Raw genomic sequence first — 111367 nt, 5'->3', positions numbered from 1 at the left:
GTCTACGGCTCGGCCCCGGTCTCCGACCTCAAGACCCTGATCGGCAGGCTGACGACCGCTCCGGTCGCCTGAGTTCAGTCCTCGTCGGTCCCCAGGGCGGCGTCGAGCCGCTGCCGCGCGCCGTCGAGCCATTCCTGGCAGATCGTCGCCAGCCTCTCCCCGCGCTCCCACAGGGCGAGGGACTCCTCGAGCGTGGTCCCGCCCGCCTCCAGCGCGCGCACGACGCCGACGAGCTCCTCGCGAGCCTCCTCATACGACGGCTTCTCGGTCTCGGAGCCGGCGGACGTCTCGGCGGACGTCTCGGCGGACGTGCTGGCGGACTTACGCGTGGCCATCGGGCAGCTCCTCGGTTCGAGTGGTGGTGGCGTGGAGGCGGCCGTCGACGACCCGGACGCTGATGTCGGTGCCCGGCCTCACCCCGGCGACCGAGGTGAGGACGTGTCCGTCGGCGTCCTGGAGCACGGCATACCCGCGCCGCAGGGTCTCGAGGGGCGACAGTGCGCGGGCACGCGCGCGCTGGTGGCCGATGTCGTCGTGGGCGCGGTCGAGCAGGTGCGACAGGGTGCGCCGGGCGCGGTCGCGCAGCATGGTGACCTCGTCCGTCCGCTCGTCCAACAGGGAGCGGGGGTCCGCGAGCGCGGGACGTGAGCGGAGGGCGTCGAGCGCCATCTGCTCGCGATGGAGCCAGGACCGGAGGCCGGCGCGCATCCGGTCGCGGGCTGTCGCGACGAGCCGCAGCTCCTCCGAGACGTCGGGCACGACCAGCTTCGCCGCGTCGGTGGGGGTGGAGGCGCGGACGTCGGCGACGAGGTCGAGCAGAGGACTGTCGGGCTCGTGCCCGATCGCCGAGACGACCGGAGTCGTCAGTCGGTGCACCGCCCGGATGAGCGCCTCGTCGGAGAAGGGGAGGAGGTCCTCCACCGAGCCGCCGCCACGTGCGACGACGATGACGTCCACGGACGGGTCGCGGTCGAGGCGCTCGAGTGCCTCGATCACCTCCGGGGCGCAGCGCGGCCCCTGCATCGCGGCATAGGCCGTCGCGAAGGAGACGGCGGGCCAGCGCCGGCGGGCGTTCTCGAGGACGTCGCGCTCGGCGGCCGAGTGCGGAGCGGTCACCAGTCCGATTCCGGCGGGGAGGAAGGGGAGGCGTCGCTTCAGCTCAGCGGCGAACAGCCCTTCCGCGGCGAGCAGCTGACGGCGCCTCTCGAGCCGGGCGAGCAGCTCCCCGAGCCCCACCATCCGGATGTCGCGCGCGTAGAGCGACAGGGTGCCCCGGTTGGCGTAGAACGACGGCTTCGCGTGCACGACGACGCTGGCGCCTTCGACGACCGGCGGGTTGAGCCCGTCGAAGAGGGTCCGGCTGCAGGTCACCGCGATCGAGATGTCGGCCACCGTGTCGCGCAGCGTCAGGAAGACGGTCTGCATGCCGGGCCGTCGGCTGACCTGGGCGATCTGGCCCTCCACCCAGACGGCGCCGAGGCGGTCGATCCAGCCCGCGATGGCGTTGGCGATCTGCCGCACGGGCGCGGGAGACTCCAGCGAGGTCTGCATGGTCACTCCGGCACCCCCGAGGTGTGGTCCTGGTCGAGCACGAACTCCTCGAAGCGCGGGATGGTGAAGCGCAGCCGCCCGTAGCCCGCCTCCTCGACGATGCCCTTCACGATCAGGTTGCGTCGCACCATGCTCAGCGCCTCGGTCGTCGTGCTCAGCCGCTCCGCGATCTCACGGCGGCGGACCACCGGCCGACCCACCTCGGCCATGGCCCGCAGGAACGCGCGCTCGGATGCGGTCGCGACGGCCCAGCGAGCCTCGAAGATCGAGGTCAATGCGGAGCGTGCCGAGCGCGACCCGACCTCGACCGCCGTCAGGTCGAGCACGGATCCGGGCTCCGGACGCGCGGCATCCCAGGTGGCGGCGCCCAGGATCTGCAGCGACTGCGGGTAGCCCCGCGCCGTGTCCACGACCGAGGCCAGCGCATCGGGAGCCCAGGAGACGTCGAGGCCGTTCGCAGGCGCCTCGAGCAGTCGTGCGGCGTCACTCGGCCCGAACTCGCCGAGCACGATCTCGTGACTGCGCTCTCCGAAGGTGGCGGCCCGCGTCAGGAGCGCCTTCGTCTGCGGCAGCCCGGCGCCGATGACGCCGACCGGCTGGTCCTCCCGGACACCGCCGAGGTTCTGCAGCGCGTTGAGGAGCACCGCTCCATGGACGAGTGCCTCCCGGTTGGGCGCGTACTCCCATTCCCGCGTCGACTCGAACGGGGCATGCAGCTCGTCGATCATGACGACCAGGCCGGCACCGCCTCGCTCGCGCACCAGCCGGCCCGCCCGCCCGAGGAGGTCCTCGAGCGGGCCGACGAGCGCCGTCGAGGCCGACGTGGGTGTGCTCTCCAGCCGCGCACGCACCTTGGCGAACCCCGCGCTCAGCTCGACGGTGAGGTCCTTGAGGCGCCGACCAGCTCTGGGCGTGACCTCGGCCTGTTCGAGGCTGTGCTCCACCCGGTCGACGATCTCGCTGAGGAACGGCTGCTGCCGGACGCAGGAGACCCACGCGAGCACGAAGCCGTCCTCCTCCGCCTGCCCGGCGACGTCACGCAGGAGGGAGGTCTTGCCGACCCCCCGCGGGCCGGTGACCACCGTCAGCGCACCCATCATCTCGCCGTACGCCGCCACCCGCGCCAGCTTGTCCCGCAGCAGCGTGCGCTCGGCGTCGCGTCCGACGAAGACGCGCGGCCGGTCGCTCGGCGTGTACGGGTTCGGCAGCACCTGGCACCTCTCCGGGATATAGGTCTTTATAGGTCGTGGCGGCTATAAGAGACTATAAGCGCGTAGTGAACACCGTAGAGGGAGGCGCCGACAGCGGTGCTCGGGATGGGGCCTCGACGCCCACGGTCCGTAGACTCGGGTCCATGACGGACCTGGCCATGCCCCGCACGCTCACCGACGCGGAGAAGCACGTCCTGCTCGCCGCACCGCGCGGCTACTGCGCCGGCGTCGACCGAGCCGTGGTGACGGTCGAGAAGGCGCTGGACCTGTACGGCGCACCCGTCTACGTCCGCAAGCAGATCGTCCACAACAAGCACGTGGTGGCCGACCTCGAGTCGCGCGGGGCGGTCTTCGTCGAGGAGCTCGACCAGGTCCCCGAGGGGCAGACCGTCGTGTTCTCGGCGCACGGCGTCTCGCCGGCGGTCCACACCGAGGCGGCGAGTCGGGGCCTGAAGACCATCGACGCGACCTGCCCTCTGGTGACGAAGGTCCACCATGAGGCGAAGCGCTTCGCGGGCGAGGACTACGACATCCTCCTCATCGGCCACGCCGGCCACGAGGAGGTCGAGGGGACCGCCGGTGAGGCGCCCGAGCACATCCAGCTCGTGCAGGGCCCCCAGGACGTGGACGGCATCGTCGTCCGCGATCCGGCCAAGGTCGCCTGGCTCTCCCAGACCACCCTGAGCGTCGACGAGACACTGGAGACCGTCGAGGCGATCCGTCAGCGCTTCCCGCTGCTGCTCGACCCGCCGAGCGACGACATCTGCTATGCCACCCAGAACCGCCAGCTCGCGGTGAAGGAGATCGCTCGCGAGTCCGACCTGGTCATCGTGGTGGGCTCGGGCAACTCCTCCAACAGCGTGCGGCTGGTCGAGGTCGCCCTGGAGGCCGGCGCGGGGTCGGCGTACCGCGTGGACGACGCCTCGGAGATCGACCCCGCCTGGCTCGACGGTGTCCGGACCGTGAGCGTGACCAGCGGCGCCAGCGTGCCGGAGGAGCTCGTGCAGGGCGTGCTCAGCGTCCTCGCCGAGAGCGGCTACCCCGACGCCCGTGCGGTGCACAGCGCGGAGGAGTCCCTCATCTTCTCCCTCCCCAAGGAGCTGCGCCGCGACCTCAAGGCCGCGGGTCGGAGCTGAGGAGTCACCCGATGGCCCGCTACCTCGACATCCATCCGGACAACCCGCAGCCGCGGTTGCTCCAGCAGGTCGTCGACGCGCTCGGCGACGACCAGCTGATCGCCTACCCGACCGACTCCGGCTATGCGCTGGGCAGCCGCATCGGCAACAAGGACGGGCGCGACCGCATCCTCGCGATCCGCGACCTCGACGACCGGCACCACTTCACCCTCGTGTGCAAGGACTTCTCCCAGCTCGGGCAGATGGTGCACGTGGACAACGCCGCGTTCCGGGCGATCCGGGCGGCGACGCCCGGGCCGTACACGTTCATCCTGCCCGCCATGCCCGACGTGCCCCGCCGCCTGCTGCACCCGAAGAAGCGCACGGTCGGAGTGCGGATCCCGGACAGCACCTTCGTCCAGGCGCTCCTCGAGGCCCTCGGCGAGCCGCTGCTGTCCTCGACGCTGATCATGCCCGGCGAGACGGAGCCGCGCACCAACGGCTGGGACGTCAAGGACACCCTCGACCACCTCGTCGACGTCGTCATCGAGACCGGCGAGGACGCGCCGGCCGAGCCGACGACGGTCGTGGACTGGTCGGAGGGCTATCCCGAGGTGGTGCGCGAGGGCGCAGGGGACTGGTCGCGCTTCGTCGCGTGAGGCCTCGCTCCCCGGCGGGCTCTCATCACCTCGACGTGCCGGCGCTGCGCCAACAGGGCCAGGCACAGCCCGTAGCCCAGGCACAGTGCGAGGCTGTGGTGGGCCAGCCCTGACACGACCGCCTGCGGCGCGGCGTCGTCGCGATGTCCGAGCGCGTCGGTGTCGACGAGCGAGACGAGCACGAAGACGACCAGCATGATGAGCGGCGGCAGCACCCCGACCGTGAACAGGTCGCGCGGCACGACGAGCACGGCGAGCGCCGCGCACAGCACCACGAAGCACACGTCGAAGACCCACGAGACGCTCCCCGTCAGCGACACGTCGAGGAGCACCGCGGTCAGCCCGAGCGCGAGCCCGAGCACGACGACCTGGCGGCCGGACTCGTGACCTGGGTGCCATCTGCTCATGGTGACCTCCGCCCCTGACGGTAGAACGAGGCACCGACAGCGCTCGGACGACGCGCCGGGCGACGTCAGTCCTCCAGGTCGACGATCACCGGAGCGTGGTCGGACGGCGAGCCCGGGAACACGGCAGGGTCGCGCTCCTCTCGGTCGATGAACGCGTCCTTCACGCGAGCTGCCAGCGAGGGAGAGGCGAGCACGAAGTCGATCTTGAGCCCCCGGTCGCGCTCGAACCGCTGCCGGTAGTAGTCCCAGTAGGGGACTAGATACAGTAGGAGTGTGAGCGGGATGAGTGGTCGCCGTGCGGGCGTCTATGCGCGCATCAGCCTCGACGTGGGCGGGGAGGCGCTGGGCGTCGCCCGTCAGGAGCACGACTGTAACGCCAAGGCTCAGGCTCTCGGGTGGACTGTGGTGGACACCTACACCGACAACGACGTGTCCGCGACCAAGGCGCGCCGTCGCCCGGAGTACGACCGGATGCTTGCCGATCTGGCTTCGGGTCGAATCAACGCGGTGGTGGTCTACGACCTTGACCGGCTCACTCGTAAGCCTGCGGAACTTGAGTCGTTCATCGACCTGACGGAGCAGCATGGAGTAGCGCTCGCAAACGTCGCTGGTGACGTGGACCTGACTGTTGCCTCGGGCCGGATGGTGGCCCGCATCAAGGGAGCTGTGGCCCGCCAGGAGGCAGACAGGATCGGTGAGCGCGTCAAGCGACAGAAAGAACAGCGGCTCTCTCAGGGGTTGCCGCCCGGGTCTCGTTATAGGACGTTTGGTTACACGCGCGATTGGCAGGTTGACGAGGCTGAGGCGGAGATCGTCCGTGAGGTCTTCACCCGTGTGGGCATGGGGGAGTCAGTAAACGCGGTGACCAAGGATCTCATGCAGCGTGGGCTCATGTCGGTCTCGGGAAAGCCGTGGCGATTTCAGGCCACAGTGCGGATGCTTGAGTCAGCGATCTATAAGGGTCGTCTGACGTATAAGGGTGAGGACGCGGGGCCATCTGCGGCACCGGCTTTGATTTCGGAGGCTCTTTGGGAGGCTGCCCAGAACCGTAGTCGTCGGGCTGCCTGGAATACCCGGAGCGGCCTCCTTTCCGGGATTGCTATCTGCGGGGAATGTAAGTCCGGTATGGCGCGGGACTCTGGCACATACGTTTGTTCTCGCTTGGTTGGGGGCTGCGGGAATATCAGCATTCGCGCTGAGCGACTTGAGGAACCGATTGAGGGCGTTGTTTGGTTTCATGCCTTGCGCGGCGGGCCGCTCGCAGATTCAGCACAAATTGCCAGCACTTCACAGCAACAAATCAACGAGATTGAAGGAAAGATCGCGGCTGCACAAGCGGCGCATGTCGCAGGCGACCTTGAACTAACCGACCTCACGGTAATCCTTAAAGGATTGCGCGCGCAGCGGGCCAAGCTAGTTGAGGAAGAGGCTTCGGCTGCCGCCGACTCTGGAATCTTCGCTGGCATAGCTGAATATGACAACGCTGACTTATCCCTTAAGCGGACGATCCTCCGCCGATATGTGCCGGTGATAGAAGTCCTGCGAAACCCTGTCCCCGGGCGCACGACCTTTGATCCGAATAGGGTTCGCGTGACGACCCATCGCGGGCACGTACTCACGGGTGATCACCTGATGCGTACGGCTGAGCGTGGCCGTGGCATGCGTGAGGCAGGGCGTCGGATGGCCTAGCGCCACCTAGGAGCCGTTCTGAGGCCCCGGCAGCCCTTGAGGGGAGGCCGGGGCCTCTTGCTGTCCTGCTAGGCCTTCAGATGGCCGTCCACAAGTGTCGGCACTGTATGGGACCGTGCTCCTGATGGTCCCTGTGGTCTGTACAGGTTCCTAGGAGCCGGAAACTGATATTTGGAACGCGCTGGCCTGCGGATTCGCTGAAATCGGCCGGAATATGCCAAATACTAGATTCAACGCCTTCCTCGGATTGGATGCAAACAACGTCGCAGGCGTGATTGGATTCTCGGCATGGAGTTCATGATTGCCGCCTTTGGACTACGCGACTGCGGATGTCCTCGACGCAACACACAGATTGACGACGAACTATGGGCCAAAGAGTTACTAACACTTAATGAGGAGATGGCTATGGAAATCTTGGAGTACGCTCAGGATCTCAAAATCTATTTTTTGGAGAATGGGATGTATGAGTTCGCGGATCGTCTAGATTGCCTGATCGAAGCGTGAGCGTAAGCACATTCCCGACCCGGCAAGCCGGAATCAACTTCCCTGGTGGCGCTGAGTGGGGCGCAATCAATCAGGTAGAAGCGCGCCGCCTAGCGCGCGACCCGGAGGTTAGGCCCCGTGCGCTCCGCGTGTTCTTCGCGGCTATCGGCTGGGCCAACAGGATCAATCACGCCGAGTTCGCCCCTGGGGGTCTGGCGATGATCCTTCAGGACGTGAACCCTCAGACCGGCGAGCTGTCAGTCCCCAGCGCACAGGCGGTCAACAAGGCTGTGGTGGCCGCCAAGGACATGGGCATCATCCACGCGGACTCAGGTGCACGGTGCCTGCTGTTGCCGCACTACCTGTGGCAGAAGAACGGCAAGGGCTCAGCATCCTGCGGCTATCACGGACAGGGCAAGGCAGGCGCCGCGTAACCCTGTGAGGGATATGAATGGCCCGAATGTATCCCTGTGAGGGTTACGGCGTAACCCTGTGAGGGTTACACATATCGCTCTGACCTGCACAAACAGTGACGCTCTCTCTATCTCTCTAATAGTGCCTCGGAGGGAAACGGAGAGGCCAAGCTAACTAGCAACTTAATAGGGGCCCCGTGGTGGGGCCCCATTGACTTAATGATGTAGGGCCCCCTTCGCTGGGGGCCTTACTCATTTACCCAACTTAATGGCCGCGCTCGGACGCGCCCTTAACTATTAGGGGTTAACTATTCCTTACTCAAGCTGTATTGACTGTAAGACACTGATACCGCTTGGCACGTCGCGGTGCACCGAGCACCAGACGGCCAAGCAGAAACAATCCCTGACTGAGTGGCAGCGCCGCGACCGGCAGCGGCCATCATCTAGCGCCCGTGGCTACACGTCCGCGTACCGCAAGCTACGTGCCGCTGTCCTCGACGGCACACCGTTGTGCTCGATCTGTAACACCGCCAGGGCTACCGAAGCGGACCACATCATCCCGTTGAGGGATGGTGGAACGAATACGCCCGAGAACCTTCGGCCTGTCTGTAGGCCGTGCAATCTCCGTCGTCGCCAGCACCGTCGTAGGTAGTGGGCAGGGGGCTATCGAAACTTTGAGTGAGTCGTCCCCAAGGCCTATTCCCCCTCCCCCCTTCGAACGGCCGCAACTAAGCCGGGGTTTGTGGTCTAGGGATCCGTCGTCATCTCAGTATGTGAGAACTTTCGGGTACCTGTGTCTGAAGATCGGCTTGCAGACAGCCTTATCAAGAGTGTAGAGACTTTTGATAAGGGAAAGGGGTACGGACCCCATGAAGTGTTACCACTGCTCAGGCTCAATCGCCCCCGGTACCGATGTCCGGGCTCGCTATTGCTCCCCGAGGTGCCGCACAGCGGCTCACAGTCTTAGCGTAAAGCTTAAGCGCGCCAGTAGGGCGCAGGCAAATCGAGAGGCTCATCGTGAGGCATATCAAGCCCGTCGTAGAGAAGCCTTGATTGCCCGCTATGGGGTGGAGTACGCGGACTCCCTCATGCGGGGCTACGAGACCCGCTAACGGGTCCACCACGGTTCATCTGTGAACGAGTGAGCAGACAGGTTCGCCCGTCTTGCCGTTTGTTGACCTTTCGGTCCCGTTGAGGGTCATCAACGGGCTCCTTTGCTTTCCTGGGCGGAGTGGACCCCTGGTGCCCAGGTCAACAATTGAATAACAACTGAACAAACAACTTAATACTTTCTATCGTTTTGGGCTGTTCCCTTCGGGGAGCGGCCCTTTTTTGTTGATTGGGGTCGCCCTTCATATGAATTACCAGAAGCTTGCTTCGGCCACTCTTGAGCGCCGGACTGCGCTCGTTGATGAGGCCAAGCGCGTGTCTGAGTCGACTCTCCCGGACGCTGAGAAGCGCGAGAAGATCGAGAATCTGAACGCTCAGATTGAGGCCGCTACCGCTGAGGCGCGGGATTACATCGAGCAGGGTGAGCGTCTCGCTCAGGTCCGTTCGCTGTCCCAGGGTGTTGGTCTCTTTGGTCCTGGCGGCGAGCGTCGTGGGGACGAGAGTGAGGACTGGGGCGCAATTCTGCCGTCCGCCTCGGAATATCGTGCCGCGCTCGCTACCGGAAATACCGGGGCCACCGTCCCGTCTGGTGTCTCCTCCAAGGTTGTTGAGGTTCTGCGGGGACAGAGCGTCTTCCTCCGCGCCCCTGGCCTGAATGTCATCCCGTTCTCGGGTGGGTCGTTCTCTCTGCCGCAACTGACCGCGTGGAGTGACCCTGGCTACACCGCTGAGGCTGCGACGATTTCGCAGGGTACTCAGACGTTCACGAGTCTTTCGTTCACGCCGATCAAGTTTGCGGACCTTCGGTACGCGTCTAATGAGCTGCTTTCAGACAGTGCCGTTCAGATGCGACAGCTGATCGCTAACGAGATGCTGCGCAGTGCTGCGCATCAGGTTGACGTTCAGGCGTTCGCGTCCGGTAACGGTACGACGGCCCTCAAGGGCCTTGGTGCGTCGGGTATGGCGACCAAGACGACTCTGACCACGGGTAACACTCAGGTCAAGTGGGATCACGTCGTTGACGCTTTCGCGGCTGTCGTCGCGGCTAACGCAATCCCGACTGTGATCTGGTGTTCTTCCGATCAATACGGAGGTCTGCTTAAGGAGCGGACTAATGCGGGCGGTGCTGGCACAGGTGAGTACCTGGCGGGTTCGGTGACGACCGATCCCGCGAAGGGTGCGCTTGGGCTTCCGATTCTGGTGTCTTCGAACCTGCCTACCAAGACCGTGATCGTCGCTGACGCGTCGCGAATTTTCGTCGGTATTCGACAGGCCGCTGAGATTGCCGTGAGCGAGCACGTTTCGTTTGACACTGATCAGGTCGCATTCCGTCTGACTCAGCGGCTGGCCGGTCTTCAGGTTGCTGAGGCGACCAGCATTCAGACCATCGTTGCTTCGGCCTCCTAAGGCTGGGTGGCTGAATGTCTACTCTAGTCGATAGTTACGTCGGCATTGCGGATGAATCCACTTACGGGACGTTCGTTCCACCTACGAACTTTTTTGAGTACCTGTCTGAAGGTGTTACGGGTTCGTATGAGCGTATCGAGTCCGAGGGTCTGAGGGCCGGTAACAAGGTTCTCCGCACCGACCGTTGGGCAGTCAACCCTAAGGGTGCTGCCGGTGACTTCAAGCATGAGATTCTTGATGTCGGCTTCACGCCGCTCCTCAAGCACATTTTCGGTACTGTTTCGGCGGGGACACCTACGGGTGGTTTCACGATTCAGACGGCGACCCTGGGTGACCTGAAGGGTAAGAGCCTGTCGTTTAAGGCTGGTCGAGTGGATAGCGGCGGTACGCTGCGTCACTTCGACTATGCGGGCGGCAAGGTTAACGATTGCGAGTTCTCTAACGCCGTTGACGGGACACTCCAGGTGTCCCTCGGCCTTGATTTTGCGTCCGAGAACACGGCTGGCTCGTCGGCTACCCCGACTTACCCGTCGCTTGCGGCTCAGCTTTTCACGTTCGTCAACGGGTCGGTGACGATTGCTGGTACCTCGTTAGGTGTCACTGATTGTTCGGTCAAGATTGACAACGCTCTGAAGACTGACCGTTATGCGCTGCGTGGCGCATCGTCTACGGCTAAGCGTGAGCCTTTGACTGAGGGTCTGCGTGGGGTGTCGTTTGACATCAAGGGCGAGTTTGAGGACATGTCGCAGGTTAACCGCGTGTCGTCTTCGACGACTGCGGGTGCGCTTGCTGCTGTGATCTTGACGTGGAACACCCCTCAGGGTGGTCAGTTGACGATCACGCTGCCGAATGGCCGGTTTGACGAGGGCGCCGTGAATACTGATGGCGCCAAGGTGCTTGAGCAGGGCCTTACTGGTAAGGCGTTGTGGGATGGCACTGCTGAGCCGATCACGGTTGCCTATAAGGAGAAGACTTCCTAAGCGCTGACGCGCTAGCGGCATCGCCTTTTGAGGCGTAGCCGAAAGTCTTAGAAGAGTTTGAGCCCCTGGGTTTCGGCCTAGGGGCTCTCTCTTTTTCTCTCCTACCTGTTCTCACACTTATGAGGAGTTTGGATGTATGTTTGTGCCGAGTGCGAGGGTCCAATACCGGATGACTCGCGGCCTGACCGTGTTACGTGTTCGGTCCGCTGCCGGAAGGCGCGCAGCGAGCGGCTACGCATCGCACGCGCTGTCAGTAAGGCGCTAGCCGAGCGGGGCATTGAGTGAAGACGTGTATTGCCTGCGGGGTGGCCAAGGAAGTCGATGAGTTCTATCGAGTGTCTCGGCCTGGTGACCGGCGTCAGTCTCGGTGCCGCGCGTGTTACAACCGAAAGTCAAATGCCGCGAAGGCCGTTCGCATTAGGAATAACGCTGGATGGGTGAACCTCATCCGGCTTGCTGGCGAGTGCGTCGATTGCGGCGCATTGCACACGGCGAAGAATGTACTGGAGTTTGACCATATCGACCCAGCCACCAAGGTCCGTTGTATATCGGAGCTGGTTTGGATGGGTTACCCGTGGAACACGATCCGAGACGAACTGGCGAAGGTGCAGCTTCGCTGCAACCGATGCCACAACGCGAAGACAACCCGCATGGGCGAGCGGGGTCAAAAGAAGAAGGAAGACGTATGAGAATTGACAGGTTGAGTTCCGAAGAAGTTAACGCGCAAGTGGATGCGCATATTGTTCTACCGCCTGGTTCGGACTGCTGGGTTTGGGCAGGGCCTCATACGGATCTTTTCGACGGCGAGCCGGTGCTGCTGTTTAACCATGCGAAGCACGGTCCGGTGCGCGTGAAGGAGTGGCTGCGCGTCCGATTCGGTCACGACCGTCTCTTGTGGGAGCAGGCTAGACAGTACGCCGCCTGGTGCGGACTAGGCGAGCGGTGTGTCAATCCCGACCACCAGATGGAAGCTCACGTGATCAGTTGGAATGAGCTTGCTATCGGCCGTCGCAACGCTCACTCGGCACGCAAGAATGTTTCCTGAGCACTTTGAGAAGCCCGGAGCATTCTCAACACCGGAGCAACTAATTGCCTGGAATGCTCTTGTGATGCGCGTGAACGAGGCGAGGCGCAGGGCGCGAGCTGAGGCGTTCACCAGGGGCGAGATTCGACTGAGGGACGCTATCGGCTCTGAGCGCCCTGAGTGGTATCGCACCGGGCGGAAGTACGACGTTGACGAGTTGGCGCGCCAAAACGCTGGATTGAACTGGATTAATGGTAAGGCGATGAGCAGTTGGGAATACGATGAGCAAAACAGCAACGCTTAAGGGGATTGAGCCGAACGGCGCTCCGCCGTCATGGGATGCCGACAACATCCGCCGATATCTGCACCCTCACGGGGGCGGAGCATCCAACATTGACGCCGTGCTCTTTGCTGTGGGTCGGGACCCATGGAAGGACTGGCGGTCCTGGCGCCTCCCGATCTTGCGTGAGACGGCGCTAGCGGGCGCGTACGCCGCAAAGGGAGCCGGTAACAGCGGACGAGCTGTCGCATGGGTTGAGTGGTTTCAGCGTGCAGACCAGCTCTTGAAGAGCGCGGCACACCGCGCGCGACTTCAGGCGCTGAGTGACTACGACGATCAGGACCAACGTGACGATGAATTTGAAGGGTTTTGGCGATGACAGCCCCAGAACAAATCAAAGTGTCCGTCAAGTTCGATGGCGTGTCATGGACTGACATCAGTGACTATGTTGAAGGGTTCGACACGACCCGTGGACGCTCCTATGAAATGGACAGCATCGACGCAGGGGTCTGCAATCTCACGCTCAATAACAGTGACGGCAGGTTTACCCCCGGTAAAGCCACGTCGCCGTACTACCCGTATGTGATCCCTCGTCGTGAGTTGAAGGTTGAGGCAGCCGCCACAACGGGCGGCACCTTGCTTCCTGTCTTCCGTGGATCGGTTGAGAAGTGGACCGTCACTGTCGACAACGGCTCATCCGTGGTCACCGTGCCTGTCACTGATGGTCTAGCTACCTTGGCGAAGGTGCAGCTTCAGGACCCGGTGCGTTGGGTTACCGGCAACTACACGCCGGACCACTTCTACCCGCTTGACGACGGGTCGGACTCCATCACGGCGACAAACCTGATTCACCCGGAACAGCCGGGGAACGTGGTTACATCGAAGTATGGCGGGCTGGTTGCCCTGGGCGGTGATCCGTTGTACGGCTCATCAGGGGATGGGGCGTCACTGACGATCACGCAGGCTGATGGTCTTGCGGGCGGTGGGGTTGAGGTTCTTAAAAGCGCTGGCGCCGTTCTCGGCGCCGATTACTCGTTCTCGTTCATGTTCAATGTTCCGAGCATGGCGCACCCCAATGGGCAACGTCTCTTCACGATCTATGACGCCCCCGGGTCGCCAACCGTGTTCTGTGCCGTGTATCAGAACAGTCTTGACCTGACTTATGACCTGCAATTCTATGCGGTGCTGAGCACGGGTTCCCTTGACTGGACGCTACATCTTCCAGCCGGTGTCCTGGTTCCCGGCGTAACAACGCACGTGTCCTTCTATTTGAAGTCTAAGTCTGGGTCATGGCCTCAGACCTCGACTTATGCGACGGTCACGCCCGCTGCCAGCGGCACATCGTTCAACCGCGTTCTTCATTACGGGATCGATTGGCCGACGAGCGTATCGGCGAAGAACCCAACGCCGATCTACTCTGCGATGATCGGTGGCGAAGCGTCACCCAAGGTCGGTCAGGGCTACAACTATAACGGTTCGTATTCGTCGCTGGCGTTGTGGCTGGACGGGTTCCCGACCGGAACAGACCTCACCACGAACACGTATCCGCTTGCTCAGGATGTTGCTAACGCTGCGCTCCTGTCGGGCGCGGGCTATTCGTTCTCAAGCATCGCGGCGCTGGTGATGGCGCAGGCGTGGCCTACGGCTGGGAGTCTCCAAACAGGTGGGTCACCTGCCGATGCCGAAGAACTGCTGGCGCCGAGCTGGAGTGCGGGCAATACGGCCCTGGACGTTCTGCGGACGTACGCGAACTCTAATGGCGGCGTGTTCTTCTGTGATGAGCAGAACCGGCCCACATATAAGGGCCGTGATGAATACTTCGGCGGAACCTCGACGCTCACGCTTTCTGATGCCGGTGGGGCTGCTGTTGAGCCTGGCCTGACGTTTGAGGTTGATGAGGAACGGATCGTCAATCAAGCGACCGTTACCCGTCGCAACGGGTCCGTTCAGGTACTGAAGGACACTGCCTCTCAGGCCACGTATGGCCCTATCGGAGAGGACTTGGAGTCATGGGCGGCAACCGACGAGATGGCCGCGAGTGTTGGGTATTGGCGGCTTCATGAGCGGTCTACCGCGTTGACGCGGTGTGATCAGGTTGTGTTGAAGGTGTCTGCGATCCCTCTCGGGTTCGCGACCATCGCGGGGCTCTCATTCGGTCAACGGATCACCTTGGGTGATCTTCCTGTCACGGCTCCGTATTCGTCCGCCGAGTTCATTATCGAAGGCATTAGACATGATGTCACGGTTGATGGTGAGACTTACGAGTGGACGACAACGCTTTCGTTGTCGCCCGCCGAGCCTTGGGACGTGTGGATTCTGGAAGACCCGGTATTCGGTGCCATCGATGACGGTCCTGGCGTGATCGCCTACTAGTCCTCCAGGTCGACGATCACCGGCGCGTGGTCGGACGGCGAGCCCGGGAACACGGCGGGGTCACGCTCCTCTCGGTCGATGAACGCGTCCTTCACGCGAGCTGCCAGCGAGGGAGAGGCGAGCACGAAGTCGATCTTGAGGCCTCTGTCCCGTTGGTATCTGTTACGGTAGTAGTCCCAGTAGGTGTATCCCGGGGCGTGGGCCCGGGTGACCTCCGCCCAGCCGGACTCCAGGATGGACGCGAAGGCGGCGCGCTCGGCCGGGGTCACGTGCGTGGAGTTGCGGAACTGCGTCACGTCGAAGACGTCGTCGTCGGTGGGGCAGATGTTCCAGTCGCCGACGAGGGCTGCGTCCTCCCCGAGCCAGGCCTTGCCGGCCTCGCGCAGACGGGCCAGCCAGTCGAGCTTGTAGACGTAGTGCGGGTCGTCGGGCTTGCGCCCGTTCGGCACATACAGCGACGAGATGCGTACGCCGCCCGCCACGGCACTGAGGGCGCGCGCCTCGGACTCGGTCGGGTCGCCCCATCCGGGCATGCCCTCGAAGCCTACGGCGACCTGCTCCAGACCGACCCGGGAGATCAAGGCGACCCCGTTCCACTGGGAGTGGCCGACGGCCGCGACGTCGTATCCGCGGGCCTCCAGCCCCATCGTCGGCAGCTGGTCGACCTTCGCCTTCGTCTCCTGCAGCGCCAGGACGTCGATCCCATGGCGGTCGAGGAGGGCTTCGACGCGGTCGATGCGGGAGCGGAGCGAGTTCACGTTCCAGGTGGCGATGCGCACCCCCGGAGGCTACCGGGGAGGGGTTTGGAAGACTTGCGGGCATGACCGGCGCCGCGATCGACCTCCACGGTGTCGGTCGCGTCCACGAGGACACGTCCCGCGTGGTCGCCCTGGAGGGCATCGAGCTGAGCGTGCCGGCGGGGCGGTTCGTCAGCGTGATCGGCCCCAGTGGGTGCGGGAAGTCCACCCTGCTGCGCATCGTCGCGGGCCTCGAGGCGCCCGACACCGGCGACGTGACGGTGTGTGGCACCACGCCTCGCCGGGCCGCCGAGGAGAAGCGCCTCGGTCTCGTCCCCCAGCAGACGGCGCTGCTGCCGTGGCTGTCCGTGCTCGGCAACGTGACCCTGCCGGCGAAGGTCAACCGTCGCCACAACCGACAGCCCCCGCCTGACATGCATGAGCTGCTCCGGAGAGCCGGGCTCGGCGATGCCAAGCACCAGCGGCCGGCGCAGCTCTCGGGCGGCATGCGGCAGCGTGTCGCGATCGTGCGGGCCTTCGGGCTGCAGCCGGATGTGCTGCTGCTGGACGAGCCGTTCTCGGCGCTCGACGAGTTCACCCGAGAGGCGCTGCAGGAGCAGCTGCTCGAGCTCTGGGAGGGGCGCGGGGCGACGGTCCTCTTCGTCACCCACTCGATCCTGGAGGCCGTGCGCCTCTCCGACACCGTCGTCGTGATGGCACCACGCCCTGGGCGGATCGTGGACGTCGTCGACGTCGACCTGCCGCGCCCCCGGACCCAGGAGCTCATCCGCAGTCCCGAGTTCCACGTCTACGAGCTGGCGCTTCGCGAGCGCCTTCGCGACGCGTTCGAGCAGAGCGAGCGGGAGACCGCGTCGTGAGGAGAGTCCTGCATCCGGCGTACTGGGGGCCGGTCGTGCTGCTGCTCGTCGTCCTCGGCGTCCTGTGGCAGATCGGCGCGCACCAGATGCCGTACCTCCTGCCACCGCTCTCCGACGTCTGGGCGTCGCTGCGTCAGGATCCCGGCTACTTCGTGCACAACAGCTGGGTCACGCTGCGTGAGGCGCTGCTCGGCCTGCTCATCGGCTTCCTGGCGGCCTTCGCCCTGGCGATCCTCGTCAGCGAGGTGACCCTCGCCAGGCGTGCCGTGATGCCGGTGGCGGTCGTGCTGAACGTGACGCCGCTGGTCGCCATCGCCCCCGCGCTGGTGGTGGCCTTCGGCTTCGGGTCTGCGCCCAAGCTGATCCTGACCGCCCTGATCTGCTTCTTCCCGATCCTCATCAACGCATCGGTGGGCCTGCGGGCCGTCCCGATCCCCGTGCTCCAGGTCTTCGAGTCGGTGCACGCCTCGCGGTGGGAGGTGCTGTGGCACCTGCGCATCCCCGGCTCGCTGCCCTACGTCTTCGCGGCGCTGCAGATCGTCTTCCCGCTCTCGATCGTGGGCGCCGTCGTCGCCGAGCTGTCCGCGGCGGGATCGGCCGCCGGCCTCGGCACCGTGATCGGTGTCGCATCGTCCATGAACAGACTGGCCACCGTCTGGGCGGCTATCTTCGTGCTGGCCCTGATGGGCTCGTTGCTCCTGCTCCTGGTGACCGTCGTCGAGCGCCGCGCCCTGCGCTGGCACAGGTCCCGCTGAGCCTGCTCACCCCTGACGAGGAGAAGTCCATGAGAAGAGCCCGTGCACGCCTCGGCGCCGTGGCCGCGGTCGTGGTCGCGTCGCTCGCCCTGGCCGGCTGCGGCAGCGGCAGCGACGGGTCGGCCGGGAAGCAGGGCTCCGCCATCTCGGCCAAGCGCTGCGAGGCCAACAAGGCGGCCGGGAAGGTGACCTACCTCTCCGGCTACTACTGGCAGGCCTCCGCCTCGATCCTCGAGGTCATCGCCGCCGACAAGCTCGGCTACTTCAAGGACCTGTGCCTCGACGTGGAGCTCCAACCCGGGTCGGGCGACGTCAGCCAGAACAGCAAGCTGCTCGCCAGCGGTCGCGTCCAGGTCGGCGGCCTCTCGCAGCAGGACACGATGACCGCGAACGCCAACGGGCTGCGGATCACCGGCATCTCGTCGTACTCCGACGCAGGGCTCGACATCCTCATGACGATGCCGACCGTCACCGACCTCGCTCAGCTCAAGGGCAAGACGCTCGGGCAGAAGGGCTGGGTGCCGGTCGGGGTCTCCGCGATGCTCGACAAGGCCGGGCTGAAGCAGGGTGATCTCAAGGAGGTCAAGGTGGGCTACGACCCCACGATCCTGCCGCGCGGGCAGGTCGACGCGCTGGTCGGCTTCATCTCCAACGAGCCGCTCCAGCTCGCGGCAGCCGGGACGCCGGCCAAGGTGTGGGAGCCCCAGGACTTCGGCGTCCCCGGCTCGCTCGGAGCCTTCGCCGCCAACCCCGACTTCCTCGCGAAGCATCCGACCGCCGCCCAGGACTTCCTGCGGGCCGCGTTCAAGGCCTACCAGTACTGCGCCGACGCCTCGCACATCGAGCAGTGCATCGGCTTCCAGCACGACCGGGCCGGCGCCGACTCCGACCCCCAGCACGAGACGAAGGTCTGGCAGACCGAGACGAAGGTCGTCGCCGACAACCCGCTGCCGGGCAGGTTCGGCTCGATCGACGCCCGCAACGTCGCCAAGCTCGCGGGCGTCGTCACGCAGTACGGCGGCGTGAAGGTCACCCCCTCCCAGGCGGCCGGCTGGTTCGACAGCTCATTCAGCGACGCTGTGGTCGGTGCGGACGGCACAGTGATCTGGCCGGCGCCCTGATCGTCGTCGGTCAGCCGAGTCGCCAGGCCTTGGGGCCGGGTGCGGAGCGCTCGGTCGACGACCGCTCGACGCACAGCTCGTTTCCCTCCGGGTCAGCCAGCGTCACCCAGCCGCTGCCGTCGGGCTTGCGGTGGTCGGCGACCAGCGTCGCTCCGAGAGCGACGGCCTGCTCCACCTGCTCGTCCCGCGTGGCGTCGGTCGGCTCGAGGTCGAGGTGGACCCGGTTCTTGACGCTCTTGGGTTCGGGGACCGGGATGAACAGCAGTGTGGTCACGCCGGGCGCTGGGAAGTGCGGCGCGACCAGCACCTCCGGGTCGTCGTCGTAGAAGACCTGCCAACCGAGCAGAGCCGCCCAGAAGTCGGCGACCTTGCGGGCGTCGGCGCAGTCGAAGGTGATGTTGTTGATCGACACGGTCATGGTCACACCCTGGCGTGTGGGGCCGCCGGCCGCGACTGCGTTTCCGGGACTCAGGCCAGGAAGTCCTCCAGCATGCGGGGCGTCGCGGCGGCCGCAAGCGCGACGGCCTCGCCGATCGGGACATCGGGCACCAGCACCTGCTCGTGGCCAGCGGCAGTGGTTGCCGTCAGCTGCGCCAGTCCGCGCCGACGGTCCCAGAAGGACTGGTGCAACCGCCAGCCCACGATCCCCTCGGTCTCGAGCGCGGTGCGAACGGCGGTGAGCGTGCCGGTGGCGCTCACCAGGTAGCGCGCGGTGAGGGCATGGCCCAGCCGGCGGTAGCGCAGCGCGGCGCTCGCCAGGGTGAGCGGAGCCGCAACGACGAGCACGGCGAGCGGGAGCCACCTCGGCACCTCGAGGCCCCAGTGGGTGAGCAGCGAGGCAAGGACGGCCGTGGCGAGTGCCGCGACCGTCGCGTCACGCAGCGCCCGGAAGCGGTAGCGACGTCGCGTCGCCCGGCCATGCGCGGTGACGGGACACGCGACGGCCGCCCGCTCACCCAGGACCTCGGCAGCGACGTCCAGCACCACCTCGCGCGGCGCCGACGGCAGGAGGTGGGTCTCGTTGTCCTCGAGGCCGGTCGTGAGCACGTGCAGCTCGGCGCCGCGAGCGAGGCCGACCAGCGCCTTTCGCCGTACGACGGCGCCGCGGACCTTCGCCTCCTCGATCGTCGTCGCACGCCTGGTGAGGGCGCCGTGGACCCGGCGCAGCGTCGGCCCCTCCTTGCCCTGCTCGCGAACGACCTGAAGCCCGAACCAGCGGACCGCATAGCCGAGGCAGGACAGAGGCACCCAGAGAAGCACCCCAGCAGCCAGCACCCCTCCGCTGAGCAGCGCGACGTTCGCTCCGCTGAGCCAGTGCCAGATGGTCTCCACCTCGCGCTCATCGATGAGGTTGTCGAACTGGCTGGCCAGCGCGCCGAAGGCGGCGACCGCGATGGCGAGGTTGCCGACGTTGAGGGGAGCGAACCGCACCCAGGACCAGTCGAGCTGCACGACGACCTGCGGCGGGGCGGGGGCCTCCGGCTCATCGGCGGGGCGGGTGCCGTGGAGGAGCGCGACCCGGAGTCGCTCCGCCTCCGCCATCCCGAGTGAGTCCAGCTCCAGCCGGCTCTCGTCGACACCGGTGCCGACGGCCACCTTGGCGACGCCGAGGAGGCGATGCACGACGTCGGACTCCAGATCGACGCTGCGCACGCGGTCCAGCCGGGCCGTCACGGTCGTGCGGTTGAGCAGGCCGCGTCGCACCTCCAGGTGGGTGCCCGTGACGCGGTAGGTCGTGGTCAGCCACGGGATCGCGCCGACGAGGAGGACGGCGGCGACCGAGATCGGCACGACGACGTTGAACCCGATGGCAGAGCCACCTCCGACGAGCCAGGCGAGGGCCGGGACGATCGCCTTGGCGACGGTCGCCACGGGCTGCGTGGCCAGCGTGCGAGGGTCGAGTCGCTGCCACGGCGCCGTTACAGGCCCCGGCCCGCGGACCGAGCTCGTGCCGGTCCCGCCCTCCGTCCCACCGCCCGTCTGGTCCGCCATCTGGTCCGTCATGTGGCGTCCTCGGGCGTGGCCGCCGTGATGGTCACCAGTCGGGCGACGACCTCCTGTGCGACGGCGTCGTCGAGGCACGCAATGGCGACGGCCCCCGCGCTCGAGGCCGTCTGCACGGTGACGCTGCGCAGCCCGAAGGCGCGCATCAGTGGTCCCTGGGTGGAGTCGACTGTCTGCACGCGCGAGAGCGGGACGATCTCGTCGGTCCGGCTGAGCCAGCCATGGCGCACGTGGACGGCGATGTCGGTGACGTCCCAGCGATGCACGGCGTAGCGGATCCGCGGTGCCACCGTCAGCCACGGCACGGGCGCCACGACGAGCAGCACCACTCCGAGCCACAGCAGGACGCTCCACCAGCCGCCGGCGGCCAGGACGGCCGTCGCGAGCAGCGCGAGGGCGAGCGCCCACATGACGACGGCCCCGAGGGCGGCCCGCACCCGCCAGTAGGCGGGCGCGCGCGGCGACACCGGGTGTGTCGGCTGGCGCAGGGCGAGGGGGGACGTGCTCACGGCCCGAGCCTTGCACAGGGCGCTGACGCTTCGGCCGCGGATGCGGCACCCCACGGCGTACCCACCTAGGATTGCCCGACGTGGCTCTCACCATCGGCATCGTCGGCCTGCCCAACGCGGGCAAGTCCACGCTCTTCAACGCGCTGACCAAGAACAACGTGCTCGCGGCGAACTACCCGTTCGCGACGATCGAGCCGAACGTCGGTGTCGTCGGCGTGCCCGACCCCCGCCTGGACAGGCTCGCCGAGATCTTCGCCTCCGAGCGCGTGCTCCCCGCCACCGTCGAGTTCGTCGACATCGCCGGCATCGTGCGCGGCGCCTCGCAGGGAGAGGGGCTCGGCAACAAGTTCCTCGCCCACATCCGCGAGTCCGCGGCGATCTGCCAGGTCACGCGCGTCTTCCGCGACGACGACGTCACCCACGTCGACGGCGAGGTCAACCCGGGCAACGACATCTCCACCATCCAGACCGAGCTGATCCTCGCCGACCTCGAGACGGTCGAGAAGGCGATCCCGCGCCTGGAGAAGGAGGCTCGCAACAAGAAGGAGCTGGCGCCGGTCGTCGAGGCCGCCCACGCAGCGAAGGCGGCGCTGGAGGCCGGGACGCCGATCATGGCGACGTCGCTGGATCGCGCTCTGCTGAAGGAGCTGTCGCTGCTGACGGCCAAGCCCTACATCTACGTGTTCAACTGCGACACCGACGAGCTGGCCGACGAGTCGCTCAAGGCGAAGATGCGCGAGCTGGTGGCGCCGGCCGAGGCGATCTTCCTCGACGCCAAGCTCGAGTCGGAGCTCGTCGAGCTCTCCGACGACGAGGCGGCCGAGTTCCTCGCCGACGCCGGTGTGGCTGAGCCGGGTCTGGAGGTGCTGGCCCGCGTGGGCTTCGACACCCTCGGCCTGCAGACCTACCTCACGGCCGGCCCGAAGGAGGCCCGCGCCTGGACGATCCGGAAGGGCGCCACGGCTCCGGAGGCCGCGGGCGTCATCCACACCGACTTCCAGAAGGGCTTCATCAAGGCCGAGATCGTCTCCTACGACGACCTGGTGGCTGCCGGCTCGATGGTCAAGGCCCGCGAGGCCGGCAAGGTGCGCATGGAGGGCAAGGACTACGTCATGGCCGATGGCGACGTCGTGGAGTTCAGATTCAACGTGTAGTCTCGTCGAGATTCGCGCTAGAATTCTGTACGTGACCACCCTGCCGATCGCCGAGGTGCGCGCCAACCTCTCGAAGTTGGTCGAGGAGGCTGAGCGCACCCATCAGCGGGTCGAGGTCACCAAGAACGGACGGCGAGCCGCGGTGCTCATGAGCGCCGACGACTACGACTCACTCATCGAGACGCTCGACATCTTGGGCGACGCGGCCACCATGGCCGACATCCGCGAGGCCGATGAGGACATCGCGGCAGGCAGGGTGTACACCGCAGACGAGGTTGAGGCCGAGCTGCGCGCCCGCGGGATCCTCAAGTAAGTGCCGTATCGCGTTGAGTTGACGCGCCGTGCTCGGCGAGCGCTCTCGGAGGACCTTCCTGAGACCGTGGCCGCTGCCTGCTGGGCGTTCATCCTAGGACCGCTTGCGGAAAACCCTCATCGCGTGGGTAAGGCATTGCGGGACGAGATGACCGGGCGGCATGCGGCACGCCGGGGCGAATTTCGCGTGATCTACGAGATTCACGAGGACCGCATCGTTGTTCGGGTGATCACGATCCGTCACCGCCGTGACGCCTATTCGTGACGGAACCCGGTGGAGTTCCGCTTCAACGTCTGATGAAGGGGCATCCGCGTAGGTCGGCCGTCTGTAGCGAGGCCCTCATTCGCCAGCCATTCGCCAGCAGCCGCGTTGGCCTCGACGAACAGCCGAGCGGCAGCTTGCGGGTGGGGTCTTGAGCGGTCGGCCGTAGGTGGCCAACCCGGCGGCGAGAAACGTGCGCAGCGGCCCGGCGGTACCGGTGATCGGGGAGCTGCCGTGGCTTTGACTCACTGGGCCGTTAAATGCGAGCCGTCTTGGACAGCCGCCGGCGGAGAGGGCGGCGCGCGAGTTCGACCGCCTACGACGCGCCCGCAATCAGTACCGCTACGAGGCGAAGCCGGTGGGGGCCGCGGCGACCGAAGGGCCGTGCAGGTCGCGACGCTGTTCGACGCCGCCCTCGCCAGAGGGCTCGTGTCGTGACCCCGCAGTCCGCAAATAGTTCGCAAGTCTGATCCACCTGATCGAGGGCGTGCCCGACGACCGGCGGAGTCTTTTCCCCAGCGCGAAGATCTGCCCTTTCGATCCCACGCTCGGCGAGCGATGGTCGTCCCATGGGCATCAGGTACTACGCATACGCGTTCGAGCGGGATCAAGAGGACCAAGCACTGGGAGATCCGCGAGGAATCATCTCGAGCGATCCGCTTTCCGACGCGTGGGGCTTCGAGCCGCACGCGTCGGTGGCGGCCGTGACGTTCAAGCAGGCGGTGCCCGAGAGAGACATGCTCTATCTCGACAAGGCCTGGCGATACCTCCAGCAGATCACCGGGCCGCCATCAGCCACGACGCCGGCGCGGCCGGCGTACCGCATGTTCGAGGGCCGCGTGACGATGCGCAGGGAGGGGTGGATCCCGTGGTATCGCGCGCTCGCTTCGGCGGAGATGGCCGAAGTTGCGCGTGACCTTGCCGTCGTCACGGACCACATGGCCGCAACGTGCCTCGGTCACCTAGGCAACACGCCTGAAGATGTGGCGTATGCGCTGCACTTCTTGAATCGAGCGCGGACGTTCGCCGAGGGTCTCGTTGACGACGGGCGCGGCATGGCGTACATGATCGGATGAGGTCCGTGGACAGCTGCCTCGCCAACCAACACGCCCTGCGTGATAGATGCAGCGCGTGAACAGTCGTCGCTCTCAGCGGATGTCCACCGCCGAGCAGGTCACGCATTCGAAGAGCTGGACCGCCTCGCCGTCGTCGAACTCGACGGAGCGCAGGACCCACTCATGCTCGCCCTCAGGGCACGCGGTTGCGCCGATGGTCACGTCGAGCACCTCCCGCCTGTCGGCCGAGCGCGCGGCCTCGAGGTGAGAGGGGCTTCTCAGCTCAGGTCGAGCACGTGGCTCAGTCCCGCGATGGTCAGCAACCGTGCCGCAGGAGTGCCATTCCCGCATCGTACGGTCAGGGGGATCTCGCGAGAGGCGAGCAGCTTGCGCGCCCCGATCAGGCAAGCGATCCCGTAGGAGTCCATGAACGAGAGCTGCTGGACGTCGAGCACGAGCGTCGCCGGCCGTACGGCGATCGCCTCCTCGACCGCACGTCGCAGCAGCGGGCTGGTCTCGGTGTCGAGCTCTCCGGAGACCTCGACGACGGTCGCGTGAGGGTCGACCGATGTCGCGATGGCGAGGTTCGGGCCACTCGCACCTGGCACGGTCACTCTCCTCGGTTGGATTCGTGCGCCCCTGCGGGAGGCGTGCGCAGTCGTCGACTGGTCGTCCTTCAACGAGGCTATCTCACCCCTGAGGGTGATCTGGACGCGCGACACTCAGTCGAGGCGGTACGGGCTGGGACCAGGCACCCAGATGGCGTGGTGTGCCTTCTGATACGCCTCCACCGCGGTGCGGATCGTGGGGAAGAAGTGATCGTCGCCGAGAGTCCGTGCGAGCTCGTAGCTCTCCATCTTGTGCCGCACCGCGTCCTTCATCTCCGCGAAGACCAGACGTGTGCCTGCTCGCTCCAGATCGCCCTCGAGGTCCTCGAGCATGTCGGCGGCCGTCGTGTCGACGTCGGTGATGGGCTCGGCCGCGATGATGATCCACCGGGGGTGGGGGTCGAGCGCGGCGAGGCGGCGTACCTGGTCGCGGAAGGTGCGCGCGTTCGCGAACAGCAGGGGAGCGTCGAACCGGTAGATGGCCAGGCCGGGCAGGTGCTCAGTGGTCTCTCGGAAAGCCGTGTCGTGGTAGCCGCTGAGGTCGCTGGTCCGTCCGAGCATCGCCTGATGGGGCCACCAGACCCGCCGGAACACGTTGAGGATGGACATGCCGACGGCGACCGCGATGCCAGGCAGCACGCCGAGCAGCGCCACGCCGAGGAAGGCCACGACGGCGAGGATGAAGTCGGACCGGCGCTGGCGGCGGAGCCGGCGAAGCCCGGCGATGTCGGCGAGCGAGAGGGACGCGGCGATGACGACGGCCGCGAGCGCCGGCTGAGGGAGGTTGCGCAGCAGGCCCGGGGCGAAGAGCAGCATCGCCACGATCGCCGTCGCGCCGACTAGACCGGTGACCTGCGTGCGAGACCCGCTCTGGAAGGCGACAGCCGTGCGCGAGCCGCTGGTGCTGACCGGGAACCCCTGGAACAGGCCTGCAGCCAGACTGGCGGCCCCGACACCGACCATCTCGCGGTTCCCGTCGATCTCGGTGCCCGTCTTGTCGGCGAACACCGAGGCGGTCGAGATCGTGTCGGTGAGGGACACCAGGGCGATGCCGAGTGCGCCGGCGAACAGGAGACCCACGTCCCCGAACGGCACCGTCGGGATCGTGAAGGGCGGGAAGCCTGAGGGAAGCACGCCGACGAGAGAGACCCCGTGTTGGTCGAGGTCGAAGACCCCGACCGCCGCGATCGCGAGCACGACGGCGGCCAGGACGCTCGGGAACAGCGGCCACAGCCGCTGCAGCACGAGGATGAGCGCGAGGCAGGCGAGGCCGACGGCGAGCGCGGCGCCGACCGTCTCGCCGTTGGCGACGGCCTTCGTGAAGTTGACCGCCTCATCGAGGAGGTGGTCTCCCTCGACCGAGAACCCGAAGAGCTTGGGGAGCTGGCCGACCAGGATGGTCAGCGCGAGGCCGTTCATGTAGCCGATCTGTGTCGGCTTCGAGAGCAGGTCGGCGACGAACCCCAGCTTGAACGCACCCGCGAGCACGGTGATGGCGCCCACCATCAGCCCGAGCACCGAGGCGTAGGCGACCGCGGCCTGCGGGCTGCCGTCGGTCGCCACGAGCGGCAGGACGGTCGCAGCGATCATCGGGCCGAGTGAGGAGTCGGGCCCGAGCACCAGGACACGGGACGGCCCGAACAGCGCGTAGCCGACGAGCGCGAGGATCGTCGTGTAGAGCCCGGTGATCACGGGGAGGCCGGCCAGCTCGGCGTACGCCATCCCCTGCGGGATCAGAAGGGTGGTGACCACGAGCCCGGCGACGAGGTCCTTCCCGAACCACGCCGGCCGATATCCCCGGAGCGAGGCAACGCCTGGGAGGGCACGCGAGAGCGCGACCAGACGCGGGACTGCCTCTGCTGTCACACCGACCCTCCCGTCCCTCCGGCTCGCGTGGTCGTCTGGACCTGCCCTCCTCCGAGAAGATCATCCCGGCTGCCGATGTGCACCGCCCGAACTGGGGGACCCGCCGGCTCTCGGCATGTGGTCGCTGGGACTGCAGTGACCGCCGTGAGGGCCGACTGGCGGATTTTACATAGTCCGTTCGGGTCAAATCGTCACGAAGCCCTTATGTCATCGGACACACGACGCACACGCTGGGTCCACGCCTCGAGGGGGGCGCTGCGCGGACGGGGCCGGGGGGCTCCGCGACGAGAGTCCGGCGCAGGGGGAGTCTCAACGGGGGTCAGTTCATGCATGCAGCGTTTCGTCGACCGACCAGGCTGGCGCTGGTCGCAGTCCTCGCAACAGTCATCAGCGGGGTCAGCCTGCCGGCCGTCAACGCGGCCAATGTCACGAGCGCGGTGTTCAGCGGCGGTGCCGGGACCTTCACTGCGACGAACGGAACGGTGTACGCGAAGCAGGGCGCCGCGCTGACCCTGACCGTCGACACCGACGCAAGCACCCAGTGCGTCGATGTCATCGACGGCAGCGGCGCCACGATCGCTACCCAGACCGCGGACAAGGGCACCAGCAGGTGGACGTTCAGCGGATCTGCGTACCCGTGGCTGACCGCCGGCGCGGGCGCCGGGGTCGTCTCCTACACCACGAAGTCTTGGAAGGGGTTCAACACCAACGGCAAGTGCACAGCGAACCTTGGCCTGCAGACTGCCTCGTACACCCTCGACAACACGGCGCCGACCGCCACGGCCGCGCTGGCTCCCGCCCCGAACGGCGCGGGCTGGAACAAGTCCGACGTCACCATCACCTGGACCGGCGCCGACACCGGCGGCTCGGGCGTCAAGTCCCTCACCCCGGCCACCGACTCGGTGACCGCGGACGGCGCCGTCACGAAGACCACCACCGTCACGGACAACGTCGGCAACACCGGCAGCGGCTCGGTGACCGTCAAGCTCGACAAGACGGCGCCGACCATCACCGGATCCCGCACTCCCGCCGCCAACGCGAACGGGTGGAACAACACCGACGTGACCGTCTCGTTCACGCCGTCGGACGCCACCTCACTCGTCAAGTCGTCGACAGGTCCGACGACCCTGTCGTCAAACGGGGCGAACCAGTCGGTCACCGGCACCGTCACTGACAACGCGGACAACACCGCGAGCACCACGGTGAGCGGCATCAACATCGACAAGGTGGCCCCGACCCTGTCCGGCAAGCCGACCACGAACCCGAACGCCGCCGGCTGGTACAAGGGCGACGTCGACGTCGCGTGGACCGCCACCGACACGCTGTCGGGCACGTCTAACCCGGCGAACAGCACGATCACGGGGGAGGGCGCGGCGCTGACCGCGAGCGCCACCGCCACCGACAAGGCCGGCAATGCGACGAACGCGCAGAGCGCTCCGGTGAAGATCGACCGCACGGCCCCCAACACCACAGTCACCGCGCCGCCGGCCTGGAACAAGAGCGACGTCACCCTGACTCTGGTCGCGAACGACGGTCTGTCCGGCGTCGACAAGACGTTCTACCAGCTCGACGGTGGCACGCAGACCGCCGGCACGAGCGTGCCGGTGACGGCCGAGGGCAACCACACCCTGAAGTTCTGGAGCACCGACCTGGCCGGCAACATCGAGGCGGCCCACACCGTCTCCTTCGGCATCGACAAGACCTCGCCCACCATCGGGCACACCCAGAGCCCAGCGGCCAACGCCGACGGCTGGAACAACACCAACGTGACGGTGACGTTCGCCTGCTCCGACGCGCTGTCCGGTGTCGCGAGCTGCACCGACCCGCAGACGGTCACCACCGAGGGCACGGCGCAGATCGTGACCGGCACCGTGAAGGACAACGCGGGCAACACGGCGACAGACCCGGCCGCGGTGAATATCGACAAGACCAAGCCGGTCATCGCCGTCGACGCCCTCCCTGCGCCGAACGCCTACGGCTGGTACGGCGACGACGTCACCGCGACCTACACGGCCACCGACGCGCTCTCTGGCGTCAAGACGCAGGACAAGGCGCACACCTTCGGTGAGGGCGCGGCGCAGACCGACACCGCGACTGCGACCGACGCCGCAGGCAACAGCGCGTCGGTGACGACGCCGGCCGTCAACGTCGACAAGACGGCACCGACCATTACCGGCAAAGTCGTCGGCACCCCGAACGCCAAGGGCTGGTTCACCGGGGACGTCACGGTCCACTGGACCTGCGCCGACAACCTCTCCGGCGTCGTCGTCTGCCCGGTCGACTCCGTCGTCAAGGGTGAGGGTGGCAACCTGTCCGCCTCGGCGAGCGTCACCGACAAGGCCGGTCACACCGCCACCGCCACTGTCGACGGCATCAAGATCGACCGCACCGCGCCCACGACGTCGGCGACCGGAGTCCCCAGCGGGTGGGTGAACGCGCCCGTCACCGTGGGCCTGCACGCGACCGACGATCTCTCCGACGTGGCCACCACCTCCTATGCCGTCGACGGCGTCGACACCCCGGCCACGGGTGACGCCGTCACGATCGGCGCCGAGGGCGTGCACACCGTGACGTACTGGTCGACCGACAACGCGGGCAACAGGGAGGACGCGAAGACCTTCAAGGTGTCGGTGGACCTGTCCTCGCCGAGCATCACGCCCAGCCAGTCGCCCGACCAGAATGCGCACGGCTGGAACAACACCGATGTCGCCGTGAGCTTCTCCTGCGCCGACCAGACCGCGCTGTCGGGCCTCGCGGAGTGCTCGGCCCCGCAGAAGGTCAGCACCGAGGGCAAGGCACAGAAGGTCACCGGCAGCGCCGCAGACAATGCGGGGAACACCACGTCCGCGACGGCCACGGTCAACATCGACAAGACTGCGCCGACCATCACCGGCGCACCGGACCGAGCTGCGAACGGGGCCGGCTGGTACTCCGACGACGTCACGGTGTCCTTCGAGGGCGAGGACGGCCTCTCCGGCATCGACACCGTCACCGGTCCCCAGCACCTCGGAGAGGGCGCCGACCAGTCCGTCGACGGCACCGCCACGGACAACGCCGGCAACGCAGCCACGACAACCGTCAGCGGGATCAACGTGGACAAGACGGCGCCGAGCCTGAGCGCCGCCCCGACCACGAGCCCCAACACGAACGGCTGGTACAACACCGACGTCACGCAGACATGGTCAGCCGACGACGCCCTGTCGGGCCTCGCCGGCAGCAAGCCCGCCGACTCGGTCCTCTCGACCGAGGGTGAGGCGCAGACCGCCTCGGCCTCCGTCTCGGACAAGGCCGGCAATACCACCACCGCCACCAGCCAGCCGGTGAAGATCGACAAGACCGCGCCGAGCACCGCCGTCTCCGCCCCGAGCGGTTGGGTCAACAGCAGCGTCAACGTCACCCTGACGCCGCACGACGCCCTCTCCGGAGTCGACGCCACCCACTACAGCGTGGACGGCGGCGACGAGCAGACGGGCACCACGATCACGCTGAACGCCGAGGGAACCCACACCATCGCCTACGGCAGCACCGACAAGGCGGGCAACGTCGAGAAGGCGAAGACGGTCACCGTTCAGATTGACAAGAGCAACCCGACCATCACCCACGCGCTCACGCCTCGGGCCAACGGCAACGGGTGGAACAACGCCGACGTCACGGTCACCTTCACCTGCGACGACCAGGCGACCCTCTCCGGCGTCGCGAGCTGCACTGCGCCCCAGACGGTCACCGCCGAGGGCAAGGACCAGTCGGTCACGGGCACCGCGACCGACAACGCGGGCAACTTCGCGACCGACCCGGCCACGGTGAGCCTGGACAAGACCAAGCCGACCATCACCGGAAGCCGCAGCCCGGCCGCCAACGCGCTCGGCTGGAACAACACCGGCGTCACCGTGCACTTCGACGGCAAGGACAGCCTGTCCGGCATCGACTCGGTCACGCCGGACAAGACGCTCGGCGAAGGCGCCGACCAGTCGGCCGAGGGCACCGCGACCGACGCCGCCGGCAACACCGCGAGCGCAGGCGTGGATGGCATCAACGTCGACATGACAGCGCCGACCCTGACGGGCACGCCGACCGTCGCGGCCAACCACAACGATTGGTACAACGGCGACGTCACCATCGCGTGGACGGCCAAGGACGGTCTGTCGGGCATCGCCACCGAACCTGCCAACACCACGATCACCGGAGAGGGCAGCCACCTCGTGGACACCGCCACGGTGGCCGACCGCGCGGGCAACAGCACCACCGCCGACAGCGCCGCGGTCAACATCGACCGCACCGCCCCGACCACCGGTGCCGACGCACCGGCCGGCTGGAACAACAGCGCGGTCACCGTCAGTCTGGATGCCAGCGACGGCCTGTCGGGCGTCGACGCGACGTACTACGCCCTCGACGGCGGGGACACCCAACGGGGCAAGTCGGTCGCCATCGACACCGAGGGCGTCCACACGCTGACCTACTGGAGCGTCGACCAGGCCGGCAACGCGGAGGCTCCGCACAGCGTGACGGTCAAGATCGACCTCACCCGGCCGACCATCGGGCACACGGTCAGCCCGGCCCCGAACGCGAAGGGGTGGAACAACACCCCGGTGACGGTCGGCTATCACTGCGACGACGCACTCTCCGGCGTGGCGAGCTGCCCGTCCGAGGTGGAGGTCAGCACCGACGGGCAGGACCAGGCCGTCCCCGGCACGGCTGTGGACAACGCCGGCAACACCCAGACCGACAACGCGAGGGTGAGCATCGACACCGTCAAGCCGACCATCACGGGCGCCCCTGACCGGGACGCCAACCTGAACGGCTGGTACGCCGGTGACGTGACGGTCAGCTTCGACTGCCACGACAGCCTGTCCGGCATCGCCCACTGCCCAGCGCCCTCCACGCTAGGCGAGGGCAAGGAGCAGTCGGTCGAGGGAACCGCGACCGACACCGCCGGAAACAGCAAGGACGCCACCGTCGGGTCCATCAACGTCGACAAGACCGCGCCGACGCTGACAGGCGCCGCCACCACCGACCCGAACGGCGCCGGCTGGTACAACGGCAACGTCACCATCAGGTGGACCGCCGCCGACCTCCTGTCGGGCTTGGACGGCCCGACGCCGACCGACAGCACCATCGACGGCGAGGGCGCCGGCCTCACCGCCGGCACCTCGGTCCGTGACCTGGCAGGCAACGCGACCTCCTCGATGAGCGCCCCCGTCAAGATCGACCGGACCGCGCCGAGCACGACGGTCTCGGACGTCTCCGACTGGAGCAGCAGCGCCGTCACGGTGAAGCTGACGGCGAGCGACAACCTCTCGGGCGTCGCGGCGACGCACTACCAGCTCGACAAGGACCCCGCCGGCACCGGCACCAGCGTCACGATCGCCACCGAAGGCATCCACACGCTTCAGGTGTGGAGCGTCGACGTCGCCGGCAACGTCGAGGCCCAGAAGAACATCGCGGTCAAGATCGACAAGACGGCGCCCGGGATCAGCCACACGCTGTCACCGGCCCCCAACGCGCGCCGGTGGAACAACAGCGACGTCACCGTCACGTTCACCTGCACCGACAGCGGCTCCGGGATCGCCGAGTGCACCGCACCCGTCACCAAGGGCGAGGGTGCAGCGCAGAAGGTCGAGGGCACGGCGACGGACAGGGCGGGCAACTCGGCGACCGACGAGGCCACGGTCAACGTGGACAAGACGAAGCCCACCGTGACCGGCACCTTGTCGGCCGGCGCCAACGGCAAGGGCTGGTTCAACGCCGACGTCACGGCGACGTTCACCTGCGCCGACCAGGACGGCCTCTCCGGCGTCCTGTCCTGCCCCGCCGCCAAGACGCTGGGCGAGGGTGCGAACCAGAGCGTCGGCGGCACTGCGACCGACGCGGCGGACAACACCAGCGACGCCTTCACGATCACGGGCATCAACGTCGACACGACCGATCCGACCCTGTCTGGTGCCGCCACCACGGCGCCCAACGGCAACGGCTGGTACAACGGCGACGTCACCGTGAAGTGGTCCGCAGCCGACTCTTTGTCGGGCATCGACGGTGCCGATCCGGCGAACACCACGATCACCGGCGAGGGCGACGCCCTGTCGACCAGTGCCTCGGTGAGGGACAACGCCGGCAACACGGTCAGCACGACGCTCACGGGCGTCAAGATCGACCGGCATGCGCCCAGCACCCACGCCACCGCACCGAGCGGATGGCAGAGCAGCGACGTCACCGTGAAGCTCAGCGCGACCGACAACCTGTCGGGAGTCGCGGGCACCTACTTCGCGGTGGACGGCGGTGCCACGCAGACCGGCACCACGGTCGCCGTCACCAGCGAGGGCACCCACAAGGTCGCCTACTGGAGCGTCGACAACGCCGGCAACATCGAGACCGCCGGCACGGTCACCGTCCTGGTGGACAAGACGGCGCCGGTGATCACCGGCAAGGCAACCACCAGCCCGAACGCCGCAGGTTGGTACAACGCTCCGGTCACCGTGCAGTTCGACTGCAAGGACGCCGTCAGTGGCATCGCCAGCTGCCAGCCGGACGCGACGCTCGCCGCCCAAGGCCCGAACGCCGTCACGGGCACGGCCGTCGACAACGCCGGCAACAAGGGCACCACGACCGTCACCGGCATCAACGTCGACACCGTCGCTCCGAGTGTCACGATCGGCGGGATCAAGGACGGAGCGACGTACACGATCGGCGCCGTCCCCACGGCCACTCCGAGTGCGACCGACGACACCAGCGGGCTGGCCGCCCCGGCGACGGGCACGAAGACGGGGGGCACCGCCAACGGCGTGGGCACCTTCACCTACACCGCGACGGCGACCGACAAGGCCGGCAACGTGGGCACGGCCACGGCGACCTACACGGTGGTCTACGGATACGGCGCCACGCTGTTCCTGCAGCCGGTCAACGACACCGCCCACCAGACGGGCCTGTCGACCAGCGTCTTCAACGCCGGGCAGACGATTCCGATGAAGTTCCAGCTCAAGAACGCGGCCGGCCAGGTCATCGCGGCAGGCAGCGCTCCGAAGTGGCTGAACCCGGTCAAGGGCAGCGCCACCACAGCGGCGGTCAACGAGACGGCGTACACCGCAGCCGCGTCGGTCGGCGGCACCTACACCTGGGACGGCTCGCAGTACCAGTACAACTGGAAGACCGACAAGACCCAGGCCGGCAGCTACTGGCGGGTGGGTGTGACTCTCGACGACGGGCAGACCTACTTCGTCACCATCGGTCTGCGCTGAGAGTCGTTACGTGGGGCCCCGCGTCGCGGACGCGGGGCTCCACCGCTGTCTCCGGCCGGCGGGCGGATGTCCACCGTGGCCAAGAGGGCCACGGATATTCGTCAGGGATTCATGTCGTGGTCGACCAGCGCAGGGCCGTGGGCGCCAGAGTGTCGCACCGTCCCGACTCACCTAGGAGTGCTGTGCGTACCTCGCTCATTCCGGCCGTCGCTGCCGGCGCCGCCATGATCATCGTCCCCCTCGCAGCTCATGCCGCGCCGGGCGGCAAGACGAGCACCCAAGGCTCGTTCACCTACGCCGTCTACGGCGACGCGCCGTACGGCGTGAACCCGACCGACACCTCGGAGACCGACGCCACCCCGGCGTTCATCGACGCGGTCAACGCCGACCCCGACGTGAGCACGGTCGTGCACGTCGGCGACATCCACTCCGGCAAGCAGTACTGCACCGAGGCCTATGACCGTCAGATCGCCGACCTGTGGAGCCACTTCGCGGACCCGATGGTCTACACCCCCGGTGACAACGAGTGGACCGACTGCCACAAGCCCGGCGAGGGCGGCGGCACGTACAACAAGACCACCGGGCAGATCACCTACGTCAAGGACGCCCAGGGCAACCCGGTCGACTACGCCGGTGGCAACCCCGTGGCCAACCTCGACCTGGTCCGCTCGATCTTCTTCCCCCAGCCGGGCGCCACCCTGGGCAGCGGCTCCCTGCAGACGGTCTCCCAGGCCACCGCGTTCGACCCGGCGCACCCCGAGGACGCCCAGTACGTCGAGAACGTGATCTGGAAGCAGAAGGGCTTCGTCTTCGTCACGCTGAACATCCCCGGCGGCTCGAACAACGACACCGACCCCTGGTACGGCGCACCGACGATCAGCGACGAGCAGGCCGCCGAGACCCAGCAGCGCACAGCCGCTGACCTGCGCTGGCTCGACCACGCCTTCGACGTCGCCTCGGCAGAGGACGCGCAGGGCGTGGTGCTCGTCCAGCAGGCCGACATGTGGGACCTCGACGGCAAGGCCGTGACGCACCTGAGCCAGTACGAGCCGATCGTGAAGAGCCTCGCCGAGCACACCCAGGCGTTCGGCAAGCCGGTGCTGGCCCTCGAGGGCGACTCGCACGTCTACCGCTCCGACAACCCGCTCCAGCAGGGCGCGCCGTGCTCCGGCGACGCCGGCGTCTGCTCCTACGACGCCTGGAACAGCCATCCCTCCTACGACGTGCCGAACTTCCACCGGATCGTCGTCCACGGAAGTACGGTGCCGCTGGAGTACCTCAAGCTCGTCGTCACTCCCGGCGGGCACCAGGCTGCGACCGACACCAGCTTCGGCCCGTTCTCCTGGTCGCGCCACCAGGAGGGCTGACGTTCGAGGGATAGTGGGCGGATGACCGTGGCGCGCAAGCTCCAGATCCGCCCTGCGACCTCCGTGGTCGTCCTCGGGCAGCCCGCCGGCGTGGACCTCGAGATCTGGCCGGACTGCCTCGTGGTGAGTGATCCGGCGGACGCGGCGACGGCAGATGCCGTCGTCGCGTTCGCGGTCCGCGTGACCGACCTCGACGACGTCGCGGCGCCCGCGCTCGCCGCCGCGCGGGAGGACCGTCTGGTCTGGATCGCCTACCCCAAGAACAGACAGCTCGGCACCGACCTCACCAGGGACGTCCTCGCCGTCCTCGCCGCCGAGCGCGGCGTGCAGCCGGTCCGGCAGGTCGCGATAGACCCCGTCTGGTCCGCACTGCGCTTCCGCCCGGCGTAGCGGGCTCCTCGGGCCCGCTCGTCTGACCGACCGGCGTCGGGCTACGGTGACGCCGTGACTCCTCGTGCTCTCCCGTTCTCGACGATCCCGGGCGGCGTCGCCCGATGAGCGCGCCCGAGACCGAGCCGGTCGTCATCCACACAGACGGCGGCTGCACGCCCAACCCAGGGCCGGGCGGCTGGGGAGCGGTCCTGCGCTACGGCGAGCACGTCCGCGAGATGTGTGGCGGGGAGGCCGGCACCACGACGAACAACCGGATGGAGCTCACCGCGCCGATCGAGGCACTCGAGGCGCTGAACCGGCCGATGACGGTGCATCTCTTCACCGACAGCACCTACGTCCGCAACGGCATCACCTCGTGGTTGGCCGGCTGGAAGCGCAACGGCTGGAAGACGGCCGCCAAGCAGCCGGTCAAGAACGCCGACCTCTGGCTGCGCCTCGAGGAGGCCTGCGCCCGGCACCAGGTCCAGTGGTTCTGGGTGAAGGGGCACGCGGGCGTCGCCGACAACGAGCTGGCCGACCAACTGGCGACCCGAGGGATGCGGCAGGCGATGGGGATGATGGTCCCGTGACGCTGTATGAGCGGGCCGGCGGGTTCGACGCGATCCTCGAGCTGTGCCGGCACTGGCACGAGCTGTGCACCGCCGACCCGTTGGCCGGGCATCCCTTCGAGCACATGACCATGCCGCATCACGACGAGCGGCTCGCCGCCTATCTGGCCGAGGCGTTCGGCGGACCGCCGCTCTACACGGCCGGCTACGGGGACGAGTCGTTCATGCAGCGGCTCCATGCCGGCAACGGCGTCCACGAGGAGCTCGACGAGGCGTGCCTCGCGCTGTGGGACCGCGCGGTCGGCGACGTCGGCATCCTGCAGCCGGCCGCCGACGAGATCCGCGCCTACTTCCGGAGGGCGACAGTGGACCAGCGTGCGTACGGCGAGAGCCCGGAGCAGGTCCCGGACGAGCTGCCGTTCAACTACGCGTGACCTGACGCGACCCGCCGCTACGCTCAACAGCCATGAGCGCTGAGGCCGCGGACATCGTCGTCGTCGGACACGGACTGGCAGGGCTCGTGGCCGCGGCTGAGGCCGCCGACGCCGGCCGGCGCGTCGTGCTGGTCGACCAGGAGCCGGAGCAGAGCCTCGGGGGGCAGGCGTTCTGGAGCCTGGGCGGCCTCTTCTTCGTCGGCAGCCCCGAGCAGCGCCGGATGGGCATCAAGGACTCCCACGAGCTGGCCTGGCAGGACTGGCTGGGGAGCGCGCAGTTCGACCGCGAGGAGGACCTGTGGCCCCGCCGCTGGGCGGAGGCGTACGTCGACTTCGCCGCCGGCGAGAAGCGCGCGTGGCTGCGCGAGATGGGCCACCGGGTGTTCCCGATCGTCGGCTGGGCCGAGCGCGGCGACGGTCGGGCTGACGGGCACGGCAACTCGGTCCCGCGCTTCCACCTCACGTGGGGCACCGGCCCTGGGGTGGTTGAGCCGTTCGAGCGACGGGTGCGCGAGCATGCGGCGACCGGCCGGATCCGCTTCGCCTTCCGGCACCGCGTCGACGAGGTCCTCGTGGAGCACGGCGCCGCGGTCGGCGTCCGGGGCAGGGTGCTGGAGCCGAGCGCCATCGAGCGCGGGAGGGCCTCGTCGCGGGTCGAGGTCGGCGACTTCGAGCTGCGGGGGCAGGCGGTGATCGTCACCAGCGGCGGCATCGGCGGCAACCACGACCTCGTGCGCAAGGCGTGGCCGGCCCGGCTCGGCGAGCCCCCGAGGAGCATGGTGAGCGGCGTTCCCGCGCATGTGGACGGACGGATGATCCAGATCACCCGCGACGCGGGAGCACGGATCATCAACGACGACCGGATGTGGCACTACGTGGAGGGGATCCGCAACTGGGACCCGATCTGGGCCAACCACGGCATCCGGATCCTTCCCGGTCCGAGCAGCCTCTGGCTCGATGCGACCGGGAGACGTCTCCCGGCGCCGTACTTCCCGGGCTTCGACACGCTCGGCACGCTCAAGCACCTGCGCGCCACCGGCTACGACTACTCGTGGTTCGTGCTGACGCAGTCCATCATCGACAAGGAGTTCGCCCTGTCGGGCTCAGAGCAGAACCCCGACATCACGGGCAGATCGGTGCGCGGCGTGGTCGACCGCGCACGCAAGGGACCGGGTCCGGTGCACGCGTTCATGGAGCACGGCGCTGACTTCGTCGTGGCCGAGGGCCTCACTGAGCTGATCGCCGGGATGAACCGGCTGGCCGACGTCGACCCCGCCGGACCGAGGATCGACGAGGCGGCGCTACGCGACGTCATCGTGCGGCGCGACCGCGAGGTCGCGAACCGCTACACCAAGGACGCCCAGCTCACCGCTGTCTACGCGGCGCGGAACTACCGGGGGGACAGGTTCTCGCGCATCGCGAAGCCGCACCGGATCCTCGACCCGAAGGCCGGACCGCTGATCGCGGTGAAGCTGCACATCCTGTCGCGCAAGACACTCGGCGGCCTGGAGACCGACCTGTCCGGTCGCTGCCTGACCAGCGCGGGCACACCGCTGCCGGGGCTGTACGCCGCCGGCGAGGTCAGTGGGTTCGGCGGGGGCGGGATGATGGGCTACAACGCGCTCGAGGGGACGTTCCTCGGGGGCTGTCTCTTCTCCGGGCGGGTCGCCGGCCGCGCGGCGGCTGCCGCGCTCTGAGCGCGCTCGGGGCGGTCAGGCGTGCGCCGCGTCCAGGCGTGCGCCGCGGTCAGGCGTGAGCACCGCCGGCCAGGTTGAGGCCGACCACGCCGGCCACGATCATGCCGAGGCAGACCACCTTGAGCCAGCTCATGGACTCGCCGAGCCACAGGCAGCCGATGGCGGCGACGACCGCCGTGCCGACGCCCGACCAGATCGCGTAGGCAATCGAGACGGGCAGCGTCCTCACCACCAACGACAGCAGCCAGATCGAGATCGCATAGCCGGCGACGACGGCGAGCGACCAGGTCGGGTCGTGGAACCCCCGCGTGCGGGGGAGTGAGGCGGTGGCGCCCACTTCGAGCCCGATCGCACTGAGCAGGAGCAGGACGGCGTACATGATCATCTCCAGAAGGCGGGACGTAGCGAGTGCTACACGCCTTAATGTAGCACTCGCTACGTCGGGGTGCACAATGTGTCCGTGTCCCGCCGCGACGAGCTCCTCGACCTGGTCACCGACCACGTGCTGGAGAACGGCCTCATCGGCCTCACCCTGCGCCCCGTCGCCGCCGCGATCGGCACGAGCGACCGGATGCTGCTCTACCACTTCGGCAGCCGCGACGAGCTGGTGACCGCGGTCGTGACCCGCACCGAGGACCGGGCCATCGGCGCGATCGACCGACTGCCGCCGGCCCCCGGCGTGCGGGCAGCCGTCCTTCGGCTGTGGGAGGCCTACCAGCAGCCGCCGCTGCACGGCTGCCAGGACGTCTACCTCCAGGCGGCGGCGACGGGCCTCATCGGCCAGGAGCCCTACCGCAGCGTGGTCCGAGCGGCGAACCAGCGTTGGGTGCGCGCGCTTCGCGGCTACTTCGTCCGGTGCGGGGCGGCTCCCGAGCGGGCGCAGCGCATCGTGACGCTGGTGGACTCGAGCCTGTTCGGCTTCCAGCTCGACCTGGCGACCGACCGGCCCGAGGAGCTGGCCCAGGGCGTCGACGATCTCGCCTCTGCCGCGGCGGCGCTGGCCTGAGCCGGGTCACCGTCGCCTCATCACGGCGCAACAGCGCGACGCGCCCACCAGGAGGACCCTGGTGGGCGCGTCATCTGGGTGTCGACTACTTGCCGGCGACCGCCTGGAGCCAGGTCTCGCCGTTCGGTGAGCCCACGCCGGTGACGTCGTCATAGCCGTCCCGGACGTGGATCGTCAGCTGCTCGTCCTGGTCGAAGGTGCGCAGGATGTAGGCGTAGCCAGCGCTGGCGTCGATGCCGTTGACGTAGTTGACCCGCACGGTGCCCGGGTAGGTCGCGCGGTCGGCCTTCGTGATGTCGACCGAGGCCGCGCGCGCCGCGTAGAGCACCGGGTTGGCCAGCCCGAACGAGTGCCCGGCGCGCTGAGCCGCGAGGGCCAGCATGCCGGCGTAGAGCGGCGAGGCGAGGCTCGTCCCGCCGATGCGGTACTCGTCGTAGGCCTGCGAGCCGTCGGGGAACGACTGGGTCTCGCCGATGAGCATGCCCGTGTTCGGGTCGCCCAGCGCGCTCACGTCCGGCACCGCCCGCATCGCCCGGCCGCCGTACGTCTGGGAGATCGTCGACGGGACGACCCCGGCCTGGTACGACGGCTGCGCGAACAGCCGGCTCGTGCCGCCGCCGGAGCCGTAGAGGTAGGTCGGCGCCGGGAACGCACCGTTCTTCAGCGTCGACGTCCCCGACTCCCAGCCGAGCTCGAAGACACGGCTGTTGTCCGCGCCCACGCCGAGCGCCGTGCCGCCGACGGCGGTCACCAGCGGGCTCGACGCCGGCCAGTCGGGGGTCGGAGCCGCGCCGGCGACACCGCCGGTCTCGTCGCCGTTGTCACCGCTGGAGTAGAGCAGCGAGATGCCCTCGAGGGCGGCCTGGACCTGAGTGTCGAGCGAGGGCTTGATGTAGCCGGTGGGCAGTGCCTCGCCGCCGTACCCGTAGGAGTTCGTGACGATGTCCGCCACGTGCTCGTCGACCACGCGGTTCATGAGGGCGTCGAGGTCGCGGTAGTTGTTCGGAGCGCCGAGGTAGACGATGTCGGCACCGGGCGCCATGGTGTGCACGGCCTCGACGTCGAGGGTCTCCTCGCCGGCCCAGCCCTGCGGGTCCTGCTTGCGGTTCTCAGGCCGGTTGTAGGTGCCCGGGGGGACGATCTGGCGGAAGTGGCCCTTGATCGAGGGCAGTCCGTGACGCGCGGAGTAGGTCTCGACGTCGGACTCGATCGTCGGCGAGGCGTAGGCGTCGATGACGGCGACGGTCACCCCGGTCCCGTCGTTGCCCGTCTTGATCGCGTCGCTCATGCCGTAGGCGCCCTGAAGCTGAGCGCCGGCATACCCGCACGGCGCGAAGGGCGGCGAGTCGGGGGGCAGCGCCGTGCCGTCCGGGGTCGGCGTGTTCTGGGGCGTCTTCTCACCCCAGAACGACGAGCACGGCCGGGCGTTGTGGAAGACGGGCGGTGCGGGGGTCGTCTTGTGGGGGACGGCGAGCGTCTGGGACTCATCGAGGCCGATGACCGCCTCGACGCTGCCCAGGCTGCTCGGGATGGAGAGCGGCGCGGTGTTGCTGCGGACCTGCTTGCCGTTCACGGAGTACTCGGCGAACGACGTGGAGAACGCGCTGGCCGCCTGGGAGGCCGTGCCGGTGGCCTCGACGTACTTCTGGTTCGCTGGGACGCCGGTGACCTTGAAGCCCTGGCCGGTCAGCCACTTCCTGACCGCGTTCACGTCGGCGGTCGAGGGTGAGAACTGCGCACGGAACTGAGCGGGGGTGAGGAACTTCCCGTAGTTCGCGCTGCCCGGCGTGGAGACCGAGAGGGCGAGCTGCTGGGCGGCGTCGCCGCCGCGCAGGCCCAGATAGACGCGGAAGTCGACGGCTGTCGAGCCGGCGACGGCGCCCACCTTGTGGGAGGCGTTCGCCCAGCTGGGGACGCTTCCCGGCAGTGTCGTTCGGTTGCTGGCCGCCTCTGCGGCGGTGGTCGTGACCAAGGTGGTGCCGGTCCCGAGAACGAGGGCCGTGGCGAAGGCCGCGGCCGTAGTCAGACGTGTCACGTGAACTCCCGTCCGGATCTGATTCCTGCCCGATGCAGGAAATGCAACGTATGCCGATGAACCGTCGAGGTAAAGGGTGAACTTTCTGCTCCCCGGGTGCTAGGCCGGAAGAAGTTGCGGAGAGGGGTTCGCGATTCCCCCCTCTCAGGCGTGGTCGGCCAGCCGACCCGCCAGGTCGAGCAGGTCGCGGTCGCGGTGGGGCGCAGCGACGAGACACACCGCAGTCGGCAGCCCCTGCCCGGTCCGGAGCGGGATGCTGAGGGCCGGCATGCCGCCGAGACTGGCCAGGCAGGTGATCCGCACGGTGGCCTCGCGCGTCGCCTGCGTGTCCGTGCCCACGAGCGGCGCGACGGACGCCGCACCGGGCAGCACGAGGACGCGGTCGCCCACCAGCTCGCGGATGTCCGCGCCGGCCCGCTCAGCGGCCTGGGCGGCCTCCTCGGCCTGTGTGGGGGAGATGCGGGACGCGCTCTCGAACCGTGCCCGCACGTCGTCGCCGAGCGTGTCCAGACGCGGGCGCAGCCAGTCGCCGTGCTGCTGCCAGGCCTGCGCGGCCTGGTGGAGGCGGAAGGCGGCGGCCCAGCTCTCGAGCCGGTGCAGCGGCCACCGCTCCTCCCGGGCGAGCGGCGGCAGCCAGGCTCGCACGGCGGAGGCGACGTCCGGCTCGGCGAGGTCGAGCAGCTCCGGGACGACGACCAGGGTGTCGGTGGCTGCCGGAGCCCGGTCGGGGAGGAGCACGTCTCCGACTGCCCTCAGCGTGAAGGCCGAGCGGGTCAGCCAGCCGACGGCGTCGTAGGTCGGAGCGAGCGGGAGCAGCCCCGCGGTGGACACCACGCCGTGCGTCGTCCGAAGACCGAAGAGACCTTGGTAGGCCGCCGGCACGCGGATCGAGCCGGCGGTGTCCGTCCCCAGTCCGATGCTGGCCTGGCCGAGACTGACCGCGCTGGCCGAGCCGCTGCTGGACCCGCCGGGGACGCGGTGCGGCGCGCGGGGATTGGGCGGTGTGCCGTGATGGGGGTTGGTGCCGGTCAGGCCGAACCCGAGCTCGACGGTCTGCGCGATCCCGCGGATCTCCGCGCCGGCCTCGAGCAGCAGCCCGACGGCGGCCGCGTGCTCGGTCTCCACCGGAGCGTGCCGCAGCCACTCCGGGTTGCCGGCGCCGATCCGCTGTCCGGCCAGAGCGAAGAGGTCCTTGACGGCGACGGTCTCCCCGGCCAACGGCCCGTCCGGATCGCTGCCCGGCACGAGCGGATCGCCGACGATCCGCCAGATGCGGCGGTCGATCGCCGGGGAGGGATCCGACACATGGGCTGCGGTGATCCGCCAGCCGTCGTCGAGCCGGGCCCACAGCTGCGTCTGCTGCCCGCGACCTCCGGGCGCGTGCTCGGTCACCGCGACGACGAGGGCGTGGTCGTCGTCGATGGTCTGGACGTGGGTCTGGACGAGCCGACGCTGCGCGCCGGCGCCGCTCAGGGAGTGTGCGATCGCGTCTTGTCCGACGAGGAGCCCGTCGGCGTCGCCGCGAAGCGTGGTCTCAGCCGGCGCGAAGAGGCGCGCGAGGACACCGGCGTCGCCGGCAGCGAGCGCCTGCTCGTAGGCGCGGAACGCCTCGACGAGGCCGGCCGGAGGCTGCGGGTTCCGCGCGGTCATGGCCTGACCCTACGTAACGGCGGCGTGTGCGGCCTCAGAGCACCGCGAACGCGACGGCAAGCACGACGGCGGTGAGCACGATGCCGCCGGCGAACAGGCCGGTGAACCCGAACCCCGGGAGCGGCTCGCGAAGGCGCATCGCACGCTCCGTGCGCGCCCACCTCGCCGAGGCGGTCAGGGCGACGACGGAGGCCAGCGCGAGGAGCAGGACGACGAGCGCCTTGCGCACCCACACGGTCTCGGGGACCTTGAGCGAGTGCAGGGCGACGGCTCCCGCGACGATGGCCAGGGACGTTCGCACCCAGGCGAGGAACGTCCGCTCGTTGGCGAGGCTGAAGCGAGGGTCCGGCTCCTGCCCGACGTCGTAGACGTGGTGCGGTCGGCGATGGGACCGGTCATCCTGCATACCCGCAGCATGGCGGATCGGGGTGGCCGGTAGGTTGCGAGCCATGGTTACCAGCGAGTACGACGCCCACATCGCTGTCGCGCAGGTGGCGTCCGGCGACTACGACGTGGAGCTCGACGGCGGCTGGGTGGTCGGCGGCGGCGTCAACGGGGGCTACCTGCTCGCAACGCTCGGCAACGCCATCCGTGCGGCTGTCCCGACCAAGCCCGACCCGATCTCGGTGAGCGCCTACTACCTCAGCGCGAGTGTGCCGGGACCGGCCCGCGTCACGACCGACGTCAAGCGCGAGGGCGCCTCGGTGGCGACCGTCGCCGCCGACCTGTGGCAGGGCGACGAGATCCGGATCACCGCCCTGGCGACGTACGGCGACCTGCGCGCCCTCCCGACCGATGTCGAGACGACCGCCGAGGAGCCGGACCTGCCCCCGCGTGAGCGCTGTGTGCCCAACTCCCTGGCGCCGGAGGACATCCGGCGGATCGCACCGATGATGGACCGCTTCGAGATGCTGTTCCACCCGGACCACGTCGGATGGGCCGTCGGGCGGCCGTCCGGCCAGGGCGTGATCAGTGCCTGGTTCCGGCTGAAGGACGGGCGCGAGCCCGACCCGATCAGCCTGTTGAGCGTCGTCGACCTGCTCCCGCCGGTGACCTTCGACCTCGGTCGACCGGGCTGGGCGCCGACCCTCGAGCTCACCGCCCACATTCGAGCCGTGCCGGCGCCGGGCTGGCTGAAGGTGCGTCACGCCACGCGCAACGTGGCCGGCGGGATGTTCGAGGAGGACTGCGAGGTCTGGGACTCCGCCGGCCGCCTGGTCGCCCAGAGTCGGCAGCTCGCCCGGCTGCCCCGCGGCTGAGGTGTCGGCAGGCGGCCGGCCTACAGGCTGAACGCCGACCGCTCCATGGCGAAGACCCAGCGCCGCCCGGGATGCTCGCTGACGGACCAGAACAGCCCGGACGGGGCGTGGTAGCAGAGGTCCTCCGGTCCCATCGGCGTCGCCCAGCGGTGCTGGCGGAACGAGCCGGGCAGACCCGTCATCACCGATCCCAGGCCCCACCGACCGTGCGAGACGGTGACGTAATAGCGACCGTCCACGACCGAGACACCCTGCATCCGGGCCTGGCCGGACTCGTCGATGCGCAGCGGGCGGGTCACGCCGTCCGCCCCGGCGGCGAGCAGACCGGTCATGGGGTCGATGGCGAACCGCGCGAGGCGCTGCGTCTGCCTCGCCGACCCGTACTCTCCGACCACCAGCGCGGTTTCCGACCCCGAGCGGTCCAGCGACAGGAACGAATAGCGCAGGCGCTCGGCGCCGTCGAGCGCGTCGGCGCGGTAGGAGGACCGCACAGGTAGGAGGTAGCGATGGCCATGGGTCTCGGACGGGTCGAGGAGCAGGTCGTCGAGACGGAAGGTGTGCAGCCCCTGGGCAGTCGCGGCGACGTGAAGGAAGGGCCCTTGCCAGACGATGCCTCCGGCGTGCACCCGCACCGGCTCGACGCCTCCTGACGCGGTCGGGGTCACCAGGAGGACGTGGCGGTAGCACCGGGTGACGAGGTCGAGCACGGAGATCCGAGCGCCGAGGCCAGCGGTGGAGTACCACGACACCATCAGCACCTCGCGGGTGACGTCGGTGCGGTAGGAGTTCGTCACGCCTTGTGGGAACCACGTCGGGTCCTCGGCGTCGGCTCGCTCCCAGGCGAGCGCGCGATGCACCGCTCGGCCTGGGGCGAGCGAGCGACGCAGGCGCTGGGGCAGATCGGCCAGCAGCGGCGCCAGGCCGACCCGTCCGCCGCCGTCCGCCGCACAGGCGGCAGCCAGGGCGTCGATCTCCGGCTCGTTCTCGGCGGTCCGGGTCAGCTGCAGGCTCACCTGCCCGATCCTGCCGTGCTCGGCGGCTAAGGTCACCCGTCATGGAGGAGACCGACCAGCTGGTCGTCGGCGCCGCCGTCGTGCGTGCCGGGACTGTGCTCGCAGCGCGCCGCACCATGCCGCCGGAGACGGCCGGCGGGTGGGAGTTCCCGGGAGGCAAGGTCGAGCCGGGCGAGACACCGGATGAGGCGGTGGTGCGCGAGGTCGCCGAGGAGCTCGGATGCACGGTCGAGGTGACCGGATGGCTCACGCCGACCGTTCCCATCACCGAGAGCCTCCTGCTCCGGGTCGCCACGGTGCGCCTGCTCGAAGGGGAGCCGGAGCCCGTGGCGGACGAGGCGGCCCACGACGCCGTCCGCTGGCTCGCCGCCGACGAGCTGGACGAGGTGGACTGGCTGGAGGCCGACCGGCCGTTCCTACCCGAGATCGACGCACTCCTGGCGCAGCTCGACCGGCGACTGCGAGCGATCTTCTTCGACGAGGCCGGGGCGACGACCGTCGCCGGCCGCCTGCGCGCCGACGGCTGGGACGCCGAGGTCGTGCGCGAGCGCTATCAGGGCGAGGACGACGACGAGGACCACCCGTGGGCTGTCCTGAGCGACGCACCCGAGCTGGTCATGGAGCTGCTCGCCGACGAGCACGAGGGCTGGCTCGACCTCGGGGACATCGAGATCACCGGCCCCGCCGACCACCCTCGGCCCGATCTCCCGGCGGCTCCCGAGCGGTTCAAGCGGCCGCCTCAGTAGTCTGGGCGCGTGCCTGACGAGCGACTCCTCCTGGTCCACGCCCACCCTGACGACGAGACCATCGCCACCGGCGCCACGATGGCGAAGTACGTCGCCGAGGGCCGGGGCGTCACGCTGGTGACCTGCACGGCCGGGGAGATGGGCGAGATCCTCGTCCCGGAGCTGGAGCACCTGGCCGCCGACCGCGAGGACCGCCTCGGCGAGCACCGTCGCGAGGAGCTCGCGGAAGCGATGAAGGTGCTCGGCGTGACGGACCATCGCTACCTGGGCGGCTTCGGCACCTACCGCGACTCCGGGATGCAGTGGCACGAGGACGGCTACGCCATCGCGGCCGACGACGTCCACGAGAACGCGTTCTGGCGTGCCGATCTCACCCAGGCGGCCGACCACCTGGTCGAGATCATCCGCGAGGTGCGGCCGCAGGTCCTGGTCACCTACGACCAGTTCGGCCACTACGGCCACCCTGACCACATCCAGGCTCACCGTGTGGCGACGTACGCCGCCGCGCTGGCTGCCGTGCCGTCCTACCGCGCCGGGTCGACCGAGGACGGCGGGCTCGGCGAGCCGTGGGACATCCCGAAGATCTACTGGACCGCGATGTCGGAGAGCCGACTGCGCGAAGGGCTCCGGCGCCTGCGGGAGGCCGGCGACGCGACGACGTTCGAGGGCATGGACCCGGACGGTCCGCTTCCGATGGCCTCTGCCGACGCCGATCTCGCTGCCGTCGTCGACGCAGCAGACCACGTGGAGCAGAAGATGGACGCGATGCGCGCCCATGCCACCCAGATCACCACCGACGGTCCGTTCTTCGCGCTCTCGAACAACGTGGGCAGCCAGGTGTGGGGCGTGGAGTTCTTCCGGATCGCCAAGGGCGAGCGCGGGCCGGTCGGGGCGGACGGTCTCGAGACCGACCTCTTCGCCGGCCTGTGAGTCCTCGGTGAGGGTGGGGGCCTGGTGCGGGCTGCTCCTGCTCGGCGCGCTCGTGGGGCTCTGCGCCGTCTGGGTGCACGGCCGCTGGTGGGCGCTCGGGCTGGCAGCGGTCGCGACGCTCGTCACCGAGCTGGCCGTCGCACGCGGCGTGCCGCGGATCGCGTACGCCGCCGGCTGGGTCGCCGCGTCGACGTACTTCCTCCTCGCGCGACCCGAAGGTGACTTCGCCGTCGGGTCCGACCCGGTCGGCTACACGTTCCTGGCGCTCGGTCTCGTCGTGCTGGTGCTCGCCGTCACGACCAACCCGCCGCGACGGCGGTCCGGGACCACGACGACGCCGCGGCTGCACGCCAGGGCTGGAGACAGCGCATAGGCTCGCGCCGTGAGCACCCAGGAGCGGCGGTCCCTGCCGGACGACACCGCCGAGCGGCCCGCTGTCGGCGGCACCGGCAAGGTGAGACGCGAGCGTGCCGGCTTCGGCGTCGTGCTGGCCGTGATCGTGGTGCTCGCACTGCTCGTGGGCGGCGCATGGGCGGGCGCCTACGCGTTCGCCGGCGACAAGCTGCCCAACGGCACGACTGTCGCCGGCGTGCCGGTCGGCGGCCTCAGGCCCGACGCGGCGCAGCGGCGGCTGCGCGAGGCGTTGGCGAGGCGCGTCACCCATCCGGTGACGGTCACGGCCGACGGACGGAGCGCGGAGATCGTGCCGGACCGGGCCGGCGTGAGCATCGACTACCGGGCGACGGTCGCCCAAGCCGGCTCGGCTCGCAGCTGGGATCCGCGCGACCTCTGGAACCACTACACCGGCGGAGGTCGCGTCGACCCGGTGGTGGAGGTCGACGAGAGCGCCTTCGCCAAGGCGAAGTCGACCCTCGACGGCAAGCTCGGGACGCGGGCGAAGGACGGCACGGTCACCTTGGGCCGGGACGGCGTGCACACCACGGCCGCGGTCGTCGGCTCCGAGCTCGACGCCGACGCGCTGCGCGCCGGCCTGGTCTCGGCTGTCACCGGCACCTCCGGTCGCCTCGACCTGACCCTCGGCCAGGTCACGCCCGACATCGACGATGTCGACGTGCAGTCGGCGGTCGACACCTTCGCCAACCCGGCGATGTCGGGACCGGTGACACTCGTCTTCGACAAGTCGCCGGTCGTGCTGCGACCCACCCAGTTCGGCCCGGTGATCGCCATGATCGCGAAGGGCGGCGCGTTGCAGCCGAGGTTGGACACCGCCGCACTCGACGCACTCGTGAACGCGGCGATCGCCAAACGCGCCGACGCACCCGTCGACGCGACGGTGCGGCTGGTCGGCGGCAAGCCGAAGGTGATCCCGGCCAAGCCGGGCGTCAGCTTCGACTCCCAGCAGGTGGCCAGCGCCTTCCTCAGCCTGCTCACCAAGCCGGCCGGACAGCGTCAGCAGGCCGTGACGGCGACCGTGGCGAACCCGAAGGTCCCCACCGCCGAGGCAGAGTCGTGGAAGATCACCCGCAAGGTCTCCAGCTTCACGACGTTCTTCCCCTACGCGGCCTACCGCAACACCAACATCGGTCGTGCGGCGCAGCTCGTCAACGGCACGATCCTGAAGCCCGGCGACACCTTCTCGCTCAACGACACCGTGGGGGAGCGCACCCGGGAGAACGGCTTCACCGACGGCTGGACGATCCAGAACGGCGTCTTCTACTCCGACCTCGGCGGCGGCGTGTCCCAGATGGCCACGACGACGTACAACGCGATGTTCTTCGCCGGGCTGCAGGACGTCGAGCACAAGGCCCACTCGCTCTACATCTCACGCTATCCGGTCGGCCGTGAGGCCACGGTCGCCTGGGGCTCGGTCGACCTGAGGTTCAAGAACGACACGCCGTACGGCGTCCTCATCCACACCTCCTTCAAGCCCGCGACCCCCTCCTCGCAGGGCTCGGTGACGGTCTCGATGTGGTCGACGAAGACCTGGGACATCACGACGAAGACGGGCACCCGGTACAACCAGCGGCCCTTCAGGAAGCGAGTCATCCACGACACCAACTGCGAGGCGACCGTCGGCGCCCCCGGGTTCGACATCGACGTGTGGCGCTACTTCCACAAGCCGGGCTCCGCCGCGGTGGTGAAGACGCAGAAGTTCCACACGCACTACATCCCGCAGGACGAGGTGACCTGCGAGCCGCCGAAGGGGTGAGCTAGGCGGGGGGCGGAGCCTCCAGATAGCGGCAGCTGTGGTGGATCGCGAAGCCGAGCCGGTCGTAGAGCGCAAGGGCCGGGTCGTTGTCGGTCTGCACGTGCAGCCAGGCCGTCGTCGCGCCTTGTTCGGCGCCCCAGGCGAGCGCCTCCCGCAGGGCTGCTCCGGCGAGGCCGCGGCGCCGGTACGCCGGCTCGACGGCGAGGTTGTGGATGCCGAGCCAGTCGTGGTCGACGCCTGCCTCGCCGCGGGCCACGACGTCACCCCCGACGTCGCCCCCGACGTCACCATCGGCCGTGATCGTCACCGTGACCCGCGGACCGTCGGCGGTGACGTCAGCGGGGAGGGCGCCTTCAGGGCTCGGGCCCGGGCCAAGGACACGGCGCACGCGGGCCAGCGACGCCAGCAGGAAGTGCGAGTCCCGGTCGGGCACGGACTGCCAGCCGAGCGCCCGGAGGGCGTCCTCCGTGGGCGATCCCAACTCCACCTGGATCCGTGGCGGGCGGTCCCGTGCGCGGTAGAAGTCGCGCACCTGCTCAGCCGCGGCGGCGAGCGTCACGCCGGGGTCGCCGATGCCCAAGCAGGAGTTGAATCGGTTGCGAACGCGACCGACGGGGGTCGGCTCGTAGCGCAGCTGCCACTCGCCGACCGGGGTCGTCTCGACGCCGACCAGCGCTGCGGTGTGCAGCTCCGCATCACGCACCGAGACGCGCAGCCTCGGCGCGGGGCGAGGCGGGACCGGCTTGCCGGAGACGATGAGCTCGAGCGGGATGGTGATGCGCTCGCCGTCGTCGCGCTCGATGACGCAGACGCCGCCCTGCCAGGACCTGCAGACGCCCAGCACATCGGTGAAGGCGGGGCCGCCCGTGGGGCCGGTCTGACCCGGCAGCACGCGCCTCACGACGACCCGCGTCCCGACGACATCCGGACCGAGTGAATGAGCGGGCACCGGCAGATACTAGGCTGACCCCGCATCGATGTCCCTTGTGTCTCAGGAGGATCGCAGATGACCTACGTCATCGCCCAGCCGTGTGTCGACGTGAAGGACCGCGCGTGCGTCGACGAGTGTCCGGTCGACTGCATCTACGAGGGCAAGCGGATGCTCTACATCCACCCCGACGAGTGCGTCGACTGCGGTGCGTGTGAGCCGGTCTGCCCCGTCGAGGCGATCTTCTACGAGGACGACACGCCGGAGCAGTGGAAGAGCTACTACGACGCGAACGTGAAGTTCTTCGACGACCTCGGCTCGCCGGGCGGCGCCGCCAAGATGGGCGTCATCGACAAGGACGAGGCGTCGATCGCCGCGCTGCCCCCGCAGAACCAGGATCACTGAGCCCGTGCTGGAAGTCTCGGCACACCTGCCCGACTTCCCGTGGGACAAGCTGACGACGTACGCCGAGACGGCGCGCGCGCACGCGGACGGGATCGTCGACCTCTCGGTCGGCACCCCGGTCGACCCCACCCCTGAGGTCGTGCAAGCGGCGCTGCGCGAGGCGTCCGACGCGCCGGGCTACCCGGTCACGATCGGGCTGCCGTCGACGCGCCAGGCGGCCATCGACTGGCTGGCACGCTGCCACGGAGTGGTCGGTCTCGGCCTTGACGGTGTGCTCCCCACGATCGGCTCGAAGGAGCTCGTGGCGACCCTGCCCCTCCAGCTGGGCGTCGGCCAGGGCGACCTCGTCGTCTACCCCGAGCTCGCCTACCCGACGTACGAGGTCGGCGCCGCGCTCGTGCGCGCCCGCGGCGTGGCCACCGACTCGCTGACCGCCCTCGGGCCGCAGGTGCCGAAGCTCCTCTGGCTCAACAGCCCGTCCAACCCGACGGGCCGTGTGCTCCCTGTCGAGCACCTGCGCAAGGTCGTCGAGTGGTGCCGCGAGCGCGGGACGATCCTCGTCTCCGACGAGTGCTACCTCGAGTGCTTCTGGGAGGGCGAGAAGCCCATCTCGGTGCTGCATCCATCGGTCTCCGGCGGCTCGTTCGAGGGCATCCTCAGCGTCCACTCGCTCTCCAAGAGGTCCAACCTGGCCGGCTACCGGTGCTCGTTCGTCGCGGGCGACCCGCGGCTGGTCAGCGAGCTCCTCGCGGTGCGCAAGAACCTCGGCCTCATCATGCCGGGGCCGCAGCAGGTGGCGATGGTGGCCGCCCTCCACGACGACGAGCACGCCCGGGAGCAGCACGCCCGCTACGCCGCACGACGCGCCAAGCTGCGCGAGGCGCTGCAGGCGGCCGGCTTCGCGATCGACCACTCCGAGGCCTCCCTCTACCTGTGGGCCACGCGCGGCGAGGACTGCTGGAAGACGGTCGGCTGGCTCGCCGAGCGCGGCATCCTCGCTGCGCCGGGGGAGTTCTACGGCGTGGCCGGCCGCTCCCACGTCCGGATCGCGTTCACCGCGACCGACGAGCGGGTCGACGCAGCCGTCGCCCGGCTCACCGCGCTCTGAGAGCGGGCGTCCACTCGCCCGTTTTGTGGGAGTCGCGCGAGCAAAGGCGGCTCCTAGCGTGCTCGTCATGGCTCGGAATGCTGGCACGACGAGGACCCTGTCGCTGGTCATCGGCATCATCGGTGCGGTGATGATCATCGCCGGAGGCCTGACCTACTACGAGGTCCACGTGCAGCTCGCCGACGAGAAGATCACCGTGTCCAGCGACGCGGACTTCCTCGCGGGCGACGACGTGGACGGTCCGTTCTCCGCCTACGCCCAGGCAGAGGTCATCAAGAAGCATGCGCTCGAGGCGACCGGCGGCAAGACCTACGCGGAGCTCGCGCAGGACGACCCGCTCCGTCAGACCGCCATGCAGGCGTCGTTCCTGCGGGCCTCGCTCTTCACCTCGGTCGTCGCCTTCGGCGTGGCCGCGATGGCGATCGGGATCGGGATCGTGTTCATCCTGATCGCATGGGGTCTGCGCCCTGCAGGGGTCGTCCAGGCTCCGGCACACCTGGCCGAGCCGTCGTCCGCCTAGTGCAGACGCACCACTAGGCCCTCGCGCCCGCGAGGTCGATCTTGACCCGGCCGGCCGTGTGGGTGTCGGCCGTCTTCCAGATTGTGTCGCCTGACCAGACCCGGCCCGCGTAGGACACGCGGCGGATGCCGAGGCGCCCCGCCTCCCCGACGAGATACTGCGCCAGCGCCCAGCCGGTGGCACGGCCCGGGACGCCGACCGTGAGAGTCCGCCCGTTCACCACCGGCCGGGACACCAGGTCCGCGAAGACGCCGGTGATCTCGTTGCGCACGACCGCAGGACGCCCGGCACCGACCGAGCCCAGGCGGCACGCGAACGCGTGCGGCGACTCCCCGGTGAGGGCCGACGCCAGCGCTCGGGCAGCGGGCTCGTGGGCGGCGTACGCCTCGGGGTAGCCGCTGCGCTGCACCCGCTGGGCCGCCTCGGTGATCCGCATGCTCTTGTAGCCGCCGATCCGCACCAGCGCGTCGTAGAAGCGGCCGGTGGCGTAGACCGGGTCCTTGATCTGCCGGTAGGTGCCCCAGCCCTGCGAGGGCCGCTGTTGGAAGAGCCCGACCGAGTCCCGGTCGCCGTAGTCGAGGTTGTAGAGCTTCGACTCCTGGAACGCGGTGGCCAAGGCGATCGTGGCGGCACGGGCGGGAAGGCCGCGGCGTACGGCGATCGCCGTGATGAGGGCGGCGTTCTGAGCCTGCTCGGTATCGAGGTCGGCGTGCAGGTCGCCGACCCTCGCCACGCACTCGTCCGGGAGGACCAGCGTCTTCACCTGATGGGTGAGGTGGCGCCAGCCGATGGTCGCGGCCACGCCGAGGAGCACCAGGACGACCACAGCCGCCGCGAGCCGTCTCATCGGTGTCCCCTCGTCTCGAGACCCGGAGCCCGGCGTCAGTTCGCGTGGAGCGCCTCGTTGAGGACGATGCCCTCCCCGTGCCACGGCACGGCCTCGACGGCACCGGTCGTGCTGTTGCGGCGGAAGAGGACGTTCGAGGCGCCGGAGAGCTCCATCGCCTTGCGCGTGCTGCCGTCCTGCATGACCACCTTGGTGCCGGCGGTCACGTAGAGGCCCGCCTCGACGACGCAGTCGTCACCGAGCGAGATGCCGAGGCCGGAGTTGGCGCCGAGCAGGCAGCGCTCGCCGACCGAGATCACCTGCTTGCCGCCCCCGGAGAGCGTTCCCATGATCGACGCGCCGCCGCCGATGTCGGAGCCGTTGCCGACCACGACGCCGCCGGAGATGCGGCCCTCGACCATGCTCGCGCCGAGCGTGCCGGCGTTGAAGTTCACGAAGCCCTCGTGCATGACGGTCGTGCCCTCGGCCAGGTGGGCGCCCAGGCGGACGCGGTCGGCGTCGGCGATCCGCACGCCGGACGGGAGGACGTAGTCGGTCATCCGCGGGAACTTGTCGACGCCGTAGACCGCGACCGGCCGGCCGGCCGCCTTGAGCCTCGCACGGGTGAGCTCGAAGCCCTCCACCGCGCACGGACCCTCCGAGGTCCACACGACGTTGGTGAGCAGGCCGAAGATCCCGTCGAGATTCTGTCCGTGCGGGCGCACGAGGCGGCGCGAGAGCAGGTGCAGACGGAGCCAGACATCCTGGGTCGTCGCAGGAGCGGCACCGAGGTCGATCTCGACCAGCTCGACGCGCTTCTCGACGCGACGCAGAGCATCGCTGCCCTCGAGCGCCTTGAGCTCCGGGGCGGGGGAGGCGTTCTCGGGACGCTCGCCGAGCACGGGGCTCGGGAACCACACGTCGAGCACGGTCTCGTCGGCGGCGTACGTCGTCAGGCCGAAGCCCCAGGCGGTCTTGTCGGCAGAGGTCACGGCGGAGAATTCTAGAGGACCTCCCCTGAGGGGTTGATGTCGCCGCGCAAGCGCGGTCTCACTGGCCTGTGCGGCCGTCGACGCACTCGCGCAGCAGGTCCGCATGGCCGCAGTGCCGGGCGTACTCCTCGATCATGTGGACGAGGATGTCGCGCACCGTCGTGGTCTCGCCGCGGCTGTTGTAGACCATCTCGGTCCCCATGGACTCGTCACTCTGGCCGTGCAGCCAGTCCTCGGCGCGGGCGATCTGACGCCTCCACTCCGCGAAGGCCTCGTCGACGCACTCCTCGGTCGCGGTGACCGCGTTGAACTCGAAGTCGGGGTCGCTGGGGTCCGTGAAGGGCCTCGGCTCGTCGAGGTTGGCCTGCAGGGCGCGTTGGAACCAGGTGTGCTCGACGTAGGCCATGTGTCGCACCAGTCCCAGGAGGCTGAGCGTGCTGGGCGGGACTGACCGGCTCGCGAGCTGCTCGGGCGTCAGATCCTCGCACTTGAGCTCGAGGGTGAGCCGGTAGTTGCGCAGGTAGTCGCGGTAGGTCGCGAGCTCGCCGACGGGGTGGGAGTCGAAGCGCGGGTCCTTGTCGGCCGGGAGCCAGCTGCCGGAGAAGCCGGTGGGGGAGTCGCCGCTCATGGGGTCCAGCCAAGCGGTGCGCCGGTGGACGACGCAAGCGAGTTCAGGGCGAAGTGTCGGCGGCGCGTGATTGCTTCGCTGGACCCGGCTGCGTGGTCCAGAATGGAAGGAGTCTTGATGTGTCGATCCCGCGAGGAGCATCAGTGTCGGCGAGGAGTGAGGAGCCGCTGCGCCGGGTGCGCATGTCCTGGGACGACTATGTCCGCCTGCCGGACCGCCCCCGCGCCGAGTGGGTCGACGGCGAGGTCGTGTTTCTGATGGCGCCGCCCCTCTTCGATCATGGGTCGGCGCAGGGACAGCTCACGGCGCTGCTCGTGCCGGTGTTCCCGGACTGCTACGTGGTTCCCGAGGTCTGTCTCGTGCTTCCGCGCAACCGAGTGCGGTTGCCCGACCTGATGCTTGTCGCGGAGCGGCCAGCGGACGGGTGGGTGCGGACATCGCCGATGCTCGTCGTCGAGATCCTCTCACCATCGACCCGCTCCGAGGACACCATTCGCAAGTCGATGGACTACGCCGCAGGAGGCGTCGGTCAATACTGGGTCGTCGACCCCGACCTACGCGCAGTCGACGTCTGGCGCCTCCTCGACGAGGAGTGGGACCTCGTTGTTCGGCTGGACGATGAGCACCCGACTGCGGAGGTCGAGCTCGCCGGCGTGACGGTGCCGCTCGACCTGCACCGGATCCTGCGAGCCTGAACCGGTTGGCGGCACCCTCGGGTGACGCCGTAGTCTGGTGGCACAGGCGCTCGAGCCGTCATCAGCGGCGAGCCCCGGGAAGAAACCGATCGATGGTCTCGATACGGTCGCAGCGCGACCTGCTCGACCAACGAGAAGGAGTAGAACCCGGCGGGTAGGCCCGTCACAGCCGACAACGAGTGGTTCCCCGACCCTGGGGGAGCAAGCGGGGTGGTACCGCGGTCGCCAGATCGTCCTCGTGGTTTCGACAAGCTCGACCGACGAACCCGAGACGACCGCAGGAGCCTGAGCCGATGACCTACCCGAAGGTCACCACCGACCCAACCGCAGCGCCTGACCAGAAGGGCGTGCCCGCGAGCCCCCGCTTCCCGGGCATCGAGGAGCGCATCCTCGCCTACTGGGCCGAGGACAAGACGTTCCAGGCGAGCATCGAGAGCCGGGACCCGGGCGAGAACGGGGAGAACGAGTTCGTCTTCTACGACGGTCCGCCGTTCGCCAACGGCCTGCCGCACTACGGTCACCTGCTGACCGGCTACGTCAAGGACATCGTCCCGCGCTACCAGACCATGCGCGGCAAGCGCGTCGAGCGGCGCTTCGGCTGGGACACCCATGGCCTGCCCGCGGAGCTCGAGGCGATGCGCCTGGCCGGGATCAAGACCACGGACGAGATCCTCGAGATGGGGATCGACACGTTCAACGAGGCCTGTCGCGCCTCGGTGCTGAAGTACACCGGCGAGTGGCGCGACTACGTCACCCGCCAGGCGCGCTGGGTCGACTTCGACAACGACTACCGGACCATGAACCCGGAGTTCATGGAGTCGGTCATCTGGGCCTTCAAGAGCCTCTTCGACAAGGGCCTGGTCTACGAGGGCTTCCGGGTGCTGCCCTACTGCTGGAACGACGAGACGCCGCTGTCCAACCATGAGCTCCGCATGGACGACGACGTCTACCAGGTGCGCCAGGACCCCGCCGTCACCGTCGGGTTCGCGCTGGACGCCCTGCCCGACGCCCAGGCCGACCCGGTCCTGGACGGCGCGCACATCCTCATCTGGACGACGACGCCATGGACGCTGCCGTCGAACCTCGCGGTGATGGTCGGCTCCGACATCGACTACGTCGTCGTCGAGGCTCCGGTCCCCGGTGTCTCCGACGACGCCACGAAGGCGCGGTACCTGCTGGCCGAGGCCCGGCTGCCGGCGTACGCCCGCGAGCTGGCCGACGCCGACGGCGAGTTCACCGTGCTCGGCCGCTACACCGGCGCTCAGCTGGTCGGCCGCACCTACACGCCGCCGTTCTCCTACTACGCCGGCCACACAGGCGCCTTCCGCGTCGTGGCTGCGGACGACGCGGTCACCACCACCGACGGCACCGGCGTCGTCCACACCGCCGGCGCGTTCGGTGAGGTCGACAAGGAGGTGACCGACCGCGAGGGCATCGAGGCCGTGATGCCGGTCGGCAAGGACGGCCGGTTCACCCACCCCGTCGACGAGTACGCCGGCATGCTGGTCTTCGACGCCAACCTGCCGATCATGGACGACCTCAAGGCCGTGACCCGCGGTGGCTCCGGCGGCTCGGTCAGCCCGGGCACGATCCTGCTGCGCCGGGAGTCCTACGACCACTCCTACCCGCACTGCTGGCGCTGTCGGGAGCCCTTGATCTACAAGGGCGTCTCGTCGTGGTTCGTCGAGGTGACGAAGTTCAAGGACCGGATGCTCGAGCTGAACGAGCAGATCAGCTGGACGCCGGACCACATCAAGCACGGCCAGTTCGGCAAGTGGCTGGAGAACGCGCGTGACTGGTCGATCACACGGAACCGGTTCTGGGGCAGCCCCGTCCCGGTGTGGAAGAGCGACGACCCGGCGTACCCCCGCATCGACGTCTACGGCTCGTTCGAGGAGCTCGAGCGCGACTTCGGCCGGCTGCCGCGCGACAAGGACGGCAACCCCGATCTGCACCGACCCTTCGTCGACGAGCTGACCCGGCCGAACCCGGACGACCCTCGGCCGGAGGGAGCGGGGCGCTCCACGATGCGCCGCGTGGCCGACGTGCTCGACGTCTGGTTCGACTCGGGCTCGATGAGCTTCGCCCAGAACCACGTGCCCTTCGAGAACGCGGACTGGTTCGCCCACCACTTCCCGGCCGACTTCATCGTCGAGTACATCGGCCAGACCCGCGGCTGGTTCTACACACTGCACATCCTGGCGACCTCCCTCTTCGACAAGCCCGCGTTCGCCTCCTGCATCAGCCACGGCATCGTGCTCGGCAGCGACGGCAACAAGATGTCGAAGTCGCTGCGCAACTATCCGGACGTCTCGGAGGTCTTCGACCGCGACGGCGCCGACGCGATGCGCTGGTTCCTCATGTCCTCGCCGATCCTGCGCGGGGGCAACCTGGTCGTCACCGAGCAGGGCATCCGCGACTCGGTGCGCCAGGTGATGATCCCGCTGTGGAACAGCTGGTACTTCTTCCAGCTCTACGCCAACGCCTCCGGGATCGAGGCGACGTGGTCCACCTGGTCCGACGACCCGCTCGACCGCTACGTCCTCGCCAAGACGCGCGAGTTCGTCGCGACGATGACCGAGGCCATGGACGGCTACCACATCGCCGACGCGTGCGAGACGACGCAGCGCTTCCTCGACGTGCTGACGAACTGGTACATCCGACGCTCACGCGACCGCTTCTGGGCCGACGACAGGGCCGCGTTCGACACGCTCTACACGGTCCTCGAGATCACCTGCCGGGTCGTCGCACCGCTGCTGCCGCTGACCACGGAGGAGATCTGGCGGGGGCTCACCGGCGAGAGGTCGGTGCACCTGGCGGACTGGCCCGCGGCCGAGGACCTGCCGGGTGACGACGCGCTCGTGGCCGCGATGGACACCGTGCGCGACGTCTGCTCCGCCACGTCGGCCCTGCGCAAGGCTCGCCAGCTGCGCAACCGGCTGCCGCTCTCGGAGCTGACGATCGTGGGACCGACCGGCGGTGGGGGCATCGGCGGCTTCGAGTCGCTCGTCGCGGACGAGGTCAACGTCAAGCACGTCCGCCTCCTCGATGAGGACAGCGAGGAGGCGGCGACGTACGGCGTCGCTCAGAAGCTCAGCGTGAACGCACGCGCGGCCGGTCCGCGGCTGGGTCGCGACGTGCAGAAGGCGATCCAGGGCTCGAAGACCGGGGACTGGTCCGTCGCGGCGGACGGCACGGTGACCTCCGGAGGTCTGGCGCTGGTCGAGGGGGAGTTCACCCTCGAGACCGTCGCCGGCGCCGCCTCGGACGACGTGGCGGTGGGCATGCTCCCCGGTGGTGGCTTCGTGGTGCTCGACACCGTCGTCACCTCCGAACTCGCCTCGGAAGGCCTGGCCCGTGACCTGGTGCGCGCGGTCCAGCAGGCCCGCAAGGACGCCGGGCTCGACGTCTCCGACCGGATCTCGCTCAGCATCGGCGGATCGGCGGGCGCACTGGCAGCGGCTCGCGAGCACGAGCAGCTGATCGCGCGGGAGACGCTCGCGACGTCGTACGACGTGGGCGTGGCCGGCGCGACCGACGCGGAGGTCAGTCTGAGCGACGGCGAGGTGGCGTCGATCACGCTGTCCCGAGCCTGATGTCACTCTCCGGCGGCTCGGTTCGGGCGGACTCGCTGGGCGTAGGCGTGGCGACGGGTGCGTACGGCGTCTCCTTCGGCGCACTCGCAACCGCGTCGGGCCTCGACGTGTGGCAGGCGTGCGCGCTGTCGTTGCTGGTCTTCACCGGTGCGTCGCAGTTCGCGTTCGTGGGGGTGGTGGCTGCGGGAGGTGCGTCGCTCACGGGCGTCGCGACGTCGGTGCTGCTGGGCAGTCGCAACCTCTTCTACGGCATCGGTCTGGCGCCGATCCTGCGGCTGCAGGGGTGGCGCCGCATCCTCAACGCGCAGGTGGTCATCGATGAGTCGACCGCGATGGCGCTGGGCCAGCGCGACCATGAGGACGCTCGGCTGGCCTTCCGGCTGACCGGGTGGTCGGTCTTCGTGCTCTGGAACCTCATGACGCTCCTCGGGGCACTCGCGGGCACCGCGATCGGCGACCCGCGCACCTTCGGGCTCGACGCGGCCGTCGGGGCCGCCTTCCTCGCGCTGCTATGGCCGCGGCTGACGGCGGTCCCGCAGCGGATCGTGGCGATCGTCGGGGCGGCGGTCGCCACGGGGCTCGTGCCGTTCACCGCCGCCGGCCTGCCGATCATCCTCGGCGGGGTGGTCGCGGTCGCCGTGGGCCTGATGCTGCCGGCGCACCACCTCCGACACCGCGACACACGGCCAGCCGGCTCGGAAGGTCAGGGGCGCGAGTGATCTGGACCGCGATCATCGCGACGGCCGTCGGCTGCTACGCCCTCAAGCTCGCCGGACTGTCGGTCCCCGACCGCATGCTCACGCGGCCGTTGACCCAACGGGTCGCGGCCCTCATCCCGCCCGCCCTGCTCGGTGCGCTGGTCGCCGTTCAGGTGCTCGCCCAGGGGCACCGGCTGGTCGTCGATGCCCGTTTGGCCGGGCTGGCCGCGGCCGTCGTCCTGCTGCTCCTGAGGGCGCCGTTCCTGGTCGTCGTCGCGGGCGCCGCTCTGACCGCGGCCCTGTTGAGGCTCTGAGACGGCGAGCAGTCGCAGATGTTCACGGCGCCCCGGGCATCTGAGTCCGCTCGTGGCCTGAGCCGCGGACATCTGCGACCGCTCGCCGTGGGTCAGATGATCCCCGCGAGCGGATCCGGGGAGCCCAGCCAGGTGAGCATCGTGCGGGCGCCCCAGCCGGTCGGCCCCTTGGTCCACTCGTCGCGGTCCTCCGGAGCATCGCCCACAGAGGCCAGGTCGAGGTGCGCCCACGGCAGGCCGCCCGTGAAGTGCTGCAGGTAGAGCGCGGCGGTGATCGATCCTGGAGTGCCCGAGCCGTTGTCGGCGTCGGCGATGGTGGAGGAGATCTTGTCCTCGTACGACGCAGTCAGCGGCATCCGCCACAGCGGCTCGCCCGTGGTCTCGGCCGCTTCTTCCAGGGTCGCGGCGAGGACGTCGTCGGTCGCGTAGTAGCCGCCCACCTGCTGACCCAGTGCCACCTTGATGGCGCCGGTGAGCGTGGCGACGTCGACGAGGACGTCGGGCTTGACCCGCGAGACGGCGTAGGCCATCGCGTCGGCGAGCACCAGCCGCCCCTCAGCGTCGGTATTGGTGACCTCGGAGGTCCGGGCGGTCTTGTCGCCGGGGTAGTGACGCAGCACGTCACCGGGGCGCATCGACGAGCCGGACACGGCGTTCTCCGCGGCTGCGACGAGGCCGACCACCTTCACGGGGCAACGGACGTCTGCCAGCGCCGCCATGGTGGCCAGGACGATCGCGCCGCCGGTCATGTCGCGCTTCATCGTCGTCATGGAGCTGCCGGGCTTGAGGTTGAGGCCGCCGGTGTCGAACGTGATGCCCTTGCCGACCAGGGCGACCGTCGGCGTCCTCCGCGTCGCCTTCGGCGGGGTGTAGTCGAGGCGGATGAGGCGCGGCGGTGAGGCTGAGCCGCTGCCGACGCCGAGGATGCCTCCGAAGCCCTCGTCGGCGAGCTGCTTCTCGTCCCAGACCTGGACTTTCAGCCCCGCGTCCGCGCCGAGCGTCACCGCCTGCTGGGCGAGCCACTCCGGGTTCTTGACGTTGGAGGGGACCGTCGCGAGGAAGCGGGAGCGCCAACCCGCAGCGGCGATGGTGGTCGCGCGCACCAGCTCCTGCTCGTACGGCGCCCCGAGCTCGGCCAGCACCACCGACTCGGCGGGCCGACGCTGCGGGCCCGCCGCACGCCAGTCGAAGGAGAAGGAGGCGAGGGTGACGCCGACGACGAACGGCTCGAGCGCGACGGCGGGATCGAGCGCCGGGATGGTGGTCGCGACGACCGAGACGTCACGGGTGGCGCGGGCGAGGGCCGCGCCAGCGCGACGGAAGTCGATCGGCCGTTGGGCGCCCACGCCGACGAGCAGGATCCGACGCAGCGAGTCGTTGCCCGGGACGCCGCCAGGCACGGCGTACGACACGATCTCGCCCGCCTTGCCGGTCGCCCGCTCGGCCTCGAGGACGCCGAGCAGGTCGAGGCCAGGCCCGTCCTCTGAGTCGCTCAGCGCTGCGGCGCCGGGTCCGAGGACCAGTGCGTCGCCCGGGAGGACAGGCAGGGCGATGACGTCGGCTCCGGCGACGGTGTGGGGGTTCCGTTCGTCGAGAGTGAGGGCAGGCGGGCGGACCTGCTCGGGGAGAAGAGGGGCGTCAGCCAACGACATCCTTGAGCGCGTCACCGAGGGCGCCGGCCTCGTCGGCGTTCAGTTCGACCACCAAGCGGCCACCACCCTCGAGGGGCACGCGCATCACGATGCCGCGCCCTTCCTTGGTGACCTCCAGCGGACCGTCTCCCGTCCGCGGCTTCATCGCCGCCATGCGGCACCTCTTCCTGTGTGGCGTCACGTGGAACCCCCTGGATCCACTGTTTGCAGGCCTCATTATCCCTCATGGGCACCGGGCATGTTCAGCGGTGGGCGTGAAAGACGCTGAGGAGCCGGCGCGCCACAGGTCCACGCAGGTGCCGACGCGACGGCCTCGAGCCGAACTCCACGGTCACCGCCTGACCGCGGAAGGTTCTGTTGAACCACATCGTCATGGTCCCGTGGCAGCCGCCGTCGCAGCTGAACCGCCTGAGTGGAAGCTGCAGCGCATGGGCGAGCCGCCGCGAGAGCGCCAGGCTCTTGGTGAGCGTGTCCACGCCGTGAAGGGGCTGGTGGAAGCTGACGACGTACGCCGGTCGAACCCGCCGGAGGAACCCCATCATCGCGCGGGTCTCCGGCTCGGACGCCGGCTTGCTGCCGGAGTCGAAGCGACCCTTCGCTCGGCGCCACGACGTCGGGTAGTTGCGGTTGAGGTCCACGCCGTGGGCGTTCTGCCGGCGGTGTCGCGCCTTGCCGTCGGGGTTGTACGTCGGCACGACCCACAGGTCGACGCCGCTCACCGGACGGCCGTCGCGCAACGAGGTGAGGATGTCGGCGACCCTCGTCTCGTCGCCGTGCATCGTCGCGATCAGCACGACCTTGGTGGCACCCGGCGTCCCGAGATGCCAGGCGCGGATCGGGCGTCCCTGCACGGAGTGGCCGATGACGCTCACCCCGATCACCGCCGGCCGACGCGCCGAGGCCGTGGCAGCGGCTCGGGTCGCGCCGGCGGGCCAGGGCGCGACGAGGAGGGGGAGGATCACCAACAGGGCAAGGGCGGCACGGCGCACGGCAGGCTCCTCTCAGATCGCGCTCGTCGCGTAGGCCCACGTGAACCACGAGACGCCGAGGAGCATCCCGAGATGGGCGAGCATCGAGAGCCACGGGCTGCCGGTCCAGGAGTCGGCAGCGGACACGGTGGTGGCGGCCCGTTTGCCACGGCTGCGGCTCGGCATCCAGCGGGCCAGCAGGATCAGGCCCGTTGCGGTGACCACCCACCAGAACGCGAGCGCGATCACGCCCATCAGGGAGCCGCCGAAGAAGGAGTCATTCGGGAAGACGAGGAAGAGCAGCCAGAGCACCACAGCGACCACGCCCGCCACGGTGTGCACTGCGAGCGGCCACCCGGCGTGCGAGTGACGCAGCCGGAGCCGGGTGAGCAGCACGGCGAGCGCCCCCAGGGCGGTGAGGACGTACGCGACGATCTGAGACACGAGGCGTCATGCTCCTATGCCGGCGGCGGGTCGACAAGACGGGGTGCGGGCTCGGACCGTGCCCCCGACTCGTGCCCCGACTCCCGCTCGGGCGCATGCTCCGGCGCCGGTTGGTCGGCATCGCCCGCGCCCTCGTGGTCCGTCGCAGTCGTGGTGCGGTCCGTGACCCCGTCGGTCATCCCGTCGGTCATCCCGTCGGTCGGCCCGGTGGGCCCGCCGGCGGCCTGGAGCTCGGCGCCGAGGCGGCTCAGGAGGGCGTCCACCTCCGACATCCGGTAGCCGCGCAACGCCACCGAGAAGCGCACCTTGCGCAGGTCGGCGGCCGTCAACGGACGGTCGGCCGGCACGAGGGTGTCGGGGCGGTCGTCGTAGGCCGGTGCCATCGGCTCGCCCCGCCCGCCGGCGACCGCCGCCACGCCGCCGAGGACCACGACGACCACGATCGCGAACAGCCACATCATCGGGCGTCTCGCGCCTTCACCATCAGCTCGACCATCTCGTCGACGTCGTCGGTCAGGGTCAACATTGCGATGTCGCTCTCCTTGATGCGCGCGTCGGAGAGCATCGTCTGCTGCATCCAGTCGATCAGCCCCTGCCAATGCTCGGCGCCCATGAGCACGATCGGGAACTGGGTGATCTTCTGTGTCTGGACGAGCGTCATCGCCTCGAACAGCTCGTCGAGCGTGCCGAGGCCGCCGGGCAGCACGACGTAGCCCTGGGCGTACTTGACGAACATCGTCTTGCGCACGAAGAAATAGCGGAAGTTGAGACCGAAGGTGACATAGGGGTTGAGGCTGGACTCCCAGGGCAGCTCGATGCCGAGCCCGATGCTCTGACCGCCAGCCTCGGCCGCGCCCTTGTTGGCCGCCTCCATCGCACCGGGTCCGCCCCCGGTGATGACCGCGAAGCCGGCGTCGGCGAGCGCCGCGCCGACCTTCACCCCCAGGGCGTACGACGGGTTGTCCGACGGGGTCCGCGCGGACCCGAAGACGGAGATGGCGGGACCGATCTCGGCCAGGTCGTTGAACCCCTCGACGAACTCCGCCTGGATCTTGAGCACCCGCCAGGGATCGGTGTGCACCCAGTCGCCGGTGCCGCGGCTGTCGAGCAGGCGCTGGTCGTTGGTGCTGCCCTCCGGCCGCTCCTCGGTGGGTCGCGGACCGCCGCTGCTTCGTCTCGTCATCTGCGTCCTGTCCCTAGTCGCGAGCGAGCCAGGCGTGGAGCACCCGCTCGCACCGTTCGATCTCCGACACTGCCACGTGTTCGTCCTGCTTGTGGGCGAACGTCGGGTCACCGGGCCCGAAGTTGACCGCTGGCACGCCGAGCGCGGTGAACCGGGCGACGTCGGTCCACCCGAACTTCGGCCCGACGTCGCCGCCGACCGCGTCGACGAACGCCTTGGCCGCGGGCCGCTCCAGTCCGGGCAGCGCCCCGGGGGCAGAGTCGGTCACGGTGAGGTCGAAGCCGTCGAAGAAGTCGCGGACGAAGGCGAGCGCCTCGTCCTCGGTGCGGTCGGGTGCGAAGCGGTGGTTGACGGTGACCACGCACTCGTCCGGGATGACGTTGCCCGCCACGCCCCCCGAGATCATGACGGCGTTGAGGCCCTCGTGGTAGGTGAGCCCGTCGATCACCGGGCGGCGAGCCTCGTAGCCGTCGAGCCGGCGCAGGATCTCGCCGGCCGCGTGGATCGCGTTGGAGCCCATCCAGCTGCGCGCCGAGTGCGCCCGCTCGCCGCGCGTGCGCACCTCCACCCGCAGCGTGCCCTGGCAGCCGGCCTCGACGCCCGCGTTCGACGGCTCCATGAGGATCGCGAAGTCGGCGGTGAGCAGGTCGGGACGCGACTGAGACAGCCGGTTGAGACCGTTGCGCGCCGCGTCGACCTCCTCGCACTCATAGAGCACGAAGGTCACGTCGCGTGCGGGCTGCTCCAAGGTCGCGGCCAGGCGCAGGATGACGGCGTCGCCGCCCTTCATGTCGCAGGTCCCGAGGCCGTGCAGGACGCCGTCCTCGAGCCGGCTCGGCAGGTTGTCGTTGACGGGGACGGTGTCGAGGTGACCGGCCAGCACGACGCGCTCACTCAGCCCGAACGACGTGCGAGCGACGATCGTGTCGCCGAACCGCTCCACGGTCAGGTGCGGAAGCGCCCGCAGCGCACTCTCGACGGCGTCCGCGATCGGCCCCTCGTTGCCGCTGACCGACTCGATGTCGACCAGCTGGCGGGTCAGGGTGACGACGTCCGCGGAGAGATCGAGCACGTGGTCAGGCGCGATGTCGCCAGGTGTCATCTCGCCAGTCTCCCAGACTGCCATGGGCGTCCCGTCGGACTGTGCCCTCGGCGTCACCCGGCGAGCACATGCGAGACAGGGCACCCCCGACGCCGTGGCGCGCCCCCACCTGGACTGAGTGAAGCGAGGGAGGAACGACCGAGCGGAGGGAGGGAAGGCGGGGGTTACGAGCGCCACGGCACGCGCCGAAGCGAAGCGGAGGCGCAAATGTTACGGCGTCCATTCTTTCTTTGCCACGAGGAGCCCGTCGCCGACGGGGAGCAGCACGGGGACGAGCCCTTCGTGCGCGGCGACGGTGCGGCCGAGGTCGCGGATGACGGTGGTCTCCTCGTCGCGTCGCGCCGGGTCCGCGACCCGGTCGTGCCACAGCGCGTTGTCGAAGGCGACGACGCCGCCGGGGCGCAGGAGGCGCAGCGCCTCGGTCAGATAGTCGCCGTACTCCCGCTTGTCGCCGTCGAGGAAGACGAGGTCGTAGTGCCCGTCGGTCAGGCGGGGGAGGACGTCGAGGGCGGCGCCGGAGATGGTGCGGGCGCGCTGTGTCGGGATGCCGGCCTCGGAGAACGTCTGGCGGGCGAGCCGCTGGTGCTCGGTCTCGATGTCGACCGTCGTCAGCACGCCGTCGGCCCGCATGCCGCGCAGCAGCCACAGACCGGAGACACCGGTCCCGGTGCCCACCTCGACGACGGCGCGGGCGTCGAGCACCGAGGCCAGGAAGCGAAGCGCGGCCCCGCCCCCGGGCCCGATCGCGACGACGCCGACCTCCGCCGCGCGCGCTCGCGCCGTCTCGAGGATCGCATCTTCGCCGACGAACTGCTCGGCGTAGGTCCAGCTCTGCGCGGACACGGGGGCGACGGTCGACTGAGTGCTCACGGGAGAAACTTAACGTGGCCCCGCTTCGCGGCGGGGGAACGAAACCCCTGCGGCCGGCGTTGGACAGGACACAGCGTGCCCGAGGGCTCACAGGCTGCACTCAGGATGGGGCCCTAGCCTGAAGCCCCCGCAACGAGGAGGAGCGACCCGCATGGGTGACCAGACGACGGTCGAACAGGTGGCAGGCGTGCCGACCTGGGACGAGATCGTCGAGCAGCACTCGGACCGCGTCTACCGGCTGGCCTACCGCCTGACGGGCAACCCGCACGACGCCGAGGACCTCACCCAGGAGGTCTTCGTCCGGGTCTTCCGCTCCCTGGACTCCTACACGCCTGGGACCTTCGAGGGCTGGCTGCATCGGATCACGACCAACCTGTTCCTCGACCAGGCCCGTCGCAAGCAGCGGATCCGGTTCGACGCGCTCTCCGACGAGCGGGCCGACCGCTTGAGCAGCAGCCAGCCGACGCCGGATCTGGCCTACACCGAGCAGCGCTTCGACGATGACGTCGAGCGGGCGCTGCAGGCGCTGCCGCCGGACTTCCGGGCGGCGGTCGTCCTGTGTGACGTCGAGGGGCTGTCGTATGAGGAGATCGCCGAGATCCTCGGCGCCAAGCTCGGCACCGTGCGATCACGCATCCACCGCGGCCGCGCCATGCTGCGCGAGGCCCTGGCGCACCGCGCGCCCAAGTCCGGTCGGCTGCGCTACTCCGGCCCGAAGGTGCTCGGTTGGGGCTCGCGAGCATGAGCCTGCTCAGCGGCCACCTCGGCAACAGGACGAGCGCGCTGCTCGACGGGCAGCTGCCGGCCGACGAGGCGGAGCGGGCCTGGGCACACGTGCAGCAGTGCCACGCCTGCCGGGACCGGGTCGAGCGGGAGGGATGGATCAAGCGCCGCGTGGCAGGACTCTCCTACGATGCCGGGACCTGCGCCTCCGACCGGCTCAAGGGCTCCCTGCTCGGCGCTTCCGAGCTCACCCCCGGCGAGCTCTACCTGGAGGTGGAACACCACCGTCGCAACGTGGCCCTGGCCGCGGTCGGCGGGACTGCGCTCGGAGCGGCCGTGATGGGCGTCCTCGCTCTGGGCGCCGCACCCGCCTCCGCCCCGACGACCGGCCGGCCCATGCCGGTGGCCTCGGTCGCGGCAGCGGGCACGACCGTCGCCGTGGCGCACCGCGAACCCCGACCTGCCCCGTGACGTCGGCGTGACGCAGACGTCGGCTGGGGCGCCCTGACAGAATGAGGCGGTGAGCGACGACGACCCCAGCGGCGAGCCGACCCAGCCACTGGGCTGGGACCGGCCGGCGATGGCCCCGGGGCCGGCGTACCCGCCACCGAGTCACCCCGGCGACGCGTGGTTGCCGCCGTTGACCCAGCCACTGGGCGTCGGGCCGATGCCCGGCCCGTCCTCGGATCCGCCGTCGAACACGACCGGCCGGCGGCCCAACGCGTGGCTATGGCCCGGGGTCGCTGTGCTCGCGCTCGTCGTCGGAGTCCTCGGCGGTGCCGGCGGCGGGGCGCTGTGGGAGCACTTCGGGCACGACGAACCGACGTACGTCTCCACGAGCGGGTCGGGCGGCACCACGGTCAACGAGGCGCCGATCAAGCCCGGCGACGCGAGCGTCGTCAACGTCGCGAGCGCGCTCCTGCCCTCGACGGTGCAGATCCAGGCGGAGTACGCCGGCAAGGAGAACGGCGCGACCGGCTCCGGCTTCGTGCTCGACGGCGCCGGTCACATCGTCACGAACAACCACGTCGTGGCCGACGCCGCCAAGGACGACGGGCCGATCTGGGTCGTCGCCGCCGACGGCCGGCGCACCAGGGCCGACATCGTCGGGCGCAGCCCTGTCTACGACCTGGCGGTCATCAGTGCGCCGGGGGCCAAGGGGCTCAAGCCTGCCTCGCTCGGCGCAGCCAAGGCGCTGCGCGTCGGTGAGCAGGTCGTGGCCATCGGCTCGCCGCTCGGGCTGAGCCAGACGGTCACCGCCGGCATCGTCAGCGCGCTGGACCGCCCGGTCACGACCGGGGACTCCGCCGACGACACCTCCTACATCGACGCCGTCCAGACCGACGCCGCGATCAATCCCGGCAACTCGGGCGGTCCGCTCGTGAACCTCCTCGGCCAGGTCGTCGGCGTGAACTCGGCGATCGCGACGACCGGCGGCATCCAGGACGAGGCCGGCAGCATCGGGGTCGGCTTCGCCATCCCCATCGAGCAGGTCCGCACCACGGCCGCGCAGATCCTCCAGACGGGCAAGGCTCGCTATCCGATCATCGGCGCCAAGGTGCAGACCGGAGACCAGTCGACCGACGGCGCCGAGATCAGCTCTGTGGACGGCGGCACGCCGGCGGCCAAGGCCGGTCTCGAGAAGGGCGACATCGTGACGGCGGTCGACGGTCACCGGGTCAGCGACGGCATCGGCCTGATCGTCGCGATCCGGACGCACGTGCCGGGCGAGACGGTGACCTTCCGGGTCAGCCACGCCGGGAAGGACCGCGACGTCAAGATCACCCTAGCGGGCGAGGTGGGCTAGCTCTCGCTCTCCGAGTCGACGAAGGGGTGCTCGGAGACGAACTCCTCGGTCTCGCGGTAGAGCTGCTGGATGAACTCCTCGAGCTTGGTGGCCTCGATCCGCCACTGACCTCGACCGCCCAGCTTGATCGCCGGAAGCTCGCCGCGGCGCACCAGGGCGTAGACCTGGGCGCTCGAGGTGTTGAGCAGCTCCGCGACGTCGGTGAGCGTCAGGAAGCGGGGACTCTCCGGCATGCCGACCATGATCCCATCCCGGACACCAGCGCGTCGTCCGCCTGCCGGGTTGTCGCAGGAATCGTAGGCTCGCGTGCCGTCGGCCGCGGCGAACGCGCTCCGCATGCTGACGGTGGGCCGGGGTACGTGCCAGGAATGCGCATCGTGGTGACCGGAGCGACAGGGAACGTCGGGACCAGCGTCGTGGCCGAGCTCGCCGCTCGCCCGGACGTCGACGAGGTGGTGGGCATCGCCCGCCGGATGCCGAAGTGGCAGCCCGGCGGCGTCGAGTGGCACACCGCTGACATCCGGCACGACGACCTGGTCGACCTCTTCGTCGGCGCCGATGCCGTCGTGCACGCGGCCTGGGCGTTCCAGCCGCAGCGGCACCCCGAGGTCACCTGGGGCGTCAACATCCACGGCACCGGCCGCGTGCTCGACGCCGTGGCAGGGGCGGGTGTCCCGGCCCTGGTCGTCGCCTCCTCGGTGGGGGCCTACTCCCCAGGCAGCAAGGCCGAGCGCATCGACGAGTCCTGGCCGACGCACGGGTGGTCACCAGCGCCCTACACCCGTGAGAAGGCGTACGTCGAGCGCATGCTCGACGGGTTCCAGCAGTCGGAGCCGGCCGTCCGGGTCGTGCGGATGCGGCCGGCCTTCATGTTCAAGACGCCGTCGTCGCCGGAGCAGAAGCGGATCTTCGGCGGACGCAAGGTCCCCGGTCGGCTTGTCGGCTCGCCGCGGCGGCGTGGTTCGCCCGAATGATCCCGGCGCCGCCGGAGCTGCTCGACTACCTCCTGCAGATGCCGATCATGTCCTGCGACAGGGCCAGTCGGGAGCTCGGCTGGCGTCCGCTGCGTACGGCGACCGAGGCGCTCACCCAGCTGCGCGAGGGGCTGGCGCATCCACAGCCGCTCGACACCCCGCCGCTGGCGTCCTGAGGGGCGCCCAGGGCGGAGCGGCCCAGGGCGAAGCGCCCAGCGCTCAGGCAGAGAAGAGCAGCCAGAGGCCGCCGACCGTGAACGCGATCATCGTGAACAGCAAGGGAAGCTGGCCGGTGAGCTGGTGGCGGCGCGGCAGCAGCTTGATCGCCCGATCGTGCGCGGCGATGACGCCGACCACGTGGCCGATCACCACCGAGAGGACCTTGAGGTTCGCCAGCAGCGTCGGGTGGTAGGCGAAGTAGTAGTCCACCTTCCAGTTGGCCGTCCCGAACCAGTTCGACCCGTTCGAGAACGGGTCGCTCACCTTGATGAGTGTCGCCTCGCCCGCCTCGAGCAGGTAGGAGAGATAGTGGGCGACGATGTAGCCCACGATGATCGGCACGATCGAGTGGGCGAACAGGCCGGGCAGGCTGCGTCGGCTGAACCCGGGCTCCACGCCGGTCAGCATGGTGCCCACCGAGAAGACGGCGCCGACCGCCAGGCAGAAGCCGAGCAGCGCGAGGTTGTTGGCGAAGGTGGGCGCCCAGCCGTGGCTGTTGATGAAGTCGCTGCCCTGGAAGAACCGCAGCCAGTGCGCCGAGTCCTTGAACGAGTCGAAGGCCGTCGACCCGAACAGCACCGCTGTGACCGCGACGAGCCCCGGCCGCACCGTCACCGAGTCCAGGTTGGCGAGCGGCGAGCGGAGGAGGAGCGCACCGTCGCGCCGGCCCCAGATCGACAGCTTGGCGACGAGAGAGCTGTACACCTCGAACGGGTCGGCTCGCTCGTAGAAGCCGTTGCCGAAGAGCGCCCCGCCGACGAGCATGAGCGCGACATAGAGGGCGCACCACAGGCGAACGGGTCCGAGCTCGGTGGAGTAGGGGTAGACCAGCTCCATCCACACGAACGCGTAGAGGCCGACGGCCGCGGGCCAGTGGCCGAGCCTCTCCGGGTAGGCGTAGAGGCCCTTCTCGGGGTCTCCACCCGTCAGCTTCGCGAACAGCAGGTTGATCGTGCGGACCGGGCTGATCGCCCGCCACACCCGTCCGAAGAAGAGCGACAGCGGGACGAGCGCGACCCACCACCACACGTAGAAGATCCCGAAGAGCGGGTTGGTCAGGAGGTCCTTGCCGAGGACCGCCACCATCACGGTGTAGAGGAAGACGAGGAAGCCGACGATCCGCCAGAGCAGGCGCCACCATGTCGCGTCGACCACACCCGCGATCCACGCCGGCGCGGGCCGGCCGGAGCTCGCCGCGTCGTAGCGCGGCGTGCGCCAGGCGATCGCGAGGACGGTGAAGGAGACGGTCAGCGCCGCCACGGCGCCCGCGATCGCCAGCTCCGGCGAGATCGGGAGGTCGCGCGCGCCGCCGATCCCGTGCGCGGAGATCACGGTCGGGGCAAGAGAGGTCACTTGACCTCGAGCTGGACGATCGTCTTCTCCAGCGCGTGCGACTCGACTTCGATGATGCCGGCCTTGTCGAAGCTGCCGAGGTCGAGGATCGTGGTCCCCTTCTCATACGGGAGCTGCTTCTCCGGGTCGGAGTGGACGTGGATCTCGCCGGCGGCGTCGGCCTTGACGACGAACTTGATCGGCTGGCCGATGGCGACCTCGACGCGCTCCCCGTTCGGAGTCACGCTCTTGCCCGCGAACGTGATGTCGATCGTCTTCGTCTGCTTGTCCGAGGCGGCCGACCCGCTGTCGCTCCCGCTGCCGCACGCGGTCAGCGTCAGGCCCCCGACGAGGACGAAGGCGATCAGGGCGATCAACCGGGGCGCGAGGTGGCGCAGCGTGCGCATCAGGGCCTCTCTCATCTGTGTTCGACACACGGAAGACGACGGGCGGTCCACGCCCGTCGTACCTCTGGAAGAATCGCACGCGAAACTGAGAGGGGGCCAAGAGGCCCCGGAGAGGGGCGCCGCATGGGGGACCGACTGACGCCCCGCGACCTCGCGTTCCTGACTGAGGAGCGGGCGAGCGCGCCCCGGCAGAACGCGACCGTCGAGATCTTCGAGCCGGGGCCGGAGGGCTTCGGGTACGACGCCTTCCTGGCGCTCATCGCGGACCGGATCTCCTTCGTGCCGCGCTACCGCCAGCGGATCCAGTCCGTGCCGGGTCGTCTCGCCAACCCCGTCTGGGTGGACGACTCGACCTTCGACCTGCACTACCACGTGCGCCGCTCCGCGCTGCCTCGTCCTGGCACGGCCGACCAGCTGCGCGACCTCGTCGCCCGGATCGTGTCGCGACCGCTCGACCGCCACCGGCCCCTGTGGGAGATGTATCTCGTGGAAGGGCTGGAGGGGGGCCGGGTCGCGATCCTCAGCAAGGCCCACCAGGCACTCGTCGACGGCGTCCACACCGTCGACCTCGGCCAGCTGCTGCTCGACGTCAGCCCCGAGCTCAGGGTGCTGGACCCGGAGGCGCTCGACGAGTGGCGGCCGAGCCGAGGAGCGACTCCCGCCGGCCTGCTCGTCGACGCGGTGCGCGACGCGCTCGCCGAGCCGGAGGTCCTCCTCGACAGCGCTCGCAGCACCGGCTCCCACCTCGCCCGCCGGGTCCGGCGACTGACCCGACGCGGAGTCGGCACGGCGCAGCTGGTCGTGCGGGGCGGCTCGGAGCGGCCGAGCCCTCTCAACGGCCGACTCTCGCAGCAGCGCCGGCTCATCACCCTGGACGCCCGCCTCGAGGACCTGCGCGCGATCCGCGCCGAGCACGGCGGGACCATCAACGACGTCGTGCTGGCGATCGTCACCGGCGGGCTGCGCTCGTTCCTGATGACGAGGGGCGAGTCGCTCGCCGGGACGCGACAGATCCGGGCCGTGGTGCCGGTCTCGGTGATCGACGAGAACGAGGAGGCCACCTCGCTGGGCTCGCAGATCGCCGTCCACTTCGTCGACCTCCCGGTAGCGGAGGCGAGTCCGGTCGTCCGGCTGCACCAGGTCTCCTACTCCTTCGAGTCGCACAAGGCGACCGGCCGCGGCGTGTCGGCGAGCCGGCTCGTCGGCATCGCGGGCTTCGCGCCGACCACGTTCCACGCCGTCGGGTCCCGTGCCGCGGCCGCCCAGCCGGACCGCAGCTACCACGTCTGCGTCACGAACGTGCCGGGCCCGCAGTCGCCACGCTACGCGGCGGGGGCTCGGATGGTCGCGAGCTATCCGGTTCCGCCGCTGGCACCCGGCCACGCCGTCGCGATCGGCGTGACGTCGTACGACGGCGGGGTCTTCTTCGGCGTCACGACCGACCGCGACCTGGTCCCCGATGCCGAGCTCCTCGGGCAGTGCCTCAGCGACGCGCTCGACGAGCTCCGCGACGTCGTCGACGGCGGCCGCCATCGCGCGCCCCGCGGCCGGCGCCGGACCGAGGACGGCGAGGCCTGATGCGGCTCTACGTTCCTGCGACGCTCGACCTCCTCGCCCAGTGGCACGCAGCGGGAGAGGTGCCGGCGGGGGAGCCGGGCCTGCGCGGCGCCTTCGAGGCGCCCGACGACACCGAGGAGGGGGAGTACGCCGCGCTGATGTCGGCCGCCGATGCGTCCGCCGAGCTCGTGTCCGGTGCGGGGCGCAGGGTCGTCCTCGTCGTCGACACCGGCTCGGTGGACGGCACCGCACCCGTGCGCACGTGGCAGGCCGTGCACGCCGACGTGGCCGAGCGGCCCGCGGACGCGGATCCGGACGAGGACCTCGGCTGGTTCGCCACCCAGGAGATCCCCGACCTCCTCGCATAACGATCCCCCCGCTCGGAGCGTCTGCACCCGGAAGCGAGCATCGGCCGGACCATGCGCCGGCCGCGAGCAAAGGGGAATACATGATCCGTTCGTTGTCATCCAGGCTGAGCAGCGCGGCCACAGCACTGCTGATGGGCGCCGTGGGGTTGGTTGGCGTCGGTGCCGCAGCACCGGCGAGCGCCGCGACCGCTCAGTGCACGACCACGACCAGCGTGAGCGTCTACGCGACGACGGTGACCTCCGGCGACTACGACCGCATCTCGGGCGATGTCGCGGCCCGGTGCACAGGAGGGACCTACAACCCCACCTCGCCCTGGACCGACGCGGGCCGCACGATCGTGGAGCGCTCGGTGAACAACGGGGCATCCTGGCAGGCCGTCTTCACGGACACGAGCTACGACACCTACTGGTCGGGCAACGACATCATCCGCGCCACCGGGCTCTACCGTATTCACTACACCGGTGGCACGTCGGCGCAGTTCGGCGACTCGTTCCAGGAGTCGTTCTCGGCGCCGGTCCGCATCGCGGTGATCCGCAAGCTCACCGTGTCCGACCGGAGCACCCGCTCACACAGCGTCGGCCGGTTCAGGCTCTCCCCGACGACCGGGCTGGTCGGGCGGCGACTCACGTTCCAGGTGCGGAAGGCTGGGCACTGGAGGTCCTACACGCGAGTGAGGGTGACCGCGACCGGGATCTTCCGCGTGTCGTTCGCGAACTCACGGCGGGGGATCAGCTATCGCTTGCCCGTTCCGGCGGCCGGCGGTCTGAGTGCGCACACCTACGGGCCGTTCAAGGCCTACCGACGCTGACGTTGGCCGCACGGCCATCGCTCGCGCGGCGCGAATGCCCGGGTGAAGGCGCCGCGATCTATCCTGGGGCACGTGTTCCTCGAGATCGTGGCGCTCCACCTGGGCGCGCTGCATCCCTATGAGAAGGTCCTGACGCTGCTGCTCGCGTTCGGGCCGTTCGTCGTGCTCGGGGCCTTGGTCGCCGTCCGGCGCCGCCAGGACGAGACCGAGGCGCGGGCCGAGGTCGAGGCACGGGCCGAGGAGCGCGCCCGGTCAGAAGTCGGTGTCAGCGAGCAAGCCACTCCTGGCCGACCCGGTTCTCCTTCCTGAGGGACTTGAGGAGCATCTCCTCGATCAGGCGCTCGACCTTGCCGCCGACCAGGGGCATGGTGACCCGGATCTCGCAGCTCACGGTCTCCAGGGTGACGCCACCCGACTCGGTCAAGGTGATGGTCCCGCTCACCTCGCCCGGCTTGCCGGGGATGGTCAGGTGGAGGCTCGCCTTGTCTCCCGCCCACTGCTCGCGCTGGACGATGCGGACCCCGTCGCCGACGATCTTCTTGGCGAACGACGGCAGGCCGATGGTGGGCAGCGTGTAGTCGATGGAGACCTCGCCGCTCTGCGTCGTGCCGGTGGCCGTCACGTCGCACGACGTGGCCCGCTGCGCGTCGTAGACCGACGTGCGGAAGGTCGCGTCCGTCAGCATCGCCGCCACCCTGGCGAGCGGGGCATCGTAGGTCAGCTCATGGCTCAGAGACGTGCTCATGGCGCACATCATGCCGGTGGACGTCGGCGTGTGGGACTACAGGTCGGTTCGCAGCCGCCACAGCTCGGGGAAGAGCACCACCTCGAGCATCGAGCGCAGGTATCCCACGCCGTCGGTCCCGCCGGTGCCGCGTTTGAAGCCGATGATCCGCTCGACGGTCGTCACATGACGGAAGCGCCACAGCCGGAACGCGTCCTCGAGGTCGGTCAGCTCCTCACCGAGCTGGTAGAGGTCCCAGTGCGTCTCCGGGGAGCGATAGATCTCGAGCCAGGCCTGCTCGACCTCGCCGCTCGCCTCGTATGGCTGCGTCCAGTCTCGCTCGACGTGGTCGGCCGGCACCGGCAGTCCCCGCCTGGCGAGCAGTCGGAGGGCCTCGTCGTAGAGCGACGGCGCGACGAACGCCGCCTGCACGGGCGCGAGCCGGGCGGGGGCATGCTCGTGCGGACGCAGCATCGCGGCCCTCTTGTTCCCGAGGCGGAACTCCAGGCAGCGGTACTGCCAGCTCTGGAAGCCGCTGCTCGCGCCCAGGAAGGGGCGGATGGCGGTGTACTCCGGTGGCGTCATGGTGGCCAGGACGTCCCACGCGTGCACGAGCTGCTCCATGATCCGCGAGACGCGTGCCGTCATCTTGAACGCCGCCGGGAGTCGGTCCTCGGCCACGGCGGAGATGGCGGCGTCGAGCTCGTGCAGCATCAGACGCAGCCACAGCTCGGTCGTCTGGTGTTGCACGATGAAGAGCATCTCGTCGTGGTGGGGCGAGAGCGGATGCTGTGCCTCGAGCAGCTCGTCGAGGTGCAGGTAGTCGCCGTAGTCCATGTCGGGCATCTGTCTCAGGTCACCGCGAGCCGCTGGGAGAACCGAGCGTCGCGCCACTCCTCGGTCTCCATCACCTGGTGCAGGTGCTCGACGGCGTCCCACACGTCCACGAACCTCGTGTAGAGCGGGGTGACACCGAAGCGCAGGATGTCGGGCAGCCCGTCTTGGCCCGCACGGAAGTCGCCGACCACGCCCCGGGCGATGAGCGCCTGCACGATCGCATAGGCGCCCTCGGGCCGCGTGAGGCAGACCTGGCTGCCCCGCTGGTCGTCGTCACGAGGCGACTCGATCCCGAACCCCGGGATGCGCTCCTCGGTGAGGTCGGCGAAGAGCCGCGTGAGTGCCAGCGACTTCTGGCGCAGCGCGGCCATGCCGCCGTACGGCTCGGCGGCGAGGACCGTCTCGACGCCGCACTCCAGCGCGGCGGTGCCGATCACGGCCGGCGTGCCCGAGACGTAGCGCGCGATGCCCGGTGCCGGCTCGTAGGCGGTCGTGAAGGCGAAGGGGGCCGCATGGCCCATCCAGCCCGACAGCGGCTGGGCGAACCGGTCGGCATGGCGAGGGCTCACCCAGACGTACGCCGGCGCGCCTGGCCCGCCGTTGAGGAACTTGTAGCCGCAGCCGATCGCGAAGTCGGCCCCGGAACCGGTGAGGTCGACGGGCACGGCTCCGGCTGAGTGGCAGAGGTCCCAGACCGTGATGATGCCCCGCTCGTGCGCCTGGGCGGTGACGCCGGCCATGTCCCACATCCGGCCGGTGCGGTAGTTGACGTGCGTCAGCATGAGGACGGCGACGGTGGCCGCGGGCAGGGCGTCGAGCCGCTCCACGGGCTCCTCGCCGGGCTCGATGAGGACGAGCTCGCAGTCGTGCTCGCGTGCGACGGACTGGGCGACATACAGGTCGGTGGGGAAGTTCGTCCGCTCACTGACGATGACCCGCCGCCCCGGGGAGTCCGCGGCCGCGAGCGCGATCGCGGCCTTCAGCACCTTGTAGACGTTGACGCTGGTCGAGTCGGCGACGACGAGCTCGCCGGGTCCAGCGCCGACCAGGCTGCCGATCTTGTCGCCGACGCGGCGGGGGAGGTCGATCCAGCCCGCGCTGTTCCAGCTGCCGATGAGGTCGACGCCCCACTCGTGGGCGATGACCTCCTGAACCCGCCCGGCGGTGGCCCGCGGGAGGGCGCCGAGGGAGTTGCCGTCGAGGTAGATGACGCCCTCGGGCACGTCGAACAGGTCACGCAATGGTGCCAGCGGGTCGTGCTCGTCCAGCCGTGCTGCCTCGTCGCGGGTCGTCACCTGAGCTCCCTGAGGACGGCGCGCACGGGCGCCGCGTCGGCGGTGGCCAGCTTGAGCGGCAGGGCGATCAGCTCGTAGTCGCCCTCGGGCACGTCGTCGAGCAGCAGGTTCTCCAGGACCCGCATGTCATGCCGACCAGCCGCGTGGTGGGCGTCGAGGGTCGAGCTGGCGGCGGGGTCGAGGCTGGCGGCGTCGGTGCCGACGAGCACGACCCCACGTCGCCCCAGCTCGGCGACCAGCTCGGGGGCCAGTGCCGTGAAGGACTCGTCCCAGATGGCCGGCTGGCGGTCGTAGGTGCGCAGCAGGACGCGCGGCGGCAGGTCGTCGCCCAGGGCATGAGCCACGTCGTCGATGCGGACCAGGTCACGCGCGGTCGTCGCATGCGCCACGCGGCACGGCCCGAGGTAGGGCGTCAGGTCGAGCGCCCCGGCCGGTGCCCCGTCGTCGGTGTAGTGGAGAGGAGCGTCGGCATGCGCTCCGGTGTGCACCGAGAGGGTCAGTCGCGCGACGTTGACGGGGCAGTCCGGCCCGATGCGGAACGTCCAGCCGGCGTCGTAGGCCTGGTCACCGGGGAAGACGGGGGAGGTCACGTCGACGGTGGGCGTGATGTCCCACAGCCCGGTCAATCAGCTGGCCTTCCGGCTGGCGGCGGTCTTCTTCGCGGCGGTCTTCTTCGCGGCGGTCTTCTTCGCGGCGGTCTTCTTGGTCGCGGTCTGCTTGGCGGCCGTCTTCTTGGCCGCTCCCTTCTTGGCCGGCTTCTCGTCGGTCCCGGCCTCGTCCTCCGGCTCGCTCTCGGCCTCTTCGGGGACGTCCTCGCCGCGTCCCTTCTTGGCGGCGGCGACCGAGCGCTGCAGGGCGGCCAGCAGGTCGACGACCTCGCCGGCCGACTTGGTCGAGGTCTCGGTCCGGGTGACGTCGCCGCCCTCGACCTTCGTCTTGACGAGCGTCTCGACGGCCTCGGCGTAGTCGTCCTCGAACTCGGACGGGTCGAAGTCGCCCGCCAGCGTGTCGACGAGCATGCGCGCCATCTTCACCTCGGCGGGCTTCACCTCCCCGTCGACGTCGACGGAGAAGTCGGGCACGCGCACCTCGTCGGGCCACATGAGCGTCTGCAGCACGATGACGTCGCCACGCTCGGTCTCGCGGACGCGGAGAACGGCGACGGTGGTGCGGTTGCGCAGCGCCACCGTGACCACCGCCATCCGGTCCGCCTCGCGGAGCGCCTCGCGGAGCAGGGCGTACGGCTTCTTGCCTGTGTTCTCCGGCTCGAGGAAGTAGGACTTCTCGAAGAGGAGCGGGTCGATCTGGTCGCTCGGCACGAACTTCTCCACCGAGATCTCGCGACTCGACGTCGACGGCAGGGCCGCCATGTCGTCGTCGGTGAGGATGACCATCTCGCCGTCCTCGGTCTCATAGCCCTTGGCGATGTCGGAGTAGGGCACCTCCTCGCCGTCGATCGAGCAGATCCGCTGGTAGCGGATCCGTCCGCCGTCGGCCACATGGACCTGACGGAACGACACGTCGTGGGACTCCGTCGCCGCATACAGCTTGACCGGCACGCTGACCAGGCCGAAGGAGACCGCGCCCTTCCAGATCGCTCGCATGCTGCCCAGTATCCCGCGATGCGCCAGTTGTGTCGCACGTCGTCGCGCGGTGCCTGATCGGTCGCCGGTCCTAGCCGATCAGTGAGCCCATCCACGCCTCGACGTCCGCCGCGGCCCGGGGCAGCGATGCCGAGAGGTTCTGGGCGCCCTCGGATCCGACGAGGATGTCGTCCTCGATGCGGATGCCGATCCCGCGCAGCTCCTCGGGCACGAGCAGGTCGTCGGGCTGGAAGTAGAGGCCCGGCTCGACGGTCAGGACCATGTGCTCGGCGAGGGTGCCCTCGGCGTAGGCCTCCTTCGAGGCTGCGCCGCAGTCGTGCACGTCCAGGCCGAGCATGTGGCTGACGCCGTGCAGCGTCCAGCGCGAGTAGACCTTGCTGTCCTCGTCCAGCGCCTCATCGACCGAGACCGGCAGCAGGCCGAGATCACCGAGTCCGTGCGCCAGCACCTCGACCGCGGCATGGTGGGCGGCCCGGAAGTGCGCGCCCGGGCGAACGGCGGCGATGCCCGCCTCCTGCGCCCGGTGGACCAGGTCGTAGAGGTCGCGCTGGAGCGGCGTGAAGGTGCCCGAGACCGGCAGCGTCCGGGTGACGTCGGCGGTGTAGAGGTTGCGGCCCTCCACGCCCATGTCGAGCAGCACCATCGTGCCGGGCGTGATCGGGCCGGTGTTGTCGATCCAGTGCAGTGTCGTGGCATGGACGCCGCCGCCGACGATGGAGTCGTAGCCGATGTCGTTGCCCATCGCGCGTGCGCGACGGAAGAAGGTGCCCTCGATCCAGCGCTCGCCCAGCTCGAGCACGCGTGGCCACTCGCGGACCGAGTCCTCGAAGCCCAGAGCGGTGATGTCGCACGCCTCGGTCAGCTGGGCGATCTCCCACTCGTCCTTGACCAGTCGCATCTCGGACACCACGCGCGCGAAGTCATCGTCGAGTGCGACGTCGGGAGCGAGCAGACCGTCGACATACGCCGAACGTCCGCGCAGCACGCGCGTCTTGACACCGGCGCGCAGCCCCACCTCGAGCTCGTCGACGTGGCGCACCTCGATCCCGAGGGAGTCGGAGATCTCCCGGGCGGACGGTCGGCGCCCCACCCAGAGCTCGCCGTAGACGCGGTCGCGGAAGAACTCATCGGTGTCCCGACTGGACCGCGGACGGGCATAGAGGACCGAGGAGCCGTCGGGCTCGACGACCAGCACCGCATCGGAGGTCTGGTTGCCGCTGAAGTAGGTGTGCGCCGTGTCCGGGCGGAACCGGTAGTCGGTGTCGTAGGAGCGCACCTTGAAGCCGCCCGCGGGCAGCACCAGCCGCTCACCTGGGAAGGCGTCGGCGAGACGTGCGCGGCGCGCGGCGGCGTACGGCGCGATCGGATGCGGCGGCAGGTCCAGCTCCCGGTCGCCCCACCCCCGGCGCATGAAGGCCGACCACGCCTGCGGGACGGACGGGTCGTGCGCCTCTGTCACTGGCTGCGTCACCTGCTGCGTCGCCGGTTCGTCCACATGCTCCGTCGTCGGCTTCGTCTCCTCACCCATGCGCTCACTCTAGGTCGCCCCTGCGTCGATAGGGTGGGCCACATGGGGGCTGGATCTCGGGCGACCTCGAACCGGCGGCGCAGCGGCATGGCGTTCACCATCGTCGTGTCGGTCGTCGTGGTGCTGGCCGCGCTGCCGATGCTGGCCGTCATCTCGTTCTCCGGAGCTCCACGGACCTTGACGGTCGCGACCGTGCTGGCGGCGCTTCCGGTCGTGCCGCTGGTCGCCTGCTACCTGTGGCTCGACCGCTACGAGCCCGAGCCGCGGGGCCTGCTCGCCCTCGGCCTCCTGTGGGGGGCGTTCGTCGCGTGCTTCGCGGCCGTCGTGCTCGAAGGCATCGGGGGAGTCGTCACCGGCTTCACCGGCGACGCGGGCAGCGCGATCCTGGCGCCCGTCGTCGAGGAGGCCTGCAAGGGTGCGTTCCTCATCGCGCTGCTGTGGTGGCGTCGCGACGAGCTGGACGGGCTGCTGGACGGCCTCGTCTATGCCGGCATGGTGGGGATCGGCTTCGCCTTCACCGAGAACATCCTCTACCTGGCGGCGGCCTACGACGGCACCTCCGGCATCGGCCCGGGCGGGACGAACGCGCTGACGCAGACGTTCCTGATCCGCTGTCTGGCGAGCCCGTTCGCGCACCCTCTGTTCACAGCCTTCACGGGGGTCGGCGTCGGCATCGCGGTCGCCGCACGGTCCCGCTCGCTGCGGCTGGTCGCGCCGGTCGCGGGGTATGCATGCGCCGTGGTCGCACACTCGATGTGGAACTCCGCGACCGTCTTCGGGCTCGGCGGGTTCGTGGTCGTCTACGTCGTCCTCATGGTCCCCGCGCTCGTCGGGATCCTCGCCCTCGCGCTGTGGGCCCGCTCCTCGGAGCGGCGCATGCTGGCGAGGGCCCTCGGCGATGCGGCGGCACGGGGGCTGCTTCCCGCGACCGACATCGGCTGGGTCGTCGACCTCGAGGCCCGGCGCCGCGCGCGGGCCTACGCGAGACAGCGGGGCGGAGTCGCCGGCGAGCGGGCGATGCGCGACTACCAGCAGGCGGCGATCGAGCTCGGCTACCTCCACCACCGCTACCTGCGAGGCACGCCACCGCCCGACTTCGCCGAGCGCGGTCAGGAGTATGTCGCAAGAATCGGTAGGGTCAGGCCGACCATCGCATTTCCCGGACAGGTGGTGCCCACGCGATGACGACCTCCCAGGGTTCGGACACGAACCCCCCACCCGGCCTGGCCGGGTCGGCCGGTGTTGCCGATCTCGGAACGGCAGCCACCCGGATGGTGACTGCTCTGGTGCGCCTGCGCCAGGCGCTCACCGACGTCGTGCTGCCTCTCGACCTGCCAGGAGCAGCGGAGCAGCGGACCAACCAGGCCGAGCTCGTCGCCCAGCTCGAGGACTACGTCATTCCGCGCATGACGACGCTCGAGGCGCCGCTGCTCGCCGTCGTCGGCGGCTCGACCGGCGCAGGCAAGTCGACGCTGGTCAACTCACTCGTCGGGTCGCGTGTCACCACGCCGGGGCTGCTCCGGCCGACGACCCGGTCGCCCGTCCTGGTGCACAACCCGGCCGACCGCCAGTGGTTCGGCCAGGACCGGCTGCTGCCCGAGCTGGAGCGCGTCTCCCACGCCACCAACGACCCGAGCGCCCTGCAGCTCGTGGCCTCGGACAGCGTGCCGGAGGGCCTGGCGATCCTGGACGCACCCGACGTCGACTCCGTCGAGGAGCAGAACCGACTGCTGGCGGCTCAGCTCTTGGCGGCGGCCGACCTGTGGATCTTCGTCACCTCCGCGGCGCGGTATGCCGACCAGGTGCCCTGGACGTTCCTGCGCTCAGCAGCCGAGCGCTCGACCGCAGTGGCCATCGTGCTCGACCGCACGCCCGCCGACGCCGTCCAGACCGTCGCCACGCACCTGGCGCGCATGCTCGCCTCGCGCGGCCTCAAGGACAGCCCGCTCTTCATCGTCCACGAGGGCAGCGTGTCCGAGGACGGTCTGCTCCCGGCCGACCATGTGGCCGAGGTGCGAGGCTGGATCGACATGCTGGCGGCTGACTCCGGGGCACGGCAGGCGGTCGTGCGTCAGACGCTCGAGGGCGCCGTGCGCACCGTCTCCCGCCGGGCGCACCCGGTCGCAGACGCGTCCCTGGCCCAGTCGGACGCCGCGGCCCGCCTGCGACGCGACGCCGAGGCGGCGTACGAGGACGGCCTCCGCGCGATCCTCGCCGCCACCGCCGACGGGACGATGCTGCGCGGCGAGGTGCTCGCGCGCTGGCAGGAGTTCGTCGGGACGGGCGAGCTGCTGCGCTCGCTCGAGTCGAAGGTCAGCAAGCTGCGCGACCGGCTCGTCAACGCCGTCAAGGGCAAGCCCCAGCAGGCCGAACAGGTCCAGGTGGCGGTCGAGTCCGGTCTCGAGCTGCTCGTCCTCGAGCACGCCGAGCAGGCAGCCGAGCGCGCCGAGGCGGCCTGGCTCCAGCTCGAGGCGGGCCGAGCCCTCCTCGCCACCTCGCCGACCGAGCTCGGGCGGGCCTCGCGCGACCTGCGGCGCAAGGCGGAGCGGGCGGTGCGCGACTGGCAGCAGGACGTGCTCGACATGGTGCGGACCGAGGGTGGGGACAAGAAGTCGACCGCTCGCTTCCTCGCCTTCGGTGTGAACGGCCTGGCGGTCACCCTGATGGTCGTGGTCTTCGCGAACACCGCCGGGCTCACGGGCGCCGAGGTCGGCATCGCAGGCGGCTCGGCGGTCGTCGGGCAGAAGCTGCTCGAGGCCGTGTTCGGCGACCAGGCGGTGCGCTCGCTCGCCGAGCGGGCGCGTCAGTCGCTCGAGGTCCGCCTTCGCTCGCTGTTCGCCGACGAGCAGGTGCGCTACGTCGACCTCGTCGACAACCTGCGCATCGACCCGGCGGCGGGGGAGAACCTGCGCCAGGCGGCCCGTCGCGTCGACGACGCCCGGTACGCCGCTAGCATCGGCACGTCATAGGGTGACGCCATGACGTCGCTGCTCCAGAGTGCGAAGAACCGCCTCACCGGCCAGCCCGCCTCCGGATCGGACATCAGCGCGCGCATCGACGGGCTCGCGGCCGCGGTCGACGCGGCCGGCGGACGGCTGAGCGACGACATCGTGGGGGAGGCGCGCGCGGTCGTCGAGCGCGCGCAGAGCAGACTCAAGCTGTCCGCGGACCACACCGTCGTCGGCATCGCCGGCGCGACGGGGTCGGGGAAGTCCTCGACGTTCAACGCGCTGACCGGGCTGGAGCTCTCGGCCGTCGGGGTACGACGACCGACGACCTCGTGGGCGACGGCCTGCGTCTGGGGCACCCAGGGCGCGCGCGAGCTGCTGGAGTGGCTCGGGATCCCTGACCGGCACCAGACCACACGCGACTCGATGCTCGACACCCGCCGGGAGGGGCAGGAGCTCGACGGCGTCGTGCTCCTGGACCTGCCCGACCACGACTCCACCGAGGTCTCCCACCACCTCGAGGTCGACCGGCTCGTGGTGCTCGTCGACATGCTCGTCTGGGTCCTCGACCCGCAGAAGTACGCCGACGCGGCGATCCACGACCGCTACCTGGCGCCGCTGCGCAGCCACGACGAGGTCATGGTCGTGGTGCTCAACCACATCGACACGGTGCCGGAGGAGCGGCGGGCGTCGATGGTCGCCGACGTGCGCCGCCTGCTCGACAACGACGGCCTGCAGCGAGTGCCGGTCATCCCGGTGAGCGCCAAGCTCGGCTGGGGCATCGCCGAGCTCAAGGCCGAGATCGCCGCCCGCGTCGCCGACAAGGCGGCCACCAAGGCGCGGCTCGAGGCCGACGTCAAGACCGTGGCAGGCCGGATCGAGGCCGAGTCGGGGACCGCGAAGGCGCGTTCGCTGGCTCCTGAGCGCGTCGAGGCCCTCGACGACGCCATCGCCGAGGCGGCGGGCGTCCCGACGGTCGTGGCGGCGGTCGAGCGTGCCACCCGCCTGCGGGCCAACCGGGCCACGGGCTGGCCCCTCGTGTCGTGGATCTCGGCGTTCCGTGCCGACCCGCTGAAGCGGCTGCACCTCGACCTCGGAGCGGCCGGCAAGGAGCTGACCGGCAGGGCTCGGACGTCGGTGCCGGCCGCGACAGCCGTGCAGGGCGCACGGGTCGACAGCGAGGTGCGCGCTCTTGCCGACGACGCGTCGAGCGGTCTGGGCCGGTCGTGGCAGGAGTCGGTCCGCGCTGCCTCGGTCTCGCACATCGGCGATCTCAACGACCGGCTGGACGCGGCGCTGGGGGACACTGACCTGGGAGTCTCCCATCTCCCGGCGTGGGCAGGCGCCGTCCGCGTGCTGCAGTGGCTCCTGATCGCCGCGGCTGTCGTCGGAGGAGTCTGGACCTTGGCCGCTCTGGTCTCCGGAACGCTCGCTGACTCCTCGACGCCGCACGCTGGCGGGATCTCGGTCCCGCTCCTGCTGCTGATCGGAGGGGCCGTCCTGGGCATCGTCCTGGCGCTGGTCTGCCGCGTGCTGGTGGTCGGCACCGCGCGGGCGCGAGCCGCTCGGGCCGAGGAGCGGCTGCGATCAGCGGTGTCGAGCGTCTCCAGAGAGCTGGTCGTGACGCCGGTGCAGGAGGAGCTGGCGGCGTACTCCGCGGTCCGCGCCGGCCTCGACCGCGCGCTCGGCTGATCTCGTCGGGCCGCTCCAGCTCGCTCCGTCGCGAGCGGGGCGCGACGAGGCGCGCCCATTCCGCGAGATACGTAAGTCTAGTAAGCGAGTCGAGATACACTCGTCAGGTGCGCACGTCCCCCCTTCGCCCGGCACTGTCGCTGGACGAGCTCGCCGAGACGACCCGTCGCTTCGCCGCCGAGGTGACCGTCGGGTGCCACGAGATCCACGCCGACCCCTCGCATCGATGGCATGTCCGGATCCACGCTGACGAGCAGGTCGACGTCTGGCTGATCAGCTGGACGACGGAGCAGGGCACGCAGCTGCACGACCACGGCGGGTCCGCCGGCGCGTTCACCGTGGTCTCGGGCGAGCTCACCGAGGCCGCGTGGTCCGGCCCGACGGCCCGGGGTGGGCTGGTTCATCGCCATCGTGCCGCGGGGGAGACGGTCGTCTTCGGAAACCACTACGTGCATGATGTGATCAACCGCGCGGAGGGTACTGCGGTGAGCGTGCACGCCTACTCGCCGCCGCTGACGCTCATGCGCTACTACGATGTCGAAGCAGACCGGCTGGTGCGCCGCGCATCCAGTTGGACCGACGACCCCGAGGCGCCCGCACCGGCGCGTGAGGAGCGGGCGGCATCGTGATCTACGCCGACGTCGACGAGATGCTGCGAGCGGCTCGTCAGGGACTCACCCGTCTCTCGCCGCGCCAGGCAGCCGACGCCGTCGCCGCCGGAGACCTGATCGTGGACATCCGACCGGAGTGGCAGCGCCGGGCGATGGGAGAGATCCCCGGCTCGCTCATCATCGAGCGCAACCACCTCGAGTGGCGGCTGCACCCCACGTCGGACGCGCGGGTGCCGGAGGCCGACACGCCGCGTCGCTGGATCATCGTGTGCGCCGAGGGCTACACCTCCTCCCTGGCCGCCCACTCGCTCTGCTCGCTCGGGCTCGACTCGACCGACATCGAGGGAGGCATCGCGGCCTGGCGCGAGGCCGGACTGCCGGTCGTCGCGGGGCTGACGCCTGTCGAGCACGTGGTCTCCGGGTGAGACGCACGTGATCGAGTACCGGTCGGTCACGAAGACCTACGACGACGGAACGACGGCGGTCGCCGACTTCAGCCTGACGATCCCGTCGCGCAGCACGACCGTGCTCGTCGGCTCCTCGGGCTGCGGCAAGACCACCCTTCTCAGGATGGTCAACCGGATGGTGGACGCGACGGCGGGGCAGGTGCTCATCGACGATGTCGATGTCGCCACCAGCCGGCCTGTCGCGCTGCGGCGCAGCATCGGGTACGTCATGCAGCAGGCCGGCCTGCTCCCGCACCGGAAGGTCGTCGACAACGTCGCAACGCCGCTCAGGCTGGCCGGCGCACCCCGCCGCGACGCGCGTGAGCGTGCCCTGGCCGCGCTGGCGCGCGTCGGTCTCGAGGCCGACCTCGCGGAGAAGTACCCCCGGCAGCTCTCCGGTGGGCAGCAGCAGCGTGTCGGCGTCGCGCGCGGCCTCGTCGCCGACCCCAACATCCTCCTCATGGACGAGCCGTTCGGCGCGGTGGACCCGATCGTGCGCGCCGACCTGCAGCACCAGCTCCTCGCGCTCAAGCAGGAGCTGGGCAAGACGATCGTGTTCGTCACCCACGACATCGACGAGGCGTTCCTCCTCGGTGACCAGGTGGTGATCCTGCGCAAGGGCGGAGTCGTCGCCCAGGTGGGGACGCCGGCCGAGATCCTCGCCGCTCCTGCCGACGAGTTCGTGCGCAGCTTCGTCGGGCTCGACAAGGGCAACCGCAAGCTGCGCATCGAGGAGGTCGACGGTCAGCAGGTCGTCGTCGACGAGCAGGGCCGCGCGACAGGCATCCTCGCCCCGTGACCTGGGTCCGCGCCAACCTCGACCGGCTCACCGAGCTGACCTGGCAGCACCTCTGGCTCAGTGTGGTGCCCGTGGTGGTCGGCTTCCTGCTGTCCGTTCCGGTGGGCTGGTGGGCGAGCCGCTACCCGTGGTTCCGCGCTCCGGCGCTGAGCGTCGGCGGGGTGCTCTACTCGCTGCCCTCCCTGCCGTTGCTCGTCATCATTCCCGGCATCATCGGCACGAGCTTCCTCGACCCTCTGAACGTCGCCATCACGCTGACGCTGTATGCCATCGCCCTCCTCGTGCGGACCGTCGCCGACGCCTTCGGCCAGGTCTCGGCCGAGGTGCTCGAGGCTGCGTCGGCCAGCGGCTACTCGCGCTGGCAGCGCGCGATCGGCGTCGAGCTCCCGCTCGCCGGCCCGGCGATGCTGGCGGGGATCCGGGTCGCGTCGGTGTCGACAGTCAGCCTGGTGACGGTCGGCGCGCTCATCGGCGTGAGCAACCTCGGCTCGCTGTTCACCGAGGGCTTCCAGCGCTACTTCATCACCGAGATCGTCGTCGGGATCGTGCTGGTCGTCGCTGTGGCGCTCGTCCTGGACCTGTGCTGGGTCCTCCTCGGGCGGCTGCTGTTGCCGTGGACACGGGGCAGGGCGACCGCATGAGTGTCCTCGACGAGGCCTGGACGTGGCTCACCACGCCCGCGAACTGGCACGGCGAGGACGGCATCCCGCATCGGCTGATCCAGCATCTCGGGTACACCGCCTTGACCGTGGTGATCGCCGTCGCCATCGCCGTGCCCCTGGGGCTGTGGATCGGCCACACCGGGCGCCTGCGCGGCGTCGCCGTCGGGTTGACCGGCGCCCTGCGAGCGCTTCCCACGCTCGGTCTTCTGACGCTGGTCGTGCTGTGGCGCGGGATCGGTCTCGCGCCGCCCATCACCGCGCTCGTTGTCCTGGCGGTCCCGCCGCTGCTGGCCGGTGCGTACGCCGGAGTCGAGTCGGTCGACCGCCGTACCGTCGACGCGGCGCGCGGGATGGGCATGACCGAGTGGCAGGTGCTGACGCAGGTCGAGGTGCCCCTCGGTCTCCCGTTGCTCCTCGGCGGTCTGCGCTCCGCGGTCCTCCAGGTCGTTGCCACCGCCACCATCGCGGCCTACATCGGTCTTGGTGGACTGGGGCGGTACGTGATCGACGGCGTCGCCATCCGGGACTATCCGCAGATCCTCGGTGGTTCCCTCATCGTCGTCGTGCTTGCTCTCGTGCTCGACGGTGCGTTCGCCCTGCTCCAACGACTTGCTCCGGCATGATCAGTCCGTCCCCACCCGAGAAGAGAGAACGACCATGAAGCTCACCCGTGCACTCGGTGGTCTCGCCGCTGCCGTCCTCGCCCTCAGCCTCGCGGCCTGCGGAAGCGACCCGACCACGTCGGACTCGGGCTCCGGCGGCGCATCCTCGTCCGCCTCGTCGTCCTCGTCGAAGCCGATCGTGGTCGGCTCGGCCGCCTTCGGTGAGAGCGAGATCCTGGCCGAGATCTACGCCCAGGCCCTCAAGGCCAAGGGCCTCGACGCCTCCACCAAGCTCGACATCGGAGCCCGCGAGGCCTACATCGGCGCGATCAAGGACGGGACGATCGGGCTGATCCCTGAGTACACCGGCAACCTGCTGCTCTACTTCGAGCCCAACGCGCAGGCCACGGCGCCCGACGAGGTCAACAGCGCACTGGGGTCGGCGCTGCCCAGCGGGCTCAAGGTCCTCGACCCGGCCCCCGGTGAGGACAAGGACTCGCTCAACGTGACCTCCGACTTCTCTCAGAAGAACGGCGTCACCTCGATCGCCGACCTCGCCAAGGTCAAGGGCGTCAAGCTCGCCGCGAACCCCGAGTTCAAGACGAGGGCCTACGGCATCCCGGGGCTCGAGAAGGTCTACGGCATCAAGGACATCTCCTTCACGGCGATCAACGACGGGGGCGGCCCCGCGACGGTGAAGGCACTCACCTCCGGCCAGGTCGACGTCGCCGACATCTACTCGACGACCCCCTCGATCAGCCAGAACAAGCTGGTCACGCTGCAAGACCCGAAGAACCTGATCGCCGCTCAGAACGTCGTCCCCCTGATCCGCGACGACGTCGACAGCGACAAGGTCACCCAGGTGCTCAACGACGTGTCCGCCAAGCTGACCACCGAGGAGCTGTTGAAGCTCAACACGGCCTTCGCGGCCGACTCCAAGCCGACGGCCGCCCAGGTCGCCGGCGACTGGTTGAAGCAGAACGGGCTCGCCTGACTCCCGTTCCGCTCGCGATCTCGCCCTGCCGCCGCGGGCCGCTCTGTCTCCACAGCAGCGGCCCGCGGCGGTCTCGTCCCCAGGCGGTAGGGCATGTGCGCGCTGGTGTCGGTCGTGTTCCGCAGGCTCGGACACGAGCGGGCCCGCCGGGCCCCACTGGATCCGAGGAGTGGAACCATGAACGACACCCACATCACCGTGCAGGGCTTCGTCGGGGGCGTCGTGTCCCTGCGACAGGCCGGCGAGACCGAGGTCGCGACCTTCCGTCTCGGCTGCACGCCGCGCCACTTCAACCGTCGCACCGAGCAGTGGGTGGACGCCCCGACGCAGTGGTACACGGTGAACGCGTGGCGTGGCATGGCCCGCAACGTCGCCGGCTCGCTCGTGAAGGGCGATGGCGTCACCGTGGTCGGGCGGCTCAACATCTCGACCTGGACCGCTCAGGACGGCACGGAGCGGACCTCCTTGGAGATCGAGGCGACCACGGTCGGTCACGACCTCAGGTTCGGCACCGCGCGGCTGGCGCGCAACGAGCGACCCCAGCGCGACGAGGCCGGCCCGATGGACGTCGCCCCGATGGACGTCGGCCCGCTCGACGTCGCCCCGCTCGGGGAGGGGAGCGAGCCGGTGGACGAGGCGTTCGCAGCGGCCGAGCATGAGGGGGCCGACCCGGTCGAGGACTGGCGGAAGGAGTCTCCGGCGGCCTGAGGCACGACCCGCCCGTCCGGCTGGTCCGCCCCGACCTGCCGGTCCAGCGCGTCGAGCCCCTCGAGTCCCGTCCAGGTCGCGCAGTCGCGCACGATGGGTGACCTGGACGGGCCTGGCCGTCGTCGCCTTGTCGTCGTCTTGTCGTCGGCTGGTCGTCGGCTGGTCGCCGCCCGGGCCTCGGTCCGCGCGGGCGTGACCCCGGTCAGGTCTGAGCCCGGATCTCAACTAGGCTTTCGAGTCATGGCCGAGTACATCCTCTCCCTGCGCAACGTGCGCAAGGCCCACGGCGACAAGGTCGTCCTCGACAACGTCACGCTCTCGTTCCTCCACGGCGCCAAGATCGGCGTGGTCGGCCCCAACGGCATGGGCAAGTCCTCACTGCTCAAGCTCATGGCCGGGCTCGACCAGCCGAACAACGGCGACATCGTCCGCGACCCCGACGCGACGGTCGGGATGCTCCAGCAGGAGCCTCCGCTGACCGAGGGCAAGACGGTGCTCGAGAACGTCGAGGAGGCCGTCGCCGACATCAAGGGCAAGCTCGACCGCTACAACGCGATCTCGGAGCTGATGGCCGACCCGGACGCCGACTTCGACACGCTCCTCGCCGAGATGGGCGACCTGCAGACCGACCTCGACCACGCGAACGCCTGGGACCTCGACTCGCGCCTCGACCAGGCCATGGATGCGCTGCGCTGCCCGCCGCCGGACTCGGTCGTGGACAACCTCTCCGGTGGTGAGCGCCGGCGCGTCGCGCTGTGCAAGCTGCTGCTGCAGCAGCCGGACCTGCTTCTCCTCGACGAGCCGACCAACCACCTCGACGCCGAGTCGGTCCAGTGGCTCGAGGGTCACCTCAAGACCTACCCGGGCGCCGTCCTCGCCGTCACGCACGACCGGTACTTCCTCGACAACGTCGCCCAGTGGATCGCCGAGGTCGACCGTGGCTCGATCCACGGCTACGAGGGCAACTACTCCACCTACCTGGAGACCAAGAAGGAGCGCCTCAAGATCGAGGGCACCAAGGACGCCAAGCGCGCCAAGATGCTGGAGAAGGAGCTGGAGTGGGTCCGCTCCAACGCCAAGGCGCGGCAGACCAAGTCGAAGTCGCGTCTCGCGCGCTACGAGGAGCTCGCCGCTGAGGCGGACCGTGCCCGCAAGATCGACACCTCCGAGATCAACATCCCGGCGGGCCCGCGACTCGGTGACATCGTCCTCGAGGCGAAGGGTCTGACGAAGTCGTTCTACGGTCGGACGCTGTGGGACGACATCTCCTTCACCCTGCCGCGTGCGGGCATCGTCGGTGTCATCGGTCCCAACGGCGTCGGCAAGACGACGCTGTTCCGCATGATCACCGGGTCCGAGTCGCCCGACGCGGGCGACCTCGTGGTCGGGCAGACGGTGAAGATCTCCTACGCCGACCAGAGTCGCGCCAACATCGACCCGACCAAGAACGTCTGGGAGGTCGTCTCCGACGGTCTGGACTTCATCAAGGTCGCGAACTTCGAGATGAACAGCCGCGCCTACGTCGCCTCGTTCGGCTTCAAGGGCCCCGACCAGCAGAAGAAGGCCGGCGTCCTCTCCGGTGGCGAGCGCAACCGGCTCAACCTGGCGCTGACGCTGAAGATGGGCGGCAACATGCTGCTGCTCGACGAGCCGACCAACGACCTCGACGTGGAGACCCTGTCCTCCCTCGAGGACGCGCTGCTCGAGTTCCCGGGCTGCGCCGTGGTCACGTCGCACGACCGCTGGTTCCTCGACCGCATCGCCACCCACATCCTCGCCTGGGAGGGCACCGAGGAGAACGAGGGCGAGTGGTTCTGGTTCGAGGGCAACTTCGCGTCGTACGAGGAGAACAAGGTCGAGCGTCTCGGACTCGAGGCCGCGCGCCCGCACCGGGTGACGCACCGCCGCCTCACCCGGGATTGACTTGCGCCTCCGCCGCTCTCAAGCGGTCGGCGGGTTGCGCATCTCGATGGCCGGGTGACATTCGACGAGGTGGTCCGAGACCGCGTCGAAGACCCGGCCGACGGCGGCGAAGTCGTCCTGGGAGACCAGGTCGAGGAGATACTCGCGCACGCCGGTGACGTGGGTCGGGGCTGCTCGCACGAGAAGCGCGTGGCCGTCCTCGGTCATCCTCGCGATCACGCCGCGTCCATCCTCGGGGGAGTCGCGCCGCTCGACCAGGCCTGCGCGCTCCATCCGGCTGATCGTGTGGGTGATCCGCGACCGGCTGTGGGCCATCGCGTCGGCCAGCTGTGCCATGCGCATCCGGCCGTCGTTCTCCGCAAGCCGGACGAGGACCTCGTACTCCGGAAGCGACAGGTCGAAGCCGCGCCGCAGGTCGGCGTCCAGCCGGTCCCGCAGCAGCGTCATGCCCATCAGCAGTGCGCGCCACGAGCGTTGTTGGTCCGGGTCCAGCCAGCGGGTCGCCTCGGTGGTCACGCCTCCATTGTCCCCGGCCGGGCCACTCCACCACGGGCGCCATGCCCGGGCAGGACCGAGGAGTCCAGGGGCATCGGCGTGGCACCAGCGGGGCGTCACCGTGTCGTCGGGCAACGGATGACACACTCAGCCCCGTGCGCCACCTCTACCAGTGCCCCATGCGCTGGGCCGACCTCGACATGCTCGGCCACGTCAACAACGTCACCTATGTCGACTACCTCCAAGAGGCGCGGGTGGACATGCTGCGGATCCACGCGCGCACCACCCAGACCGACCAGCTCGCCGAAGGCGTCGTCGTCGTCAGCCACCAGGTCCACTACGTCGCGCCCCTGATGTTCGACTTCACGCCGGTGCTCGTCGAGATCTGGGTGACCGACATCCGGGCCGCGAGCTTCACCATGGCCTATGAGGTCTTCCGACAGGACGGCGACGCACGGACGGTCTATCTGCGTGCGACGAGTGTCCTGGCGCCCTACGTCTTCGCGACGGAGCGGCCCCGGCGCATCACGCCTGAGGAGCGTGCCTCGCTCGAGGTCTACCTGGAGTCGGCACCGACGCCGTCGACCCGCTTCGGCGAGTCCCACCACACCGAGCTCGGGCACTACCCGCTCCATGTGCGCTTCTCCGACGTGGACGCCTACGGGCACGTCAACAACGTGAAGTACTTCGAGTACTTCCAGGAGGCGCGCATCTCCACTATCGGAAGGCTGCGCCAGCAAATCGCCGGGGCCGGGTCGCTCCCCATGGTCGTCGCCCAGTCCGACGTGGCCTACCGCCGCCCGATCCTGTTCCCGGCCGAGCCCTATGACGTGTACGGCTGGGTCCATCGGCTCGGGCGCACCTCGATGGTGATGGAGGCGGAGATCCTGGCCGAGCGGGAGGTGCTCGCCCGCTCCCGGCACGTGATGGTGTTCGTCGACCCCGCGACCGGGCGCAGCGCCGAGCCTTCCCCCGACGTCCGCGCGGCGCTGGAGCAGCTGATCATCGGCTGACCTAGCCGGCTCCCGCCGCCACGCCCACCAGGCCCCGCAGCCGCTTCAGGCCTCGGTGCCGCGCCACCCGGACCGCCACGACGCTGATGCCGAGCGCCGACGCGGTCGTGGCGACGTCGAGCCCGATCACGTCGAGACAGGTGACCACGTCGCGCTCGCGATCCGGGAGGCCGGAGAGCGCCGAGCGGACCCAGTCCTCGGCGACGTACGCCGACTCCGGGCCCGGCACCGGATCCGGCTCGACCTCGGCGAGCGGCGACGTCCGCCGCCGGCTGCCCCGTCGGCGCGCGTTCGCCTCGAGGTTGCGCGAGATCCCGAAGAGCCAGCCGGCGAAGTCGGCAGCGCTGCCCGTGAAGTCCGCGACCTTGCTGGCCGCCGTCAGCCACGTCTCGGCGGCGATGTCCTCGGCAGCCACGGCGCCGTCGTCCAGCGGTCGCCGCTGCAGCCAGACGAGCAAGCGCCCGGCGTGTGCTCGGTAGAGCTCACGCCAGGCGTCCGCGTCGCCGGTCTTCGCCGCTGCGACAGTGCGGTCGTCGGCTCTCACGGACCGGTGGTGGGGTCACTGGTCGGTGCGGCCTCGGCTCGATGCACGCCGGGGGATGGAGGAGGTTGCTGGCGGGCCTTTCCTGCGCCGCCGGTGGCGGGATCGTGGTGCCGCTTGTGCCGTCCGGTGTGACGGCCGCTGTCGGGATGCTTCGACGCGTTCTTCCCCACGGCGCGACCGCCCGTCCCCGTCGGCTTCTGTGACGGCTTGCCCGGCGGGCTCCAGCCCGGTGCGGTGCTCGAGCCGACGCGAGGACCCGTCGTGCTGGTGGGGAAGACCACGCCCGGCGCCTCGGATGGGGCTCGGGAGGCGCCGGGCGTGGCGCCGATGCCGGCACCCGGGACACGGTGGTCACCGGTGCGGCTCGGCGTGGCGGGCGAGGTGGGCGCGGGTGTGCGTGCCGGACCCGGTGCGATCGGGGACGGCACTCCCGGCAGGGCTCCCGCGATCCACGACGTGGCCGCCACCAGGCCGAGCGCTGCTGCTCCCGTCGTCAGCGCTCGGGTCGGTCTCAGCGTCCTCACGGTGGTGTTCGCCGCCGTGCTCGCTGTGCTGAGCTCTACGAGCTGGCTGAGCAGGACGGGGTCAGGCTCCAGCGCCGGGATGGTGGCGCGGAGCTCGGGGCGGTCGTCCATGGGAGCCATTCTCGAGGGAGTCCAGTCGAAGGCGATGGCGGTCAGTGTGCGTTCCCGGGGTGGGTGGGGGCAGGGCTGGTGTGCTGCGGCGTGTCGTGGGCGGGCTTGGCTGGCTTGCCGGTGCCATGGCCGACGCCGTAGTGCTTGCCGTTCTTGCTCCAGCCGCGGTGCTGCCCGCGCGTCCAGCCGTCGTGCCTCTTGGCAGCCGACTCGCCCGTCGCGCTCTCGGTCGGCTCAGCGGTCTCCTTCGGCTCGGCAGCCTCGGTGTCGGTCTCGGTCGACTCCGTGGTCGACGTCTCGGCCGGGTCCGCAGCGGTGGACTCGTCGGAGTTCGTCAGGGACGTCTCGGAGCTGGCCGTCTGGCTCGGGGCTTCCGACGTCGGGGCGGCGGTATGCCGGGCGCGGGCAGCGGCCGCGACGGCCTGACCGTGCGCGGCGTGGTCGTTCACCTCGTGCCCGGTCAGGTTCGTGACGCCCACGGCGTACGCACCTCCGATCGTCGACACGACGACCGCGCCTGTGGCGGCGAGGGCCTTGATGCTCTGCATGGGGAATCTCCTCCGAGACGGGTCACGGCGCGTGGCTCTGCGGTGGTTACCTGTCGCGGCTGGTCGTCGCCGTTACACGGGCAACGGACAAATCTCAGGCGACGGACAGATCTCAGCCGTGCGCGTTGATCATGAACTGGGCGGCGTGGGTGACGTACTCCCAGAACCGGGCGTCCTGCTCCGGCGTCAGCTCGACCGAGTCGAGCGCGTCGCGGAAGCAGGCCAGCCAGTGGTCGCGCGCCTGCGGCGTCACCGCGAAGGGGGCGTGCCGCATCCGCAGGCGGGGATGGCCGCGCTGGTCGGAGTACGTCGTGGGGCCGCCCCAGTACTGCGTGAGGAAGAGCAGGAACCGCTCCTCGGCGGGGCCGAGGTCCTCCTCGGGATACATCGGGCGGAGGACCGGGTCGGTCGCCACGCGCTCGTAGAACCTGGCGACGATGCGACGCATCGTCTCGTGGCCGCCGATCTCGTCGTAGAAGCTCGCTGCCTGCTGCTCGGTCACCCGCCCATTCTCGCCCACGGCGGAAGGCGGCCGGCGCCCGGTGCACCCGCTCGGGTCCATGCAAGGATCGGCGAGGATCCATCCCACTTGTCCATTCGACAACCAAGGAGCTCGCACATGCCCACGACCCGCACCGCCACGACCATCTGGGAGGGCACGCTCTTCGAAGGCGCCGGCAAGGTCACGCTCGACTCGTCCGGCGTCGGCACCTACGACGTGTCCTGGCCCTCGCGCGCCGAGGCCGCCAACGGCAAGACGAGCCCGGAGGAGCTGATCGCCGCGGCGCACTCGTCCTGCTTCTCGATGGCCTTCTCCAACGGTCTGGCGAAGAACGAGACTCCGGCGACCCGCCTGACGGTGAGCGCGGACGTGGAGTTCACGCCCGGCACCGGGATCACCGGCATCAAGCTGACGGTCCGTGGCGAGGTCGACGGGATCGACGAGGACACCTTCGTCTCGCTGGCCCAGGACGCCAAGGCGAACTGCCCCGTCTCGCAGGCGCTCACCGGAACGACCATCACGCTGGACGCCGCGCTCGCGTCCTAGCCGCCGGGCAGCCTCGGTCGAGGCACCCGCCTCAGCCGGCGGGTGCCTCCCGGGACTCGCCCTCCCACGTCATGCGCTGGACGATGGGGATCGAGATCCCCTCGTGGTCGAAGCGGGCCTTGATCCGCGAGCGGAGCTCGCGGGCGACCTTCCACTGCTCCATGGGCTCGGTCTTGACCATCACTCGCACGCCGATCGAGTCCGGCCCCAGCGTCTCGACGCCCGTCACCTCGGGCTGCTCGATGATGATGTTCGTGAAGTCGTCGTCGCGCCACAGGTCCTCGGCGACGTCGCGTAGCGTCCTGATGACGTTGCCGAGGTCCTCGCGGTAGCCGACGGTGATGTCCACGACGGCGCGGGCCCAGTTCTGGCTCATGTTGCCGACCCGGAGGATCTCGCCGTTCGGGACATACCAGACCGTCCCGTTGACGTCGCGCAGCCGCGTCACGCGGAGCGAGACCGCCTCGACCGTGCCTGAGGCGTCCCCGACGTTGACGACGTCCCCGACGCCGTACTGGTCCTCGAAGATCATGAAGATGCCGGAGAGGAAGTCCTTCACGAGCGACTGGGCGCCGAAGCCCAAGGCGATGCCCACGATGCCGGCGCTGGCGATGATGGGGGCGATGTTGACCCCGATCTGGGCGAGCACCATCGTCCCGAAGACCGCGATCAGGATGCCGGTGAGGATGCTCTTGAGCAGGTCGCCCATCGTCTTGGCCCGCAGCACTCGGCGGGTGGCGTTCGCACTGGCGAACCGGTCGCTCAGGCGGTCCGGCAGCACGCCGGCCTCGGCCTTCTTGACGACCCGGTCGACGATCTTGAAGAGGACCCAGCGGATCACGAGAGCGAGGACGACCAGGCCGAGGATCGCCAGCGGCTTGCCGATCATCAGGTCGGCCGCGTTCGCCGCCTGCTGGTTGTGGGTCCAGTCGTAGACCTGCTGGCAGATGTCCTCGCCCTGGGTGCAGGTGGAGACCCGTTCGAGCCAGCTGTTGCCTTGCCCGGCGGCAGGCGGCAGGGGGGTGAGTCCGGTGGTCATGGCGGTGGTGGCCGTCGTGAACATGGGCCCCAGTATGGCCATCCGACCTCCAGATCGCCGCAGCGAAGTCCCCGGTGCAGCAGCGCCGTCGCCAGCCGATATCGTGGCCGCGTGACCACGCCGTTGCAGACCCTCGTCCGCCGGGCCGCCGTGAGCGCCGGCTCGTTCGTCGCTGCCACCGCCGTCCTGACCGCCCCGGCGCTCGCCGACGTGCCCGAGGGCTGGGCCGGCAAGGACGAGTCGATGAGCTGGGGCAGCCTGCTCCTCCTCATCCTCGTCATCCCCGTCGTCCTCGCGATCGTGATCGCCCTCCTCGCCGCGCTCCCGGGCCTCCTCAAGGGCGAGGGCCTGACCGGCGGGCACGCGGGCGGTCAATGGCTGGGCGGTCCCCGCAAGGGCACCGCCGAGCTCGCGGGTCCCGACGACGAGACGTCCGAGGCCGGTGGCGCCAGTGTCCGCTGGTGAGCGCCTGACGACGGGTCAGCGATACGCCGTCGAGGAGTCCATCCGCAAGGCCGAGCTGGCCTCGCGCGCCGAGTTCTCGGTCTACGTGGGCCCGGTCGAGGGCAGTGACCCCCGCGCCTACGCGACGCAGCTGCACAACACGCTCGTCGCGCCGGCTCGCAGCATCATGATCGTCGTCGACCCCGATCGGCACGTCCTCGAGATCGTCACGGGCGGCTGGGTCCGGCGTACCCTCTCCGACGCCGAGGCCGCTCTCGCCGCGGAGGCGATGAGCTCGTCGTTCACCCAGGGCGACCTCGTCGGCGGCCTCCGCGCCGGGATCGCGCTCCTGGCCGACCACATCTGAGACGCCTTCGGTGAACGGTCGCAAATGCCCGCGGGGCAGGCGACGCGCCTTCCGCGCGCCGCCTGCCCGCGGGCATTTGCGACCGTTCAACGAGCGTAGGGACCTACTCGGCGTCCTTCGCCTGAGCCGCCAGTGCCCGGGCCGCGGCGTCGCGACCCTCGCGCACGTACCGCTTCGCGGCGGGCTCGGCCTGCGAGCCCTCCAGCCATGCGTCGGCCTTCGCGAGGAGCTCGGGGGAGGCGGCGTACTTCGGGAAGAGCCCGGCCAGCGCGACTGACGCCTTGTGGGTCCCGAGGTGCTCCCAGATCGTCTCGGCGGCCTGGAAGTAGCGGTCGACATATGGCGCCAGCACCTCAGCCTGGCGCGGCTGCTGGAAGGAGAGCGAGATCTCGCGCGAGGTCTCGTTGGGCGTGCCTGTGCTGACCACGACGGCGTCCCACGCGGCGGCCTTGGCCTCGGCGTCGGGACGGGACGCGCGAGCGGCCGCCGCCTTCTCCTGGCCCGAGATCGTGTTGTCGCGCTCCAGCTCCGCGGCGATCTCGGCCTCGCCGAAGGCGCCGGCGCGGGCCAGGCCGACGATGAGCGTCCAGCGCAGGTCCTGGTCGATCTCGAGGCCGTCGAAGGCGAGGCTGCCGTCGAGCAGGGACGTGAGGTCCGCCACGGCCGCGTCGGTGTGGGCCGCGGCCGCGAAAGCCCGCACGAAGGTCAGCTGGTGGTCGCTGCCGGGTGCTGCGCCCTGCAGGAGCGAGCGCAGGCCCGACTCCCAGCGAGCGGCGAGCGCGGCGCGTCGCTCGGGTGAGGAGTACGTCGCCACCGCGAGCGCCGTGTTGGCCGGGATGCGGGTGACGCCCCACGCGTCGGTCTCGTGCCCGATGTTGGCCAGGACGAGCTCGACGTAGTCGCTGATCGCCATCTCGGCGTCGCGGGTCATGTCCCACGCGGCGCTCCAGACCAGGGCCCGGGCCAGCGAGTCCGAGATCTTCGCCAGGCTCGTGAGCGCGGTGTGCAGGGAGCGCTCGTCGAGGCGGATCTTGGCGTAGGCCAGGTCGCTGTCGTTGACGAGGAGCAGGTCGGGCTGGGCGGTGCCGACCAGCTCCTTGACCTCGGTGAGCTCGCCCTCGATGTCGACCTCGACGTAGTCGGTACGAACGATCGCCCCGTCGGGGCCCCCGTTGTAGAGGCCGATGCCGACCCGGTGACGACGCAGGGTCGGCCAGTCGGGGTGAGCGTTCTGGCGGATCGCGACGGAGGAGTAGGTGCCGTCGTCGGCGAGCGTGAGCTCCGGGGTGAGCGTGTTGACGCCCGCGGTCTGCAGCCACTCCTGCGCCCAGCCCTGCAGCTCGCGACCGGAGGCCGACTCCAGGTGGCGGAGGAGGTCGCCGAAGGTCGCGTTGGAGTAGGCGAACTCCTTGAAGTAGGTCCGCAGGCCAGCGAGGAAGGGGTCCAGGCCGACCCACGCCACCAGCTGCTTGAGGACCGAGGCGCCCTTGGCGTAGGTGATCATGTCGAAGTTGACCTCGACCGCCTGCAGGTCGTGGTTGTCCGCGGCGATCGGGTGCGTGGTGGGCAGCTGGTCCTGCGTGTAGCCCGTGATCTTGCGCGCGTTGGCGAACCCGGTCCAGGAGTCGGTGAACTCCGTCGCCTGGACCTCGGCGTGGTAGCAGGCCCACTCCGCGAACGACTCGTTGAGCCAGAGGTCGTCCCACCACTTCATGGTGACGAGGTCGCCGAACCACATGTGCGCCATCTCGTGGAGGATCACGCTGGCGCGGAACTCGTAGAACGAGCGCGGCTGGCGTGAGCGCGGGAGGTACTCGTCGCGCAGGGTCACCGCGCCGGCGTTCTCCATCGCGCCCATGTTGTACTCGGGCACGTAGAGCTGGTCGTACTTCCCGAACGGGTAGGGGAAGTCGAAGGCGTCCTCGAAGAACGCGAAGCCCTGCTTGGTGAGCTTCACGACCTCCTCGCGGTCGAGGTAGGGGACCAGCGACTGGCGGCAGTAGTGGCCGAGCTCGATCGGACCGCTCTTGCCCTCGTAGGTGTCGAACACGCCGTGGTACTCGCCCGCGATGATCGCGGTGATGTAGGTCGACATCGGCTTCGTCGCCTCGAAGTGCCACACGGCGCGGCCGTTGCCCAGCGGCTCGGAGGCGGGCGTGGGAGAGTTCGAGACGACCGTCCAGCTCTCCGGCGCGGTGACGTGGAACGTGAACGGAGCCTTGAGGTCGGGCTGCTCGAAGGTGGTGAAGACCCGCCGCGCGTCCGGGACCTCGAACTGCGTGTAGGTGTAGACGCGGTCGTCGACCGGGTCGACGAAGCGGTGGAGCCCCTCACCGGTGTGGCTGTAGGCGCAGTCGGCCTTGACGACGAGCACGTTCTCCGCAGCCAGGTCCGTCAGGGTGATCCGACTGTCGGCGTACGCGGTGGCCGGGTCGAGCGTCGTCCCGTTGAGCGTGATCTCGTGGATCTCCGCGCCGACGAGGTCGGCGAAGGTCGTCGCTCCGGGCGTGGTCGCCGTGAAGACGACGGTGGTCGTCGAGGCGAAGGTGGTCGGACCGGTGGTGAGGTCCAGCGCGACGTCGTAGGTGGTGACGTCGAGGAGGGCGGCCCGCTCGGCGGCCTCCGCCCGGGTGAGGTTGGTTCCTGGCATGCAGGGCATCCTCGCACGGGGTCGAAGCGGGTAGTCGGGCGCCCGCGGGCGCATCAAAGGAAACTACAAGATTGTAGTTCTTTCATCGGCGTGTCGCGTTGACATTCTTTTCTCTAGAGTGCTCGGGTGCCACTCCAGTCACATCGGTATCAGCGACCACTCCAGACCCTGGCGATCATCCTTGCCGGGGCGCTGCTGGCGTTCGCGCTGCCGCCTGGACGTGCCACCGCCACGCAGTCCGACGCCGGGGGGACGCCGACGGCGACCCTGTGCCAGGGCTTCGACTTCTGCCAGAACCGCGGCTATCCCCATCAGGGATACAAGACGGCGATGAGCAAGATGTACTGGAACATGTACTCCGGCATCAACTGCACCAACTATGTCGCCTACCGCATGATCAAGAACGGCGGCTCGACGACGCGACCCGCCCAGCTCAAGCCGGGCATGGGCAACGCGACGTACTGGGGGACGTCGTTCGGCTACAACCAGACGCCCATGGTCGGGTCGATCGCCTGGTGGAAGGCGAACGTCCCCGGCGCTGGGTCTGCCGGCCACGTGGCGTACGTCGAGCAGGTGGTCAGCGCCACGCAGATCATCATCTCGGAGTCGAACTACGGCAGCGAGTTCTCCTGGCGGCGCATCTCCAAGAGCGCCGGGCCCTGGCCGACGGGCTTCATCCACTACAAGGACGTCCCGCTCAAGGCCACCGTCGCACCGACGGTCGTCGGCACGGCGAAGGTCGGAGTCGCCCTCACTGCGACCTCCGGCACGTGGTCGCCGACCGGCTCCTATGCCTACCAGTGGTTCGCCGGCGGCGTCGGCGTGCCCGGTGCGACGGCGACGACCTTCACGCCCACTGCTGCCCAGCTCGGGAAGCCGATCGCGGTCCGCGTGTCCGCCTCGCGGGCCTCCTACGTCACCGGCGTGGTCGTCAGCGCACCGACGGCCGCCACGGCGCCGGGCACCCAGTCGGTGGTGACGGCGCCGACCATCTCCGGGACCGCGCAGGTCGACCAGACGCTCACCGTCGACCCTGGCTCGGTCGCCCCGACGCCGGGTTCGATCAGTCTGCAGTGGCTCGCGGACGGCCAGCCGATCGCGGGCGCCACCGGGACGACGTACAAGCCGGTCCAGGGCGACGCCCAGAAGCGGCTCAGTGTGCAGGTCACGACCGCCACCGCCGGCTACACCACCCTCGTCACGACGACCGCGCCGACCGACCCCGTCCTGGCGCCCGACATCGAGGTGACCAAGCCCGGCGGCGTCGAGGGCAAGCTTCTCGTCGGCGAGACGCTGACGGCGGATCCGGGCGTGCTGGAGCCGCGGGACGCACGGGCGACCTACGTCTGGATGCGCGACGGCCAGCCGATGCCCGCCTTCACCGCACAGAAGTACGTCGTGAAGCCGAACGACATCGGCCGGCAGATCTCGGTGAAGGTGCAGCTGACGCATAGCGGCTACCGCAGCAAGGCGCTCGTGCTCGGGCCCTTGCGCGGGGTCAAGGCGCCCGCCAGCATCAAGGTCAGGGTCGCGACCACCCGGGTCAGGCAGGCGCTCGTCAAGGTCGTCGTCACCTCGCCGGACTCCCGTCAGCCGACGGGGCGGGTGTGGCTCAAGCTGCAGGGCAAGCGGCACCTGGTCAACTTGGTCCACGGCACCGGCAAGGTCAGGATCATCGGTCTGCGGCCGGGAACCCGTTCCCTGATCGCGCTCTACGTGGGCGACGCCCGCACCACCCGCGCGAGGACGACGCTCCCGGTCGCGGTGAAGGGCGTGGTGCCGGCCACAAGGCATCGCTGACAAGGGGCCCGGCCCATCTGTCGGCATATCTGTGCGTCCTCGTGTGTTGATGACAGATATGACCAACGCTGACTTCTGGTTCGACCCTGCCTGCCCGTTCGCCTGGATCACCTCGCGCTGGATCCTCGAGGTCGAGAAGGTCCGTGACATCCAGGTCACCTGGCACATCATGAGCCTGGCCTACCTCAACCAGGACAAGGACATCCCGCAGACCTACCGTGACTTCCTCGATGACGCCTGGGGCCCGGTCCGGGTCCTGGCCGCCGCCGAGCAGAAGATCGGCAAGGAGGCCCTGCTCCCGCTCTACACGGCGCTCGGCACGGCGCGCCACCTGGAGAAGAAGGAGTTCACCCGCGAGGTCATCGCCGACGCCCTCGAGAGCGCCGGGCTCGAGCGGGACCTCGTGGACGCGATGGACGACACCTCCTACGACGAGTGGATCAAGACCTCGCACCACCTCGGCATGGACCAGGTCGGCAACGAGGTCGGGACGCCGACGATCGCGTTCGAGGGGCATGCCTTCTTCGGCCCCGTGATCTCGAAGGCGCCGAAGGGCGAGGAGGCCGGGCGGCTGTGGGACGGCTTCGTGCTCGTCGCCGAGTTCCCCTACGTCTACGAGCTCAAGCGGGCCCGCACCCACGACCTCGACTTCAGCTGAGCGCCCGGCTCATGACCGTGGACCCGATGGGTGTGCTCGCACTCCAACGCGCCCTGACGCAGGCCTCCGATCTCCTCGACGCCGTCACCCCCGACGATCTGGGTCGACCGACCCCGTGCGCCGACTGGGACGTGCGTGACCTGGCCAACCACCTGATCGCGCAGCCGCGCATCTTCGTGACGATGCTGCAGGGCTCGCCGCCCGGGTGGAACGGCCGTGAGGACTATGCGGTCGACCTGGGGGAGGAGCTGCGCACCCGCGGCAACGCGCTGGTGAACCTGTGGCGGGAGATGGGCGATCGCGCCATGGTCGACCCCGACTGGCAGGCCGCGGAGATCGCCGTGCACACCTGGGATCTCGCGACCGCGCTCGGCCGCCCGAGCGACGAGCTCGACGAGCCGCTCGCCCAGCGCGCGCTCGTGACGATGGACCGGGTGCTGGGTCCGATCCGCAAGGGGCGCGCGTTCGCCGACGCCCGTTCCGCTCCGTCAGGGGCGAACGCCTACGAGCACCTGGCTGCGTACGCCGGCCGCGTGGTGCCCTGGCCGGGAGGTGCGAGCGGCGCGTGACAGGTGGTGCGGGCTAGACCGGTGTGACTGGTGTGACGCATGATGTTGAGTCATGCGCCGAACGACCTGTCGAACGCCCCCGCTGGCCGGTGCCGGCCGGCGACCACTCGTGGTCGCCCTGGCACTGGCACTAGCCGTCCCCCTGCTTGTGCTCGGGACCCCCGCCCCCACCTTCTCCACGTCCTTTGCGGCCACCGCCGCGGCAGCGGTCTCGCCCGCCGTGCGGCTGCGCCCGACGGGCGGTGGGGTGTCCCAGGCGGACCTGTCGCTGGTCGGCCGTCTCGGCCGGCGGGTCGACGGCGGTCGACGCTCGCCCGTGATGACCACGAGCGGCTTCTCGATGGTGGGCGTGACGTGGACGGGCAGGACAGCACCCGGCCGCGTGGCGGTCCGTTGGCCGGACGACCGGGGCCGCTGGAGCCGCTGGCAGACGCTGCCGACCCAGACCGACCTCCCCGGAGCCAGCGAGCAGGGGAGTCGGCACGGCACGCAGGCGGTGTGGACCGGCCGGCATCGCAAGCTGCAGGTCGAGGTGCTCGGCCATCGACCCGGGGGTCTGAGGCTGTCCCTGATCGACACGGGCGCCACCGAGCAGGTCGACGCCCCGACCGCAGGACGCCCCCTCGCGTCCGACCTCGACAGTCCCCGCGCCGCTACGGCGACGACCGCAGCGTCGGTCACGAGCCGTCGTGCACCCACGCATGCCCCGAAGCCGGCGATCCTCAGCCGCACCGCGTGGGGCGCGGACCCCTCGTGGCGCAACGGGCGGCCGTCGTACATCCGCAGGATCAAGCAGGTCCACATCCACCACACGGCCACGGCGAACGACTACGCGCCGGGCGACGTGCCGGGCCTGCTGAGGGGCATGTACTACTACCACACGCACTCGCTGGGCTGGTTCGACATCGCCTACAACTTCCTGATCGACCGGTTCGGGCGGATCTGGGTGGGTCGCAGCGGCGGCGCGAATCGTGCGGTGAAGGGCGCTCACACGCTGGGGTTCAACCACGAGTCGGTCGGCATCGCCCTGATCGGCAGCTTCGACAAGCGCCGGCCGACGAGCGCGGCCATGAACGCGCTGGTGCGGCTCGCCGCCTGGAAGCTCGACAAGTACCACGGCCATCCGCGCCGTACCGTCGTCGTGCGGTCGAAGGGGAGCGACCGCTTCCCCGCGGGCCGGTGGGTGCGGCTGCCCACCATCGACGGCCACCGCGACACCAACCAGACCGCGTGCCCCGGGACGGCGCTCTACAGCCTGCTGCCGTGGGTGCGCGGGCAGGTCGCCTACCGGGTCCACCGCTTCGACCCCTGACCGGGAACGAGGTGGCGCGCCCTCACTAGGATTCGGGGCATGAGTCCTGTGTCCGGCGGCGGACGTCGCCATGTGCTGAGCGCTGTCGCCTGGCCGTATGCCAACGGTCCGCGCCACATCGGCCATGTGGCCGGCTTCGGGGTGCCCTCCGACGTGTTCAGCCGCTACATGCGCATGGCCGGACACGACGTGCTCATGGTCTCCGGCTCCGACGAGCACGGCACGCCCATCCTCATCGCCGCGGACGAGGCCGGGGTCACCCCGCAGGAGCTCGTCGACCGCAACCACCGGCTGATCATCGAGGACCTCGTGGGGCTCGGCCTGACCTACGACCTCTACACCCGGACCACGACGCGCAACCACCACGCCGTTGTCCAGGAGCTGTTCCTCGGGGTCTACGAGAACGGCTACTTCGTCGAGCAGACCACGTTCGGCGCAATAAGCCCGTCCACCGGAAGGACGCTGCCCGACCGCTACATCGAGGGCACCTGTCCGATCTGCGGGTACGACGGCGCCCGTGGCGACCAGTGCGACAACTGCGGCAACCAGCTCGACCCGCAGGACCTGCTCAACCCGCGGTCCAAGATCAACGGGGAGACGCCCGAGTTCGTCGAGACGAGCCACTTCTTCCTCGACCTGCCGGCCCTGGCCGACGCTCTCGGGCAGTGGCTCGACGGACGTGAGAAGACGGGGCTGTGGCGCCCCAACGTCATCAGGTTCTCGAAGAACATCCTGGACGAGATCCGGCCCCGCGCCATGACGCGCGACATCGACTGGGGGATCGCCGTCCCGCTCGAGGGCTGGCGGGACAACCGCACGAAGAAGCTCTACGTGTGGTTCGACGCGGTCATCGGCTACCTGTCCGCATCGGTCGAATGGGCCCGCCGCTCCGGCGATCCGGACGCGTGGCGCCAGTGGTGGAACGACCCCGAGGCGCTGTCCTACTACTTCATGGGCAAGGACAACATCACCTTCCACAGCCAGATCTGGCCGGCGGAGCTGCTCGCCTACAACGGCGAGGGTGCCAAGGGCGGGAAGCGCCGAGAGCTCGCCCGCGAGGGCGACGGCCTCAACCTGCCGACCGAGGTGGTCTCCAGCGAGTTCCTCACCATGGAGGGCAAGAAGTTCTCGTCCTCGCGCAAGATCGTCATCTACGTGCGAGACCTGCTGGAGCGCTACCAGCCCGACGCGTTCCGCTACTTCGTGGCCGTCGCCGGTCCCGAGACCCAGGACAGCGACTTCACGTGGGCGGAGTTCGTGCGGCGCACCAACGACGAGCTCGTCGCCGGCTGGGGCAACCTCGTCAACCGCACCGCCACCCTCATCGCGAAGAACTTCGGCGAGCTGCCGCCCATGGGGGAGCTGAGTGACGACGACCAGGCGGTGCTCGACCTCGTCGAGGGCGCCTTCGAGACCGTGGGCGATCTCATCGGGCGCCACCAGCAGAAGCGGGCGATCGGCGAGGCGATGCGGGTCGTCGGCGAGGTCAACAAGTACGTCTCCGACACCGAGCCCTGGAAGATCGCTCGGCCGGACTCTGGGGCGGACGACCAACGGCTCGGCACCGTGCTGCACGTGATGGCGCAGTGCGTGGCCGACCTCAACATCCTGCTCTCCCCCTTCTTGCCCTTCAGCGCGAACGCTGTGGACCGCGTGCTCGGCGGTCGCGGCGACGTCGCCCCGCTGCCGCGGATCGAGGAGGTGGAGGACCTCGACGGCGGCGCTGGCTACCCGATCATCACCGGTGACTATGCGGGCTTCCCGGCCTGGCGGCGGCACCCGATCGCCGTCGGCGCGCCGGTGGGGAAGCCGACGCCGGTCTTCACGAAGCTCGACCCCTCGGTGGTGGACGAGGAGCTCGCCCGGCTCCAGCTCTGAGCCTCAGAGCCTCTGGGTGGGGCGTCATACGAGCTGGTTGGTCCAGCAGCCACCTCGCATGACGTCGTGCGCCGATGACGCGGTGAGGCCCGGCTATAGCCGGGCGAGGGCGGCCTTCAGCGGGTCGAGCCCGAGCGAGCCGAGGTTGAGAGCCGCGGTGTGGAAGGCCTTGAGGTCGAACGCCGCCCCATGGCGTGCCCTGGCGTCGGCGCGCGCCTCGAGCCAGATCCGCTCGCCCACCTTGTACGACGGCGCCTGACCCGGCCAGCCGAGATACCGGTTCACCTCGAAGCGCAGTGAGCCGTCCTCCATCCGTGAGTGTGCGCGCATGAACTCATAGACCTTCTCCGCGTCCCACACCTCACCCGGTCGCCAGCCATAGGGGTTGTCCGCCGGGATCATGAGCCCGAGGTGGATGCCGATGTCGACGATGACACGGGCGGCCCGGAAGCCCTGCATGTCGAGGAACCCGAGCCGGTCGCCGGGGTCGGCGAAGTAGCCGAGCTCGTCCATCAGCCGCTCGGCATAGAGTGCCCAGCCCTCGCCGTGCCCGCTCACCCAGCACATCAGCCGCTGCCAGCGGTTGAGGAGGTCGGCGCGGTGGACGGCCTGGGCGCACTGCAGGTGGTGGCCGGGCACGCCCTCGTGGAACACGGTCGTCGTCTCGCGCCAGGTCGAGTAGATCTTGTGGTCGTCGGTGAAGGAGAACCACATCGTGCCGGGCCGCGAGAAGTCTTCGGACGGTGGCGTGTACCACGCCCCGCCGTCGTTGATCGGAGCCACCTTGCAGGCCAGGGTCCGCAGCGGCTCGGCGATGTCGAAGTGCACGCCGTCGAAGGTCCGCAGGATGTCGTCGGACCTCGCCTGCATCCAGTCCTGGAACGCCTCGCGGCTGCCGCAGTCACGCGCAGGGTCGGCGTCGAGGGCCGCCACCGCGTCCGCGACGGTCCCGCCAGGGACGATCCGCTGCGCCGTCGCGGCCATGTCGTCCTCGATCCGCTTGAGCTCCTGCCAGCCCCAGGCGTAGGTCTCCTCCAGGTCGACGGCGGCGCCGAGAAACCCCCGAGACGCGAGCGCGTAGTGCTCACGCCCCACCCCGTCAGCCTCGCGTCCGAGCGGAGCGAGCTCGGTCTCGACGAAGCGGCCGAAGCCGGCGTACGCCGCCGACGCCTCCTTCGCCCGTGCGAGGAGGCGGTCGCGGACGTCGCCGGGCGCCTGGCCGGCCAGCGTCAGGAAGTAGTCGCCGCTCGCGCCCTGCTGTCCCGTCCAGCCGCGGATCTGGTCGGCATGCTCGACATACTGCCGGCGCGCGGCGACGCGCCCGCCGGCCGCCTCCTCGAGCAGCGTCCGCCGATACTCCTCGAGCGCCGCCGGGATCCCTGCAAGGCGAGAGTCGATCGCCTCCCAGTCCTCGCGGGTCTCGGTCGCCATCAGGTCGAAGGCCTCCCGCAGCGCATGTGAGGACCCCGTGATGACCGAGAGCTCGTAGCGCGCGAGCCCCGCGTCCACGCGCTCGACGTCGAGCCCCGTCCGCTCGAGGAACGCATCCCGTGCCACGGCCTCGCGCTCGTCGCTGGGAGTCAGGGCGGCGACCTCCGCGAGCGCGGTCCGCGCGAGCTCCTCGCGGGCCGCGAAGCCGTCGGGGGAGAGGTCCGGCAGCTCGTGCTCATGGCCGGCGATGCCGGCGAATGTGGCGGTGATCGGGTCGAGAGCGGCGTACTCCTCGACGAACTGGTCCGTGCGGGCATCGACGGGTCGGGTCACGGCTCCGACCCTAGGACACCCTGCCGATGTCGCGCGCTCTCAATTCACAGGTCATGACGGCGGACCTGGGTCGGCGTATGGTCCATGGCACGTGTCTCGACGCGACCTGGGAGGCCCTGGTGACCAAGCCGGCGATCGTGACGGTCGACGACGACCCTGAGGTGTCGGCCGCGATCAGCCGAGACCTACGCCACCGGTATGGCGCGGACTACCGCATCGTGCGAGCGACGTCCGGCGCGGACGCCCTCGATGTGCTCGCGCGGCTGGCGATGCGCGGCCACCCGGTCGCCCTGATCGCCACCGACCAGCGGATGCCGGGCATGACGGGCATCGAGATGCTCGGGCGGGCTCGAGAGCACGCTCCGACGGCGAAGCACCTGCTGCTCACGGCGTACGCCGACACGGACGTCGCGATCCGGGCGATCAACGAGATCGGGCTCGACTACTACCTGCTGAAGCCGTGGGACCCGCCGGACGAGCGGCTCTATCCCGTGGTGGACGACCTTCTCGGCGACTGGCGGAGCGCGAACCCGGAGGCATCCGTCTCCGTGCGGGTCGTCGGCCATCGGTGGTCGGACCGGGCGCACGAGGTCCGCCAGTTCCTCACGAGGAACCACGTGCCCTACCGCTGGCTGGACGTCGAGCGCGACGAGGAGGCCGCTCCGCTGGTCTCCGCCGTCGGCGTCGGCGACGACGCGCTCCCTCTCGTGCTCGTGCCCGATCGGGACCCTCTGCTGGCACCCCACCCGGTCGAGCTGGCCGAGGCCCTGGGGCTGCGGACCGTGGCCACGCAGACGCTGTACGACGTCTGCATCGTCGGTGCTGGGCCCGCCGGACTCGCCGCCGCCGTGTACGCCGCCTCCGAAGGGCTCAACACTGTCATCGTGGAGCGTGAGGCGCCCGGCGGCCAGGCCGGACAGAGCGCCTCGATCGAGAACTATCTCGGCTTTCCGCGCGGGCTGACAGGCGCCGACCTGACTCATCGCGCGCTCGCCCAGGCGTCGCGGTTCGGCGCGGAGCTCGTGCTCGCCCGGGACGTGACGGGCTTCGAGGAGCGTGGTCCGGCGCGGGCGGTGCTCCTCGAGGGCGGCGGAGAGATCGAGGCACGGGCGGTGATCGTTGCGACGGGTGTGTCGTACCGGCGCCTCGAGGCGGCCGGGGCGGACGCCTTCACGGGGCGGGGGATCTACTACGGCGCGGACGCCGCCGAAGCCCGTCAGTGCGCCGACGAGGAGGTCTATCTCGTGGGCGCGGCGAACTCGGCCGGCCAGGCGGCGCTGAACCTGGCGCAGCACGCGAAGCGGGTCGTCATGCTCGTCCGTGGCGATGCGTTGGACGCGACGATGTCGCGCTATCTCGTCGACCGGATCCGGGTGACGCCGACCATCGAGGTGCGCCTGTGCACCCAGGTGGTGGCCGCTCGCGGCAACGGTCATCTGGAAGCGCTCACGCTGGCGGACCGAGCCGCCCGGGTGACCGAGGAGGTGCCGGCGTCCTGGCTGTTCGTGTTCATCGGCGCCTCGCCGCGCACCGACTGGCTGGGCACCGACGTCCGACGCGACAGCAAGGGGTTCGTGGTGACGGGTCAGGACGTGCTCGACGACGCCGCGCACTGGCCTTTGGCGCGGGCGCCGTACCCCCTCGAGACGAGCGTCCCCGGCGTCTTCGCCGCTGGCGACGTGCGGTTGGACTCGATGAAGCGGGTCGCCTCGGCTGTCGGAGAGGGCGCGATGTCGATCTACCACGTCCACCGCTACCTGGCCACGATCTGATGGAGCTCGCGGACCTGCGCCCCATCGGGCTGTTCGACGGCGTCACCGACGAGCAGCTCGCCGAGCTGCTCAGCGACGGTGCCGAGGTCTCCTTCCAGCGCGGCGACGTCGTCTTCCGTGAGGGCGAGCACGCCGACTACTGGTGGGTGCTGGTCGACGGCTCGCTGACACTCGCCCGGCGGCTCGGCGGGGAGGAGGTCGTCGTCGGGCGGATGGCGGTGCCCGGCGTGTGGTCGGGCGGCTTCCGGGCGTGGGACAACCAAGGCGTCTACCTCGCCACCGGTCGTGGCGAGGAACCGGGGCGGTTGCTCCAGGTGCCGTCCGAGGCGCTCGGCGCACGGCTGAGGGCGTGGCTGCCCCTCGGGGTTCACCTGATCAACGGCATCTTCGGCACCGCCCGACGGATCGAGGCCACGGCACGTCAGCGGGACTCGCTCGTCACGTTGGGGCGACTGTCAGCCGGCCTGGCCCACGAGCTCAACAACCCGGCTGCGGCGGCGGTCCGGGCCGTCGCATCGCTCGACGCGACGAACACGATGCTGCTCTCTTCGCTGCGCAGCCTTGCCGAGCACGGGATCTCGGCCGCCCAGTTCGCCGCGCTCGATGCGTTGCGACTCGAGCTGGCGGGGCAGCCGCGCTCCCACGACGCGCTGGCGCTTGCCGACCGGGAGGAGGCGCTGACCGATTGGCTCGAGGACCACGGCATCGAAAGGGCGTGGGAGCTGTCACCTGTCCTCGCGGCCGCGGGCACGGAGACGGACTGGTGCGACCGGGTCGAGGACGTCCTCGGCGCGGGCCTCCCACCCGGGCTCGAGTGGGTGGTTGCGACGCTCTCCTCGTCGGCGTTGCTCGGGGAGGTGCGGGAGTCGACCAGGCGGGTCTCCGAGCTGGTGTCGGCGGTGCGCTCCTACTCTCAGATGGATCGGGCGTCGCGGCAGAGGACCGCCGTCACCGAGGGCTTGGAGAGCACGCTCGTCATGCTGGGACACAAGATCGCCGACGGCGTCTGCATCGTCCGTGACTATGCGCCGGACGTGCCGGCTGTCGATGCCTTCCCTGGTGAGCTCAACCAGGTCTGGACGAACCTCATCGACAACGCACTCGACGCCATGGCGGGCCGCGGCACCCTGCGGGTCAGCACGAGGCGGGAGGGCGACGAGGTCGTCGTCGAAGTCGCCGACACCGGACCCGGCATGGCTCCCGAGGTCGCCGCTCGGGCCTTCGAGGCGTTCTTCACGACGAAGGACGTCGGCGAGGGCACCGGCCTGGGCCTCGACATCGCGCGCCGGATCGTGGTCGAGCGGCACGGCGGCCAGATCATCATCCATTCCGACCCTGGCAACAACGTCATGGAGGTCCGCCTGCCGCTCGCCCAGCCGGGCTGAGGGGAGGTCTGATCGGGCCTGGCCGTCAGTCCTCGATCAGAGCCTTTCCGTCACGCTGCAGTGCCTCGAGTCCGTCCCGCATCGCCTGCAGCTTCTCAGGTGAGTGACCGACCCAGTCGACGAGCTCGCCGGTGATGCGCAGCGGCTGACGGCTGCGGTAGGACCGCGTCGGATTCCCCGGGAACTTCTTGTCTGTGACGTTGGGATCGTCCTCGACGTCACCGGTCGGCTCGACGATGAAGATCCGCCCTCGACCTTCGCCGGCGGCGAGCTCTGCTCCCCAGGTGGCGGCGTCGAGCGTCGCCGTGAAGTAGATGTAGTTCATCACCCGACCGGCCTCGAAGTTCGAGCTGCGCCCGGGCACGAGCAGGTCGCCCACCGCCAGGTCTGCCTTCGTGCCGTGGAGGTATACGCCGTCCTCGAACACGTCGAACGGCACTGGCTCACTCCTCGGCTTCACGTGGATGACAGTAGCCGTCCCCTGCGCTCGGGTGATCTGAGCTGCGCG

Annotated in this window: 116 protein-coding genes (1 of these 116 cut by a window edge); 69 read left to right on the top strand and 47 right to left on the bottom strand. The window is 69.6% G+C overall.

Annotated elements, in window-relative coordinates; translation table 11 throughout:
- Positions 1-72: the final stretch of a DUF4245 family protein gene (locus ACYQ1K_RS13300; RefSeq protein WP_459983474.1), read on the top strand. 501 nt of this gene lie to the left of the window's left edge; 72 of the gene's 573 nt are visible here — the last part of the coding sequence; its start codon lies off the left edge, out of view; it ends in the stop codon at positions 70-72.
- 2 nt (positions 73-74) lie between these two features.
- On the opposite strand, the gene ACYQ1K_RS13295 is transcribed toward ACYQ1K_RS13300, so the two are convergent.
- From ACYQ1K_RS13295 to ACYQ1K_RS13285, 3 genes are read right to left on the bottom strand one after another with little or no spacing between them, the layout of a single operon-like run.
- Positions 75-335 carry an exodeoxyribonuclease VII small subunit gene (locus tag ACYQ1K_RS13295; protein ID WP_459983473.1) on the bottom strand — a complete coding sequence of 87 codons (261 nt, stop codon included), beginning with the start codon at positions 333-335 and terminating at the stop codon, positions 75-77.
- Complete coding sequence (xseA, locus tag ACYQ1K_RS13290; protein ID WP_459983554.1) at positions 322-1551, bottom strand: exodeoxyribonuclease VII large subunit; 1230 nt, start codon at positions 1549-1551, stop codon at positions 322-324. Before xseA ends, ACYQ1K_RS13295 begins: the two co-directional genes overlap by 14 nt.
- A gap of 2 nt (positions 1552-1553) precedes the next feature.
- Positions 1554-2762 carry an AAA family ATPase gene (locus ACYQ1K_RS13285; RefSeq protein ID WP_459983472.1) on the bottom strand — a complete coding sequence of 403 codons (1209 nt, stop codon included), beginning with the start codon at positions 2760-2762 and terminating at the stop codon, positions 1554-1556.
- Positions 2763-2905: 143 nt separating this feature from the next.
- On the opposite strand from ACYQ1K_RS13285, the gene ACYQ1K_RS13280 reads away from it, so the two are divergent.
- Together ACYQ1K_RS13280 and ACYQ1K_RS13275 are read left to right on the top strand one after the other, a co-directional pair.
- Positions 2906-3898, top strand: coding sequence for a 4-hydroxy-3-methylbut-2-enyl diphosphate reductase (locus ACYQ1K_RS13280; protein WP_459983471.1), 993 nt, complete (start codon positions 2906-2908; stop codon positions 3896-3898).
- Between the two features lie 11 nt (positions 3899-3909).
- Positions 3910-4536: an L-threonylcarbamoyladenylate synthase gene (locus ACYQ1K_RS13275; protein WP_459983470.1), complete on the top strand. Its 627-nt coding sequence runs from the start codon at positions 3910-3912 to the stop codon at positions 4534-4536.
- Here the strand turns inward: ACYQ1K_RS13275 and ACYQ1K_RS13270 are convergent.
- Both ACYQ1K_RS13270 and ACYQ1K_RS13265 read right to left on the bottom strand, forming a co-directional pair.
- Positions 4482-4943, bottom strand: coding sequence for a DUF6542 domain-containing protein (locus tag ACYQ1K_RS13270; RefSeq protein ID WP_459983469.1), 462 nt, complete (start codon positions 4941-4943; stop codon positions 4482-4484). The genes ACYQ1K_RS13275 and ACYQ1K_RS13270 overlap by 55 nt on opposite strands.
- A gap of 65 nt (positions 4944-5008) precedes the next feature.
- Positions 5009-5137 carry a hypothetical protein gene (locus ACYQ1K_RS13265; RefSeq protein ID WP_459983468.1) on the bottom strand — a complete coding sequence of 43 codons (129 nt, stop codon included), beginning with the start codon at positions 5135-5137 and terminating at the stop codon, positions 5009-5011.
- An 88-nt stretch (positions 5138-5225) separates the two neighbouring features.
- Here ACYQ1K_RS13265 and ACYQ1K_RS13260 point away from each other — a divergent pair, with 88 nt between their 5' ends.
- From ACYQ1K_RS13260 to ACYQ1K_RS13220, 9 genes are all read left to right on the top strand, one after another.
- Positions 5226-6632 carry a recombinase family protein gene (locus ACYQ1K_RS13260; protein WP_459983553.1) on the top strand — a complete coding sequence of 469 codons (1407 nt, stop codon included), beginning with the start codon at positions 5226-5228 and terminating at the stop codon, positions 6630-6632.
- Positions 6633-6920: 288 nt separating this feature from the next.
- Entirely contained in the window at positions 6921-7136 is a 216-nt protein-coding gene (locus ACYQ1K_RS13255) for a hypothetical protein (protein ID WP_459983467.1), read from the top strand.
- Between the two features lie 212 nt (positions 7137-7348).
- The gene (locus ACYQ1K_RS13250; protein ID WP_459983466.1) at positions 7349-7549 is read left to right on the top strand and encodes a hypothetical protein; all 201 of its coding nucleotides are present in this window, start codon (positions 7349-7351) and stop codon (positions 7547-7549) included.
- 487 nt (positions 7550-8036) lie between these two features.
- Positions 8037-8180 (top strand): HNH endonuclease, encoded by a 144-nt coding sequence (locus ACYQ1K_RS13245; RefSeq protein WP_459983465.1) that lies wholly within the window; start codon positions 8037-8039, stop codon positions 8178-8180.
- 704 nt (positions 8181-8884) lie between these two features.
- The gene (locus ACYQ1K_RS13240; protein ID WP_459983464.1) at positions 8885-10045 is read left to right on the top strand and encodes a phage major capsid protein; all 1161 of its coding nucleotides are present in this window, start codon (positions 8885-8887) and stop codon (positions 10043-10045) included.
- Positions 10046-10059: 14 nt separating this feature from the next.
- Positions 10060-11025, top strand: a complete 966-nt coding sequence (locus tag ACYQ1K_RS13235) for a phage tail tube protein (RefSeq protein ID WP_459983463.1) — start codon at positions 10060-10062, stop codon at positions 11023-11025.
- Positions 11026-11462: 437 nt separating this feature from the next.
- The gene (locus ACYQ1K_RS13230) at positions 11463-11714 is read left to right on the top strand and encodes a hypothetical protein (protein WP_459983462.1); all 252 of its coding nucleotides are present in this window, start codon (positions 11463-11465) and stop codon (positions 11712-11714) included.
- A complete protein-coding gene (locus ACYQ1K_RS13225) occupies positions 11711-12070 on the top strand; it encodes a hypothetical protein (protein WP_459983461.1) in 360 nt (119 codons plus the stop codon). The genes ACYQ1K_RS13230 and ACYQ1K_RS13225 overlap by 4 nt, the downstream gene beginning before the upstream one ends.
- 634 nt (positions 12071-12704) lie before the next feature.
- Entirely contained in the window at positions 12705-14702 is a 1998-nt protein-coding gene (locus tag ACYQ1K_RS13220; RefSeq protein ID WP_459983460.1) for a hypothetical protein, read from the top strand.
- Here the strand turns inward: ACYQ1K_RS13220 and ACYQ1K_RS13215 are convergent.
- Entirely contained in the window at positions 14699-15481 is a 783-nt protein-coding gene (locus ACYQ1K_RS13215; RefSeq protein ID WP_459983459.1) for an exodeoxyribonuclease III, read from the bottom strand. The genes ACYQ1K_RS13220 and ACYQ1K_RS13215 overlap by 4 nt on opposite strands.
- Positions 15482-15522: 41 nt before the next feature.
- Between ACYQ1K_RS13215 and ACYQ1K_RS13210 the strand changes: the two genes are divergently transcribed.
- Genes ACYQ1K_RS13210 through ACYQ1K_RS13200 form a run of 3 tightly spaced genes read left to right on the top strand, consistent with a single transcriptional unit; the run spans position 15523 to position 18193 of the window.
- The gene (locus tag ACYQ1K_RS13210) at positions 15523-16317 is read left to right on the top strand and encodes an ABC transporter ATP-binding protein (protein WP_459983458.1); all 795 of its coding nucleotides are present in this window, start codon (positions 15523-15525) and stop codon (positions 16315-16317) included.
- On the top strand, positions 16314-17072 hold the full coding sequence (locus tag ACYQ1K_RS13205) for an ABC transporter permease (protein ID WP_459983457.1): 759 nt from the start codon (positions 16314-16316) through the stop codon (positions 17070-17072). The genes ACYQ1K_RS13210 and ACYQ1K_RS13205 overlap by 4 nt, the downstream gene beginning before the upstream one ends.
- 29 nt (positions 17073-17101) lie before the next feature.
- Complete coding sequence (locus ACYQ1K_RS13200; protein WP_459983456.1) at positions 17102-18193, top strand: ABC transporter substrate-binding protein; 1092 nt, start codon at positions 17102-17104, stop codon at positions 18191-18193.
- Positions 18194-18203: 10 nt separating this feature from the next.
- Here the strand turns inward: ACYQ1K_RS13200 and ACYQ1K_RS13195 are convergent, their stop codons facing one another.
- From ACYQ1K_RS13195 to ACYQ1K_RS13185, 3 genes are read right to left on the bottom strand one after another with little or no spacing between them, the layout of a single operon-like run.
- On the bottom strand, positions 18204-18611 hold the full coding sequence (locus ACYQ1K_RS13195; protein WP_459983455.1) for a VOC family protein: 408 nt from the start codon (positions 18609-18611) through the stop codon (positions 18204-18206).
- Positions 18612-18661: 50 nt separating this feature from the next.
- Positions 18662-20197, bottom strand: coding sequence for a PH domain-containing protein (locus ACYQ1K_RS13190; RefSeq protein ID WP_459983454.1), 1536 nt, complete (start codon positions 20195-20197; stop codon positions 18662-18664).
- Positions 20194-20706 (bottom strand): PH domain-containing protein, encoded by a 513-nt coding sequence (locus ACYQ1K_RS13185; RefSeq protein ID WP_459983453.1) that lies wholly within the window; start codon positions 20704-20706, stop codon positions 20194-20196. Before ACYQ1K_RS13185 ends, ACYQ1K_RS13190 begins: the two co-directional genes overlap by 4 nt.
- Before the next feature lie 80 nt (positions 20707-20786).
- On the opposite strand from ACYQ1K_RS13185, the gene ychF reads away from it, so the two are divergent.
- The 4 genes from ychF (at position 20787) to ACYQ1K_RS13165 (ending at position 23510) form a co-directional block, all read left to right on the top strand.
- Positions 20787-21860 carry a redox-regulated ATPase YchF gene (gene ychF, locus ACYQ1K_RS13180; protein WP_459983452.1) on the top strand — a complete coding sequence of 358 codons (1074 nt, stop codon included), beginning with the start codon at positions 20787-20789 and terminating at the stop codon, positions 21858-21860.
- A gap of 31 nt (positions 21861-21891) precedes the next feature.
- Positions 21892-22173, top strand: coding sequence for a type II toxin-antitoxin system Phd/YefM family antitoxin (locus tag ACYQ1K_RS13175; RefSeq protein ID WP_459983451.1), 282 nt, complete (start codon positions 21892-21894; stop codon positions 22171-22173).
- Positions 22174-22437 carry a type II toxin-antitoxin system RelE family toxin gene (locus tag ACYQ1K_RS13170; protein ID WP_459983450.1) on the top strand — a complete coding sequence of 88 codons (264 nt, stop codon included), beginning with the start codon at positions 22174-22176 and terminating at the stop codon, positions 22435-22437.
- Between the two features lie 566 nt (positions 22438-23003).
- Complete coding sequence (locus ACYQ1K_RS13165; RefSeq protein WP_459983449.1) at positions 23004-23510, top strand: hypothetical protein; 507 nt, start codon at positions 23004-23006, stop codon at positions 23508-23510.
- Between the two features lie 72 nt (positions 23511-23582).
- Here ACYQ1K_RS13165 and ACYQ1K_RS13160 read toward each other — a convergent pair whose 3' ends face one another.
- The 3 genes from ACYQ1K_RS13160 to ACYQ1K_RS13150 all read right to left on the bottom strand — a co-directional run bounded on the left by ACYQ1K_RS13160 (position 23583) and on the right by ACYQ1K_RS13150 (position 25963).
- Positions 23583-23711, bottom strand: a complete 129-nt coding sequence (locus ACYQ1K_RS13160) for a hypothetical protein (protein WP_459983448.1) — start codon at positions 23709-23711, stop codon at positions 23583-23585.
- 56 nt (positions 23712-23767) lie between these two features.
- Positions 23768-24097: an STAS domain-containing protein gene (locus tag ACYQ1K_RS13155; protein ID WP_459983447.1), complete on the bottom strand. Its 330-nt coding sequence runs from the start codon at positions 24095-24097 to the stop codon at positions 23768-23770.
- Between the two features lie 114 nt (positions 24098-24211).
- Positions 24212-25963, bottom strand: a complete 1752-nt coding sequence (locus ACYQ1K_RS13150) for a SulP family inorganic anion transporter (protein ID WP_459983446.1) — start codon at positions 25961-25963, stop codon at positions 24212-24214.
- Positions 25964-26289: 326 nt separating this feature from the next.
- On the opposite strand from ACYQ1K_RS13150, the gene ACYQ1K_RS13145 reads away from it, so the two are divergent.
- The 6 genes from ACYQ1K_RS13145 to ACYQ1K_RS13120 all read left to right on the top strand — a co-directional run bounded on the left by ACYQ1K_RS13145 (position 26290) and on the right by ACYQ1K_RS13120 (position 37631).
- On the top strand, positions 26290-33192 hold the full coding sequence (locus ACYQ1K_RS13145; protein ID WP_459983445.1) for an OmpL47-type beta-barrel domain-containing protein: 6903 nt from the start codon (positions 26290-26292) through the stop codon (positions 33190-33192).
- A gap of 182 nt (positions 33193-33374) precedes the next feature.
- Complete coding sequence (locus ACYQ1K_RS13140; RefSeq protein ID WP_459983444.1) at positions 33375-34559, top strand: hypothetical protein; 1185 nt, start codon at positions 33375-33377, stop codon at positions 34557-34559.
- Positions 34560-34580: 21 nt separating this feature from the next.
- Entirely contained in the window at positions 34581-34949 is a 369-nt protein-coding gene (locus ACYQ1K_RS13135) for a hypothetical protein (RefSeq protein WP_459983443.1), read from the top strand.
- Between the two features lie 104 nt (positions 34950-35053).
- Positions 35054-35521, top strand: coding sequence for a ribonuclease HI (gene rnhA / locus ACYQ1K_RS13130; RefSeq protein ID WP_459983442.1), 468 nt, complete (start codon positions 35054-35056; stop codon positions 35519-35521).
- The gene (locus ACYQ1K_RS13125) at positions 35518-35934 is read left to right on the top strand and encodes a globin domain-containing protein (protein WP_459983441.1); all 417 of its coding nucleotides are present in this window, start codon (positions 35518-35520) and stop codon (positions 35932-35934) included. Before rnhA ends, ACYQ1K_RS13125 begins: the two co-directional genes overlap by 4 nt.
- A 32-nt stretch (positions 35935-35966) precedes the next feature.
- Positions 35967-37631 carry an FAD-binding dehydrogenase gene (locus tag ACYQ1K_RS13120; RefSeq protein ID WP_459983440.1) on the top strand — a complete coding sequence of 555 codons (1665 nt, stop codon included), beginning with the start codon at positions 35967-35969 and terminating at the stop codon, positions 37629-37631.
- Between the two features lie 49 nt (positions 37632-37680).
- On the opposite strand, the gene ACYQ1K_RS13115 is transcribed toward ACYQ1K_RS13120, so the two are convergent.
- Positions 37681-38016 carry a DMT family transporter gene (locus tag ACYQ1K_RS13115; RefSeq protein WP_459983439.1) on the bottom strand — a complete coding sequence of 112 codons (336 nt, stop codon included), beginning with the start codon at positions 38014-38016 and terminating at the stop codon, positions 37681-37683.
- Between the two features lie 75 nt (positions 38017-38091).
- On the opposite strand from ACYQ1K_RS13115, the gene ACYQ1K_RS13110 reads away from it, so the two are divergent.
- Entirely contained in the window at positions 38092-38637 is a 546-nt protein-coding gene (locus ACYQ1K_RS13110) for a TetR/AcrR family transcriptional regulator (RefSeq protein ID WP_459983438.1), read from the top strand.
- An 85-nt stretch (positions 38638-38722) separates the two neighbouring features.
- Here the strand turns inward: ACYQ1K_RS13110 and ACYQ1K_RS13105 are convergent, their stop codons facing one another.
- From ACYQ1K_RS13105 to ACYQ1K_RS13095, 3 genes are all read right to left on the bottom strand, one after another.
- Positions 38723-40672, bottom strand: coding sequence for a S53 family peptidase (locus ACYQ1K_RS13105; RefSeq protein ID WP_459983437.1), 1950 nt, complete (start codon positions 40670-40672; stop codon positions 38723-38725).
- A gap of 144 nt (positions 40673-40816) precedes the next feature.
- Positions 40817-42322, bottom strand: a complete 1506-nt coding sequence (locus tag ACYQ1K_RS13100) for an AtzH-like domain-containing protein (RefSeq protein WP_459983436.1) — start codon at positions 42320-42322, stop codon at positions 40817-40819.
- A gap of 34 nt (positions 42323-42356) precedes the next feature.
- The gene (locus ACYQ1K_RS13095) at positions 42357-42728 is read right to left on the bottom strand and encodes a YidH family protein (RefSeq protein WP_459983435.1); all 372 of its coding nucleotides are present in this window, start codon (positions 42726-42728) and stop codon (positions 42357-42359) included.
- 43 nt (positions 42729-42771) lie between these two features.
- On the opposite strand from ACYQ1K_RS13095, the gene ACYQ1K_RS13090 reads away from it, so the two are divergent.
- Complete coding sequence (locus ACYQ1K_RS13090) at positions 42772-43581, top strand: thioesterase family protein (RefSeq protein ID WP_459983434.1); 810 nt, start codon at positions 42772-42774, stop codon at positions 43579-43581.
- Positions 43582-43601: 20 nt separating this feature from the next.
- Here ACYQ1K_RS13090 and ACYQ1K_RS13085 read toward each other — a convergent pair whose 3' ends face one another.
- Positions 43602-44594, bottom strand: coding sequence for a hypothetical protein (locus ACYQ1K_RS13085; protein ID WP_459983433.1), 993 nt, complete (start codon positions 44592-44594; stop codon positions 43602-43604).
- A gap of 41 nt (positions 44595-44635) precedes the next feature.
- Between ACYQ1K_RS13085 and ACYQ1K_RS13080 the strand changes: the two genes are divergently transcribed.
- Genes ACYQ1K_RS13080 through ACYQ1K_RS13065 form a run of 4 tightly spaced genes read left to right on the top strand, consistent with a single transcriptional unit; the run spans position 44636 to position 48440 of the window.
- Complete coding sequence (locus ACYQ1K_RS13080) at positions 44636-45340, top strand: (deoxy)nucleoside triphosphate pyrophosphohydrolase (RefSeq protein WP_459983432.1); 705 nt, start codon at positions 44636-44638, stop codon at positions 45338-45340.
- Positions 45341-45349: 9 nt separating this feature from the next.
- Complete coding sequence (mshB, locus tag ACYQ1K_RS13075; RefSeq protein WP_459983431.1) at positions 45350-46270, top strand: N-acetyl-1-D-myo-inositol-2-amino-2-deoxy-alpha-D-glucopyranoside deacetylase; 921 nt, start codon at positions 45350-45352, stop codon at positions 46268-46270.
- Positions 46271-46277: 7 nt separating this feature from the next.
- Positions 46278-46643, top strand: a complete 366-nt coding sequence (locus ACYQ1K_RS13070) for a DUF6113 family protein (protein ID WP_459983430.1) — start codon at positions 46278-46280, stop codon at positions 46641-46643.
- A 9-nt stretch (positions 46644-46652) separates the two neighbouring features.
- On the top strand, positions 46653-48440 hold the full coding sequence (locus tag ACYQ1K_RS13065; protein WP_459983429.1) for a VanW family protein: 1788 nt from the start codon (positions 46653-46655) through the stop codon (positions 48438-48440).
- Position 48441: 1 nt separating this feature from the next.
- Here ACYQ1K_RS13065 and ACYQ1K_RS13060 read toward each other — a convergent pair whose 3' ends face one another.
- Entirely contained in the window at positions 48442-49389 is a 948-nt protein-coding gene (locus ACYQ1K_RS13060; protein WP_459983428.1) for a GNAT family N-acetyltransferase, read from the bottom strand.
- Positions 49390-49446: 57 nt separating this feature from the next.
- Here ACYQ1K_RS13060 and fdxA point away from each other — a divergent pair, with 57 nt between their 5' ends.
- The 3 genes from fdxA to ACYQ1K_RS13045 all read left to right on the top strand — a co-directional run bounded on the left by fdxA (position 49447) and on the right by ACYQ1K_RS13045 (position 51401).
- Positions 49447-49773, top strand: coding sequence for a ferredoxin (gene fdxA, locus ACYQ1K_RS13055; protein ID WP_459983427.1), 327 nt, complete (start codon positions 49447-49449; stop codon positions 49771-49773).
- A 4-nt stretch (positions 49774-49777) separates the two neighbouring features.
- The gene (gene dapC / locus ACYQ1K_RS13050; RefSeq protein WP_459983426.1) at positions 49778-50881 is read left to right on the top strand and encodes a succinyldiaminopimelate transaminase; all 1104 of its coding nucleotides are present in this window, start codon (positions 49778-49780) and stop codon (positions 50879-50881) included.
- A 67-nt stretch (positions 50882-50948) separates the two neighbouring features.
- Positions 50949-51401, top strand: a complete 453-nt coding sequence (locus ACYQ1K_RS13045) for an aromatic ring-opening dioxygenase LigA (protein WP_459983425.1) — start codon at positions 50949-50951, stop codon at positions 51399-51401.
- Between the two features lie 13 nt (positions 51402-51414).
- Here ACYQ1K_RS13045 and ACYQ1K_RS13040 read toward each other — a convergent pair whose 3' ends face one another.
- The 3 genes from ACYQ1K_RS13040 to ACYQ1K_RS13030 are packed head-to-tail and all read right to left on the bottom strand — an operon-like array spanning position 51415 to position 53847.
- A complete protein-coding gene (locus ACYQ1K_RS13040; RefSeq protein WP_459983424.1) occupies positions 51415-52248 on the bottom strand; it encodes a hypothetical protein in 834 nt (277 codons plus the stop codon).
- 35 nt (positions 52249-52283) lie between these two features.
- Positions 52284-53219: a 2,3,4,5-tetrahydropyridine-2,6-dicarboxylate N-succinyltransferase gene (dapD, locus tag ACYQ1K_RS13035; RefSeq protein WP_459983423.1), complete on the bottom strand. Its 936-nt coding sequence runs from the start codon at positions 53217-53219 to the stop codon at positions 52284-52286.
- A gap of 58 nt (positions 53220-53277) precedes the next feature.
- Positions 53278-53847, bottom strand: a complete 570-nt coding sequence (locus tag ACYQ1K_RS13030; RefSeq protein WP_459983422.1) for a DinB family protein — start codon at positions 53845-53847, stop codon at positions 53278-53280.
- Positions 53848-53990: 143 nt separating this feature from the next.
- Between ACYQ1K_RS13030 and ACYQ1K_RS13025 the strand changes: the two genes are divergently transcribed.
- The 4 genes from ACYQ1K_RS13025 to ACYQ1K_RS13010 all read left to right on the top strand — a co-directional run bounded on the left by ACYQ1K_RS13025 (position 53991) and on the right by ACYQ1K_RS13010 (position 59150).
- Positions 53991-54542, top strand: a complete 552-nt coding sequence (locus ACYQ1K_RS13025; RefSeq protein WP_459983421.1) for a Uma2 family endonuclease — start codon at positions 53991-53993, stop codon at positions 54540-54542.
- Positions 54543-54835: 293 nt separating this feature from the next.
- Positions 54836-58138, top strand: a complete 3303-nt coding sequence (gene ileS, locus ACYQ1K_RS13020) for an isoleucine--tRNA ligase (protein ID WP_459983420.1) — start codon at positions 54836-54838, stop codon at positions 58136-58138.
- Positions 58138-58857 carry an AzlC family ABC transporter permease gene (locus ACYQ1K_RS13015; protein ID WP_459983419.1) on the top strand — a complete coding sequence of 240 codons (720 nt, stop codon included), beginning with the start codon at positions 58138-58140 and terminating at the stop codon, positions 58855-58857. The genes ileS and ACYQ1K_RS13015 overlap by 1 nt, the downstream gene beginning before the upstream one ends.
- Entirely contained in the window at positions 58854-59150 is a 297-nt protein-coding gene (locus ACYQ1K_RS13010; RefSeq protein WP_459983418.1) for an AzlD domain-containing protein, read from the top strand. Before ACYQ1K_RS13015 ends, ACYQ1K_RS13010 begins: the two co-directional genes overlap by 4 nt.
- Before the next feature lie 92 nt (positions 59151-59242).
- Here ACYQ1K_RS13010 and ACYQ1K_RS13005 read toward each other — a convergent pair whose 3' ends face one another.
- The 8 genes from ACYQ1K_RS13005 to ACYQ1K_RS12970 form a co-directional block, all read right to left on the bottom strand.
- Positions 59243-60802 (bottom strand): leucyl aminopeptidase family protein, encoded by a 1560-nt coding sequence (locus ACYQ1K_RS13005; protein ID WP_459983417.1) that lies wholly within the window; start codon positions 60800-60802, stop codon positions 59243-59245.
- Positions 60789-60956, bottom strand: a complete 168-nt coding sequence (locus ACYQ1K_RS13000) for a DUF3117 domain-containing protein (protein WP_082599809.1) — start codon at positions 60954-60956, stop codon at positions 60789-60791. The genes ACYQ1K_RS13005 and ACYQ1K_RS13000 overlap by 14 nt, the downstream gene beginning before the upstream one ends.
- A gap of 88 nt (positions 60957-61044) precedes the next feature.
- Positions 61045-61791, bottom strand: coding sequence for a M14 family zinc carboxypeptidase (locus tag ACYQ1K_RS12995; protein ID WP_459983416.1), 747 nt, complete (start codon positions 61789-61791; stop codon positions 61045-61047).
- Between the two features lie 12 nt (positions 61792-61803).
- Positions 61804-62214: a hypothetical protein gene (locus tag ACYQ1K_RS12990; RefSeq protein WP_459983415.1), complete on the bottom strand. Its 411-nt coding sequence runs from the start codon at positions 62212-62214 to the stop codon at positions 61804-61806.
- A 14-nt stretch (positions 62215-62228) separates the two neighbouring features.
- Positions 62229-62675: a DivIVA domain-containing protein gene (locus tag ACYQ1K_RS12985; protein ID WP_459983414.1), complete on the bottom strand. Its 447-nt coding sequence runs from the start codon at positions 62673-62675 to the stop codon at positions 62229-62231.
- The gene (locus ACYQ1K_RS12980) at positions 62672-63397 is read right to left on the bottom strand and encodes an LOG family protein (protein ID WP_459983413.1); all 726 of its coding nucleotides are present in this window, start codon (positions 63395-63397) and stop codon (positions 62672-62674) included. Before ACYQ1K_RS12980 ends, ACYQ1K_RS12985 begins: the two co-directional genes overlap by 4 nt.
- Positions 63398-63410: 13 nt before the next feature.
- Positions 63411-64499 (bottom strand): succinyl-diaminopimelate desuccinylase, encoded by a 1089-nt coding sequence (dapE, locus tag ACYQ1K_RS12975; protein ID WP_459983412.1) that lies wholly within the window; start codon positions 64497-64499, stop codon positions 63411-63413.
- 210 nt (positions 64500-64709) lie between these two features.
- A complete protein-coding gene (locus ACYQ1K_RS12970) occupies positions 64710-65369 on the bottom strand; it encodes an O-methyltransferase (protein ID WP_459983411.1) in 660 nt (219 codons plus the stop codon).
- 151 nt (positions 65370-65520) lie between these two features.
- Between ACYQ1K_RS12970 and sigE the strand changes: the two genes are divergently transcribed.
- Genes sigE through ACYQ1K_RS12955 form a run of 3 tightly spaced genes read left to right on the top strand, consistent with a single transcriptional unit; the run spans position 65521 to position 67899 of the window.
- Positions 65521-66114 carry an RNA polymerase sigma factor SigE gene (sigE, locus tag ACYQ1K_RS12965; protein ID WP_459983410.1) on the top strand — a complete coding sequence of 198 codons (594 nt, stop codon included), beginning with the start codon at positions 65521-65523 and terminating at the stop codon, positions 66112-66114.
- The gene (locus ACYQ1K_RS12960; protein WP_459983409.1) at positions 66111-66563 is read left to right on the top strand and encodes an anti-sigma factor; all 453 of its coding nucleotides are present in this window, start codon (positions 66111-66113) and stop codon (positions 66561-66563) included. Before sigE ends, ACYQ1K_RS12960 begins: the two co-directional genes overlap by 4 nt.
- 49 nt (positions 66564-66612) lie before the next feature.
- Positions 66613-67899: a S1C family serine protease gene (locus ACYQ1K_RS12955; RefSeq protein ID WP_459983408.1), complete on the top strand. Its 1287-nt coding sequence runs from the start codon at positions 66613-66615 to the stop codon at positions 67897-67899.
- Here ACYQ1K_RS12955 and ACYQ1K_RS12950 read toward each other — a convergent pair.
- A complete protein-coding gene (locus ACYQ1K_RS12950) occupies positions 67896-68132 on the bottom strand; it encodes a helix-turn-helix domain-containing protein (RefSeq protein WP_459983407.1) in 237 nt (78 codons plus the stop codon). The genes ACYQ1K_RS12955 and ACYQ1K_RS12950 overlap by 4 nt on opposite strands.
- Before the next feature lie 135 nt (positions 68133-68267).
- Here ACYQ1K_RS12950 and ACYQ1K_RS12945 point away from each other — a divergent pair, with 135 nt between their 5' ends.
- Positions 68268-68873: an NAD-dependent epimerase/dehydratase family protein gene (locus ACYQ1K_RS12945; RefSeq protein WP_459983406.1), complete on the top strand. Its 606-nt coding sequence runs from the start codon at positions 68268-68270 to the stop codon at positions 68871-68873.
- Positions 68870-69049 (top strand): hypothetical protein, encoded by a 180-nt coding sequence (locus tag ACYQ1K_RS12940; protein WP_459983405.1) that lies wholly within the window; start codon positions 68870-68872, stop codon positions 69047-69049. The genes ACYQ1K_RS12945 and ACYQ1K_RS12940 overlap by 4 nt, the downstream gene beginning before the upstream one ends.
- A gap of 43 nt (positions 69050-69092) precedes the next feature.
- On the opposite strand, the gene ACYQ1K_RS12935 is transcribed toward ACYQ1K_RS12940, so the two are convergent.
- Positions 69093-70445 carry a hypothetical protein gene (locus ACYQ1K_RS12935; protein ID WP_459983404.1) on the bottom strand — a complete coding sequence of 451 codons (1353 nt, stop codon included), beginning with the start codon at positions 70443-70445 and terminating at the stop codon, positions 69093-69095.
- A complete protein-coding gene (locus ACYQ1K_RS12930; RefSeq protein WP_459983403.1) occupies positions 70442-70831 on the bottom strand; it encodes a hypothetical protein in 390 nt (129 codons plus the stop codon). Before ACYQ1K_RS12930 ends, ACYQ1K_RS12935 begins: the two co-directional genes overlap by 4 nt.
- 123 nt (positions 70832-70954) lie before the next feature.
- Here ACYQ1K_RS12930 and ACYQ1K_RS12925 point away from each other — a divergent pair, with 123 nt between their 5' ends.
- From ACYQ1K_RS12925 to ACYQ1K_RS12910, 4 genes are all read left to right on the top strand, one after another.
- Complete coding sequence (locus tag ACYQ1K_RS12925; RefSeq protein ID WP_459983402.1) at positions 70955-72409, top strand: WS/DGAT/MGAT family O-acyltransferase; 1455 nt, start codon at positions 70955-70957, stop codon at positions 72407-72409.
- Positions 72409-72756 carry a DUF6912 family protein gene (locus ACYQ1K_RS12920; protein WP_459983401.1) on the top strand — a complete coding sequence of 116 codons (348 nt, stop codon included), beginning with the start codon at positions 72409-72411 and terminating at the stop codon, positions 72754-72756. Before ACYQ1K_RS12925 ends, ACYQ1K_RS12920 begins: the two co-directional genes overlap by 1 nt.
- A 92-nt stretch (positions 72757-72848) precedes the next feature.
- Positions 72849-73565, top strand: coding sequence for a hypothetical protein (locus tag ACYQ1K_RS12915; protein ID WP_459983400.1), 717 nt, complete (start codon positions 72849-72851; stop codon positions 73563-73565).
- A gap of 72 nt (positions 73566-73637) precedes the next feature.
- Complete coding sequence (locus tag ACYQ1K_RS12910) at positions 73638-73874, top strand: hypothetical protein (RefSeq protein WP_459983399.1); 237 nt, start codon at positions 73638-73640, stop codon at positions 73872-73874.
- Here the strand turns inward: ACYQ1K_RS12910 and ACYQ1K_RS12905 are convergent.
- The 6 genes from ACYQ1K_RS12905 to ACYQ1K_RS12880 form a co-directional block, all read right to left on the bottom strand.
- Positions 73831-74310, bottom strand: a complete 480-nt coding sequence (locus ACYQ1K_RS12905) for a DUF2505 domain-containing protein (protein WP_459983398.1) — start codon at positions 74308-74310, stop codon at positions 73831-73833. The genes ACYQ1K_RS12910 and ACYQ1K_RS12905 overlap by 44 nt on opposite strands.
- A 36-nt stretch (positions 74311-74346) precedes the next feature.
- Complete coding sequence (gene kynA, locus ACYQ1K_RS12900; protein WP_459983397.1) at positions 74347-75135, bottom strand: tryptophan 2,3-dioxygenase; 789 nt, start codon at positions 75133-75135, stop codon at positions 74347-74349.
- Positions 75136-75140: 5 nt separating this feature from the next.
- Positions 75141-76421 (bottom strand): kynureninase, encoded by a 1281-nt coding sequence (kynU, locus tag ACYQ1K_RS12895; RefSeq protein WP_459983396.1) that lies wholly within the window; start codon positions 76419-76421, stop codon positions 75141-75143.
- On the bottom strand, positions 76418-77047 hold the full coding sequence (kynB, locus tag ACYQ1K_RS12890; protein ID WP_459983395.1) for an arylformamidase: 630 nt from the start codon (positions 77045-77047) through the stop codon (positions 76418-76420). Before kynB ends, kynU begins: the two co-directional genes overlap by 4 nt.
- Positions 77048-78025: a non-homologous end joining protein Ku gene (gene ku / locus ACYQ1K_RS12885; RefSeq protein WP_459983394.1), complete on the bottom strand. Its 978-nt coding sequence runs from the start codon at positions 78023-78025 to the stop codon at positions 77048-77050.
- A 70-nt stretch (positions 78026-78095) separates the two neighbouring features.
- Complete coding sequence (locus ACYQ1K_RS12880) at positions 78096-79553, bottom strand: aminopeptidase P family protein (protein WP_459983393.1); 1458 nt, start codon at positions 79551-79553, stop codon at positions 78096-78098.
- Positions 79554-79595: 42 nt separating this feature from the next.
- On the opposite strand from ACYQ1K_RS12880, the gene ACYQ1K_RS12875 reads away from it, so the two are divergent.
- The 11 genes from ACYQ1K_RS12875 (at position 79596) to ettA (ending at position 90938) form a co-directional block, all read left to right on the top strand.
- Entirely contained in the window at positions 79596-80738 is a 1143-nt protein-coding gene (locus ACYQ1K_RS12875; RefSeq protein ID WP_459983392.1) for a PrsW family intramembrane metalloprotease, read from the top strand.
- Complete coding sequence (locus ACYQ1K_RS12870; RefSeq protein ID WP_459983391.1) at positions 80735-82522, top strand: dynamin family protein; 1788 nt, start codon at positions 80735-80737, stop codon at positions 82520-82522. Before ACYQ1K_RS12875 ends, ACYQ1K_RS12870 begins: the two co-directional genes overlap by 4 nt.
- A gap of 9 nt (positions 82523-82531) precedes the next feature.
- Positions 82532-84193: a YfjP family GTPase gene (locus tag ACYQ1K_RS12865; protein ID WP_459983390.1), complete on the top strand. Its 1662-nt coding sequence runs from the start codon at positions 82532-82534 to the stop codon at positions 84191-84193.
- A gap of 107 nt (positions 84194-84300) precedes the next feature.
- Complete coding sequence (locus ACYQ1K_RS12860) at positions 84301-84822, top strand: cysteine dioxygenase (RefSeq protein WP_459983389.1); 522 nt, start codon at positions 84301-84303, stop codon at positions 84820-84822.
- Entirely contained in the window at positions 84819-85229 is a 411-nt protein-coding gene (locus ACYQ1K_RS12855; RefSeq protein ID WP_459983388.1) for a rhodanese-like domain-containing protein, read from the top strand. Before ACYQ1K_RS12860 ends, ACYQ1K_RS12855 begins: the two co-directional genes overlap by 4 nt.
- A gap of 7 nt (positions 85230-85236) precedes the next feature.
- A complete protein-coding gene (locus tag ACYQ1K_RS12850; protein ID WP_459983387.1) occupies positions 85237-86049 on the top strand; it encodes an ABC transporter ATP-binding protein in 813 nt (270 codons plus the stop codon).
- The gene (locus ACYQ1K_RS12845; RefSeq protein ID WP_459983386.1) at positions 86046-86690 is read left to right on the top strand and encodes an ABC transporter permease; all 645 of its coding nucleotides are present in this window, start codon (positions 86046-86048) and stop codon (positions 86688-86690) included. The genes ACYQ1K_RS12850 and ACYQ1K_RS12845 overlap by 4 nt, the downstream gene beginning before the upstream one ends.
- The gene (locus tag ACYQ1K_RS12840; protein ID WP_459983385.1) at positions 86687-87334 is read left to right on the top strand and encodes an ABC transporter permease; all 648 of its coding nucleotides are present in this window, start codon (positions 86687-86689) and stop codon (positions 87332-87334) included. The genes ACYQ1K_RS12845 and ACYQ1K_RS12840 overlap by 4 nt, the downstream gene beginning before the upstream one ends.
- Positions 87335-87368: 34 nt before the next feature.
- Positions 87369-88307 carry an ABC transporter substrate-binding protein gene (locus tag ACYQ1K_RS12835; RefSeq protein WP_459983384.1) on the top strand — a complete coding sequence of 313 codons (939 nt, stop codon included), beginning with the start codon at positions 87369-87371 and terminating at the stop codon, positions 88305-88307.
- Between the two features lie 177 nt (positions 88308-88484).
- Positions 88485-89015, top strand: a complete 531-nt coding sequence (locus ACYQ1K_RS12830) for a single-stranded DNA-binding protein (protein WP_459983383.1) — start codon at positions 88485-88487, stop codon at positions 89013-89015.
- Between the two features lie 240 nt (positions 89016-89255).
- A complete protein-coding gene (ettA, locus tag ACYQ1K_RS12825; protein ID WP_459983382.1) occupies positions 89256-90938 on the top strand; it encodes an energy-dependent translational throttle protein EttA in 1683 nt (560 codons plus the stop codon).
- Positions 90939-90956: 18 nt separating this feature from the next.
- On the opposite strand, the gene ACYQ1K_RS12820 is transcribed toward ettA, so the two are convergent.
- Positions 90957-91454 carry a MarR family winged helix-turn-helix transcriptional regulator gene (locus tag ACYQ1K_RS12820; protein WP_459983381.1) on the bottom strand — a complete coding sequence of 166 codons (498 nt, stop codon included), beginning with the start codon at positions 91452-91454 and terminating at the stop codon, positions 90957-90959.
- Between the two features lie 134 nt (positions 91455-91588).
- On the opposite strand from ACYQ1K_RS12820, the gene ACYQ1K_RS12815 reads away from it, so the two are divergent.
- A complete protein-coding gene (locus ACYQ1K_RS12815) occupies positions 91589-92446 on the top strand; it encodes an acyl-CoA thioesterase (protein WP_459983380.1) in 858 nt (285 codons plus the stop codon).
- Between the two features lies 1 nt (position 92447).
- Here ACYQ1K_RS12815 and ACYQ1K_RS12810 read toward each other — a convergent pair whose 3' ends face one another.
- From ACYQ1K_RS12810 to ACYQ1K_RS12795, 4 genes are all read right to left on the bottom strand, one after another.
- Positions 92448-92990, bottom strand: coding sequence for an RNA polymerase sigma factor (locus tag ACYQ1K_RS12810; RefSeq protein WP_459983379.1), 543 nt, complete (start codon positions 92988-92990; stop codon positions 92448-92450).
- Positions 92987-93625, bottom strand: coding sequence for a hypothetical protein (locus tag ACYQ1K_RS12805; RefSeq protein ID WP_459983378.1), 639 nt, complete (start codon positions 93623-93625; stop codon positions 92987-92989). Before ACYQ1K_RS12805 ends, ACYQ1K_RS12810 begins: the two co-directional genes overlap by 4 nt.
- Before the next feature lie 41 nt (positions 93626-93666).
- Positions 93667-94173, bottom strand: a complete 507-nt coding sequence (locus ACYQ1K_RS12800; protein WP_459983377.1) for a hypothetical protein — start codon at positions 94171-94173, stop codon at positions 93667-93669.
- A 112-nt stretch (positions 94174-94285) separates the two neighbouring features.
- Positions 94286-94675, bottom strand: coding sequence for a globin (locus ACYQ1K_RS12795; RefSeq protein ID WP_459983376.1), 390 nt, complete (start codon positions 94673-94675; stop codon positions 94286-94288).
- A gap of 117 nt (positions 94676-94792) precedes the next feature.
- On the opposite strand from ACYQ1K_RS12795, the gene ACYQ1K_RS12790 reads away from it, so the two are divergent.
- On the top strand, positions 94793-95221 hold the full coding sequence (locus ACYQ1K_RS12790) for an OsmC family peroxiredoxin (RefSeq protein ID WP_459983375.1): 429 nt from the start codon (positions 94793-94795) through the stop codon (positions 95219-95221).
- A 31-nt stretch (positions 95222-95252) separates the two neighbouring features.
- On the opposite strand, the gene ACYQ1K_RS12785 is transcribed toward ACYQ1K_RS12790, so the two are convergent.
- On the bottom strand, positions 95253-96284 hold the full coding sequence (locus ACYQ1K_RS12785) for a mechanosensitive ion channel family protein (RefSeq protein ID WP_459983374.1): 1032 nt from the start codon (positions 96282-96284) through the stop codon (positions 95253-95255).
- A gap of 87 nt (positions 96285-96371) precedes the next feature.
- Between ACYQ1K_RS12785 and ACYQ1K_RS12780 the strand changes: the two genes are divergently transcribed.
- Together ACYQ1K_RS12780 and ACYQ1K_RS12775 are read left to right on the top strand one after the other, a co-directional pair.
- On the top strand, positions 96372-96725 hold the full coding sequence (locus ACYQ1K_RS12780) for a hypothetical protein (RefSeq protein WP_459983373.1): 354 nt from the start codon (positions 96372-96374) through the stop codon (positions 96723-96725).
- Positions 96712-97071 (top strand): DUF5130 family protein, encoded by a 360-nt coding sequence (locus ACYQ1K_RS12775; protein WP_459983372.1) that lies wholly within the window; start codon positions 96712-96714, stop codon positions 97069-97071. Before ACYQ1K_RS12780 ends, ACYQ1K_RS12775 begins: the two co-directional genes overlap by 14 nt.
- Before the next feature lie 103 nt (positions 97072-97174).
- Here the strand turns inward: ACYQ1K_RS12775 and pepN are convergent, their stop codons facing one another.
- The gene (pepN, locus tag ACYQ1K_RS12770; protein WP_459983371.1) at positions 97175-99721 is read right to left on the bottom strand and encodes an aminopeptidase N; all 2547 of its coding nucleotides are present in this window, start codon (positions 99719-99721) and stop codon (positions 97175-97177) included.
- A 126-nt stretch (positions 99722-99847) separates the two neighbouring features.
- Between pepN and ACYQ1K_RS12765 the strand changes: the two genes are divergently transcribed.
- From ACYQ1K_RS12765 to metG, 5 genes are read left to right on the top strand one after another with little or no spacing between them, the layout of a single operon-like run.
- Complete coding sequence (locus ACYQ1K_RS12765) at positions 99848-101521, top strand: CHAP domain-containing protein (protein ID WP_459983370.1); 1674 nt, start codon at positions 99848-99850, stop codon at positions 101519-101521.
- A 58-nt stretch (positions 101522-101579) separates the two neighbouring features.
- Positions 101580-102179 (top strand): mycothiol-dependent nitroreductase Rv2466c family protein, encoded by a 600-nt coding sequence (locus ACYQ1K_RS12760; RefSeq protein WP_459983369.1) that lies wholly within the window; start codon positions 101580-101582, stop codon positions 102177-102179.
- Between the two features lie 11 nt (positions 102180-102190).
- The gene (locus ACYQ1K_RS12755; RefSeq protein ID WP_459983368.1) at positions 102191-102748 is read left to right on the top strand and encodes a TIGR03086 family metal-binding protein; all 558 of its coding nucleotides are present in this window, start codon (positions 102191-102193) and stop codon (positions 102746-102748) included.
- A 52-nt stretch (positions 102749-102800) separates the two neighbouring features.
- A complete protein-coding gene (locus ACYQ1K_RS12750; protein ID WP_459983367.1) occupies positions 102801-104060 on the top strand; it encodes a peptidoglycan recognition protein family protein in 1260 nt (419 codons plus the stop codon).
- 39 nt (positions 104061-104099) lie between these two features.
- On the top strand, positions 104100-105938 hold the full coding sequence (gene metG / locus ACYQ1K_RS12745) for a methionine--tRNA ligase (protein WP_459983366.1): 1839 nt from the start codon (positions 104100-104102) through the stop codon (positions 105936-105938).
- A 93-nt stretch (positions 105939-106031) separates the two neighbouring features.
- Here the strand turns inward: metG and ACYQ1K_RS12740 are convergent, their stop codons facing one another.
- On the bottom strand, positions 106032-107702 hold the full coding sequence (locus ACYQ1K_RS12740) for a DUF885 domain-containing protein (protein WP_459983365.1): 1671 nt from the start codon (positions 107700-107702) through the stop codon (positions 106032-106034).
- A gap of 53 nt (positions 107703-107755) precedes the next feature.
- On the opposite strand from ACYQ1K_RS12740, the gene ACYQ1K_RS12735 reads away from it, so the two are divergent.
- On the top strand, positions 107756-109474 hold the full coding sequence (locus ACYQ1K_RS12735; protein WP_459983364.1) for an FAD-dependent oxidoreductase: 1719 nt from the start codon (positions 107756-107758) through the stop codon (positions 109472-109474).
- Entirely contained in the window at positions 109474-110859 is a 1386-nt protein-coding gene (locus ACYQ1K_RS12730) for an ATP-binding protein (RefSeq protein WP_459983363.1), read from the top strand. Before ACYQ1K_RS12735 ends, ACYQ1K_RS12730 begins: the two co-directional genes overlap by 1 nt.
- 25 nt (positions 110860-110884) lie before the next feature.
- Here the strand turns inward: ACYQ1K_RS12730 and arr are convergent, their stop codons facing one another.
- Complete coding sequence (gene arr / locus ACYQ1K_RS12725) at positions 110885-111319, bottom strand: NAD(+)--rifampin ADP-ribosyltransferase (protein WP_459983551.1); 435 nt, start codon at positions 111317-111319, stop codon at positions 110885-110887.
- Positions 111320-111367 lie beyond the last annotated feature (48 nt).

It is taken from the genome of Nocardioides sp. AN3 (genome assembly GCF_054653495.1).
Note: the sequence above shows the minus strand (reverse complement) of the source record. Positions and strands in the feature narration are given on the sequence as shown.

What these genes read in the sequence shown, in the direction of transcription:
- ACYQ1K_RS13295 (WP_459983473.1), bottom strand. Translation starts at nt 335, where the DNA reads ATGGCCACGCGTAAGTCCGCCAGCACGTCCGCCGAGACGTCCGCCGAG.
- xseA (WP_459983554.1), bottom strand. Translation starts at nt 1,551, where the DNA reads ATGCAGACCTCGCTGGAGTCTCCCGCGCCCGTGCGGCAGATCGCCAAC.
- ACYQ1K_RS13280 (WP_459983471.1), top strand. Translation starts at nt 2,906, where the DNA reads ATGACGGACCTGGCCATGCCCCGCACGCTCACCGACGCGGAGAAGCAC.
- ACYQ1K_RS13275 (WP_459983470.1), top strand. Translation starts at nt 3,910, where the DNA reads ATGGCCCGCTACCTCGACATCCATCCGGACAACCCGCAGCCGCGGTTG.
- ACYQ1K_RS13270 (WP_459983469.1), bottom strand. Translation starts at nt 4,943, where the DNA reads ATGAGCAGATGGCACCCAGGTCACGAGTCCGGCCGCCAGGTCGTCGTG.
- ACYQ1K_RS13260 (WP_459983553.1), top strand. Translation starts at nt 5,226, where the DNA reads ATGAGTGGTCGCCGTGCGGGCGTCTATGCGCGCATCAGCCTCGACGTG.
- ACYQ1K_RS13255 (WP_459983467.1), top strand. Translation starts at nt 6,921, where the DNA reads ATGGAGTTCATGATTGCCGCCTTTGGACTACGCGACTGCGGATGTCCT.
- ACYQ1K_RS13240 (WP_459983464.1), top strand. Translation starts at nt 8,885, where the DNA reads ATGAATTACCAGAAGCTTGCTTCGGCCACTCTTGAGCGCCGGACTGCG.
- ACYQ1K_RS13235 (WP_459983463.1), top strand. Translation starts at nt 10,060, where the DNA reads ATGTCTACTCTAGTCGATAGTTACGTCGGCATTGCGGATGAATCCACT.
- ACYQ1K_RS13225 (WP_459983461.1), top strand. Translation starts at nt 11,711, where the DNA reads ATGAGAATTGACAGGTTGAGTTCCGAAGAAGTTAACGCGCAAGTGGAT.
- ACYQ1K_RS13220 (WP_459983460.1), top strand. Translation starts at nt 12,705, where the DNA reads ATGACAGCCCCAGAACAAATCAAAGTGTCCGTCAAGTTCGATGGCGTG.
- ACYQ1K_RS13210 (WP_459983458.1), top strand. Translation starts at nt 15,523, where the DNA reads ATGACCGGCGCCGCGATCGACCTCCACGGTGTCGGTCGCGTCCACGAG.
- ACYQ1K_RS13200 (WP_459983456.1), top strand. Translation starts at nt 17,102, where the DNA reads ATGAGAAGAGCCCGTGCACGCCTCGGCGCCGTGGCCGCGGTCGTGGTC.
- ACYQ1K_RS13195 (WP_459983455.1), bottom strand. Translation starts at nt 18,611, where the DNA reads ATGACCGTGTCGATCAACAACATCACCTTCGACTGCGCCGACGCCCGC.
- ACYQ1K_RS13190 (WP_459983454.1), bottom strand. Translation starts at nt 20,197, where the DNA reads ATGACGGACCAGATGGCGGACCAGACGGGCGGTGGGACGGAGGGCGGG.
- ACYQ1K_RS13165 (WP_459983449.1), top strand. Translation starts at nt 23,004, where the DNA reads ATGGGCATCAGGTACTACGCATACGCGTTCGAGCGGGATCAAGAGGAC.
- ACYQ1K_RS13145 (WP_459983445.1), top strand. Translation starts at nt 26,290, where the DNA reads ATGCATGCAGCGTTTCGTCGACCGACCAGGCTGGCGCTGGTCGCAGTC.
- ACYQ1K_RS13135 (WP_459983443.1), top strand. Translation starts at nt 34,581, where the DNA reads ATGACCGTGGCGCGCAAGCTCCAGATCCGCCCTGCGACCTCCGTGGTC.
- rnhA (WP_459983442.1), top strand. Translation starts at nt 35,054, where the DNA reads ATGAGCGCGCCCGAGACCGAGCCGGTCGTCATCCACACAGACGGCGGC.
- ACYQ1K_RS13120 (WP_459983440.1), top strand. Translation starts at nt 35,967, where the DNA reads ATGAGCGCTGAGGCCGCGGACATCGTCGTCGTCGGACACGGACTGGCA.
- ACYQ1K_RS13115 (WP_459983439.1), bottom strand. Translation starts at nt 38,016, where the DNA reads ATGATCATGTACGCCGTCCTGCTCCTGCTCAGTGCGATCGGGCTCGAA.
- ACYQ1K_RS13100 (WP_459983436.1), bottom strand. Translation starts at nt 42,322, where the DNA reads ATGACCGCGCGGAACCCGCAGCCTCCGGCCGGCCTCGTCGAGGCGTTC.
- ACYQ1K_RS13095 (WP_459983435.1), bottom strand. Translation starts at nt 42,728, where the DNA reads ATGCAGGATGACCGGTCCCATCGCCGACCGCACCACGTCTACGACGTC.
- ACYQ1K_RS13090 (WP_459983434.1), top strand. Translation starts at nt 42,772, where the DNA reads ATGGTTACCAGCGAGTACGACGCCCACATCGCTGTCGCGCAGGTGGCG.
- ACYQ1K_RS13080 (WP_459983432.1), top strand. Translation starts at nt 44,636, where the DNA reads ATGGAGGAGACCGACCAGCTGGTCGTCGGCGCCGCCGTCGTGCGTGCC.
- fdxA (WP_459983427.1), top strand. Translation starts at nt 49,447, where the DNA reads ATGACCTACGTCATCGCCCAGCCGTGTGTCGACGTGAAGGACCGCGCG.
- ACYQ1K_RS13045 (WP_459983425.1), top strand. Translation starts at nt 50,949, where the DNA reads ATGGCTCGGAATGCTGGCACGACGAGGACCCTGTCGCTGGTCATCGGC.
- ACYQ1K_RS13040 (WP_459983424.1), bottom strand. Translation starts at nt 52,248, where the DNA reads ATGAGACGGCTCGCGGCGGCTGTGGTCGTCCTGGTGCTCCTCGGCGTG.
- ACYQ1K_RS13030 (WP_459983422.1), bottom strand. Translation starts at nt 53,847, where the DNA reads ATGAGCGGCGACTCCCCCACCGGCTTCTCCGGCAGCTGGCTCCCGGCC.
- ileS (WP_459983420.1), top strand. Translation starts at nt 54,836, where the DNA reads ATGACCTACCCGAAGGTCACCACCGACCCAACCGCAGCGCCTGACCAG.
- ACYQ1K_RS13015 (WP_459983419.1), top strand. Translation starts at nt 58,138, where the DNA reads ATGTCACTCTCCGGCGGCTCGGTTCGGGCGGACTCGCTGGGCGTAGGC.
- ACYQ1K_RS13005 (WP_459983417.1), bottom strand. Translation starts at nt 60,802, where the DNA reads ATGTCGTTGGCTGACGCCCCTCTTCTCCCCGAGCAGGTCCGCCCGCCT.
- ACYQ1K_RS13000 (WP_082599809.1), bottom strand. Translation starts at nt 60,956, where the DNA reads ATGGCGGCGATGAAGCCGCGGACGGGAGACGGTCCGCTGGAGGTCACC.
- ACYQ1K_RS12985 (WP_459983414.1), bottom strand. Translation starts at nt 62,675, where the DNA reads ATGATGTGGCTGTTCGCGATCGTGGTCGTCGTGGTCCTCGGCGGCGTG.
- ACYQ1K_RS12980 (WP_459983413.1), bottom strand. Translation starts at nt 63,397, where the DNA reads ATGACGAGACGAAGCAGCGGCGGTCCGCGACCCACCGAGGAGCGGCCG.
- dapE (WP_459983412.1), bottom strand. Translation starts at nt 64,499, where the DNA reads ATGACACCTGGCGACATCGCGCCTGACCACGTGCTCGATCTCTCCGCG.
- sigE (WP_459983410.1), top strand. Translation starts at nt 65,521, where the DNA reads ATGGGTGACCAGACGACGGTCGAACAGGTGGCAGGCGTGCCGACCTGG.
- ACYQ1K_RS12960 (WP_459983409.1), top strand. Translation starts at nt 66,111, where the DNA reads ATGAGCCTGCTCAGCGGCCACCTCGGCAACAGGACGAGCGCGCTGCTC.
- ACYQ1K_RS12950 (WP_459983407.1), bottom strand. Translation starts at nt 68,132, where the DNA reads ATGCCGGAGAGTCCCCGCTTCCTGACGCTCACCGACGTCGCGGAGCTG.
- ACYQ1K_RS12945 (WP_459983406.1), top strand. Translation starts at nt 68,268, where the DNA reads ATGCGCATCGTGGTGACCGGAGCGACAGGGAACGTCGGGACCAGCGTC.
- ACYQ1K_RS12940 (WP_459983405.1), top strand. Translation starts at nt 68,870, where the DNA reads ATGATCCCGGCGCCGCCGGAGCTGCTCGACTACCTCCTGCAGATGCCG.
- ACYQ1K_RS12930 (WP_459983403.1), bottom strand. Translation starts at nt 70,831, where the DNA reads ATGCGCACGCTGCGCCACCTCGCGCCCCGGTTGATCGCCCTGATCGCC.
- ACYQ1K_RS12925 (WP_459983402.1), top strand. Translation starts at nt 70,955, where the DNA reads ATGGGGGACCGACTGACGCCCCGCGACCTCGCGTTCCTGACTGAGGAG.
- ACYQ1K_RS12920 (WP_459983401.1), top strand. Translation starts at nt 72,409, where the DNA reads ATGCGGCTCTACGTTCCTGCGACGCTCGACCTCCTCGCCCAGTGGCAC.
- ACYQ1K_RS12905 (WP_459983398.1), bottom strand. Translation starts at nt 74,310, where the DNA reads ATGAGCACGTCTCTGAGCCATGAGCTGACCTACGATGCCCCGCTCGCC.
- kynA (WP_459983397.1), bottom strand. Translation starts at nt 75,135, where the DNA reads ATGCCCGACATGGACTACGGCGACTACCTGCACCTCGACGAGCTGCTC.
- ku (WP_459983394.1), bottom strand. Translation starts at nt 78,025, where the DNA reads ATGCGAGCGATCTGGAAGGGCGCGGTCTCCTTCGGCCTGGTCAGCGTG.
- ACYQ1K_RS12880 (WP_459983393.1), bottom strand. Translation starts at nt 79,553, where the DNA reads ATGGGTGAGGAGACGAAGCCGACGACGGAGCATGTGGACGAACCGGCG.
- ACYQ1K_RS12875 (WP_459983392.1), top strand. Translation starts at nt 79,596, where the DNA reads ATGGGGGCTGGATCTCGGGCGACCTCGAACCGGCGGCGCAGCGGCATG.
- ACYQ1K_RS12870 (WP_459983391.1), top strand. Translation starts at nt 80,735, where the DNA reads ATGACGACCTCCCAGGGTTCGGACACGAACCCCCCACCCGGCCTGGCC.
- ACYQ1K_RS12865 (WP_459983390.1), top strand. Translation starts at nt 82,532, where the DNA reads ATGACGTCGCTGCTCCAGAGTGCGAAGAACCGCCTCACCGGCCAGCCC.
- ACYQ1K_RS12840 (WP_459983385.1), top strand. Translation starts at nt 86,687, where the DNA reads ATGAGTGTCCTCGACGAGGCCTGGACGTGGCTCACCACGCCCGCGAAC.
- ACYQ1K_RS12835 (WP_459983384.1), top strand. Translation starts at nt 87,369, where the DNA reads ATGAAGCTCACCCGTGCACTCGGTGGTCTCGCCGCTGCCGTCCTCGCC.
- ACYQ1K_RS12830 (WP_459983383.1), top strand. Translation starts at nt 88,485, where the DNA reads ATGAACGACACCCACATCACCGTGCAGGGCTTCGTCGGGGGCGTCGTG.
- ettA (WP_459983382.1), top strand. Translation starts at nt 89,256, where the DNA reads ATGGCCGAGTACATCCTCTCCCTGCGCAACGTGCGCAAGGCCCACGGC.
- ACYQ1K_RS12805 (WP_459983378.1), bottom strand. Translation starts at nt 93,625, where the DNA reads ATGGACGACCGCCCCGAGCTCCGCGCCACCATCCCGGCGCTGGAGCCT.
- ACYQ1K_RS12800 (WP_459983377.1), bottom strand. Translation starts at nt 94,173, where the DNA reads ATGCAGAGCATCAAGGCCCTCGCCGCCACAGGCGCGGTCGTCGTGTCG.
- ACYQ1K_RS12790 (WP_459983375.1), top strand. Translation starts at nt 94,793, where the DNA reads ATGCCCACGACCCGCACCGCCACGACCATCTGGGAGGGCACGCTCTTC.
- ACYQ1K_RS12785 (WP_459983374.1), bottom strand. Translation starts at nt 96,284, where the DNA reads ATGTTCACGACGGCCACCACCGCCATGACCACCGGACTCACCCCCCTG.
- pepN (WP_459983371.1), bottom strand. Translation starts at nt 99,721, where the DNA reads ATGCCAGGAACCAACCTCACCCGGGCGGAGGCCGCCGAGCGGGCCGCC.
- ACYQ1K_RS12760 (WP_459983369.1), top strand. Translation starts at nt 101,580, where the DNA reads ATGACCAACGCTGACTTCTGGTTCGACCCTGCCTGCCCGTTCGCCTGG.
- ACYQ1K_RS12755 (WP_459983368.1), top strand. Translation starts at nt 102,191, where the DNA reads ATGACCGTGGACCCGATGGGTGTGCTCGCACTCCAACGCGCCCTGACG.
- ACYQ1K_RS12750 (WP_459983367.1), top strand. Translation starts at nt 102,801, where the DNA reads ATGCGCCGAACGACCTGTCGAACGCCCCCGCTGGCCGGTGCCGGCCGG.
- metG (WP_459983366.1), top strand. Translation starts at nt 104,100, where the DNA reads ATGAGTCCTGTGTCCGGCGGCGGACGTCGCCATGTGCTGAGCGCTGTC.
- ACYQ1K_RS12735 (WP_459983364.1), top strand. Translation starts at nt 107,756, where the DNA reads ATGACGGCGGACCTGGGTCGGCGTATGGTCCATGGCACGTGTCTCGAC.
- ACYQ1K_RS12730 (WP_459983363.1), top strand. Translation starts at nt 109,474, where the DNA reads ATGGAGCTCGCGGACCTGCGCCCCATCGGGCTGTTCGACGGCGTCACC.